The 100,096-nt window shown below is 37.9% G+C and carries 98 protein-coding genes (1 of these 98 running past the window's edge); 1 reads left to right on the forward strand and 97 read right to left on the reverse strand.

What is annotated here, in order from left to right:
- A protein-coding gene (locus VK91_RS05555) for an ABC-2 transporter permease (RefSeq protein WP_048391552.1) crosses the window boundary here: on the forward strand, nucleotides 1-211 show its end. 404 nt of this gene lie to the left of the window's left edge; 211 of the gene's 615 nt are visible here — the last part of the coding sequence; the start codon falls outside the window, past its left edge; the stop codon is at nucleotides 209-211.
- Nucleotides 212-558: 347 nt separating this feature from the next.
- Here VK91_RS05555 and VK91_RS05560 read toward each other — a convergent pair whose 3' ends face one another.
- From VK91_RS05560 to VK91_RS06040, 97 genes are all read right to left on the reverse strand, one after another.
- Entirely contained in the window at nucleotides 559-1,782 is a 1,224-nt protein-coding gene (locus tag VK91_RS05560) for a pitrilysin family protein (protein ID WP_048391554.1), read from the reverse strand.
- Between the two features lie 89 nt (nucleotides 1,783-1,871).
- Nucleotides 1,872-3,986, reverse strand: coding sequence for a polyribonucleotide nucleotidyltransferase (gene pnp, locus VK91_RS05565; RefSeq protein WP_048391556.1), 2,115 nt, complete (start codon nucleotides 3,984-3,986; stop codon nucleotides 1,872-1,874).
- Between the two features lie 614 nt (nucleotides 3,987-4,600).
- Nucleotides 4,601-5,119, reverse strand: a complete 519-nt coding sequence (locus VK91_RS05570; protein WP_048391558.1) for a DoxX family protein — start codon at nucleotides 5,117-5,119, stop codon at nucleotides 4,601-4,603.
- Between the two features lie 441 nt (nucleotides 5,120-5,560).
- Nucleotides 5,561-5,830: a 30S ribosomal protein S15 gene (rpsO, locus tag VK91_RS05575; protein WP_004224992.1), complete on the reverse strand. Its 270-nt coding sequence runs from the start codon at nucleotides 5,828-5,830 to the stop codon at nucleotides 5,561-5,563.
- Between the two features lie 174 nt (nucleotides 5,831-6,004).
- Complete coding sequence (gene ribF / locus VK91_RS05580) at nucleotides 6,005-6,952, reverse strand: riboflavin biosynthesis protein RibF (protein WP_004224996.1); 948 nt, start codon at nucleotides 6,950-6,952, stop codon at nucleotides 6,005-6,007.
- 12 nt (nucleotides 6,953-6,964) lie between these two features.
- Nucleotides 6,965-7,876 (reverse strand): tRNA pseudouridine(55) synthase TruB, encoded by a 912-nt coding sequence (truB, locus tag VK91_RS05585; protein WP_004225000.1) that lies wholly within the window; start codon nucleotides 7,874-7,876, stop codon nucleotides 6,965-6,967.
- A gap of 115 nt (nucleotides 7,877-7,991) precedes the next feature.
- Nucleotides 7,992-8,333, reverse strand: a complete 342-nt coding sequence (rbfA, locus tag VK91_RS05590; RefSeq protein ID WP_004225003.1) for a 30S ribosome-binding factor RbfA — start codon at nucleotides 8,331-8,333, stop codon at nucleotides 7,992-7,994.
- Nucleotides 8,334-8,411: 78 nt separating this feature from the next.
- Nucleotides 8,412-8,690: a DUF503 domain-containing protein gene (locus VK91_RS05595; RefSeq protein WP_008178987.1), complete on the reverse strand. Its 279-nt coding sequence runs from the start codon at nucleotides 8,688-8,690 to the stop codon at nucleotides 8,412-8,414.
- The gene (gene infB, locus VK91_RS05600; RefSeq protein ID WP_048391561.1) at nucleotides 8,690-10,972 is read right to left on the reverse strand and encodes a translation initiation factor IF-2; all 2,283 of its coding nucleotides are present in this window, start codon (nucleotides 10,970-10,972) and stop codon (nucleotides 8,690-8,692) included. Before infB ends, VK91_RS05595 begins: the two co-directional genes overlap by 1 nt.
- Nucleotides 10,973-10,986: 14 nt before the next feature.
- Nucleotides 10,987-11,295 (reverse strand): YlxQ family RNA-binding protein, encoded by a 309-nt coding sequence (locus VK91_RS05605; RefSeq protein WP_004225011.1) that lies wholly within the window; start codon nucleotides 11,293-11,295, stop codon nucleotides 10,987-10,989.
- Nucleotides 11,292-11,570: an RNase P modulator RnpM gene (gene rnpM, locus VK91_RS05610; RefSeq protein WP_004269250.1), complete on the reverse strand. Its 279-nt coding sequence runs from the start codon at nucleotides 11,568-11,570 to the stop codon at nucleotides 11,292-11,294. Before rnpM ends, VK91_RS05605 begins: the two co-directional genes overlap by 4 nt.
- Before the next feature lie 136 nt (nucleotides 11,571-11,706).
- Complete coding sequence (gene nusA / locus VK91_RS05615) at nucleotides 11,707-12,846, reverse strand: transcription termination factor NusA (RefSeq protein ID WP_048391564.1); 1,140 nt, start codon at nucleotides 12,844-12,846, stop codon at nucleotides 11,707-11,709.
- Between the two features lie 24 nt (nucleotides 12,847-12,870).
- Nucleotides 12,871-13,347, reverse strand: coding sequence for a ribosome maturation factor RimP (gene rimP, locus VK91_RS05620; RefSeq protein WP_004269252.1), 477 nt, complete (start codon nucleotides 13,345-13,347; stop codon nucleotides 12,871-12,873).
- A gap of 335 nt (nucleotides 13,348-13,682) precedes the next feature.
- The gene (locus VK91_RS05625; protein WP_112117501.1) at nucleotides 13,683-18,014 is read right to left on the reverse strand and encodes a PolC-type DNA polymerase III; all 4,332 of its coding nucleotides are present in this window, start codon (nucleotides 18,012-18,014) and stop codon (nucleotides 13,683-13,685) included.
- A gap of 268 nt (nucleotides 18,015-18,282) precedes the next feature.
- Nucleotides 18,283-19,989: a proline--tRNA ligase gene (locus VK91_RS05630; protein ID WP_048391566.1), complete on the reverse strand. Its 1,707-nt coding sequence runs from the start codon at nucleotides 19,987-19,989 to the stop codon at nucleotides 18,283-18,285.
- A 131-nt stretch (nucleotides 19,990-20,120) separates the two neighbouring features.
- On the reverse strand, nucleotides 20,121-21,383 hold the full coding sequence (gene rseP / locus VK91_RS05635; protein WP_048391568.1) for an RIP metalloprotease RseP: 1,263 nt from the start codon (nucleotides 21,381-21,383) through the stop codon (nucleotides 20,121-20,123).
- Nucleotides 21,384-21,429: 46 nt separating this feature from the next.
- Nucleotides 21,430-22,575 (reverse strand): 1-deoxy-D-xylulose-5-phosphate reductoisomerase, encoded by a 1,146-nt coding sequence (dxr, locus tag VK91_RS05640; protein ID WP_004269256.1) that lies wholly within the window; start codon nucleotides 22,573-22,575, stop codon nucleotides 21,430-21,432.
- Between the two features lie 52 nt (nucleotides 22,576-22,627).
- Nucleotides 22,628-23,428, reverse strand: a complete 801-nt coding sequence (locus VK91_RS05645) for a phosphatidate cytidylyltransferase (protein ID WP_048391571.1) — start codon at nucleotides 23,426-23,428, stop codon at nucleotides 22,628-22,630.
- Complete coding sequence (locus VK91_RS05650) at nucleotides 23,425-24,219, reverse strand: isoprenyl transferase (RefSeq protein ID WP_004269258.1); 795 nt, start codon at nucleotides 24,217-24,219, stop codon at nucleotides 23,425-23,427. The genes VK91_RS05645 and VK91_RS05650 overlap by 4 nt, the downstream gene beginning before the upstream one ends.
- Nucleotides 24,220-24,528: 309 nt before the next feature.
- Entirely contained in the window at nucleotides 24,529-25,086 is a 558-nt protein-coding gene (gene frr, locus VK91_RS05655) for a ribosome recycling factor (protein WP_004269259.1), read from the reverse strand.
- Nucleotides 25,086-25,811: a UMP kinase gene (pyrH, locus tag VK91_RS05660; protein ID WP_004269260.1), complete on the reverse strand. Its 726-nt coding sequence runs from the start codon at nucleotides 25,809-25,811 to the stop codon at nucleotides 25,086-25,088. The genes frr and pyrH overlap by 1 nt, the downstream gene beginning before the upstream one ends.
- Nucleotides 25,812-26,027: 216 nt before the next feature.
- Nucleotides 26,028-26,915 carry a translation elongation factor Ts gene (gene tsf / locus VK91_RS05665; RefSeq protein ID WP_016994555.1) on the reverse strand — a complete coding sequence of 296 codons (888 nt, stop codon included), beginning with the start codon at nucleotides 26,913-26,915 and terminating at the stop codon, nucleotides 26,028-26,030.
- Between the two features lie 101 nt (nucleotides 26,916-27,016).
- Nucleotides 27,017-27,736: a 30S ribosomal protein S2 gene (gene rpsB, locus VK91_RS05670; RefSeq protein WP_004269262.1), complete on the reverse strand. Its 720-nt coding sequence runs from the start codon at nucleotides 27,734-27,736 to the stop codon at nucleotides 27,017-27,019.
- Between the two features lie 156 nt (nucleotides 27,737-27,892).
- Nucleotides 27,893-28,471 (reverse strand): hypothetical protein, encoded by a 579-nt coding sequence (locus VK91_RS05675; RefSeq protein WP_048391573.1) that lies wholly within the window; start codon nucleotides 28,469-28,471, stop codon nucleotides 27,893-27,895.
- 9 nt (nucleotides 28,472-28,480) lie between these two features.
- Nucleotides 28,481-28,783, reverse strand: coding sequence for a hypothetical protein (locus VK91_RS05680; protein WP_048391575.1), 303 nt, complete (start codon nucleotides 28,781-28,783; stop codon nucleotides 28,481-28,483).
- A gap of 23 nt (nucleotides 28,784-28,806) precedes the next feature.
- The gene (locus VK91_RS05685) at nucleotides 28,807-29,577 is read right to left on the reverse strand and encodes a FliA/WhiG family RNA polymerase sigma factor (protein ID WP_036080567.1); all 771 of its coding nucleotides are present in this window, start codon (nucleotides 29,575-29,577) and stop codon (nucleotides 28,807-28,809) included.
- Between the two features lie 435 nt (nucleotides 29,578-30,012).
- The gene (locus VK91_RS05690) at nucleotides 30,013-31,233 is read right to left on the reverse strand and encodes an amidohydrolase (RefSeq protein WP_048391578.1); all 1,221 of its coding nucleotides are present in this window, start codon (nucleotides 31,231-31,233) and stop codon (nucleotides 30,013-30,015) included.
- Nucleotides 31,234-31,261: 28 nt separating this feature from the next.
- Nucleotides 31,262-32,485, reverse strand: a complete 1,224-nt coding sequence (locus VK91_RS05695; RefSeq protein ID WP_048391580.1) for an amidohydrolase — start codon at nucleotides 32,483-32,485, stop codon at nucleotides 31,262-31,264.
- Between the two features lie 22 nt (nucleotides 32,486-32,507).
- Nucleotides 32,508-32,909, reverse strand: a complete 402-nt coding sequence (locus VK91_RS05700; protein WP_048391582.1) for a nucleoside deaminase — start codon at nucleotides 32,907-32,909, stop codon at nucleotides 32,508-32,510.
- A gap of 371 nt (nucleotides 32,910-33,280) precedes the next feature.
- Nucleotides 33,281-33,652: a hypothetical protein gene (locus tag VK91_RS05705; protein WP_048391584.1), complete on the reverse strand. Its 372-nt coding sequence runs from the start codon at nucleotides 33,650-33,652 to the stop codon at nucleotides 33,281-33,283.
- Nucleotides 33,652-34,155, reverse strand: coding sequence for a chemotaxis protein CheD (locus tag VK91_RS05710; RefSeq protein ID WP_004269269.1), 504 nt, complete (start codon nucleotides 34,153-34,155; stop codon nucleotides 33,652-33,654). Before VK91_RS05710 ends, VK91_RS05705 begins: the two co-directional genes overlap by 1 nt.
- A 1-nt stretch (nucleotide 34,156) precedes the next feature.
- Nucleotides 34,157-34,789: a chemotaxis protein CheC gene (locus VK91_RS05715; RefSeq protein ID WP_004269270.1), complete on the reverse strand. Its 633-nt coding sequence runs from the start codon at nucleotides 34,787-34,789 to the stop codon at nucleotides 34,157-34,159.
- 9 nt (nucleotides 34,790-34,798) lie between these two features.
- Complete coding sequence (locus tag VK91_RS05720) at nucleotides 34,799-35,245, reverse strand: chemotaxis protein CheW (protein ID WP_004269272.1); 447 nt, start codon at nucleotides 35,243-35,245, stop codon at nucleotides 34,799-34,801.
- Nucleotides 35,246-35,272: 27 nt separating this feature from the next.
- Entirely contained in the window at nucleotides 35,273-37,345 is a 2,073-nt protein-coding gene (locus tag VK91_RS05725; RefSeq protein WP_048391586.1) for a chemotaxis protein CheA, read from the reverse strand.
- A gap of 15 nt (nucleotides 37,346-37,360) precedes the next feature.
- Nucleotides 37,361-38,515, reverse strand: a complete 1,155-nt coding sequence (locus VK91_RS05730) for a chemotaxis response regulator protein-glutamate methylesterase (protein ID WP_081011047.1) — start codon at nucleotides 38,513-38,515, stop codon at nucleotides 37,361-37,363.
- Nucleotides 38,516-39,391: a MinD/ParA family protein gene (locus VK91_RS05735; RefSeq protein ID WP_048391588.1), complete on the reverse strand. Its 876-nt coding sequence runs from the start codon at nucleotides 39,389-39,391 to the stop codon at nucleotides 38,516-38,518. It lies immediately after the preceding gene.
- Nucleotides 39,388-40,584 (reverse strand): flagellar biosynthesis protein FlhF, encoded by a 1,197-nt coding sequence (gene flhF, locus VK91_RS05740; RefSeq protein ID WP_048391590.1) that lies wholly within the window; start codon nucleotides 40,582-40,584, stop codon nucleotides 39,388-39,390. The genes VK91_RS05735 and flhF overlap by 4 nt, the downstream gene beginning before the upstream one ends.
- The gene (gene flhA / locus VK91_RS05745) at nucleotides 40,581-42,614 is read right to left on the reverse strand and encodes a flagellar biosynthesis protein FlhA (RefSeq protein WP_048391592.1); all 2,034 of its coding nucleotides are present in this window, start codon (nucleotides 42,612-42,614) and stop codon (nucleotides 40,581-40,583) included. Before flhA ends, flhF begins: the two co-directional genes overlap by 4 nt.
- A 23-nt stretch (nucleotides 42,615-42,637) precedes the next feature.
- On the reverse strand, nucleotides 42,638-43,726 hold the full coding sequence (flhB, locus tag VK91_RS05750; RefSeq protein WP_048391594.1) for a flagellar biosynthesis protein FlhB: 1,089 nt from the start codon (nucleotides 43,724-43,726) through the stop codon (nucleotides 42,638-42,640).
- A gap of 1 nt (nucleotide 43,727) precedes the next feature.
- Nucleotides 43,728-44,501 (reverse strand): flagellar biosynthetic protein FliR, encoded by a 774-nt coding sequence (gene fliR, locus VK91_RS05755; protein WP_048391595.1) that lies wholly within the window; start codon nucleotides 44,499-44,501, stop codon nucleotides 43,728-43,730.
- A 4-nt stretch (nucleotides 44,502-44,505) separates the two neighbouring features.
- A complete protein-coding gene (fliQ, locus tag VK91_RS05760; RefSeq protein ID WP_004269285.1) occupies nucleotides 44,506-44,775 on the reverse strand; it encodes a flagellar biosynthesis protein FliQ in 270 nt (89 codons plus the stop codon).
- A gap of 13 nt (nucleotides 44,776-44,788) precedes the next feature.
- Nucleotides 44,789-45,454 carry a flagellar type III secretion system pore protein FliP gene (fliP, locus tag VK91_RS05765; RefSeq protein ID WP_048391597.1) on the reverse strand — a complete coding sequence of 222 codons (666 nt, stop codon included), beginning with the start codon at nucleotides 45,452-45,454 and terminating at the stop codon, nucleotides 44,789-44,791.
- Nucleotides 45,451-46,134, reverse strand: a complete 684-nt coding sequence (locus VK91_RS05770; RefSeq protein WP_009371154.1) for a flagellar biosynthetic protein FliO — start codon at nucleotides 46,132-46,134, stop codon at nucleotides 45,451-45,453. The genes fliP and VK91_RS05770 overlap by 4 nt, the downstream gene beginning before the upstream one ends.
- A gap of 4 nt (nucleotides 46,135-46,138) precedes the next feature.
- Nucleotides 46,139-46,501: a response regulator gene (locus tag VK91_RS05775; protein WP_004269288.1), complete on the reverse strand. Its 363-nt coding sequence runs from the start codon at nucleotides 46,499-46,501 to the stop codon at nucleotides 46,139-46,141.
- Between the two features lie 21 nt (nucleotides 46,502-46,522).
- The gene (gene fliY, locus VK91_RS05780; protein WP_048391599.1) at nucleotides 46,523-47,746 is read right to left on the reverse strand and encodes a flagellar motor switch phosphatase FliY; all 1,224 of its coding nucleotides are present in this window, start codon (nucleotides 47,744-47,746) and stop codon (nucleotides 46,523-46,525) included.
- Nucleotides 47,739-48,734 (reverse strand): flagellar motor switch protein FliM, encoded by a 996-nt coding sequence (fliM, locus tag VK91_RS05785; protein ID WP_004269290.1) that lies wholly within the window; start codon nucleotides 48,732-48,734, stop codon nucleotides 47,739-47,741. The genes fliY and fliM overlap by 8 nt, the downstream gene beginning before the upstream one ends.
- A gap of 31 nt (nucleotides 48,735-48,765) precedes the next feature.
- Nucleotides 48,766-49,194 (reverse strand): flagellar basal body-associated protein FliL, encoded by a 429-nt coding sequence (gene fliL / locus VK91_RS05790; protein WP_004269291.1) that lies wholly within the window; start codon nucleotides 49,192-49,194, stop codon nucleotides 48,766-48,768.
- Nucleotides 49,184-49,405: a flagellar FlbD family protein gene (locus tag VK91_RS05795; RefSeq protein WP_048391601.1), complete on the reverse strand. Its 222-nt coding sequence runs from the start codon at nucleotides 49,403-49,405 to the stop codon at nucleotides 49,184-49,186. Before VK91_RS05795 ends, fliL begins: the two co-directional genes overlap by 11 nt.
- A gap of 93 nt (nucleotides 49,406-49,498) precedes the next feature.
- Nucleotides 49,499-50,467: a flagellar basal body rod protein FlgG gene (gene flgG / locus VK91_RS05800; protein WP_048391603.1), complete on the reverse strand. Its 969-nt coding sequence runs from the start codon at nucleotides 50,465-50,467 to the stop codon at nucleotides 49,499-49,501.
- Between the two features lie 86 nt (nucleotides 50,468-50,553).
- Nucleotides 50,554-50,922, reverse strand: a complete 369-nt coding sequence (locus tag VK91_RS05805; protein ID WP_048391604.1) for a TIGR02530 family flagellar biosynthesis protein — start codon at nucleotides 50,920-50,922, stop codon at nucleotides 50,554-50,556.
- A 15-nt stretch (nucleotides 50,923-50,937) separates the two neighbouring features.
- Nucleotides 50,938-51,630 (reverse strand): flagellar hook assembly protein FlgD, encoded by a 693-nt coding sequence (gene flgD / locus VK91_RS05810; protein WP_048391606.1) that lies wholly within the window; start codon nucleotides 51,628-51,630, stop codon nucleotides 50,938-50,940.
- A 2-nt stretch (nucleotides 51,631-51,632) separates the two neighbouring features.
- The gene (locus tag VK91_RS05815) at nucleotides 51,633-52,901 is read right to left on the reverse strand and encodes a flagellar hook-length control protein FliK (protein WP_048391608.1); all 1,269 of its coding nucleotides are present in this window, start codon (nucleotides 52,899-52,901) and stop codon (nucleotides 51,633-51,635) included.
- Nucleotides 52,902-52,926: 25 nt separating this feature from the next.
- A complete protein-coding gene (locus VK91_RS05820) occupies nucleotides 52,927-53,535 on the reverse strand; it encodes a MotE family protein (protein WP_048391611.1) in 609 nt (202 codons plus the stop codon).
- A 4-nt stretch (nucleotides 53,536-53,539) separates the two neighbouring features.
- Nucleotides 53,540-53,989 (reverse strand): flagellar export protein FliJ, encoded by a 450-nt coding sequence (fliJ, locus tag VK91_RS05825; protein ID WP_048391613.1) that lies wholly within the window; start codon nucleotides 53,987-53,989, stop codon nucleotides 53,540-53,542.
- Entirely contained in the window at nucleotides 53,990-55,315 is a 1,326-nt protein-coding gene (fliI, locus tag VK91_RS05830) for a flagellar protein export ATPase FliI (RefSeq protein WP_048391695.1), read from the reverse strand.
- A gap of 5 nt (nucleotides 55,316-55,320) precedes the next feature.
- The gene (gene fliH / locus VK91_RS05835; RefSeq protein WP_048391615.1) at nucleotides 55,321-56,109 is read right to left on the reverse strand and encodes a flagellar assembly protein FliH; all 789 of its coding nucleotides are present in this window, start codon (nucleotides 56,107-56,109) and stop codon (nucleotides 55,321-55,323) included.
- Nucleotides 56,102-57,115 (reverse strand): flagellar motor switch protein FliG, encoded by a 1,014-nt coding sequence (gene fliG / locus VK91_RS05840; RefSeq protein ID WP_008180783.1) that lies wholly within the window; start codon nucleotides 57,113-57,115, stop codon nucleotides 56,102-56,104. The genes fliH and fliG overlap by 8 nt, the downstream gene beginning before the upstream one ends.
- A gap of 15 nt (nucleotides 57,116-57,130) precedes the next feature.
- Nucleotides 57,131-58,726 (reverse strand): flagellar basal-body MS-ring/collar protein FliF, encoded by a 1,596-nt coding sequence (fliF, locus tag VK91_RS05845; RefSeq protein ID WP_048391617.1) that lies wholly within the window; start codon nucleotides 58,724-58,726, stop codon nucleotides 57,131-57,133.
- A gap of 120 nt (nucleotides 58,727-58,846) precedes the next feature.
- Complete coding sequence (gene fliE / locus VK91_RS05850) at nucleotides 58,847-59,152, reverse strand: flagellar hook-basal body complex protein FliE (protein WP_004269303.1); 306 nt, start codon at nucleotides 59,150-59,152, stop codon at nucleotides 58,847-58,849.
- A gap of 26 nt (nucleotides 59,153-59,178) precedes the next feature.
- Nucleotides 59,179-59,640, reverse strand: coding sequence for a flagellar basal body rod protein FlgC (flgC, locus tag VK91_RS05855; RefSeq protein ID WP_048391619.1), 462 nt, complete (start codon nucleotides 59,638-59,640; stop codon nucleotides 59,179-59,181).
- 3 nt (nucleotides 59,641-59,643) lie between these two features.
- Nucleotides 59,644-60,036, reverse strand: coding sequence for a flagellar basal body rod protein FlgB (gene flgB / locus VK91_RS05860; protein WP_048391621.1), 393 nt, complete (start codon nucleotides 60,034-60,036; stop codon nucleotides 59,644-59,646).
- A gap of 914 nt (nucleotides 60,037-60,950) precedes the next feature.
- Entirely contained in the window at nucleotides 60,951-61,730 is a 780-nt protein-coding gene (gene codY / locus VK91_RS05865) for a GTP-sensing pleiotropic transcriptional regulator CodY (RefSeq protein WP_004229266.1), read from the reverse strand.
- A gap of 87 nt (nucleotides 61,731-61,817) precedes the next feature.
- Entirely contained in the window at nucleotides 61,818-63,218 is a 1,401-nt protein-coding gene (hslU, locus tag VK91_RS05870; RefSeq protein WP_048391623.1) for an ATP-dependent protease ATPase subunit HslU, read from the reverse strand.
- On the reverse strand, nucleotides 63,218-63,763 hold the full coding sequence (gene hslV, locus VK91_RS05875; RefSeq protein WP_004229270.1) for an ATP-dependent protease subunit HslV: 546 nt from the start codon (nucleotides 63,761-63,763) through the stop codon (nucleotides 63,218-63,220). Before hslV ends, hslU begins: the two co-directional genes overlap by 1 nt.
- A 21-nt stretch (nucleotides 63,764-63,784) precedes the next feature.
- On the reverse strand, nucleotides 63,785-64,684 hold the full coding sequence (gene xerC, locus VK91_RS05880; RefSeq protein WP_004229272.1) for a tyrosine recombinase XerC: 900 nt from the start codon (nucleotides 64,682-64,684) through the stop codon (nucleotides 63,785-63,787).
- 287 nt (nucleotides 64,685-64,971) lie between these two features.
- Entirely contained in the window at nucleotides 64,972-66,285 is a 1,314-nt protein-coding gene (trmFO, locus tag VK91_RS05885) for an FADH(2)-oxidizing methylenetetrahydrofolate--tRNA-(uracil(54)-C(5))-methyltransferase TrmFO (RefSeq protein WP_016994086.1), read from the reverse strand.
- 19 nt (nucleotides 66,286-66,304) lie between these two features.
- On the reverse strand, nucleotides 66,305-68,383 hold the full coding sequence (gene topA / locus VK91_RS05890) for a type I DNA topoisomerase (RefSeq protein WP_016994084.1): 2,079 nt from the start codon (nucleotides 68,381-68,383) through the stop codon (nucleotides 66,305-66,307).
- Nucleotides 68,384-68,474: 91 nt separating this feature from the next.
- On the reverse strand, nucleotides 68,475-69,371 hold the full coding sequence (gene dprA / locus VK91_RS05895; RefSeq protein ID WP_048391625.1) for a DNA-processing protein DprA: 897 nt from the start codon (nucleotides 69,369-69,371) through the stop codon (nucleotides 68,475-68,477).
- A 198-nt stretch (nucleotides 69,372-69,569) separates the two neighbouring features.
- On the reverse strand, nucleotides 69,570-70,472 hold the full coding sequence (sucD, locus tag VK91_RS05900) for a succinate--CoA ligase subunit alpha (protein WP_004229280.1): 903 nt from the start codon (nucleotides 70,470-70,472) through the stop codon (nucleotides 69,570-69,572).
- 17 nt (nucleotides 70,473-70,489) lie between these two features.
- Nucleotides 70,490-71,650 (reverse strand): ADP-forming succinate--CoA ligase subunit beta, encoded by a 1,161-nt coding sequence (gene sucC / locus VK91_RS05905; RefSeq protein WP_036080495.1) that lies wholly within the window; start codon nucleotides 71,648-71,650, stop codon nucleotides 70,490-70,492.
- A 162-nt stretch (nucleotides 71,651-71,812) separates the two neighbouring features.
- Nucleotides 71,813-72,115: an EscU/YscU/HrcU family type III secretion system export apparatus switch protein gene (locus tag VK91_RS05910; RefSeq protein ID WP_048391628.1), complete on the reverse strand. Its 303-nt coding sequence runs from the start codon at nucleotides 72,113-72,115 to the stop codon at nucleotides 71,813-71,815.
- Nucleotides 72,112-74,001: a hypothetical protein gene (locus VK91_RS05915; RefSeq protein ID WP_048391631.1), complete on the reverse strand. Its 1,890-nt coding sequence runs from the start codon at nucleotides 73,999-74,001 to the stop codon at nucleotides 72,112-72,114. Before VK91_RS05915 ends, VK91_RS05910 begins: the two co-directional genes overlap by 4 nt.
- Nucleotides 74,002-74,057: 56 nt before the next feature.
- Nucleotides 74,058-74,819 (reverse strand): ribonuclease HII, encoded by a 762-nt coding sequence (locus VK91_RS05920; RefSeq protein ID WP_048391633.1) that lies wholly within the window; start codon nucleotides 74,817-74,819, stop codon nucleotides 74,058-74,060.
- A 164-nt stretch (nucleotides 74,820-74,983) separates the two neighbouring features.
- On the reverse strand, nucleotides 74,984-75,859 hold the full coding sequence (ylqF, locus tag VK91_RS05925) for a ribosome biogenesis GTPase YlqF (protein WP_048391635.1): 876 nt from the start codon (nucleotides 75,857-75,859) through the stop codon (nucleotides 74,984-74,986).
- A gap of 57 nt (nucleotides 75,860-75,916) precedes the next feature.
- Nucleotides 75,917-76,486 carry a signal peptidase I gene (gene lepB / locus VK91_RS05930; protein ID WP_048391637.1) on the reverse strand — a complete coding sequence of 190 codons (570 nt, stop codon included), beginning with the start codon at nucleotides 76,484-76,486 and terminating at the stop codon, nucleotides 75,917-75,919.
- Nucleotides 76,487-76,591: 105 nt separating this feature from the next.
- A complete protein-coding gene (rplS, locus tag VK91_RS05935; RefSeq protein ID WP_004269407.1) occupies nucleotides 76,592-76,936 on the reverse strand; it encodes a 50S ribosomal protein L19 in 345 nt (114 codons plus the stop codon).
- A 116-nt stretch (nucleotides 76,937-77,052) separates the two neighbouring features.
- Nucleotides 77,053-77,790 carry a tRNA (guanosine(37)-N1)-methyltransferase TrmD gene (trmD, locus tag VK91_RS05940; RefSeq protein WP_048391697.1) on the reverse strand — a complete coding sequence of 246 codons (738 nt, stop codon included), beginning with the start codon at nucleotides 77,788-77,790 and terminating at the stop codon, nucleotides 77,053-77,055.
- Complete coding sequence (gene rimM, locus VK91_RS05945) at nucleotides 77,790-78,305, reverse strand: ribosome maturation factor RimM (protein ID WP_048391639.1); 516 nt, start codon at nucleotides 78,303-78,305, stop codon at nucleotides 77,790-77,792. The genes trmD and rimM overlap by 1 nt, the downstream gene beginning before the upstream one ends.
- A gap of 374 nt (nucleotides 78,306-78,679) precedes the next feature.
- On the reverse strand, nucleotides 78,680-78,913 hold the full coding sequence (locus VK91_RS05950; RefSeq protein ID WP_004269410.1) for a KH domain-containing protein: 234 nt from the start codon (nucleotides 78,911-78,913) through the stop codon (nucleotides 78,680-78,682).
- Between the two features lie 15 nt (nucleotides 78,914-78,928).
- A complete protein-coding gene (gene rpsP / locus VK91_RS05955; RefSeq protein ID WP_004269411.1) occupies nucleotides 78,929-79,201 on the reverse strand; it encodes a 30S ribosomal protein S16 in 273 nt (90 codons plus the stop codon).
- Nucleotides 79,202-79,295: 94 nt separating this feature from the next.
- Nucleotides 79,296-80,654, reverse strand: coding sequence for a signal recognition particle protein (gene ffh, locus VK91_RS05960; RefSeq protein ID WP_048391641.1), 1,359 nt, complete (start codon nucleotides 80,652-80,654; stop codon nucleotides 79,296-79,298).
- A 12-nt stretch (nucleotides 80,655-80,666) separates the two neighbouring features.
- Nucleotides 80,667-81,002 carry a putative DNA-binding protein gene (locus VK91_RS05965; protein WP_048391643.1) on the reverse strand — a complete coding sequence of 112 codons (336 nt, stop codon included), beginning with the start codon at nucleotides 81,000-81,002 and terminating at the stop codon, nucleotides 80,667-80,669.
- Between the two features lie 295 nt (nucleotides 81,003-81,297).
- Complete coding sequence (gene ftsY, locus VK91_RS05970) at nucleotides 81,298-82,575, reverse strand: signal recognition particle-docking protein FtsY (RefSeq protein WP_048391646.1); 1,278 nt, start codon at nucleotides 82,573-82,575, stop codon at nucleotides 81,298-81,300.
- The gene (gene smc / locus VK91_RS05975) at nucleotides 82,572-86,153 is read right to left on the reverse strand and encodes a chromosome segregation protein SMC (RefSeq protein WP_048391648.1); all 3,582 of its coding nucleotides are present in this window, start codon (nucleotides 86,151-86,153) and stop codon (nucleotides 82,572-82,574) included. Before smc ends, ftsY begins: the two co-directional genes overlap by 4 nt.
- Nucleotides 86,154-86,156: 3 nt before the next feature.
- Nucleotides 86,157-86,921, reverse strand: a complete 765-nt coding sequence (rnc, locus tag VK91_RS05980; RefSeq protein ID WP_012293239.1) for a ribonuclease III — start codon at nucleotides 86,919-86,921, stop codon at nucleotides 86,157-86,159.
- A gap of 388 nt (nucleotides 86,922-87,309) precedes the next feature.
- Nucleotides 87,310-87,546 (reverse strand): acyl carrier protein, encoded by a 237-nt coding sequence (acpP, locus tag VK91_RS05985; RefSeq protein WP_009371143.1) that lies wholly within the window; start codon nucleotides 87,544-87,546, stop codon nucleotides 87,310-87,312.
- A 58-nt stretch (nucleotides 87,547-87,604) separates the two neighbouring features.
- Nucleotides 87,605-88,351: a 3-oxoacyl-[acyl-carrier-protein] reductase gene (fabG, locus tag VK91_RS05990; protein WP_004269418.1), complete on the reverse strand. Its 747-nt coding sequence runs from the start codon at nucleotides 88,349-88,351 to the stop codon at nucleotides 87,605-87,607.
- A complete protein-coding gene (gene fabD, locus VK91_RS05995) occupies nucleotides 88,344-89,297 on the reverse strand; it encodes an ACP S-malonyltransferase (RefSeq protein WP_004269419.1) in 954 nt (317 codons plus the stop codon). The genes fabG and fabD overlap by 8 nt, the downstream gene beginning before the upstream one ends.
- An 18-nt stretch (nucleotides 89,298-89,315) precedes the next feature.
- Nucleotides 89,316-90,308, reverse strand: coding sequence for a phosphate acyltransferase PlsX (gene plsX, locus VK91_RS06000; RefSeq protein ID WP_048391651.1), 993 nt, complete (start codon nucleotides 90,306-90,308; stop codon nucleotides 89,316-89,318).
- 2 nt (nucleotides 90,309-90,310) lie between these two features.
- A complete protein-coding gene (gene fapR / locus VK91_RS06005; protein WP_004269421.1) occupies nucleotides 90,311-90,883 on the reverse strand; it encodes a transcription factor FapR in 573 nt (190 codons plus the stop codon).
- A gap of 132 nt (nucleotides 90,884-91,015) precedes the next feature.
- Complete coding sequence (gene recG / locus VK91_RS06010; protein WP_048391653.1) at nucleotides 91,016-93,061, reverse strand: ATP-dependent DNA helicase RecG; 2,046 nt, start codon at nucleotides 93,059-93,061, stop codon at nucleotides 91,016-91,018.
- Between the two features lie 130 nt (nucleotides 93,062-93,191).
- The gene (locus VK91_RS06015; RefSeq protein WP_048391655.1) at nucleotides 93,192-94,340 is read right to left on the reverse strand and encodes a M20 family metallopeptidase; all 1,149 of its coding nucleotides are present in this window, start codon (nucleotides 94,338-94,340) and stop codon (nucleotides 93,192-93,194) included.
- 175 nt (nucleotides 94,341-94,515) lie between these two features.
- Nucleotides 94,516-95,424, reverse strand: a complete 909-nt coding sequence (sdaAA, locus tag VK91_RS06020) for an L-serine ammonia-lyase, iron-sulfur-dependent, subunit alpha (protein ID WP_004269428.1) — start codon at nucleotides 95,422-95,424, stop codon at nucleotides 94,516-94,518.
- 14 nt (nucleotides 95,425-95,438) lie between these two features.
- Nucleotides 95,439-96,101: an L-serine ammonia-lyase, iron-sulfur-dependent subunit beta gene (gene sdaAB, locus VK91_RS06025; protein WP_048391657.1), complete on the reverse strand. Its 663-nt coding sequence runs from the start codon at nucleotides 96,099-96,101 to the stop codon at nucleotides 95,439-95,441.
- 351 nt (nucleotides 96,102-96,452) lie between these two features.
- The gene (locus tag VK91_RS06030) at nucleotides 96,453-98,102 is read right to left on the reverse strand and encodes a DAK2 domain-containing protein (RefSeq protein ID WP_048391660.1); all 1,650 of its coding nucleotides are present in this window, start codon (nucleotides 98,100-98,102) and stop codon (nucleotides 96,453-96,455) included.
- Nucleotides 98,103-98,120: 18 nt separating this feature from the next.
- Nucleotides 98,121-98,480, reverse strand: coding sequence for an Asp23/Gls24 family envelope stress response protein (locus VK91_RS06035; protein ID WP_004269431.1), 360 nt, complete (start codon nucleotides 98,478-98,480; stop codon nucleotides 98,121-98,123).
- A gap of 108 nt (nucleotides 98,481-98,588) precedes the next feature.
- Nucleotides 98,589-99,794 (reverse strand): diguanylate cyclase, encoded by a 1,206-nt coding sequence (locus tag VK91_RS06040; protein ID WP_048391662.1) that lies wholly within the window; start codon nucleotides 99,792-99,794, stop codon nucleotides 98,589-98,591.
- Nucleotides 99,795-100,096: the final 302 nt, after the last annotated feature.

A 100,096-nucleotide genomic window follows, 5' to 3' on the forward strand; every position in this document is an offset into this window, starting at 1 on the left:
GCATCTTGATGAAACAGAGAGAATGCGAACGGTTAGAATGCTTACAGCTATTGTGCTTATCATTCTGCTAAATTTTGTTATTCATTATTATTTATCACTAGTAGCTGCAAATTTAATTATCTTATTCATACCAACACTGATTAGTATCCTCATCACTTTTCTTGTGTTTCACAAATGTCTTTATTTATATTTGGCAAAGGAAATTTGCTAAACATTCATCAAAAAATAGGCTGCCTTATTTGGCAGCCTATTTTTAATCGTGTTGAATAGCAAAACAGTCAATCAAAAGGAAATGGATTTCATTGCAGGCTACTTGCTTTCCTATGAGCATGTGCAGAGCGGCTTCCTTCGCTACCTCTCCATTTAGAGAGGGTGACATGTCTCGCTATCCCCTTGAATCAAGTACCTTCCCTCGCCAGTTCATAAAGTGTTACCTTCTGGGTAAAGGTTTTCACTACTCATTTTATGGAGGGCTGTTGTCACTTATCCACATTGAAAATAAATGCCAATCTCCTATCTAATAATAGCTTGAACAAATACTATCTTATTAAAATATCTTTATTCGCTAGGACCTATGATTGAGATAGCTGGTTCGGCTTTTAAAATTTTAGCAATCAGCCGATCCACTGACTCCATCGATACGGCATCTATCGATTTAAGAACCTCGTCTACTGTTCGATGCTTGCGATGAACAAGTTCACTTGTTCCATTTCGATTCATACGAGCTCCCGTCCCTTCTAAGCCAAGGACAAAGCTTCCTTTAAGCTGCTCTTTCGCATTATCAAGCTCCTCCTCTGTCACACCACCCGCTACAATATCTAATAAAGTGGCATCAATCGTGTGCTGAAGCTGTGCTAATTGCTGTCGACTAGTACTACCATAAATCGTAAAAGCACCTACATCTGCATAACACGATTGATAGGAGAAAATAGAATAGGCTAGCCCACGTTCTTCTCGTACTTCCTGAAACAATCGAGAACTCATATTGCCTCCAATTATATTGTTAAGCGCAATAAAGCTATACATATCTGGATCTTTTACACCAATTGCTGGATAGGAAATCGCGACATGTGCCTGCTCTGTATCGCGTATTTTTGTAATTTCCCCTGGATAAAATGAAGGATTTGTCAGGACAGGCGCAATAGCATGCGGTGAAGGTTGATAGTGACCAAATAAATCTTCAATCGTTTGCATAAGCTGAGATGAAATATTACCTGCAATAGAAATAACAACGGACTCTGGCCCATAATGTTTATCCATATATTTTCGTATAGCATCTGCTGTAAATGTCTTTAATGTAGCAGCCGTACCTAGTATTGGACGACCGAGTGCATCATTCGGATACATGACACCCCACAGCTTCTCATGAACGTCATCATCAGGAGCATCTTCGCTCATTAAAATTTCTTCTAATACTACTTGTCGCTCTTTTTCTAATTCTTCTTCCGCAAAGGTAGAATTGAAAAACATATCTGCTAGTATTGTGACCGCAAGCTCCGCATGATGATCTAAAACTTTAGCATAGTAACATGTATTTTCTTTCGATGTGAAGGCATTTAGCTCTCCTCCGATTCGATCAAATTCTTCAGCAATTTGACGAGCTGAACGAGTTGTTGTGCCTTTAAACAACATATGCTCAATAAAATGTGTGATACCATTCTCTTCAGGTAGCTCATAGCGAGAGCCAGCATTCACAAAGATACCTAATGCCACTGATCTTACATGATCAATTTGCTCTGATACAATTCGAACACCATTCTGACATGTATGTACTTGAACCAAACTATCTCCCCCAATTATAAAAATCCTCTACTTTTCTTCTTGCTACTATCGAAAAAGGCTGCGCAATTTACGCAGCCTTTTAATCAATATTATTTTTCTTGTTCAGCGCGCTCTTTTTCCTCTTGAATTACTACTTTGCGAGATAAATTCACACGACCTTGCTTGTCGATTTCAATCACTTTTACAAGTAATTGATCGCCAAGTTTTAAGACGTCCTCCACTTGCTTTGTTCGTTCCTCTTGAATTTCAGAAATGTGAAGCAAGCCATCTTTCCCTGGGAAGATTTCGCAAAAGGCGCCGAATTTTTCAATACGTTTCACTGTTGATAAGTAGTATTCCCCTACTTTTGCTTCACGTACGATATCTTCAATAATTTGTTTTGCACGTGCATTCATTGCTTCATCAGCAGAAGAAATATAGATTGTACCATCTTGCTCTGTATCAATCTTAACGCCCGTTTCTTCAATAATTTTATTAATTTGTTTACCACCTGGTCCAATTACATCGCGAATTTTATCAGGATTAATTTTTACAATAACAATTTTTGGTGCAAACGCAGATAATTGTTTACGTGGCTCTGGCAGTGTAGCAAGCATTGATTCTAGAATATGCATACGTCCGACTTTTGCTTGTGTCAGTGCTTCTTCTAAAATATTGCGAGATAAACCATCAATTTTAATGTCCATTTGTAGAGCTGTTACACCTTTAGCTGTACCAGCCACTTTAAAGTCCATATCGCCTAAATGGTCTTCCATTCCTTGAATATCCGTTAAAATAGAATAATGTTCACCTTTTTTAATAAGGCCCATTGCAATACCTGCAACTGGTGCTTTTAATGGGACACCCGCATCCATCATGGCTAATGTAGACGCACAAATAGAAGCTTGAGAAGTTGATCCGTTTGATTCAAGTACTTCTGATACACAACGAATTGTATAAGGGAAGACCGACTCATCTGGAATGACTGCTTCAAGTGCACGCTCACCTAACGCACCATGACCAATTTCACGACGACCTGGTCCACGGATTGGACCCGTTTCCCCTACAGAAAATTGAGGGAAGTTATAATGGTGCATAAAGCGTTTTGACTCTTCCACACCCAAACCGTCAATAATTTGTACATCACCAAGCGCACCTAATGTACAAATAGAAAGTGCTTGTGTTTGTCCACGTGTAAACAGACCTGAACCATGTGTACGTTGTAATAAGCCTGTTTCAGAAGAAAGTGGTCGGATTTCGTCGAGCTTACGACCATCTGGACGAATCTTATCTTCCGTGATTTGACGGCGTACTTCTTCTTTTACCATCTTGTCAAGAATTGTGTACACTTGTTTCATTGTTTCGTCATCTGCTTCTTGCTCTTCATAGGAAGCGATAACTCGCTCTTTAACAGCTTGAATTGCCTCATCACGAGCATGTTTCTCTGCCGTTTGAATTGCGTCATGCATATCAGTCTCACAAGCTGCTTTTATATCGGCTTGAATTGCTTCGTCAATTTCAAATAGTGTCACTGGTAACTTTTCTTTACCAACCTCTGCCACAATTTGCTCTTGGAAAGCAATGATTTTTTTGATTTCTTCATGACCGAACATAATCGCTTCTAACATGATTTCCTCTGGTACTTCAAGTGCTCCCGCTTCAACCATATTGATAGCATCTTTGTTCCCTGCTACAGACAAATGAATTGTTGAGCGATTCGATTGCTCTACTGTCGGGTTTACAATGAATTCTCCATCAATATAACCAACTTGTACACCTGCTATTGGCCCATCAAATGGAATATCAGAGATCGCTAATGCTAATGATGAACCAACCATTGCTGCCATTTCAGATGTACAGTCAGGATCATTTGACATAACCATAGAAATAACTTGTACTTCATTACGGAAACCATCCGGGAACATCGGACGAATCGGACGGTCGATTAAACGGCTTGCTAAAATCGCCTTTTCAGATGGACGTCCTTCACGCTTAATAAAGCCGCCAGGAATTTTACCTGCAGCATATAGACGCTCTTCATAGTTTACTGTTAATGGGAAGAAATCAAGTGGTTTAGGTGATTTTGACATTGTTGCTGTAGCAAGTACAGAAGTATCGCCATAGCGTACTAATGCGGCTCCGTTTGCTTGTTTTGCTAACTGTCCTACTTCAATTACAAGTGGACGGCCAGCCCATTCATAGGAATAGACTTTCTTTTCGTTCATTCAATGAACCCCTCTCTATTATAAAAACACTTACTTCGTCTGTATGTACTAATAGTAAGTGTACCAAAAATGCTTGTTCTATGCTAAATAATATTTCATGAAATAATCATACATTTAAATTCAGTTATTGCCAATTTATTTAAGATTTATTTCATTATTTTATTGAAAAAGCATTTTTGGTATATGGATTTTTTTATATTGATTCCTTCTTGACGAAAAGTAATGTATGTAAATGGAAATAACTGCTTCGCTAACATTAGTTTTTCAAATACAAGTTTAAACAATAGACTTATTATAACATGGAGCTTATCATACAACATCCTATAAGGTAAAAGAAAGTTGGTTCATCTAGGAAAGTTAGTAAGTCAGGCAAATAATAGTCGGGATTTACATAGTATTGAAAAGTAAAACCATCAATAGAATTTTTGTGAAAGTAGCGTAAGTGAGTAAAGCTGAATCATCGGACGCCCAGTGGAACGAAAATCACCCCCTCACCTTGCTTTTCTGCTAGTGACATTTCTTTTTTCAACAACTTAAATACCCCACCCATATAATGGGCGGGGTATATTCAGACTAATGAGTAGTCTCCTAATATAAGATATGTAAAAATTTTATTATGTAATTTTAACAGGTTGAACAACTTCTTTTTTCTTATTTCTCGCCATCTTTTCACCTATGATTGGCATAATAAAGCGGTCAAGCCCAAATTTCCCAGCATTGTAACCAGCAACGGCTATAAAGATTGCAAGTAAAATATCCCAAGGATTGCTAGATATAGTACCTGCCATTAGGAAGGCAAAATTCATGACCATACCAAAAAATGCAGCATATGTCGTTAAGCATCCCAGAATTAATCCTAGCCCTACTAAAAATTCTCCCCAAGGCACAAGAATATTAATTAGCTCAGCATTTGGCAAAGCAAATGATTCAATAAACTTTACATACAGTGGGTAGGCGAGCTCTTCTCCACTTGTCACTGGATTTGCAATAGCATTGGCTAAAAAGCCAGATGCATCAAAGCCATTAAACAATTTTCCCCAACCTGCTGTAAGCCAATGCCAGCCTAAATAAACACGAATAACTGTTAAAATACCTGCAACAATATTATTCTCTCTTAATAATTGGTTAAACATCCTACTCACCCTTCTAAATGATTTAGTTTACATTTCACCAACTATTAACATAGAAAGTTTTCTAACCCATAGCCATCGTTTACTAGTATTCAATGATAGCATTTAGATTGTATGATTGACGCTTATGTACCAATTTTGAGCCTCTATCCTATAATTTGCTGGATTGTATTTCATGAAATATAATAGCAATCTAGCCTTCAATTTATCTACTTCAATTACACTTGCAAATGATGAACGCAATGACTATAAATGGGCTGTGAAATGTGATTAGAATATATCACCCTTTTATCAAGTATCAAATCATTTTTATCTATCGTTCATCGTAGTGTAAAAAAGTTATGGCTTATTGTTGAACAAAATTAACAAGATTATCTCAAAAAAAAGACTGTAGACAAACATCAGTTTGTCTACAGTCTAATATAGGATTACTTTTGCTATTAATTAGCGACGTAAGCCTAAACGGTTGATTAATTCACGGTAACGTTGTACGTCTGTTTCACGAAGGTATTTTAATAAGTGACGACGACGACCTACCATTTTAAGAAGACCACGCTCAGAGTGGAAATCTTTTTTGTGAGTACGTAAGTGAGTATTTAGAGCATTGATTTCCTCTGTTAATACTGCAACTTGTACTTCTGGTGAACCAGTGTCACTTTCGTGAGTACGGTACTCAGCGATAATTTCGTTTTTACGTTCTTTTGTAATAGCCATTTGTATGGACCTCCTAAATTATAATTAATCCCCATTAGCACAGTAAACGTTGGAGTCATCGATATACCGAGCTAAGGTTAAGCATTTATGCACTTATGAATATTACCATAAATCACATAGTCAAGCAAGTAAAACGTCGACTTGGCTAATGTGACTACAGTAATGAAGTACTTCTTATAGCTGGTTAAAGTAACGGATTGCTTCTTGTTTATCCTTTTCAATTTGTGTTTTCAAGGCCTCAATACCATCGAATTTCCGTTCACTTCGTATACGTTTATACCATGCCACATGTACTTCTTCACCGTAGATATTTTTATCAAAGTTTAAAATATGGACTTCAATCGATAATTGCTTATCATTTGGATCTTTGAAAGTTGGCTTATAGCCCACGTTGCAAACACCATCATACCAGTTATTTTGTACAAGCAGACGAACAGCATAAACACCACTAGCTGGAATAAACGTTCCTTCTAATGCTTGGACATTTGCAGTAGGGAAACCAATAGTACGACCACGTTTATCACCATGGACAACAATCCCATTGATTTCAAACGGTCTCCCTAATAAAACTGTTGCTTCTTCCATATCGCCTTCTTGTAATAGCTTGCGTATACGGGTAGAGCTGATTTTCTCAACATCATCTGTTTTCTTCTCAACAATTGTAACGCCATAATCACCATTACTTAATAAACGCATATCTTCCATTGTTCCCTTACCAAATGCTCCAAACGAATAATCGAAGCCAGCTGTCACATGCTGAATATTTAACCCACGGATAAATGTATCAATAAATGCCGCTGGTGAAAGTTTGGCAAAATCTGAAGTGAAGTGGACAACGAATACCGTATCCACACCCTGTTCTTCAAACAGCTGTAATTTCTGTTGTAAGAGTGTAATATAAAAAACCTTTTCGTTACGTCCACCAAGGACTAATGAAGGATGTGGATCGAATGTCATCACTGCAGTTGGAATTTGTCGCTTGTTGCCCTCTTCCTTAGCTGCCTTGATAACTGCTTGATGCCCTCTATGTACACCATCGAAAAAGCCAAGAGCTAATGAATACGGCTGCATGCTTTCTCGTTGCTGTAATTGATGTGGGTATTTTAAATGAATGACCTCCATTGAAAAATCCTCCTACTCTATCGTCGGAAACATCTTATGTGGCTTCATCAAACCATCCTTTGTTGGGTGAGCTTGATAAACCGCAACTGCCTTTCCATTGATTCCATACACAATTTTATCATGACTATTTAATAATGCATCTGCTGGAAGCACTTGTCCATTGAAAATTTCTTTTTCATTGGCATTCGTAATCTCAATATATGGATAGTCTGCTAATGCATACTCGACAGGTAAAATGCAGGAAGCTACTTGCTCAGTCTCCATTAGCTCAGCAACCTGTGCTAACGTAAAACAGTTATCCTGTGTAAAAGTACCAGAAGCAGTTCGTACAAGCTCCTTCATATGTGCTGGATAGCCAAGCGCCTCACCAATTTGCACAGCTAATGTTCGAATATATGTCCCTTTACTACAGGCGATACGTACTGGAAATGTGATTTCTTGTCCCTCATAATGTGCTAGCTCATCAAGTAGCTCTAAATTATAAATTGTTACTTGGCGAGTTGGTCTTTCAACACTTTCACCTTTTCGCGCATATTCATAGAGGCGCTTCCCATTAACTTTTACTGCTGAAAACATGGGTGGTGTTTGTTCAATAACTCCAGTCAATGAAGCTAAAACCTCTAACAACTGTTCACGAGAAAATTTTTTTATCGTAAGATCTTCTTCAACGGTTTCACCTTCTGCATCCTCGGTTGTCGTGGTACGACCAATTGAAATGATTGCTTCATAGGTTTTCCCTGCGTCAGTTAAATATTCTGCTATTCGAGTTGCTTGGCCAATACAAATTGGTAGTACGCCCTCAACACCTGGATCCAGTGTACCTGTATGCCCAACTTTTTTTGTCCGCAAAATTTTGCGTAATTTAAAGACACAATCATGGCTTGTCATGCCTCTTTCTTTCCAAAGCGGTAAAATACCGTTCATATAGCTCCTCCCAAACTGCTTACTCTATCATTTATTTATTCATTGGCAATATAACTTTTTCCATGAAGCTAAAAAGTCTGCCTGCATAAACATGCATGTGGCAGACTTTTTTAGCTTATTCTTTGTGTAAATCTCTTAACAATGAATCAATACGGTTCCCATATTCAATCGATGAATCAAATTCAAAGATTAATTCTGGTGTACGTCGTAAACGAATGCGTGATCCGATTTCAGAGCGAATGAAGCCCGAAGCTTTTACTAAAGCTTTAAGCGTTTCCTCTCGTTCACGTTCGTTGCCTAAAGATGTAATATAGATTGTCGCTTGCTGTAAATCACCCGTTACTTCAACACCTGTAACAGTCACAAAACCAACACGCGGATCTTTTATTTTACGGCCAAGAATATCACCAAGCTCCTTTTTCATTTGCTCGGCAACACGGTTTGAACGTAGAGACATAATTTGTCACCTCTATTTCGATGTACAGATAGTTGTGTGTTCCATGCCTTCGTAAGCTAGACAACTATCTACTACTACTTATAAATAATCTCGCCACACATTAAGCTGTTCCCATGACGGATTTGACTCTAAATAGTGGAGCGCGTGATTAATTTCTCGTTCAGCTGCTTCTTTGGAAGAAGAAACAGCAACAAGTGCTAATTTCGTACGCTGCCATACATTTTGATGGTCAATTTCCGCAATAGAAACGTTAAATTTCTGCTTTGTGCGGGTAATCATACGCTGTAAGACAGCACGCTTTTCCTTTAACGAATGGGCAGTTTGAATGATAAATTCAACCTCTGCATACACGATCATTAGGCGCGTTTAACCTCTTCCATAATATAGGCTTCAATAATGTCGCCTTCTTTAATATCATTGAAGTTTGTAATCGTAATACCACATTCGTATCCTTTTGCCACTTCTTTTACTTCATCTTTGAAGCGTTTAAGCGTATCTAGCTCACCTTCAAAAATAACGACGTTATCACGGATCACACGTACACCTGAATCACGTGTTACCTTTCCTTCTGTTACATATGAACCAGCAATTGTACCAACTTTTGATACTTTAATTGTTTGACGAACTTCTGCTTGACCAATAATTTTTTCTTCAAATTCAGGATCAAGCATACCTTTCATTGCTTGTTCAATTTCTTCAATTACTTTATAGATAATGCGGTGTAAGCGAATATCTACACCCTCTTCTTCTGCTGCACGTTTTGCGTTAACATCCGGACGTACATTAAATCCAATAACGATGGCATTAGAAGCTGCTGCAAGAGAAATATCAGATTCGGTAATAGCTCCAGCACCTGTATGAATAATTTTCACATTTACGCCTTCCACATCAATTTTCATTAGGGAGGCTGCCATAGCTTCAACAGTACCTTGAACGTCAGCTTTCACAATTAAGTTGAGCTCTTTCATTTCGCCTTGGCTCATTTGTTCAAATAAGTTATCAAGCGTTACACGTTGTTTTTCTGAACGTTGTGCTTGAATCGCTGACATTGCTCTTGTTTCTCCAACTTGACGTGCTGTTTTCTCGTCTTCAAAGACAACGAAACGGTCACCTGCTTGAGGTACATCATTTAAACCTGTAATTTCAACTGGAGTTGATGGGCCAGCTTCTTTTACTCGACGACCTTTGTCATTTACCATCGCACGTACACGACCATACGTATGACCTACAACGATTGGGTCACCTACTTTTAATGTTCCATCTTGTACTAAAAGCGTAGCAACAGAGCCACGACCTTTATCAAGCTGAGCTTCGATTACTGTTCCAAGTGCTAAACGTTCTGGATTTGCTTTAAGCTCGCCTACTTCAGCTACAAGTAAAATCATCTCTAACAATGTATCAATGCCTTCACCTTTTAACGCTGAAATTGGAACGAAAATTGTATCTCCACCCCATGCTTCAGGAACTAAGCCATGTTCTGTTAATTCTTGCATCACACGATCTGGATTTGCCGATGGTTTATCCATTTTATTCACAGCCACAATTATTGGTACTTCAGCAGCCTTGGCATGATTGATCGCTTCTACTGTTTGTGGCATAACACCATCATCAGCAGCTACAACTAAAATTGTTAAATCCGTTACTTTTGCACCACGCGCACGCATTGTTGTGAAAGCCGCATGTCCTGGTGTATCAAGGAATGTAATTTTCTTGTCGCCTTCTGTAACTTGGTATGCACCAATATGTTGTGTAATACCACCAGCTTCTCCTGCTGTTACTTTTGTATGGCGAATAGAGTCTAATAAAGTTGTTTTACCATGGTCAACGTGACCCATAATTGTTACAACTGGCGGACGTTCTGATAAATCTGCCTCGTTTACTTCTTCTGTTTGCTCGAAGTGTGTTTCTAAATCCGTAATATCTACACGAATTTCTTCTTCCACTTCTACACCGTAGTCTGCGCAAATTAATTCAATTGCATCCTTATCTAATTCTTGGTTAATTGTTGCCATTACGCCAAGCATGAATAATTTTTTAATGATTTCAGATGGCTCACGGTGTAATTTTTTTGCTAATTCTGCAACTGATAATGATTCAACAAAAGTAATTTTTTCTGGAAGTTCCTTTTGTTTCACTGGAATTGATGGTTGATGCGTTTTTGGATGGCGACGTTTGCCTCCATGAATCCCTGGTTTTGGACGTTGGTTGTAACCACCGCCACCTCTACGATTATTATTGTTATTATTATTATTTTGTGTCATATTTCTATTTTGATTACCTTTTGTATTCTTAGATTTTTCGTTAGACGAATTTGAGTTTTGCTGTGCATGTTGCTGATTGTTTACTTTTGGCTTAGAAGTAGCAGATTGCTGCCTTTGTCCTTCTTGCTTTTTCACCGAATGCTGTGGTTTTTGCTGGCCATTTGATTGAGGTTTTTGTGCCATGTTTTGAGTTGATTGTTTTGCTACATTTTTCTCAGGTGTTGCTTTAAATGTTTGATTTAACTTTGCCACAGCGTCTTTTTCCAACATAGACATATGGTTTGTTACACTCACATTTAATTTACTTAGTGCTTCAATAACCTCTTTACTCGTTTTATTCACTTGCTTCGCATATTCATGAACTCTGATTTTGGTCATCTGCTCACCCCCGATTAGTTTTCGTTGAGTAGACTAGACAATTTACTTGCAAAACCTTTATCGGTAATAGCTAAAGCCACACGGGCCTCCTTACCTGTAGCATGTCCTAGATCATATCGATCTCCAATTACATGATACTCAACGTTGTAGTACGTGCACTTATCTTGAATTTTTTTACTAGAGTTTTTAGAAGCATCGTTTGCAAGCAGTACTAGTTTAGCATTGCCATTGCGGACTTCCTTTACTACTAACTCTTCTCCTGAAATCACCTTACGTGCTCTTGCTGCGATTCCAAGCAAATTAAATATTGCTTGATTTATCATAAAATTGACTCCCTACGAATCAGCAAAATAAGTTCCTCGTATATTTCTTCAGGAATTTTCACATCAAGTTGGTGCCCTAATACATTTTTCTTACGCGCGAGGTCAACTGCCTGCTCTGATTTAGAGACATAGGCACCACGCCCAGGCTTTTTCCCGGAGACATCTACACTTACTTCGCCCTCTTTCGAACGAACAACACGTATCATCTCTTTCTTTGGTAGCATTTCTCCAGTTGCTACACATTTACGAAGAGGTACTTTTTTGTTTACAGCCATAAGAATCACCATTCCTCTCTGAAGCTTGTCGTAAGAGGTGGACAAGTCATGCTCTACTTGACGCTCTGACAGTATTCAGTCGGCGTAGGGGGCCCACTGAATACTGTCAGCTAACTTGTCACACGGGCTTTCTTACTTATTCTTCGTCGTCTTGATATAAGTCAACTGCTACATCATCAAAATCACTTTCTTCATCATGAGCAGGGATGAAAGTGCTTGTAGCCGAAGGATAAATACCTAATTCACGGGCATCAGTCTCACTCTTAATATCAATTTTCCAGCCAGTAAGCTTCGCTGCTAGACGAGCATTTTGCCCACGTTTACCGATAGCTAGAGATAATTGATAGTCTGGTACAACGACTGTTGTCGACTTTTCTTCTTCATTCACTTGTACATCTAATACTTTTGATGGGCTTAATGCATTAGCTACAAATACAACTGGGTCTTCAGACCATTCTACGATATCAATTTTTTCACCATTTAGTTCATTGACAATTGTTTGTACACGAGCTCCCTTTGCCCCAACACATGAACCAACTGGATCCACTTCCTCATTATGAGCGAAAACAGAAATTTTAGAGCGATCTCCAGCTTCACGTGCAATTGATTTAATCTCTACAATACCCTCATAAATTTCAGGTACTTCCATCTCAAATAATCGACGTAATAAACCAGGATGTGTACGAGACACAATCACTTGAGGTCCACGAGTTGTACGTTCCACTTTTGTAATATACACTTTAATACGATCATGTGGATGATAAGATTCACCTTGGATTTGTTCATTAACAGGCAATGCCGCTTCTACTTTCCCTAAACCTACATAGATATTACGAGCATCTAAACGTTCAACAACGCCAGTTACGATATCATCTTCACGGTCTACGTACTGCTCATAAATTAAACCTCGTTCCGCTTCACGTACGCGTTGTGTAACTACTTGCTTTGCTGTTTGTGCAGCAATGCGTCCAAAGTTACGTGGTGTTACTTCCTGCTCCACGATATCCTCTAGCTGATAGGCTGGATTAATGACTTTTGCATCTTCTAAAGAAATTTGCAAACGATCATCTTCTACCTCTTCCACAACATCTTTACGTGAAAATACACGAATTGAGCCCTTATCTAAATTTAAGTCTACTCGAACATTTTGTGCTTGGTTAAAGTTGCGTTTGTAAGCTGTAACTAATGCCGCTTCAATGGCTTCGATTAACACATCTCTTGAAATTCCTTTTTGTTCTTCTAGCGCATTCAGCGCATCTAACAAATCACTACTCATTTTGTTTTCACTCCTAAATATGCTTTATGCAGAAAAATCGATGGCAAGTCGTGCCAATGCGATTTTTTCTTGTTCAATTGTTACTGTTATTTTACGTGTTTTAATACGCACTTCCATCACTAATGTATGTTCATCGTATGACGTTAAGTAGCCTTGGAATTCCTTCATGTCCTTGATGGGCTCATAGGTTTTTACATAAATAAACTTGCCAACTGCTTTGACAAAATCCGTATCTTTTTTTAATGGACGTTCCGCTCCAGGCGAAGAAACTTCTAAATAATAGTTTTGTGTAATTGGATCTTTTTCATCCAATAACAAGCTTAGTCGTTCACTCACTTGAGCACATTGATCTATGTCAATTCCACCCTCAGGTGTATCAACATAGACACGTAAAAACCAGTTTCGTCCTTCTTTTACGAACTCAATATCCACTAGCTCAAGATTTAACTCATCCACAATTGGTTTAGCGAGCTCTTCAATTAAAGATGGTACTTTGCTCATTATTTCCTCCTGTATTTATCAAATTCTAGCGTATGAATTGTTCATCACTATCAGGTTAACGCAGTAATGAACCATAATAAAACAGAAATTCCACCAGTTGCTTTGGTGAAATTTTACGGTCTTACCTGCTGTTAGTCAAAATTTGTTTTGCTACGGTTAAACAACAGAAAAGAGCGGGTATGCCCCACTCTTTTGCTGGAAAAATATCAACAAATTATTACCATTAGAATAGCACAGTTCTCGACACAATGCAAATTTCCTTCATTATAGATAACCATATTGTGTCAGGAATTTGAATTTACATTGTGACCTTTCCATGCAAAACAATTGTAATACTAGAATAGCGATAACTGATTAGCATCAGGCATGCCTTCTAAACAACCAAGCTGGTCCATGTATTCGATAAGCGTTTTGGAAACACGACCACGTTGCTGTAAATCTTCCTTGGATAAAAACTCTCCCTCTTCACGAGCAGCTACGATCGTTTTCGCCACGTTGGTTCCAAGACCCGGAATTGCATCGAACGGAGGGATTAGTGAATTGCCATCAATGACAAACTCACTAGCTTGGGAACGATATAGGTCAACCTTTTGGAAACTCATACCTCGCTCACACATTTCTAATGCAAGCTCCAGCACCGTTAATAAGTTTTTCTCTTTAGTGGATGCATCTAAGCCTTTCATATTGATTTCATCAATCCGTGCTCGAATCATTTGCGATCCTTGCACCATTGCAATTAAATCAAAATCATCTGCTCGAACTGTGAAATACGCTGCATAATAAAGGATTGGAAAATGTACCTTGAACCAGGCAATTCGTACTGCCATTAGCACATATGCTGCGGCATGGGCTTTCGGGAACATGTATTTTATCTTTTTACAAGATTCAATATACCAACCTGGTACTTTATTGGCGAGCATCTCGGCTTCAAATTCTTCTGATAATCCCTTCCCTTTACGAACAGATTCCATAATTTTGAAGGCTAGTGACGGCTCTAGACCTTGATAAATTAAATACACCATAATGTCATCACGACAACCAATTACTTCTTTTAGCACACATGTACCGTTTTGAATTAATTCTTGTGCATTCCCTAGCCATACGTCTGTTCCATGGGAAAGTCCAGAAATTTGTACAAGTTCCGAGAATGTCGAAGGCTTCGTATCTTCTAGCATTTGACGTACAAAACGCGTACCGAATTCTGGTATACCTAGTGTCCCTGTCTTACAGCCAATTTGCTTTTCTGTAACACCTAAAGATTCAGGAGAACTAAAAATTTTCATGACGACAGGATCATCGGTCGGAATTGTTTTAGGATCGATTCCCGATAAATCCTGTAACATTCTGATCACCGTTGGATCATCGTGTCCAAGTATATCTAGCTTTAAAATATTGTCATGAATAGAGTGGAAATCAAAATGGGTTGTACGCCATTCTGCATCCTGTGCATCTGCAGGGAATTGCACTGGAGAAAAATCATAAATGTCCATATAATCTGGAACAACAATAATTCCTCCAGGGTGTTGCCCAGTTGTACGTTTTACTCCTGTACAGCCTTGAACTAAACGATCAACTTCTGCTCCACGAAAATGTAAATTATGATCATTTGCATAGCCTTTCACATAGCCATATGCTGTTTTCTCCGCAACTGTACCGATTGTTCCAGCACGGAATACATAATCCTCACCAAATAGCACCTTTGTATAGTTGTGCGCTTGAGGCTGATATTCACCCGAAAAATTTAAATCGATATCTGGTACCTTATCACCTTTGAATCCAAGGAAGGTTTCAAATGGTATGTCTTGTCCATCTTTTTTATAAGGTGTTCCACATTCCGTACAGTCTTTATTTGGTAAATCAAAGCCTGAGCTGACAGATCCATCATCGAAAAACTCGGAATGTTTACAACTAGGACAAATATAGTGAGGCGGTAATGGGTTAACCTCTGTGATTTCCATAAAAGTGGCTACTAATGAGGAACCCACCGAACCACGTGACCCTACCAAATAGCCATCAGCTAATGATTTTTTCACTAGCTTGGCAGAAATTAAATAAATTACACCAAAACCGTGTCCCAAAATCGATTTTAACTCTTTTTCAATTCGAGCTTTCACAATTTCCGGTAACTCCTCACCATAAATACGATGGGCCATTTCATAAGTTAAATTGGTTACTTCATCATCGGAGCCCTCAATTTTTGGTGTATATAGGTCATCCTTAATCGGTTTAACGTCCCCAATACTTGCTGCTACTTTTTGAGCATTCGTCACAACCACTTCTTTTGCAAGGTCCGGTCCTAAAAAATCAAATTCTTTCAGCATTTCATCAGTTGTTCTAAAATGGACTTCTGGTAGCTTAGAACGATTTAAAATATTTGCTCCACCTTGTGAACCAATAAGTATTTGCCTAAACATCCCATCTGTCGGATCTAAATAATGAACATTTCCAGTTGCAACAACAGGTTTATCTAGCTTCTTCCCGAGTTTAACAAGTTTACGGATAATATCTTCTAATGTCCATTCATCACGTACAACATTGCGTTCGATTAATGGTGCATATACAGCCTTCGGTTGCACCTCAATATAATCATAAAAACGAGCGACTTTCTCTGCTTCCTCTGGAGACTTATTCATCATTGTTTCGAATACTTCACCATTACTGCAACCTGATCCAACTAATAAACCCTCACGATATTGTTCAAGCACAGCACGTGTCACCCGAGGAACACGATAGAATGTTTTTGTATGAGAGTGTGAGACGATTTTAAATAAGTTTTTTAAGCCTGCATTATCAACTGCTAAAATTGTACAATGCATAGGTCTACCTTTTTTATAAGCATCCCCACCACCAATATGCTTATTGAAGTCATCATGGTATTTAATAGCTAGCTCATCAGCATCCTTTAATAGCTGCAGCAGTAGAAATCCTGTCGCCTCTGTATCATAAATTGCTCGGTGATGCTGTGTTAATTCAATATTGAATTTTTTACACAGTGTATTCAAGCGATGGTTTTTCATTGTAGGATAAAGCAATCTTGCTAGCTCTAATGTATCAATGACAGGATGGACTGTGTCTTCAAGACCAAATTTTTTATAGCCTGTATATAGGAAGCCAATATCAAATGATGCGTTATGAGCGACAACGATTGCATCTCCAATAAAGGCATGAAATTCTTTAATGACCTGCTCTACCTCTGGTGCATTTCGAACCATATCATCCGTAATACCTGTTAATTCAATGGTAGTAGCCGAAAGTGGATGATGTGGATTTGCAAAACTTTCATATTTATCAATAACTTGTCCATCTTTAATTTTAACTGCAGCCAATTCAATAATGGTATCATATGCAGTTGATAGCCCTGTCGTTTCTACGTCAAAAACAACATACGTTGTGTCTGCCAATAAACGATGCTCTGGAGCATAGGCAATTGGTACACCATCATCAACTAAATTTGCTTCCAGACCATAAATAATCTTAATGCCATGTTTTTTGCCCGCTGCATATGCTTCAGGGAAAGATTGCACCACCGCATGATCTGTAATAGCTATTGCTGGATGCCCCCACTTTGCAGCTTGAGCAACAAGCCGATCAACAGGTGTAACAGCGTCCATTTGGCTCATTGGTGTATGCAAATGTAACTCAACACGCTTTTCACCCTCTGGTGCTAAATCTTGTCGTGTTTCTTTTTTGATTTCATTAATATCATTCGCCATAACTATTAAATCACGAATAAACGTATCAGTTTGCACAGAGCCTCGAACTTTAACCCACATGCCCTTTTTCAGATGTTGCATTAATTCAGCATCATCATTGTCACGAGAAAACATTTTAACAATGATGGAATCTGTATAGTCGGTAATTTTGATTTGTAATAAGGAGCGTCCACTTTTTAATTCTTTTATTTCCGTATCAAAGACAAATCCTTCAATAATAACACGGCGTTCTTCTTCAACAATCCGTTTAATTTCCATGATTTCATCATCTTTAATATGCATCCCAAGTTGGAATGGACGGTCGCCAAGGTTGGCCAGTGCCGGATTGTCTTTCTTCTCTTGCTCACGCTTTTGGAAATCTTGCATCGCTTGCTGTGCCAGAGCCACTTCTTCCAGACGTTTCTGCTCCATAAATGCTTCCTGTGCCGCTATCATTTCTTCCGTTTCTTCTTGTAGCACAAAGTCGATTGCCATACGAGGGAAACCAAATTGACCATAGCTTTCTGCTAGTTTGTCCGCATACTTCGTTTTGAGCATCATAAATTCCATTTCCTGCATACAGGATAAAGTCATTTTTTGGCCGTTCCATGTTGGTATTTGAGTGATGAGACAATTTTTAAGCGTTGGAGCCATCTCATCAATTTGTTCCACAACATTTAGCCAGTACGCTTGCACCAGTTCCTCTGTGACATTTTTTTCTAATGTTTCAAATGTCGTATTAACTTGTGCTATCGTTGAAAATTTCTCTGTCAAATGCGTACGGAAAAGCTGATATAACGGAAACGGTAATATATCCTTTAACTTAATTGTGAAATGCCAAAGTCTATCCTTTTTATGAACTGTCAGGCGTGATAGTTCACCTTCCTCAAAAAATGACATATATACATCATCTGTTAACTCTAGTTGTTGCAAGAGCATTCGAAGTCTCATTCTTGCCTCTTGTTGCTGTTCCAATCTAATGACACCTACTTTCAGAAAGAGGCAATTTCTTTAGCCTCATGTTCTAATTCGTCTCAAACGCATGATGAATTCAAGAAAAAAATTCGCTCCCACACTGCGGGCGCTCTTCAAGTTTAACAGATATTTTACCATCTGTTGTTGCTTGCTTGGCTCACTGTCCCGCAGAAGTGTCGCGAATTATTTATATCTATCTTATCAAAATTATACGAAAGCCTCTATTAAAAGCATCAAATTCTAATTATCACCAATTTTTAGCTCGTCATTAATTTTTACGGAAAAATTCATTCAGACGATCAATTACTTCTTCTTTTTTCCATTCAAATGTTTCACCCGTTTGACGGAATTTCACTTCTACAATACCTTCTGTTGCTTTTTTACCAACAGTTACTCGAACAGGTAAGCCAATTAAATCAGCATCAGCGAATTTTACACCCGCTCGTTCAGGACGATCATCTAGTAACACATCATAACGGTATGATTTTAATAAGCCATAAAGCTCCTCCGCTAATGTCACTTGTGCCTCATCTTTTGTGTTTACTGGCACAACATGAATATCATATGGCGCTAATTGTGTTGGCCATGTAAAGCCATTGTCATCTTGGAAGTGCTCCGCTACAGCAGCTAGAATACGAGAAACACCAATACCATAGCACCCCATAATAAATGGTTGAGCCTTACCTTGCTCATCTAAGAAAGTACCATTCATTTTAGCAGAGTATGTAGTACCTAATTTAAAAATATGACCAACCTCGATACCTTCTGCAAACTTAATGTTACCTTGTCCATCAGGAGAAGGATCTCCCTCTTGAATAAAACGAATATCTAAATAGTCATTAACTGCAAAATCACGCTCAGGGTTAACATTGACTAAATGGAATCCATCTTCGTTGGCACCTGCAATACCATTACGGATAGATTTAATAGCATGGTCTGCTACTACTTTTACGTCTACCGGTAATTTCACTGGACCAATTGAGCCAACGCCACAACCTAATAATTCTTGAATCGCTGCTTCACTTGCAAGTTCCACAGACCCTGCATCAAGTGCATTTTTCAATTTGATATCATTAATTTCATGATCCCCACGTGAAAGCACTACTACAAGCTCTCCATCTACATCAAAAACTAGAGATTTGATGACATTAGCAGGTTCTACTTTTAAGAATGCTGAAACATCTTCAATTGTTTTTTGCTCTGGAGTTGCTACTTTTTCTACATCTTTTAGAGCTTCATCAGATGGTTGATAGTCAACAATTACTTCAGCCATTTCGATATTTGCTGCATAATCAGAAGTATCTGAGTACGCAATTGTATCTTCCCCAATTTCAGAAAGGACCATAAATTCATGTGTTCCTTTACCGCCAATCGAACCTGCATCTGCAATAACAGCACGGTAGTTTAAGCCGAGACGGGAGAAAATATTAGAATAAGCACGATACATATCTTCATATGTTTCATCTAAACTTTCACGTGACGCATGGAAAGAATAAGCATCTTTCATGATAAATTCTCTTCCTCGTAGTAAGCCAAAGCGAGGACGTTTTTCATCACGGAATTTGGTTTGAATTTGATACAATGTTAGCGGTAATTTTTTATATGATTTAATTTCATCACGGACTAAAGTTGTAATGACTTCTTCATGTGTTGGCCCTAATGCAAAATCACGGTCATGTCGGTCTTTTAAGCGCATTAATTCAGGTCCGTATTTTTCCCAGCGACCTGATTCCTGCCATAGCTCAGCAGATTGTAGAGATGGCATTAGTAGCTCAATGGAGTTGATAGCTTCCATTTCTTCTCGGATAATTGTTTCAATTTTTGTTAGCACACGTTTTGCAAGCGGTAAATACGAGTATACCCCACTTGTATTTTGACGAATAAACCCTGCACGTAGTAATTGCTTATGTGACTTTACCTCAGCATCAGCAGGTACTTCACGTAACGTTGGGATAAATGTTTTACTTTGCTTCATTCAGTGTTCCACCTTTTTCAATAGATAAGTTTATACTCTCAATAGCATAAACAAATTTAGCTTTGAGCGCAATGTTTCATCGAAATTGCGCTCAAAGCTAGGAAATCAAATTTCATTTAACTGTAAATGAATTAAAAGAAAAATCTTTGTATATCGTTCCATGTAACAACCACCATTAGAATCATGAGTAGGACGATTCCTACAAAATGTACAATACCTTCTTTTTGACGGTCAATTGGTTTACCACGTAAAGCTTCAAAGCCAAAGAATAATAAACGGCCTCCGTCAAGTGCTGGTAATGGAAGTAGGTTCATAATTCCTAAGTTAATACTTAGCATTGCTGCCCAATTCATTAGGTTCATAATACCATACTGGGCAACTTGCTCTGTTGCTTTATAAATACCTACAGGACCTGAAAGTGCGTCTATTGTGAACTTACCAGTAATTAGCATACCTAATAGTTCAAATATTTTCACTGTCATATTATAGGTTTCTTGAGCTCCATAAACAACTGCCTTTAATGGGTTAAATTCTCTGGGACTCTCATAGCGTACACCTATTTGACCATATTTCTCGCCATCCTGCTGGATTTCCTTAACAGTCATATTTAAGTTCACTGATTGTCCATTTCGTTCAACTGTCACAGCAATATCTTCGTTTGGATGATCTTGAACGATTGCAGCTAAATCTTGCCATTTTTCAACTGCTTGTCCGTTAATAGCTGTTACTCTATCTCCTGCCAGCATCCCTGCCTGTGCAGCTGGATCATTCTCTACTACTTCTGTGATAATTGGCTCGTATGTTGGTACACCATGGATCAATCCAATCACTAAATAAATCACAAACGCGAGAATAAAGTTAAACAAAGGGCCTGCAAAGATAGTCATTGCTCGTTGACCAACTGTCTTTGCATTAAATTGACGATCCTGTGGCGCAATGACAAGTTCACGACCATTTTCCACAAGCACACAGTCTCTAGCTACTTGATAACGAACTAGACGTTCTTCTTCATCATAACCCTCTACAAATAACTCCTTCTCTAAATCGGCGCGTTCAACTTCTAAAAATAATAAATCTGGTAACTGCTTATTATTTTGATTGAAAATAATTTTTTTAACAATATTATCTTCATTCACAATAAGCCCTATTCGGTAGCCTGGCTGTAATTCCGTGCCATCCATATCCTCGCCGGCCATACGTACGTATCCCCCGATTGGTAATAATCGAATAGTATACATTGTTTCACCATGCGTTTTTCCATAAATTTTGGGACCCATTCCGATCGCAAATTCACGTACTAAGATACCTGCACGTTTGGCGAATAAGAAATGTCCAAGTTCATGGAAGAAGACGAGCATACCAAATATTAATATAAATGCAATGGCTGTTTGCATAATACCCCACCTTTAATAGCGATTAGTTAACGATACAGTGCTTTCGTTATTTTACCATGTCTAACACTATTTTTCTTGTCTCACTATCCACATGTAATATGGTTTGTAAATCTGGTACTGCAATGTTTTGGTGTGCCTGCATCACACGTTCAATCGTCTCATCAATTTCAAGGAATGTGATTTTCCCTTGTAAAAAGGCTGCAACTGCCGCTTCGTTTGCTGCATTCATTGCTGTCAGAATCGTACCACCCATACGACCAGCCTCATACGCTAAACGCAAAGCAGGGTATCGCTCAAAGTCCATCTCTTGAAAATGTAGTTGACCAATTTGCGCTAAATTTAGTCGCTGACCATTTTGTAATGGTATACGGTCTGGGTAGCTTAAAGCATATTGGATTGGCACACGCATATCGGGTGTACCTAGCTGAGCAATAACACTAGTATCATGATACTCAACTAGAGAGTGAATAATACTTTCTCTATGCAAAAGTACATCTATTTTATCATAAGGCATATCAAATAAAACATGTGCTTCAATGACTTCTAATCCCTTATTCATCATTGTAGCGGAATCTATCGTAATCTTTGCACCCATAGACCAGTTTGGATGATTCAGTGCATCTGCGACCGTCACGTGTTTTAATTGTTCTCGTGTTTTATCACGGAAGCTACCACCAGAAGCGGTAATAATCAAACGTTCGATATTTTTCGGATTCTCACCATTCATCGATTGGAAGATGGCAGAGTGCTCACTATCTACAGGCAAGATGGCTACTTTGTATTTTTTGGCCTCTGCCATCACTAAATGACCAGCAGTTACAAGCGTTTCTTTATTAGCAATAGCAATCGTTTTGCCCATACGAATGGCTGCTAATGTTGATTCAAGGCCTACACTTCCAAGCACAGCATTGACAAGTACAGTCGAATCTGGATGTGTTGCGACCTCTACAAGTCCTTTTGCTCCAAACGTAAATTGGATATTTGGAAACTCTTTAGCTAGTGTTAGTGCGTCTTCTTCTAATTGCACAGAAACTAATTCGGGCTTTAATGTTTCAATCATTTCTCTCGTTTTCTCTAGGTTCTTTCCTGATGAAAAAGCTACTAATTGAAAAGCATCACGTTGTTCTTTTAAGATATCGTAGGTTTGCCAACCAATTGAACCAGTTGCACCTAATAAACTAATTTTTTTCACAACAAATTGTCCCCTTTTTCTATCTAAGCAAATGATTTAGCAAAATGTCTTTTCAATTACCAAATAAATGTAAAAAATGAAGTAGAGGCACGACAAATAATAGACTATCAAAGCGATCTAAAATTCCTCCATGCCCTGGTAAAATATTGCCTGAATCTTTTACATCAAAGTGACGTTTAATAGCAGATTCTACCAAATCGCCCATTTGACCAATAATTGAGGCAAAAATCGTTACAAAAACAAGTGATATATAACCATTTGCGAATGGGTAAATGAGTTGCATACCTACTGCAAAAATAACAGCAATGACTATTCCACCTATAAAGCCTTCGATCGTTTTCTTAGGTGAAATTTCTGGCCATAACTTATTTTTCCCTAATTTTCTACCTACAAAATATGCACCTGAATCCGTTGTCCAAACAACTAATAAGCAATAGACAACATACTCTAATCCAACATTTCTAGTTTCAATTAGATAATGGAATCCTAATCCCACATAAAATGCGCCTAATAAAATAAAGCCAACTTCGTCAAAAGTAATTTTATTTTTTACTAAAACCACGTAAATAAGAAGTAGCATCATTAGACCATAGACTACCATTAGATTAGACGAATAGCCTATTAATTCTACAACCCTTTCACTCCAGTCTTTCGGGATAACCAGTAAAATTAAAGTGATCAGTCCTAAGAAGCCAGGCACAGATAAGATGGAAATCCCTTTCATCTTAAGTATTTCATAAAAACCGACAATAGCCATTGCTAGCACAAGTAAGGCAAATGGTACTTTTCCATAAATAACGAATGGGATAAAAAGTGCTGCTGCAATTATTGCGGTAATAATTCTTTGTTTCAAGTTGTTTCTTCTCCCTTCAACCCACCGTAACGGCGATTACGTTTCTGATAGTTTTCCACCGCTTCGAGTAAGTTTTCCTCACTAAAATCTGGCCACAATGTATCTGTAAACCAAAATTCTGTATAGGCGAGCTGCCATAGCATAAAGTTACTTAATCGCACTTCACCACTTGTACGAATTAAAAGATCTGGTTCAGGTAAATGGGCCGTCATTAAATGAGATGTTAAGCAATCTTCTGTTATGTCTTGCATCGTTAATTGACCGTCCTGCACTTTTTGAAGCATCATTTTCATGGCATTGACCATTTCAGAACGACTACCATAATTCAGTGCAAAATTTAAAATAAGCCCTGTATTATGCTTCGTTTCTTCCATTGCCTCATACAACGCTTTTTGTGTATGGGCAGGTAATAAAGATGGGTCTCCAATCATTTCGACACGTACATTACGCTCCATCATTTCTGGTAAAAAGGAACCTAAAAACTCAACAGGTAGCCGCATAAGAAAATCTACCTCAGGTTTTGGTCTCTTCCAATTTTCAGTGGAAAATGCATAGACAGTTAAGACTTTAATACCCAAGTCTGATGCAAATCTCGTCACCTTACGCACCGTCTTCATTCCTTCATGATGACCAGCCACACGTGGCATAGCTCTTTTCTTCGCCCAACGTCCATTTCCGTCCATAATAATCGCTACATGGGCAGGAATCGGCTCGCTTTTAGCTAGGGCCACACGCTCCTCCAATGATAGTGTATCCATATTTATTTGTTTACCTAATAGCTTTTTAAACATGCTAACTCCCCCACTACAACTAATCGGACGTATACTAACCTATCATAACAAACAAAAGCGCCTTTTGTCTTTTTTTTCCCTCTAAATTGACTATGTATGTACTAGCTTATTTTAGAACTATACACATATTAAAGAATGAGTTTGTTAAATAATGATGATTGTATCATTAATGACCTTTTCACATTCATACATGCTCTCTATTTGAGTAAGCAATTTGGCTATGAATAATAAAGAGAAAAGACGTCCTGTTAAGTATAGGACGCCTTCATCTCATCAAAAAGTTCCATCATAGACGTGTAAAAGGTTTATTTACACCTCTAAAATTTCTTTTTCTTTATCTTTCGCTACTTGATCTACTTTCACAATGAATTCATCTGTTAACTTTTGAATATCTTCTCCATAGCCACGTAGATCGTCTTCTGTGATTTCGCCAGCTTTTTCAAGTTTTTTCAAATCATCATTTGCATCACGACGAACATTACGTACAGCAATTTTTGCATCTTCCGCTTCTTTTTTCACTTGTTTTACTAGATCCTTACGACGCTCTTCTGTTAAAGCAGGAATCATAAGACGAATGACAGAACCATCATTTGTTGGTGTGATACCAATATCTGATTTCATAATTGCTTTTTCAATATCACCTAAAATAGATTTATCGTAAGGTGTAATTACTAATAAACGAGCTTCAGGTATAGAAACACCCGCAAGTTGGTTAATTGGTGTTGCTGCTCCATAGTAATCAACCGAAATACGATCTAATAGAGATGCATTCGCACGACCTGCACGAATAGATGCTAGTTCGCGTGAGAAAGCTGCGATTGTTTTGTTCATTTTTTCTTTAGCTTGTTCTAAAACTTGTTTAGCCATTATACATTCCTCCTAACAACTGTTCCGATTTTTTCGCCTTGTACAGCACGTTTAATGTTACCCGGCTCCGTAATTGAGAAAACAATTAGCGGGATATCGTTATCCATACATAAAGTTGAAGCCGTTGAATCCATTACTTGTAAGCCTTGTTGGATAACGTCTAAGTATGTGAGTGTATCATATTTAATGGCTGTCTCATCCACTTTAGGATCCGCTGAATAAACGCCATCGACATTGTTTTTAGCCATTAAAATTGCATCAGCATCAATTTCTGCTGCTCGTAATGCGGCAGTCGTATCAGTAGAGAAGAACGGATTACCTGTCCCTGCTGCAAAGATAACGACACGCTTTTTCTCAAGATGTCTAACTGCTTTACGACGAATGTATGGCTCCGCTACTTGAGTCATCACAATAGAAGATTGAACACGTGTTTCAATGCCTAATTTTTCAAGTGCATCTTGTAAAGCTAGGGAGTTCATTACGGTTGCCAGCATGCCCATGTAGTCCGCAGCAGCACGATCCATTCCCATTTCACTACCTATTTTCCCACGCCATATATTACCGCCACCTACAACAACAGCAACTTCTACATCAAGATCTACTACTTCTTTTACTTCTTCTGCAACAGACTTGATTATTTTTGGTGATAAACCGAAGCCCGCTTCTCCAGCTAACGCTTCACCACTTAGTTTAATAACTACTCGTTTATATTGCGGTACACTCATTGTAAACCTCCGTAAGACTTTATTTAAAACATCCCTATTCCCTTTTCCATTATAGTATATCTAACAATAATTGCTAGTTGTGAATAAGGCAGAATAGAAAATTATCTTCATTTTTTCATTCACTTCGGAAAAATAGGGAACACGCTATGTTGTGTTCCCCATTTTTTTGTCTAGATAATCTAGATATTATTTGATTAGAATCAAATGCAAGCTAAATTAGTTACCTTTAACTTGGCTCATTACTTCTTCTGCAAAGTTATCTTCACGTTTTTCGATACCTTCACCAACAGCGTAACGTACAAAGCCGTTTACAGAACCACCAGTTGAAGCTACAAAATCACGTACTTTTTGATCTGAGTTTTTAACGAAAGTTTGGTCAAGTAAGCAAACATCTTCGAAGTATTTACCAAGACGGCCTTCAACCATTTTTGCAACGATGTTTTCTGGTTTACCTTCGTTAAGAGCTTGTTCAGTTAATACTTTACGCTCACGTTCAACTTCTTCAGCAGAAACTTCATCACGAGAAACATAAGTTGGGTTGATTGCTGCAATGTGCATAGCAACATCTTTAGCAGCTGCTGCATCAGTAGAGCCTTCTAAAGTTACTAATACACCGATACGGCCACCCATGTGTAAGTATGAACCGAATGCATCTGCATCAGATTTTGTTTTAATTTCGAAACGACGAAGTGTAATTTTTTCTCCAATTGTTGCAATAGCAGTTGAGATTTGATCTACAATTTTTACGCCTTCAGCATTTGCAAGCTCTAAAGCAGCTTCAACTGATGCAGGTTTAGCAGCAAGTAATTGCTCAGCTAAAGATGCAACTAATACTTGGAATTTATCGTTTTTCGCAACAAAGTCAGTTTCAGCATTTACTTCAAGGATGATTGCTTCGTTACCTTGTTCTAAAATATAAGTTGTACCTTCTGCAGCGATACGGTCAGCTTTTTTAGCAGCTGAAGAAAGACCTTTTTCACGTAGGAAATCGATTGCAGCTTCTAAGTCGCCATCAGTTTGTACTAACGCTTTTTTACAATCCATCATTCCAGCGCCAGTTTTTTCGCGTAATTCTTTTACTAATTGTGCAGTAATGTTTGCCATTTAGTGTTTCCTCCTCAAATTGGTTGAACATAATTTAATGATAGGTTCTAAAAAAGGTGATAAGGGTTTTGAGCCACTTATCACCTTTTTGTAAACGTGAATTACTCAGCAGCAGCTTCTACAGCTGGAGCTTCTTCTTCACCTTGTTTTGACTCGATTAAAGCGTCAGCCATTTTAGCAGTTAAAAGTTTAACAGCGCGAATAGCATCATCATTAGCAGGGATTACGTAGTCGATTTCATCTGGATCACAGTTAGTATCAACAATACCTACTAGAGGGATGTTTAATTTACGAGCTTCTGCAACCGCAATACGTTCTTTACGTGGGTCAACCACGAACATTACGTCTGGAAGATCGTGCATATCACGGATACCGCCTAAGAATTTGATTAGACGTTCGTGTTCTTTTTTAAGTTGGATTACTTCTTTTTTAGGAAGAACTTCGAAAGTTCCTTCTTCTTCCATTTTTTCGATTTGTTTCATACGTGCAACACGTTTTTGAATTGTACCGAAGTTTGTAAGAGTACCACCTAACCAACGTTGGTTGATGTAGTAGTTGCCTGAACGTTCAGCTTCATCTTTGATCGCTTCTTGTGCTTGTTTTTTCGTACCAACGAAAAGAACTTTACCACCGTCTTGACCAACTTGACGCATGAAGTCATAAGCTTCCTCTAATTTTTTAACAGTTTTTTGTAAGTCGATGATGTAGATCCCGTTACGTTCAACGAAGATATATTTCTTCATTTTTGGGTTCCAACGACGAGTTTGGTGACCGAAATGTACACCAGCTTCAAGTAATTGTTTCATAGAAATTACTGACATGTGAATTTCCTCCTAATATGTTTGGTTTTTATCCTCCGCATTTATCATCTACAACAAGCTACCCTAATCTTAGAGCACCACTTACTGCATCAAAATGCGTGTGTAGTAATAACACCATTTGCAACTATATCATAGCTTTTAACGATTCGCAACAATTTAGTGATGGAATTTCAGTAAAAGCTCGATTTCTGTTTTACCCTTTTGCAGTTGTTTAGCTATTTCCTCTGGTGATTTTCCCTGTTTTGCTAATTCTAGAGCCTGTTGTTCCACTGTCAGCAATTTTTCAGCTTCTTTTTGCTCCTCCACTTTTAGAGGTGGAGCTGTTTTCACCATTTTCGAGCTTGTATGTTGCTGACGTGAATAAGCATTTGCGACAATATTTTTAGGTACATAGATACGTGCATCTTTCTCTAAAGATAGAGAACTATCACTTTTCACCTCGTGTACTACAGGCAAAGTTGGCTGCTCCTGAGGTGTCATATATTGTTCCGTTTGATGCAAGCTACTAGCAGCTATTTCCGACTGTGAGACACTTTGTAGCTCTTTAATAAGACGGTCATTTTCATCTTTCATTTCAGCTAAATACACACTAATGGTGTCGTCCATTTCTCTCATTAAACGTTCTTGCTTCTTTTCCAAATCTTTAAACTTTGCTAACTTTGTATTTAAAATGATAAGAAAGTAAAATGAAATTAGCTGTAAAAAGAATAGCACCGCTATTAGAATGGTTGTCATTGTAAACTCCTATCCACTAAAATCCACGAAATTCCCTTTAAACGGATGTTGTGCCTGTTTTTCTTGTTGATCCTTTTTTTTCTTTTTATGAATCCCTGTTAAATACTCACCACCTGCATCTTCATCCTCACTAATTTCATCCATACCTTCTGATGTGTTGACAATTTTTTGTTTGCGCTCTACTTCTTTTTTTAATGCTTCATTTGCATGTGCTTGTTGAGCCAATACTTGCTGCTGTGCCTGATCAACCATTTTTCCTGCTTCAAATGTTTTTGGAATAGCAATCTGTAACTCGACACCTTTTAAACTCATTGGAATCTCTCCCTCAAGGATATTTACGCATTAATCATTTCACTAGATAATAGCTTTCGTAGCTTTAATAGCGCTTTTGAATGAATTTGTGAAATACGAGAGGTTGATAGTTCAAGCATTTCACCAATTTCTGTCAAGGTTAACTCCTCCGTGTAAAATAAACTAAGGACAAGCTGTTCTTTTTCATTGAGTTTCTGAATATTTTCCGCAAGATCATCTAACAATTCTGATTTAATGATAGCTTGCTCAGGTGTTTTTGTTGTATCGTCTCGTATGACAAATGACTTGCCATCTGTTTCTTCTTGGTCCTGTTGTTCATTAATAGAAAGAACATTTGAAAAAAAATGCTCTTGCACAGTTTGATAAACATCTTCAACAGATACTTCCATATGCTCCGCAAGTTCCTCAGGTGTTACATGACGCATATATTTTTGTTCTAGTTGTTCAATTTGTGCATCTAATTTTTTGGCTTTTTCACGCGCTGACCGTGGTAACCAGTCTTCTTTTCGTAAACCATCGATGATGGCTCCTCTTACTCTAAACGAAGCATATGTATCAAATTTTAAATCTCTGTTAATGTCAAATTTATTTAATGCATCAAAAAGTCCTACCATCCCTAAGCTCGTTAAATCGTCTCGTGATACGCTTTTGGGCAGACCTGCACCAATACGTTGGACATGATAAGATACTAAAGAAATGTATTTTTTTATAAGTAAATCACCAGCATCGGGATCACGCTCATGTATCCAGCGATTCCACAGTTTTTGCTCATCGTTCAGAATTGGTTGTGTCATGAAATCCACCTCTCTAAAAAACGCTTTTTCACGCCTGTTTACTAACGACTACTTGCGCTCTTAAAATTTATCATTCAACAGGATTTCTTAGTTGTTTTTTATAAAAATCCACATTTAAGCTAATCTAGACGTGAGCCTGAATCGTTAAAGCCCGATAAGCAGTTGCCATCTTTCCTATATTATAACAAGAATCGACTATAATTTCATTTGTTTCTCTTAGTCTCTAATATATTCCTTTGTTTTTGAAAGACATAGAAAAACTGTATCCTCATTGTGTAATGACACTTGGATACAGTTGGATATGATTAAGCTTTTACTAAGAAGTTACTGAATTCTTTTGATTTAGTTTTAGCACTACTGTAGAGCAAAGAACAAATTAAACAAAAGAGCAATAATACCCAATAAAAAAAAACACTCTTTATAATAAATTATGCTTTAAATCGAACTAGAGACAAAGTTTCCATTGAATATAGTTGCCTTACGTAGAGATCTTCGAGCAATTGCTTCAGCAGAGCAAGAAGCCTCCACAAACACCATATTTGCACTATCTCCCACTTTTGGCCATGTTTGCTCACCTGATTGATTGAGTGGGATTTTTCCCCCTGTAATAAATTGAAGGGTTTGGGCTAATGAGCGTTCATCTCCCCAACCTGAGCTTTTTGCCAAACGACCAGCTCGTTCTAATAAATCTCCGTTACCAAATGGGGACCAAACATCAAAGATATTGTCACACCCAATTGCAACGGGTACTCCTTTACTGTGTAATAAACCAACAGGTGGAAACTTTCTACGCAGGGGGACACTCGTCACAATCGTAATACCTGCATCACGTAAGATGTCCGCCATTTCTTCTGCCTCAGAGTGTGAAACATCTCCTAGCCCAAAGGCATGGCTAATGGCTACTTTGCCTTGTAAACCAGCTTCCTTTGTTAATTGGGCTAATCTCTTCATTGTAAAAGTACCCAATTGATCTGGGTCATGCAGATGCAAGTCAATCCCTGCGTTTCCTTCAACAGCGAGTTCCACCATTTGTTGTAAGGAAGCCTCAATATCTCCATCCACAGTAGCTGGATCGACACCTCCTACAAATCCTGCCCCAAAACGTAGAGCCTCCCTTATTAAATTGGTTGCCTTTGTTCGTAATAGACCATGTTGAGGAAAGGCAACGATTTCATAAGACAACTTTCCTTCAAAATTTTGTAAAGCTTTTTGAACCTCTTCTAAATTTTTCAACCCTACCTCAGGATATAAATCCACATGCGTACGTACATGTGTAACTCCAAACTGGACATAACGACTAAGTAGTTTCTCAGCGCGTTGTTGCGTAGTTGTATGTAAGGTTGGAAGTACCTCTTTTTCAATTTCACAACGTTCAAAAATATTATTCACTGGTGTAACTGCCCGCCATTTGTCGCTCAACAGAGTTTTATCCAAATGACAATGTTTTTCTATAAATGAAGGTAGTGCTAATAGCTGTTTCATATCTTTTTTTGGATAATCATCATCTAATAGGCTATCAGCAGAAACTATTTCTGCAATTTTCCCATCTTTAATGAATAGATGAGAACAAGCCGAGTTCGTTTTAGTAATCGTGTCGTTTTCAAAGTGATAATCTGTTTCAAGACGTACATTTGTTAACCAAAAAGTAGAATTCATTTCAGATTTATCCTTTCTTCTTCAAAAATTAAAGCTCACCCGCAACTATTTTCCCTGTAAAGAGCACCGCCACTCTTCTTGCTCTTCTTGCAACTGCTTCTGCTGAGCAAGTTGCATCTACAAACACGACATTCGCCATATCTCCAATTTTCGGCCATTGGGGCTGTCCATCCTTGTTTAAAGGTGTTATGCCGCCAGCAATATACTTTAGACTTTGACTAAGTGAACGTTCATCACTTAAGCCAAAGCGTTCAGCTAGCGTGCCTAGTTTTTCTAGGCTGTCACCTATACCAAACGGGGACCAGTGATCTGTAATACTATCTTCACCCAAAGAGATTTGAACACCTTTTTGATCTAATAACGGAATAGGAATGGTATGATCCAATGGAACAGACGAAGTAATGTCAATACCGTGATGAGCTAGTAACGCTGCCACTTCACTTGCTTCATTAGTTGAAACATCGGCTAAGGCCATGGCATGACTAATTGTCACTCGGCCATGCCAACCCGCTTCCTCCGTTAATGCAGCTAATCGTTTAAAGGTAAAAATACCAAGATGACCAGGATCATGGATATGCAAGTCAACATTTGAATCAGCTTCAACCGCTAATTCCATCACCGTTTGTAAGGATTTTTCTATATTTTCATCAATCGATGCAGGGTCTACACCGCCTACTAGAGACGCTCCACTTCGCAAAGCTTCTCTTACTAAAGAAATGGATTTACTACGTAAGAGGCCATGTTGTGGGAAAGCGACAACCTCTATATCAACTTTATCTTTGTAAGCCTCTTTAGCTCTTAAGACTGCTTCTAAATTTTTCAACCCAATAAATGGATCAATATTACAATGCGTACGAATATGTGTTGATCCTGCATGTATGAGCAAATCTAGTAACTTTTTTGCTCGTTCCTCTGCAACAGGCAATAAGCTTGGCAGTAGAATCTCTTCTTCTTTTAATCTTGTAATAAGACCTTCTGTGGGAATCGAAGGAGCCTTCCATGGTCCACCAAAATAGGTTTTATCTATATGAATATGCATATCTCTAAAAGAAGGGAGCATTAAGTAACCATGTGCATCTCGCTTAGGCAAATCAGTTTTTAAAGGCTGATCTACGCTAAGAATTTGGTTTATTTCACCACTTTCTACTTGTACATTAAAAAGTGCAGTTTTTGTTCCTATAACGACCCCATTATCGTAATGATATCCTGTTTCTAATCGTACATTTGTTAGCCAATACGCTGTTGGTATCATTGATTGAACCTCCCGAAATTTATTAAAGATTGATAGCTAGATGAACCATTTGAATGGCCCTCTCCTGATGGGGTAAAGAAAGTTCATGATAGATATAATCTTGACTAGGATTACTAGCATTAAAATAATAAACTGTAGAAATTTTAGAATAGTAAATGGCACTCAAACACATAGGACAAGGTTCTGTACTTGCATACATTTCACAACCTTCTAAATTGGTCGTTTTCAGTGCGTGACAAGCTTGACGGATTGCTTGAATCTCTGCATGATTCGTCAAATCATTGGTGATTGCAACCTCATTTACACCAGAGCCAATAATCTGTCCATTTTTAACTACAATTGCACCAAAAGGAGCACCATGTTTTGTTCTTTCATTTTCTTTAGCTAACTCAAGTGCTTGTTTCATAAAGTCATGAGATTTCATGTCGTTCCCCTCCTAGAAAAAGCGAAATTCTCTTTTCTTTTTATATATTGAAATGGACCATTTATTGGAAATATGCTACTGCCAATACATCCTCCTGTGAAAAACTAAGCACTGCCGTCTGAGGTGTTTCTCTTACAAGACCAGTAAATGGTGCCATAATCAATATCTTTTCAGTTGATAAATTCCCCGGACAAGCTACATTTTTATATTTTGGAGTTTTTAGATTTAAAGCTATTTCCTTTGTATAAATATGCTAACATGAGGACTATATATATGAATAATATAAAAATAATTAATTTCACTTAAGTTTTTCGTATACTACAAACTCCAAAGCCAAAATAAAAAAGAGTCGTTAGTCACGACTCTTACTTTTACGCATTTACTTGTTGATCTTCTTCTCGATTCATCATCGTTCTTACTACTTGTGCAATTTCCTCGGAATTTTCATCTTGAAATTCAACCGTGGAATTAGCTATTGGCACTTCTTGTTTTACGCCTTCTATTGATTCAAGTTCCTTTTCTTCTCTATCGACTTCAACTGCTTCCTCATCTTCCTCTGGTGTAAACAAGATGTAAGCAATTAGAAAACGTACAATAAACATTACAAAAAATGCGATGATTGCTACAATAAAAGAGCCAATCAGGATTCGCAGAGGCGTAAATGGTTTTTGAAATGTACTAAAAAAATAAATAGAAAAGGCAATTAATGCTCCCCATAGATTGTAAAATATAGAACCAAACATTAGATTTCACTCACTCCCTGGTTAACTGTTCGGATATGTAATATCGACGTTGCAGGATTAAATTCAATCGTTCTACCACTATTTCCACCAGTATCCTCGGCCACTAAAGGGATGCCCTGCCTCTTTAATTCATTTTTGACAGCTTCTACATTACGGGGACCAATACGCATTGTATCTTTGTCGGAAGTAAATTGGAACATCTGCGCACCCCCTGCAATTTTTGCCTTGAGTTTAAATTTTTGAACGCCTTCTAACTTTAGTAAATCAATCATTGCAGCAATCCCTGAATCTGCAAATTTCGCGACATTGATTGACTCAGCTCTTCCTAAACTTGAATCTGGTAACATCACATGGATTAAACCAGCAATTTTTTTTGACTCATCATACAAAATAACACCAACACATGAACCAAGACCAGAAGTTCGAATCGTGTTAGGTAGCTTTACTACATCCATTTGTGCAATTCCCACTTTAATCACTTGTCCACTACTATTGGTTAACATATCACGAAACCCCTAATGCTTTAAAAATGGCATCAAACGAGTCAGGATCTGGTAGTAGGAAGAAATGGCCCCTCACCGTTTCATGGTCTTCCACACCTTCTTCAAAAATGGATGTATTTATCACAATAACATTATCACTGACATGAGATAATTCTATTAAACCAATGCTTATTATAGCTCCAAACATATCAACACTTAGACCTGGCACAGTTGGATAAATTTTTAAATTAGTAAAATCCGATAAGGCAGATAAATAGGAGCCCGATAAAATATTACCCATTTCTTGCATAGCTGATAAACCTAACTCTGAAACAGGTCGTTTTTTAAAGTCAAAAGAGTCATCGAAAATAAGCCGACGTATAAAGCGGTTTGCTTGTTCGATAGGTAAAATAAAGAACATACTTCCCTCTGCATCACCTTCAATACGAAGGTAAATGCCAACAACTACGTTTTCTGATCCGCCAGCCAACTCCATCATATCGTTAAAGGACACCATCTCTACCTTTGGAACACGCATATCAATTTTTTTCCCAAGTAAATTGGAAAGTGCTGTCGCGGCATGCGCAGCACCGATGTTTCCAATCTCCTTTAATACATCTAAATGTAGTGATGTAATTTTTTGATTAAATGTCATTATCGATCCCTACTTTAGTGGATTTAATACTTTTTCTAAATGTAATAAGATTAATAATCGCTTCTCTACTTTAGCAACGCCTGAAATAAATTCTTCTTCAAGTGAGCCAACGACTTCTGGTTGCGGTTCAATAGCACTTGCAGGAATATCGATAACGTCGTTAGCGGAATCCACTACAAAGCCTACTTCCATATCTTCTAATGAAATAATAATAATGCGTGTTGTTTCTTCATGTTCAGAAATAGGTAATTCAAAACGTTCACGTAAATCCACAATTGGTGTGACAACACCTCGTAGATTGATTACACCTTTTACGTATTTCGCTGTTTTCGGTACACGAGTAATATGCATTAATTTCTCAATTCCTTGAACATGGGACACTGGAATTGCATATTCTTTATCTGCTAACTGAAAAACTATTACTTTAATACTTTCTTGCTCCACTGCATTTGTCATACTTTACACCTCTCTTATTCATTCACCTTATTTAATTAGTGCGTTGCAATCTACAATTAAGGCTACTTTACCATTGCCTAAGATTGTTGCTCCTGAAATGGCAAAGATATTTGTTAAGTAATTTCCTAAAGACTTCAAGACAATTTCTTGTTGGCCAATGAATGAATCCACCACTAAACCAGCAAGTTTTTCACCTTTACGGACGATCACTACTGAGTGGAATTCTTCATCTTGATGCTCTTGACGAGGTACCTCAAAGATTTCCTCTAAGAATACCAACGGCACAACTTTGCCACGGAAGTCGATTACTTTTTGATTATGCGCATTCATAATCTCTGATGAACGGATAATAGATGTTTCAATAATAGAAGATAGTGGAATTGCATAAATTTCCTTTTCAATCTCCACAAGCATAACTGAAATAATTGATAATGTCAGTGGTAATTGAATCGAGAAGATGGATCCAACATCCTGTGTTGATTCAATTGAAATATTGCCACCTAGTGATTCAATCGTTGTTTTTACAACATCTAAACCTACTCCACGACCAGATACATCTGAAATAACATCTGCAGTGGAGAAGCCTGAAGCTAGAATAAGCTCATTAATTTGTTTATCAGACATTGAATAGGATTGTTCTTGTGTAACAATACCTTTTGAAATAGCTTTCGCTAATACTTTTTCTCGATTTATGCCCGCGCCATCGTCTTCAATTTCAATAAAAACGTAATTTCCGCTATGATAGGCACGCAATACGACCGTTCCTTCTTCAGGCTTGCCTTTTGCACGACGAGCAGTTGGATTCTCAATGCCATGATCCACAGAATTACGAATCAAGTGAACAAGCGGATCTCCAATTTCATCAATTACTGTACGATCTAGTTCGGTTTCAGCACCAATAATTTCAAGGTTGATTTTCTTATTTAAATCACGTGATAGCTGACGAATCATTTTCGGGAAACGATTGAAAACTGTTTCTACAGGTACCATTCGCATTGTTAAAATAATAGTTTGCAAATCACCCATCACACGACTCATACGCTCTACTGTTTCATTTAGTTCGCCATGATTTACTTCAGTAGAGATAGATTGCAATCGACCACGATCAATGACAAGCTCTTCAAACAAGTTCATTAAAATATCTAGACGTTCAATATTTACACGAATTGTTTTATTACCTACAGGTGCATGATTTTTGTCAGCCTTGGAAGGTGTAGCTTCTTTAGCAGGTTTTGCAACAGGCTCGGCTTTAGCAGCAGGCGTATTTGTTGGTATTGCGGCTACCTCAGCCACTGCTGTTGCAGTTGCTGCTACTTCTTGGTGCGCTTCAAATACTTTTTCACTAAATTTCCTTTGGTCAATTGTAGTCACAATAACCTCATCAACTTCAGAAACTTTCATTAGCTTTTTCTGCATATCCTCAGCTGTTGTTTTTGTGACAAAAGCAACATAAAATTGTTGATCAAACTGCTCATCTTCTAGCTTTTCAACAGATGGACTTGATTTAATGACATCCCCATCTTTTTCTAAAATCTCAAACACCATAAATACACGCGCTGCCTTAAGAAGGCAATCCTCACGTAGTGTTACTGAAATTTCAAAAGCATTAAAGCCTTGTTCAGCCGATTGTGTAATGACTGTTTGTTCAAACGAATCATATTCTAATACACTTTCAACAACCGGTGCAGCAACCGTTGCTACCACCTCTGGTATTACTTCCTCACCTAGTTCTATACGCTTTAGTTGTGCGACAGTTGAGGAAACATCACGCTTACCATCTCCACCGTTAGCAATATCCATTACCATTTCTTCTAAATGATCAACAGATTCAAACACGACATCTAAAATTTCAGGTGTAACATGAATCTTCTCGTTACGGATGGCATCTAAAACATTCTCCATTTTATGGGTTAAATCTGCTAAATCTTCGAAGCCCATTGTGGCAGACATACCTTTTAATGTGTGTGCAGAGCGGAATATTTCCCCAACAATTGCCAAATCGTCTGGATTTTTTTCTAATTCTAATAAATGTTCACTACACGCTTGTAAATGCTCTTTACTTTCTTCAATAAACATCTCTAAATATTGATTGACTTCCATAAGAGGACACCCCTTTTAAGGCAAATATTTCATTATTGTTTGTGCAATATCATCTACATCTGCAACTTCATCAACAAGTTGCGTTTCTACTGCTGCTTTTGGCATACCATATACAATGCAAGTTTCAGCTGATTCTGCAATAGCAATGACATTGCCAGTATTTTTTAATGCTTTTAGACCATTAGAGCCATCATGACCCATACCTGTCATAATCACTGCTACTTTATCAAAATCTTTATATTGACTAACATCTTCGAACATTACATCTACAGAAGGTCGGTGGCCAGATCTTGGTGCTTCTTGATTATCAAGAACAATGCCAAAAGTTGTCCCTACTTTTCTAAGTTTTAAATGATATCCACCTGGTGCAATATAAGCTACTCCATTTTGCAAAATATCGCCCTGTTCAGCTTCTTTAACAGAAATTTCACTTAGCTGATCAAGTCGGTTAGCAAGCGATTTAGTAAATCCAGCAGGCATATGCTGTACAATTAATATAGGAGCTTGAATAGACTTGGGAATTTTAGTAACAACCTCCTGAAGTGCGCGAGGTCCTCCTGTTGATGTGCCAATTAACACAATCTTCTTTCCTATTTTACTCCATTCTACCATTGGTTTAGTTACGGCTACCTTAGTAGAAACAACATTAGTAGACGTATTTGTTCGTCCATGCTGTTGTGGTTCCTTTATTACGGTACTCACCCTTGTCACTTGTTCTTGTTGTCGTTTACTACCAGAAGGTTTTTTCAATTTGGAAATTGGCACCGTTGCAGCTTGTTCCACTTTGTGCACAAGTTCATTTTGAATTTTATGTAAATCAAGGGAGATGGTCCCGCTCGGCTTGGCAACAAAATCTACTGCCCCGCCCTCAATTGCAGCAATTGCATTTTCTGTCCCACGTTGAGTGGTACTTGAGAGCATTACTACAGGAACTGGACATTGTATCATAATTTCTTTTAAAGCATCGAGCCCATTCATTTCAGGCATCTCAATATCCATTGTCACAACGTTTGGCTTCAACGATTGTATCTTTTTGATCGCATCTTTTCCATTTCGAGCTGTTCCAACTACTTCCACCTTCGAGTTGCCAACAAAAAAGTCACTAATTAGCTTTCTCATAAAAGCAGAATCATCCACAACTAAAAGCTTGCTTTTATGCAAAAAGTCCAATTAATCACGCCCTTTCGAGAAAATACTTCTAAGTTTCGTTAAAAATTTTTTCGTTGTTTGATCATGTGCATGTATTTCCCCCGCACGTTGCTCCATAAAACGAACGACTATAAGTTGCAATGTCTTTGATATTAATGCGTCTGGATAAGCAAGTGAGAATGGCACTTGCTCGCGCACTGCCTTACGCACAACAGGGTCTTCAGGTAATGAACCAAGAATGATCGTTTCTTTGTCTAAAAAACGTTTCATTGTTAACTGTAAACGTTCATTCGTTTCTACTCCTTCTTCTTTACTGAAAGCGCGGTTACAGAGAATATGAAACTGCTTATCTGGATCTCGAACATGAATATATTTCATCATGGAGTACGCATCTGTAATAGAAGTAGGTTCCGCTGTTGAAATGACGATAATTTCATCAATAGATGTGAGTAAATCTAACGACCAATTAGTAGCACCAGCGCCCATATCAAATAAAATATAATCATAGTTTTTTTGAAGTTCTTCAAATGCTTGAATAAGTCGTTCAAACATACTAGGAGACCAATCAAGCACACTCGTCATACCTGACCCACCTGAAATATACCTTAAATCGTAAGGCCCTTCAAATATTACCTCATCTAGTAGCTTATTTCCTTCTAAGTAATCTTTTAAACTATAAGAAGCATTTTTCCCAATTAAGATATGGATATTCCCCATCCCAATATCCATGTCTACAATGACAACTCTTTTTCCCTTTTGGGCTAAAGTCATGGCAAAGTTCATTGTGAAGTTACTTTTACCTACTCCACCTTTGCCACTTACAACTGCAATCGCTCTACCTAGTTCGCCTTGCTGTTTCATCATTTTTAAGCGTAATGCTTCAGCTTGGTCTCTCATTTTTCTTCACCTTGAAAAAACAAATTAAGTACTGCTTCTAAATCAGCTTCTTCAATATCTTCTGGTACTTCTTGACCATTCGTATAGTAAGCAAGTCCTTTATTATATTTAATCATTAAATTGATCATTGTGCCAATAGAATTTGTTTCATCAATTTTTGTAAAAATAAATTTTTGAATTGGTAATTGTTTAAATTGATCTACAATATTCTCCATATCCCTTTCTTTCGTTGTCATTGCAAGCACTAAATAAGATTCTGCATGATCATCGAATTTTATAAGGCGTTGGAGATCATCAACATACTTGACTTCTTTATAATTTCGACCAGCTGTATCAATAAAAACCAAATCTAAATGTGATAATCTCTGGATTGCTTGTTCAAAATCTGTTGCATTGTAAGCAATTTCTACAGGAGCTTGTAAAAGACCAGCATATGTTTTAAGCTGCTCTATTGCCGCAATCCGATAAGTATCTGTCGTAATAAAGCCAATCTTTTTCTTTTTTTCTAACACAGCTCTAGCAGCCATTTTAGCAATAGTTGTAGTCTTACCAACCCCTGTTGGCCCTAAAATGTTTATATATTTTCTTTCGTAGGATAATCCTCCGACTGGAAGTACTTCTAGCTTCTTACGTAATAAATTTTTTGCTATCAATTTACATTGTGAAAAATTTATTTCGGATGCTTCTCTAAAATGCATAAAAAGCTCATCACCTATCGTTGTGATGAGCTCTTCACTTAGCTCTTGCTGTCTTAAGTATTCAATGAAGGGTAAGAGTTCATCGGGATATTGAGCTTGGGTAGTCTTTTTATGCATCGATTGCATTAATGATTTTAAATCAGCAATTTCTTTTCTCAATTCTTCTGACATGCTAGCGTCCTCATGTACTGCTGCTACATCAAGGGGTGGTTCCTGATGCATTTTTGCTTGAATAGCATTTGTAATCTCTTGTAACCTTGCATTCTCTTTTTTTACTACAGGCAGTACAGCTGGTGTTGGAACTGAAGCCACTTGCTGGGGCTCCATTGCATCAATACCCGCAACCACTTCAAAACTTTTCTTTTTTATCATGCCAAAAAATTTCTTTGTGATGACGACTTTTGAATTTAAAATGACTGCGTCCTCACCTAATTCTGCTCGCACTTGCTTCATCGCCTCTGGTATGGATGATGCATAATACTTTTTCATTTTCATTGAACATTCACCACCCCAACACTTTGAATTTCAACCGAAGCATCCAATTCATTATAAGATAGAACCGGAATTTGTGGGAAATAACGCTCCGTTAGTTGTCGTAAATACATCCGAACGGCTGGCGAGCATAATATAATAGCTGATTGCTCCATAAACGAAACACGCTCTACTTCCGCTGCAATAGTTTCTAATACTGTTTGAGAATCTTGTGGGTCCATAGCTAAATAATTACCGTGATCCGTTTGTTGGATACTATCAGCAATCATTTTTTCTACTTTACCTGAAACCGTAATCACCTTTAATACTGAACTATCCCCAACATATTGCGCTGTAATTTGACGAGCTAATGCTTGACGCACATATTCAGCTAAGATATCTGTATCACTCGTTAATTTTGCATAGTCTGCAAGTGTCTCAAAAATAATAGGTAAGTTACGCACTGATACATTCTCCCGAAGAAGCTTACCCAGTACCTTTTGGATTTCTCCAGTAGATAAAGGTGCAGGTGTTAATTCTTCTACTAAAATTGGATGGGATTCGCGTAAGTGATCGATTAACTGCTTTGTCTCTTGACGGCCTAATAACTCATGAGCATTTGCTCGAATTATTTCAGTTAAATGTGTTGACACCACACTTGGTGGGTCCACAACTGTGTAACCATACATTTCCGCATCCTCTTTTACTTGCTCTGTAATCCATTTAGCTGGTAATCCAAATGATGGCTCGACAGTATCAATACCTTCAATAGAATCATCGTCTCCAGGACTCATCGCTAAATAATGATCTAGTAAAAGTTCGCCTCGTGCCATTTCGTTCCCCTTTATTTTAATTCGATATTCATTTGGTTGAAGCTGAATATTGTCTCGAATACGGACTACTGGGATCACGATACCTAACTCCAAGGCAAGCTGTCGACGAATCATGATAACACGGTCTAATAAATCCCCACCTTGAGCGGCATCTACTAAGGGAATTAATCCATAACCAAATTCGAATTCAATTGGGTCCACATTTAATAAATTCACAACATTCTCAGGGCTCTTCATGCCGTCAGTAGCCACTTCTTCTTCAATCTCAAGTAATTCCTCTTCGTCCTCTGGCTTCTTGCGACCCATCATATAAGCTCCTGCTATTAGAGCAATCCCAATGGGAAGTGTGATCCAATCCGGAATTGGTGTAAATAACCCAAGTAATACAATTGTACCACCAGCTACATAAAGCAGCTTAGCTTGGGCAAATAATTGACCTGTAATGTCCTGGCCGAGACTTCCTTTAGAAGATGCACGTGTTACAACAATCCCAGTGGCTGTTGAAATAAGTAAAGCAGGAATTTGGGATACAATACCATCTCCAACAGTTAGCTTAGAGAAATGTGTTGCTGCTTCCGCAAATGGAAGCCCCATTTGGACAACCCCAATGATGATACCAAATAATAGGTTGATAATAACCATTACCATCGAGGCAATGGCGTCCCCTTTTACGAATTTTGTAGCACCGTCCATCGCTCCGTAGAAGTCGGCTTCTCCTGATACTTTTTCACGACGTTCACGTGCTTCCTTTTCGGAAATAATCCCCGCATTTAAGTCAGCATCAATACTCATTTGTTTACCAGGCATTGCATCAAGTGTGAAACGTGCTGCAACTTCAGCTACACGCTCTGCACCTTTTGTAATAACAATAAACTGAATTAACACTAAAATTAAAAAGACAACTAAACCAACAAGTATATTTCCTCCAACTACGAAATCACCAAAAGTTTCAACGACCGAACCTGCATCTCCATTTGCTAAGATGGCACGAGTAGTGGAAACACTTAGTCCTAATCGGAACAAAGTTAATAGTAAAATTACCGAAGGAAAAATGGAAAAATCCAATGCTTCTTTCATACTCATTGCTGTGAGCAGTACAATTAATCCTAATGTAATATTAATGACAATTAAAAAACTTAACATCCACGGAGGAAGAGGGATGATGAGCATCGCAACGATTAAAATAACCGCACCTAAAACCCCAATATCGCGAACTTTCATTTGTGTCCCTCCTACAAAAAGCCTTAAATTTTTCGCTTAATACGGTAAACATAAGCGAGTATCTCTGCTACTGCTTTGAAAAATTCTTCTGGTACCTGATCGCCTATTTCTACCTGGTCATACATAGCTCGTGCTAAAGGTCGATTTTCAACCATTATTACATCATGTTCTTTGGCGATCAGTTTAATTTTTTGAGCAATAAAGTCTGTCCCCTTCGCAATAACACGAGGAGCATCCATACTGTCCTCATTATATTTGAGGGCAATTGCATAGTGAGTAGGGTTGGTAATAACTACATCCGCACTCGGAACCTCTGACATCATACGTCTCATCGCCATCTCACGTTGGCGTTGTTTGATTTTTGATTTGATTAGGGGGTCACCCTCACTATTTTTATATTCATCTTTAATATCTTGCTTAGACATTTTAAGATTTTTTTCATACTCATGTTTTTGATACATCCAGTCTAAAACGGATACACAAAGTAATACTAAAGAAGCTGCTATACCCATAATACCAACAAGCTTCCCTACCGTAATGAGCGTCATCCATGGACTTTTAAACGATAACGCCAAAACTTCTGGTAAATTTGACCAAATAATAATTGTTGTAACACTTCCGATAAAACCAATCTTTAAAACAGACTTTATTAACTCCACAATGGCTTTGACAGAAAATATCTTTTTTAACCCTTTAATAGGGTCCATCTTTTTCAAATCAAACTTCATTGGCTCTAACGTAAAAAGAAAACCAAATTGCAAAAAGTTACCTGCAAGTGCTCCGACAAATGCAATTGCCATAATGGGCACAATGATAAAAGCCATTTGAATCAAAGTTTCTGTAAATAGGTGCATCACACTATCAATAGTCAGTGATTCGATGCGTATGTTATGAATAAAGGTTTGCCTGAAAAAAGCTAATAGCTCGTCACGCAAAGAGCCTGCAAAGAAAAACAAAAAGATAAATACCATTAACATTACAATGGCACTAGAAATATCTTGACTCTTGACAACTTGCCCTTTTTTCCGAGCATCCTGTCGTTTCTTAGGGGTTGCCTTTTCTGTTTTTTCACCCGCAAAAAATTGTAGCTCTAAATTCAGTAGTAGTCTCATATTATCCACCACCTAAAATGGCCATTAAATCACGCATCCCATAAATCATAATCGTAATAAGCTTTTGAATAACTTGAATCATAACGGCCATCATTGTAAATAATACTAAAAAACTAACACCAATTTTAATAGGAAAACCGACAACAAATATGTTTAATTGCGGTACTGTTTTTGCAGTGATCCCTAAAGCTAAATCGACCAAGAATAAGGTCGCTACAACAGGAGCAGCCATCTGGAATGCTATGGCAAAAACTGCTGTGAAAGTTGTGATAATAAATTGAGGAAAGTTTTCATTCATAAAACTAGGGAATTGATCCATCGGGAAAAATTGATAGCTGTAGTAGATTCCATTAAGAATCATATGATGGCCATCAATCGCTAACAATAAAAGCAGTGCTAGCATATTAAAAAACTGACCGATTAATGGACTTTGAGCACCTGTTTGCGGGTCAATTATATTAGCAATGGCAAAACCCATTTGAAAATCGATAAAGCTTCCTGCAATTTGAATTGCGGACATGATGATATAGCCCATTAGACCGAGTAATAGTCCAACTAGTGCTTCTTTCACCACTAATAATATGTAATCATCATTGAATGCAAATGGCTCAACATCAATTGTATAGTACATCATCCAAGCTAAAACCAGTGCGAGAGTAATTTTGACTTGAGGTGGAATGGTTCTATAGGAAAAAAAAGGAACCGTAGCAAAAAAGGCTGAGACACGTACAAGCACTAATAAGAAAACCGTTAAATGAGGAATTAATTCATTCATGTACTCACCCTATATAACGCGTTAAATTCTCGAATATGTCTCTCGCATAGCTTGTAACTTGAGATAGCATCCAAGGGCCAAAGAATACGATGGCCACTAAGACAGCAATAATTTTTGGTACAAATGCTAACGTTTGCTCTTGTATCGAAGTTGTGGCTTGAAAGATACTTACCGCTAAACCCGAGATTAAAGCAACTAATAGTAGCGGACCGCTTGTTAGAAGGATAATCATTATAGCACGCTCTGCAATGGAAATAACCAACTCACCTGTCATACTGTATCATCCCCTAAAAACTTTGTAGTAACGATTTCATAACGAGATACCAGCCATCAACCAGTACAAATAATAATATTTTAAATGGCAATGAAATCATTACTGGCGGTAACATCATCATCCCCATCGACATTAATGTACTTGCAACAATCATATCGATCACTAGGAATGGAATAAAAATCATAAAACCAATTTGAAATGCTGTTTTAATTTCGCTTAAAGCAAAGGCAGGTACAAGCATAGTCAGTGGGATTTCCTCCACTGATGCTGGTTTTTCTGCTTGATTATATGTTAAAAATAAATCAAGATCTTTTTGCCTAGTATGCTTACTCATAAACTCTTTAAATGGCACACTAGCACGGTCATAGGCTTCTTCTATACCAATTTCTTCAGCAAACAATGGTTGTAATGCCTCTTTATTGACCTCTTGAAAGGTTGGTGCCATGATAAAAAATGTTAAAAATAGTGCCAGCCCAATGATCACTTGATTTGGTGGCATTTGCTGTGTTGCCAATGCTGTACGCACAAATGATAAGACTATGACTATACGAGCAAAGGATGTCATTAAAATTAAAATACTTGGTGCAAGTGATAAAACTGTTAGTAACAGTAAGAGCTTTACAGATGTAGAGACATTCGTTGGATCGCTGTTGGAAAAAATATTGATTAAATCATTCATTTACCATCCTTCTCCTTCTGCTTCCATCTCTCTATCTCATCACTACGCTCCTGTTTTATTTCTGATAGCTTTTTTTCGAATAGATTGCCAAATGAATCCTGCTTTTGCTGCTCATTTTGCACCTTCGCGCTATCTTTTCTCTTAAACTTAGAAAATACTTCTGCAATATACGGTGATGTTGCTGCAAATTCTTGTCTTTCGTTATATAGGGCTAAAAGAGCTTCAACTTCTTCAGGATCTGTAATTTCTCGTAAAAGCTGAACGTCTTCTCCGACCCCAACTAAATACAATGTTTTACCTACCTGTAAAAGCTGAACTGACTTTTGTGCACCTAACGATAAACCGCCTAAATTTTGTACCATTTGATTACGTTGGAAGTTTAAATTTCGTTTATTTAAAAACTTCATCAATCCATAAAATAAAGCTACAACAAAAATAAGCGCCAAAACCATTTTTATGTATTCCCATGCAGATATATCTCCAGCTGCTGTTACAGTTGTTTCTTGTTTAGCAGCTGGATCAGTTGTATCTCCATTACAAGCTTCTGGGTCTTTAATGCAATCCGTGACACTATTTGTATCAGCGTCTGCATAGACAGAAGTCGGTGTCGGGTACAAAAACAGGAAGGATACAAGAAATGCGAAAATCATCGTTAAACGAAATGATTTTAACATTTTCATGCAATCATCCTAGCGCTTTTTGAATCGCTTCAATTACACGATCTGCTTGGAAAGGTTTTACGATAAAGTCTTTCGCACCAGCTTGAATCGCATCGATTACCATTGCTTGTTGCCCCATTGCTGAACACATGATTACAGTTGCACTTGGATCTGTTCCCTTAATTGCTTTAAGAGCTGCAATACCGTCCATCTCTGGCATTGTGATATCCATTGTTACTAAATCTGGTTTTAGTTCATTGTACTTTTCGACAGCTTGTAAACCATCTGCTGCCTCTCCAACAACTTCAAATCCATTTTTTGATAAAATATCCTTGATCATCATGCGCATAAATGCAGCGTCGTCTACAATCAAAATTCTTTTAGACATGGTTAACTCCTCCAATTGAAACTATCTTAAATTATTTAAACGCTCTGCTTGACTTAAAACATCTGTAATACGGACACCAAAGTTTTCGTCAATAACAACGACTTCCCCTTTAGCAATTAAACGACTATTGACTAAAATATCAACCGGTTCTCCCGCTAATTTATCCAGTTCAATAATTGAACCACTTGATAGTTCTAAAATCTCTTTAACAGAACGTTTCGTACGTCCTAACTCTACAGTAACTTGCAATGGAATATCAAGTAGCATATTTAAATTTCTAGCTTCAGATTGAGAGATTACATTTGTATCGAAGCTAGCAAACTGCGCTTGTTGCACATTTACAGGTTGTGCAGGTCTTGCTGGTTGTGCAAATTGTTGTGGCTCCTGATAAATCGGTTGCTGCATCGGTGCTGACTGCTGTTGATAAACTGGTTGTTCAGATGGTGGTGCTACAGGTATTTGCTGTTGAACAGGCGGTGGTGTAACTGGTGGAGCCTCAGGTGCAATAGTTGCTGCCACAGGTTCCTCAAACACTCCTGTTTCACCTAATAATGATTTTACAATATTTTGACTAAATTTAAGCGGTAATAATTGCATTAAATTCGAATCAATTAAATTACCAATTCTTAATCTAAATGAAACTTTCACCAGCAAATCGTCTTCTGGGATATTTTCTCGACCTTCATCTTGCGAGATGTTCATTAAATCAATTGTCGGTGGAGAAATATCTACTTTTTTGTTGAAGACCGTCGACATAGATGTAGCAGCTGAGCCCATCATTTGATTCATAGCCTCTTGAACAGCACTTAGCTGAATTTCACCTAAGTCTGGCTTCGGATTTAATCCATCGCCACCTAACATTAAATCTGCGATAATTGCTGCATCAGATTGTTTAATAACAAGTAAATTCATACCTGTCAAACCAATTGTATATTCAACTTGTACAGCTACATATGGATGAGGAAATTCCTCTTCTAATTTATTACGATTAATCATCGAAATACTTGGAGTTGTAATATCTACTTTTTGACCCAATAACGCTGAAAGAGCTGTGGCAGAGCTACCAAAGGATATATTGCCTACCTCTCCTAATGCATCTTGTGCAAACGAATCAAGGTAATCCTCCACTCGTATCTCATTTATTTCTTCATTTGTTGAAGCATCAGTGTCGTTGTTTTTATCTCCCAACGTCTCGCCCCTTAATAGCGCTTCAATTTCTTCTTGGGAGAGCATTTCATCACTCATCTTCGTCTCCTCCTTTCAAAGGGTCGATAATCTGGATTGCTAATTTTTTGCCCTTTTTACCTGGTTGAACAGTGAACTTCGGCAATGTACCTACTTTTAGTAGTAATGGCGCTTCAATTTTTTGATCTAACTGTATGACATCCCCAACTTGCATTGTTAGGAAATCTTCAATAGTGATGTCCGTTAATCCTAATTCAACTGAGAGTGGTAATTGGGCTTGTTTCACACGTGTTTCAAGCATTTTTGTTTGCTCTGGTGACATCTCTTTCGTATTGGTTTGCATCCAATAGCGAACCGAAAGATTTGGAACAATTGGCTCCAATACAACATGCGGAATACAAATATTAATCATCCCACTTGTCTCACCAATTATCGTATTTAATGAAATTACGACAACCGTTTCATTAGGTGAAATCATTTGTAAAAATTGGGGATTTACTTCAAGTTCCACTAATATAGGATCAATTTCCGCAACATTTTCCCATGCTTCGCGTAAATTGTCGAATGAGCGTTCAAAAAGGTTTGTCATAATTTTTGTTTCTATTTCCGTTAGATTATCTACATTACTATGACTTGCCCCACTACCGCCCATTAGGCGATCTAACATCGAATAGGCAATATTCGGATTAATTTCCATCAATATATTACCATCTAATGGTGGCACTTCAAATACATTAATGAGTGTCATATTTGGAATGGAACGAACAAACTCTTCAAATGGTATTTGGTCTACTGATGCAACCGTAATTTGTACATAGCTTCTAAGCTGTGCAGAGAAAAAGGTTGTCAATAGTCGTGCGAAATTTTCATGTATTCGGGTCAAACTTCGGATTTGATCTTTTGAGAATCGAAGTGCTCGTTTAAAATCATAAACTTTAACCTTACGTCCCTCGTCCTCTTTTTTTATGTCATCCGCTGACATTTCCCCTGTCGATATAGCGGAAAGCAGCGCATCTATCTCGGATTGAGATAACACATCTCCTGCCATTTGCCCACCTCCAATTCAAGCAGTTTCTGTTTTATTGAGTAATGAAGGAGGTAAAATATACTTCCTGGACTTCTCCCTCTTGCATCAACTCATTTAATCTTGTTTTTAATGATTTTTGGAAAATTTGTTTCCCTTGCTTACCTTCTAAGTCCTTTTGCTCCATTTCAGAAAGCTCTTGAATGGCGATATTTTGCACTTGGAAAACGCGCTTTGTTAATTCTGCAGCAGCATCTTTGCTTGTCGTTTGAATTTTCAATGACAAGCGAACAACTCTTTTATCTGCAAGATTTGTCGTGATCTCTGGTATCTCCACTGTTGCCTCTACAATCTCATCAATGGACGGCTCAACAGCTCCTGTGGGCTTATTAAATTGCGTAAGCAATACAAACAAAATAACCCCAATCAGAATGACTGCTACTAGTAAAATAATAATCATTGTTAGCATTTTATTATTCTTCATCTTCTTCACCTCGTAGATGCGGGTTGGATAGTATTTGTATATTGTTATAAAAGGCAGTTACCTTTTGTCGCACCTCATCTTCACTCTCTAAAACAATTAATTTTGTTCCAGTTGTTAATGTAATAGTCGTATCTGGAAATGATTCGACTGTTTCTATGTATAAAGCATTTAATGTAAATGCTTTGCCATTTAGACGTGTTAGTTCAATCATGAATTAGGGCCGGGTCTAGCATGAGAGCCGGCCCGACCCTCCCTCATATGAAAATATGTTTGTTAAAACGTCCGTTTTGAAAGGACTATTTTATTATCGTTTTAAGTTTACTAGTTCTTGTAACACTTCATCTGAAGTTGTAATAATACGTGTGTTCGCTTGGAAACCACGCTGTGCAACGATCATCTCTGTAAACTCTTCTGATAAATCAACATTTGACATCTCTACTGTCCCAGGTACTACTTTACCCATACCTGCAACAGTGGCTACTTGTGCATAAGCAGCTCCTGAGTTAGCTGTTTGTTGGTAATAGTTTCCTCCTACCTTAGCTAAACCCCCAGCATTCGGGAATTTTGCCATAATCAGCTGTCCTGCCCATTTACGATTACCGTTTAGGTCAACATATTCAATCGTACCATTTGGTCCTATGCTAATCTCTTTAGCAGTCGTTGGGATACGTATCGGACCTACATCTCCAGCATCAGGGGCTAATACACCATCATCGTCAAATAAATTTGCACCTTCATCACCTGAAGCAATTGGTGCATCCTCTGGATTGATACCATCATCATCAGCTTCCATTACAATTTCATCTCCAGCAGATACACCTACTAGATATTTACCATCAGCATTAACTAAATAGCCATTGCTATCCATATAAAACACACCATTACGTGTAAATAGGGTATTGTTGAAGCCCTCTTCATCAATAAAGCCACTATCTGGGTCTGGAGCTCCATTTGCATCGGCGACCATGAAGAAACCATCTCCTTCAATCCCTAAGTCAAGTCCACGGCCAGTCCCTTGTAATGAGCCACCACCATGTATTGTATCAATAGCTGCTAATTGGGCACCTAAACCAACTTGTTGTGGATTCACTCCTCCTCGTGTAGCTGTTGCTGCGGATGCACCTGCCTGCGTTTGAGACATTAAATCTTTAAAATTAACACGGCCTTTTTTAAAGCCAATTGTATTAACATTCGCTATATTATTACCAATTACATCCAGCTTTGTTTGGAAGTTTTTAAGACCTGAAATACCTGCATACATAGAACGTAACATATGTTTTCGTTCTCCCTTCGTTTTATATAGGGTGAGCCTCTATCAGTCAGCTCACCAAGGCTTCCTTACGTAAGAAGGTCCAGCCTTCAAAGCACAATTGTGCCATCAATATTAGTAAATAACTGTTGCTTTGCTTCCGTGCGATCCATTGCTGTAATAACCGTAGCGTTTTTAGCACTGATAATTAAAGCAGCTTGATCCATCAAGACTAATGGTTGTTTGACACCTTTTGAGTGTGCTTCAAATACCTTATCCGATACAACCTGCCATTCTTGTTCAGAGATATCAATTTTTCTCTCCATGATACGTTCATGTGCATGTTTGCTCACTTTTAGCTCTTGTCTAGACGCTTCCTGTAAATGAGCTTTAAACGATTGTTGTGTATTGATTGGCTTAGGCTGTACTGTGCGAATAGATGGATGCAAGGGTACACGATGAATTGAAAACTTATCCATCACTATTCTCCACCTTTATTCACTAATAACTGTAAAATCTTTATCTGTTAGCTTTTTATCATTGTCTAGTACGTAATTAATGACCCCATCTTTATTAGAAACAGAAACAATTCGTCCTGTTAGCTCTTGGTCACCGTCTTTATACGTTACATTCTTTCCAATTAATTGGCTAGCCTGCACTAACGGAGATTCTTGTACATTATTATTGCCATTTGAACTAGGATTGCCAGCTCCACTTAAAATTCCAGATATATTACCAGGTGAAATTTCTTTTCCATCTACTAATTTGAAAACAACACTACCATCTACAAATTTAAGTGATTCAATTACACCACTTCCTTCATTTACCACAGGATTTCCTTTTTCATCTTTTTCTTCTGTTATTTCATGCCATTTGACTTCCTTGCCAATAAAGGTTGCATAGTTCATCATTTGTGATTGTTGCTGTGATGACAATAATGATTCTATTGCCTTTGTCATATTTTGCATTTGTTCCAAAGAAGAAAACTGCGCCATTTGAGAAATAAACTCCCTGTCGTCCATTGGATTTGTAGGATCCTGATGCTGTAATTGTGTAATCAACAATTGTAAAAAGGCGTCTTTACCGAGCTCACTATTTCCTGTTTGCTTCGTTGGCTTTCTATAATTTGAGTAATAAAGATCATCTGTTATGGATGTATTTGTCACTTTTGTTGTAGTATCTGCCATTGTTACACCTCCTCACTTATTAAATAGTCACTAAAGGACATTCCTTCATCTTCATCATCACTTTTTTGATCCTGTTCTTCGTCCTGTTGTTGTTTAAAGAAATTATTGAAGAAGCTTTGCTCACGTTGTTGACGATCGGCATCTTGTAATGATTGTGCAATATCAAGGCGATCTACTTGTATATTTTGCTGAGCAAATGCCTGTTTTAGCTGGTGTGCTTGACTATCAAGCAATTCACGTCCATGAGCTGTAGAAGCCAGCAAACGGGCTGTAAGGACACCATCATTTTGTACAAGTTCAATACGAACCGTCCCTAGATTTTCTGGATACAATTTTATGGTTAAACGTGTAATACCTTGAGCATTCGAAATCTGTGCTCGATTGATAATGGCTTGCATTTCTTTTAGTAAAGCTTCTGATTGAGCAGGCTTAGCCGTTGGTAACGTTACATGGAATGTGTCTGGTTTCGTTTGTACAGTTTGTGGCGTAAGCATATCATTTGTATTTGTATCACTTTGTTTCGTTACTTGGACTTGCTGAACAACTTGCTGGAAGCCTAGTAATGGCAATGTAACAGTTGTTTTTGTTGTTACCTGCAAAGTTCCTACCTGCGTTTGTAATGACGTTAATAGGCTCTTCACAGTCGTTAGCAGGTCTTCTTGGGATGCTGTTAAGTCTGTCTTTTGCCCTACTAATTGCGCTAATTTCAACACTTGAAGAAGTTGTGATGCCTCTTTTGGTGTCACTTGACCTTCGCCTTGTAAAGCAGTGCTTATATTCGCCTGTAGTACCGGCGCTTGGGCATCTACTAATGTTAAAAGCTCCCAAACATCACTTGCTTCCTTTTCTTCTCCTAGTAACTGTTGGACGATTTTTTGAAGCTGCTCTTCATCAATCCCTAATGCATTTAATATATTTTCTAAATGAAGCATTTCATCCAGTGCCACTGCCTTACCGTCTTCTCCAAATTGAAGCATTAATAAGCCATCATCGTGAGAAATCCCCAGTAAATCTAGTACTTCCTCCATTGAGTCAGCATTTAATAACGCTTGTAAATCCGCAAGTTCATTTGATGAAGTCGTTTTTGATGATTGAGTTGTTTCATTTGAAGAAGTTAATACTTGCCCAAAAACAGAACCAAAATTTGATAAATTTTCTTTCTTCGGTGTGCTGCCTATTTTTCCTTCAGCGTTTCCAACTGTTGTTGATTTTGTTGCTGCAGTTTTAGTAGGTACTGTTTTATTAATCATTTGCATCATTGCTACATCCACTATTTTTCACCTCCTTTCAATTATCCTACTGTTTAGCCATAAGCTCCGTATATTTTGCTGCATCTTTTGCATCCATTTTTTCTAAAATAGCTGCTAATTTATCTGGCTTTAAATTCGTTAAAATCCGCAGTGCTTCTGTATCACTCATATTGATTAACACAGGTGCCGCAGCTTTCGGCGACATCTTATCAAATGTTGATAAAATATCGTTAAAGTCACGCTTCACATCATCTTGTTCACGATTTAGTTTTTCAATTTCAAATTGAAGCTGTTCCTTTTCTGTCAGCAGCTTCTCTTTTTCAGTTATTGTTGAATCTAATTTTTTTTGAAGCTGGGTAATCTCTGCTTCTTTTTCTTGTACCTCTGCCTGTAAACTCACTATTTTAGAGTCATTATTAACGACAGCATCCTTTGCTTGTTGTTCTTCTGAGGGAATAAAAGGTAAACTACCAATTGCCTTTTTTCCTAAATCAAAGACATTTGTATTCATTAAAGTTGCCACAACAAGCAAAACCGCTACTACAAACATAATCGGCAGTACAATCCAAGTAAAAAACTTAAGAAAGCTCCCAGATTTTTTCTTTGGTTGCTCTTCTACTAACTCTGTTGCTAATCGATTGTCTTTCTTTGCCATGAAATCACCTGATTTCTTTCTTGTTATACGTTTGTAATGAAATTTCATCTAAAAAAAGGCTTTCTATACGATCTTGCTCTTGTTGGAAATGCTTAAAATCCTTTTCTCTCATTTTTTCAAATTTACGTACTTCCAAGTTTTTTTCTAATAGTTTTTCTTCGTGCCAATTCATCTTTGCACGAGCTTGTATCACTTTCTGTTGTACATCTGCAATTGTTTTTTCGAGACTATCAATGAAACGACTATAATGATGGATTTCATCTATGGAAGAACCAACCATTAAACGCTCCTGCTGAAATGCAATTAAATCTTCTTTCTTTTTTAGCAAGTCATATAATTTCGTTGCTATTTCTTCAAAAGAACGGACAGATTCCTTATAAGCCATTTCGGTTTCGTTTTTTTCTTGTTCGCGAATGGTTAACACTTTTTCAAAACGATACACATAACTGACCATCTATTTCGCACCACCGTTCGATAATGTTATTAACTCATTGACACTTTGTTCTAGTGTCACTTTATCTAAGTAACCCTGTTTAAGATAAGCAGTAATGAGCGGTTCATATTGAATTGCTTCATCAATTTCTTTAGAGGTTCCTCTTTTATAAGCACCAATATTGATCAAATCCTCTGATTTGTCGTAAGTATAATAGAGTTCTCTTAATCGTTCAGCAGCTTTCTTATGAGTTGGCTCTGCAACATGATTCATCAAACGACTCACACTTTTCAAGACATTTATGGCTGGATATTGCCCCTTGTTGGCAAGATTTCGATCCAATACAATATGACCATCTAATATCCCTCGCACAGTATCCGCGATGGGTTCATTCATATCGTCACCATCTACTAAAACAGTATAAAATGCTGTTATAGAACCCTTTTCATTGGTGCCTGTACGTTCTAGTAATTTAGGCAATATCGCAAAAACAGAAGGCGTATAACCTTTTTGTGCTGGTGGTTCTCCTGTGGCAAGTCCAATTTCACGTTGTGCCATAGCCACACGTGTCACGGAATCCATCATCAGCATGACATTTAAGCCTCGATTTCTAAAATATTCGGCGATTGCTGTAGCTGTAAATGCCCCTTTAATCCGCATTAATGCTGGCTGATCAGATGTGGCTGCAACAACAATCGATCGACTTAAGCCCTCAGCACCCAAATCACGTTCGATGAATTCCCGAACCTCACGACCACGCTCACCTATTAGCGCGATGACATTCAAATCTGCTTGTGTATTTCTTGCGATCATACCAAGTAAAGTACTTTTACCTACCCCAGAACCCGCGAAAATACCAACACGTTGTCCATTTCCAACTGTTAGCATACCGTCAATAGCCTTGACTCCCACTTCAAGCCTTTCATTAATTGGTGGACGAGTTAGTGGGTTTGGTGGATCTTGTTCTGTAGGGACTGTCATGAGACCTTTAGGTAATAGAGTGCCATCAATTGGATTCCCCATAGAATCCAATACTTTGCCGATTAACTCAGGACCCACTTTTACTTCCAGTGGAGCTCCTGTTCCTTCAACAAGGCAGCCAATAGATATTTCACGTAAGGAGGTAAAAGGCATCAAGACGACTATTTCATCTTTAAAACCAACGACCTCTGCTAAAATAATCTGGTGACCATGATTTACAGTTTCCACATGAATTTTACAGACATCACCTATAGAACTATCTGGACCTTGCGACTCAATCATTAAGCCAACAACTCTAGTAACCCTACCGAACTTTTTAAAAGTTGGGATATGCGGAATTTGTTCAATTAATTGAGCCGCTTTCATCAAGATCATTCCTTACTCTCTAATATTTCATGTAACTTTAATCTGAGTGCATTTAATTGCTCATCGATGCTAACCATAATTCTTCCATGATTTGTTTCAATATAGCAATCTGTCTCATTATCCAAATCTTCATTAACAAAAATCATTAATGGTACGTCTATTGGGAACATTTCTGCTAATTCATCTCGGTTGGTCGTAATTAAAGCATAATAAGCTGGCGAAACATAAATTTTAATTTCCTTCATTTCTCTAGCTTCTTTCAGCCCTCTACGCACAATCGATACAAATAGTTCGTTATCCTGTTCTAACGAAGTACCAATAATTCTTTCTGCAGCAGTTAAACCTAACTCTAAAATTACCGCTTCTTGATCTTCAATATATTTTTGAGCATTTTCTTTCGCTAACATCATTATTTCATTCGCTGTTTGAAGTGACTGAGCCATTGCTTCAGTGGCCTTATTCACGCCATCTTCATAGCCTTGTCCAAATCCCTCATCATAAGCTTCTTGAACACGATTGGGTCTCTCTTCCTCCCAATTTAGCTTTAAATGTTCAATCTCTTGATAGTGCCTATGCTTTTCCTGTTCAAACATCTCTCGTTCAGCTTGCAAAGCAGTTCTTGCTTCAGTAAGTAAACGATCTCGCTCTGCCACGACTTCATCCAACGTTAATTGATGCTGAGGAGGTCCTTCTTCTTGGTATTCTTCCATCGCTTCAAACATATCACGGATTTGTATTTCTTTGACATTATCGCTATCAGACTTAGTGTAAATAGAACGGATGATTCTAGACAATGACGTCATCTCCTCCACCACGAGCAATAATAATCTCTCCAGCATCCTCTAGACGACGAATAACAGCAACAATTCGAGATTGTGCCTCCTCTACGTCACGTAAACGTACAGGTCCCATAATTTCCATTTCTTCTTTAAATGTTTCAGCCATACGTTGTGACATATTGCGGAATATAATATCTTTTACCTCTTCACTTGATACCTTCATTGAAAGCAGTAAGTCTTCGTTTTCACAATCACGAATAACACGCTGAATGGAACGATTGTCGAGTGTAACAATATCCTCGAACACAAACATACGTTTTTTGATTTCCTCTGCAAGTTCTGGGTCTTGTATTTCCAGTGCATCGAGTATTGTTTTTTCTGTTTGTCGATCTACTCCATTTAAAACTTCAACGACTGCATCAATACCACCAGTTTCTGTATAATCCTGCGTAACGGTTGATGATAATTTACGTTCTAACACAGATTCAATTTCGCTAATCACTTCTGGTGAAGTCGATTCCATGACCGCTATACGTTTAGCAATGTCAGCTTGTACTTCCTGTGGTAAAGAAGATAAAATAACCCCCGCTTGCCCTGCCTCTAAATAAGAGAGGATTAGGGCAATTGTTTGAGGATGTTCATTTTGGATAAAGTTAAAAATTTGCGCTGGGTCAGCTCTTCTAGCAAAATCAAACGGGCGTACTTGTAATGAAGATGTTAGTCGATTGATGATTGTTTGTGCTTGTTCTACGCCAAGTGCTTTTTCTAATACTGTTTTTGCATAGCCAATACCACCTTGTGTGATATAGTCCTGCGCGAGTGCAATATTGTGAAATTCTTCAATAATCTCTTCTTTTACATTTGATTCTACTTTTTTAACACTTGAAATTTCTAATGTTAAACGTTCAATTTCTTCCTCTGTTAAGTGCTTATAGACAGAAGCTGAAACTTCAGGCCCTAATGAAATTAACAAGAGAGCGGCCTTTTGTTTTCCGGTTAATTCTTTATCTTTCTTGGACACAGCCGAACCTCCTAGTTAGTCTTCAGCAATCCAACTACGCAGTAACTTTGCAAAATCGTCTGGCTTTTCTTTGGCCATTTTTTCTAGCTGCTTACGACGCATTGTAGCTTCCGTTTCAATTTCTTCATTAATATCATCAACCATTAATTCTTCTTGTTCTTCTAGGATACTTAACTCTTCCTCTTCCTTCGCACGTTTACGTGAACGGATAATGAAGAATGCTAGTAATAAGATAACAGCTAACAAGATACCTCCGATAACCCAAACCCACCATGGAATGATTGGTTTTTCATCAGCTACCTCTGTTGCCTTACCGTATAATGGTTGTACAGATACCGCCACTTTTTCATCGATCTGCTCTTGAGTAAGTTCTGCTGCTACGTCTTTGGAAATTGTTGTACGTACAATTGTACTTAAAATTTTCTCAATATCTTCTCGAACACCGTCCGGTAATGACGCTGCGTCAGTTGCTGTCGGTGGTTCAACAATTACTTGAATCCCAATATCCTGAATTTTATAAGGAGCTTCTTGAATATCCTTACGTATACGGTTCACATCATTATTAATCGTTTCTTCCGTACGTTCGTAATCACCATTTCCTGCTGTACCTTCATTATAAGTTGTGAAGTTATCAGTAGTTGTTTCAGCTTCAGGTGTTCCAGCAGCGGCAGCTGCTCCTGTACCAGAATATTGCTCTGTAATTCGCTGAGCACTTATGGCAATACCTTCCATATTTTCTTCATCAACAGGTGTCACAAGATTTTCTTCACGATTTTCTTTCTTGAAATCAATATCCGTTGTGACAGAAACCATTACTTTATCTTGTCCCATCAACGTTCCAAGCATATTTTGTACTTGACGTTGTAGATCTCGTTCTACCAATTTCTTCATTTGTAATTGGCCTTCAGCTGTTGTTGTGGAAGTACCATCAGCTGTTGCTGCATTCAGATCAAAGTACTCTGAAAATTGGTTAGAGATCACTATATTTTCAGTCTTTAAATTCGGAATACTTTTTGACACTAAATTGTACATTGTAGTTATTTGCTGTTCCGTAAATTTATAGCCAGGATCAGTATTTAAAACGATAGATGCTGTTGCCTCTCCTTGAACATCCGTTACGAATACACCTTCCTCAGGAACAGTAATCATAACTTTTGCATCTTTTACACCTTCCAGATTTTTGAAAAGTTTAGCAATTTCAGTTTCAGTAGCTGCTTTTTTTAATAGGTTAAATTCATTATCAGTCATACCAAATCCTGAACTATTAGCAAATGAGTAATCGATTGATCCTGTTTGTGGATATCCCTCTGAAGCTAATTGCACTAATAAGGAGTCAACTTGCTCTTCTGGCACTAAAATAGATGTTCCACCTGGAGCAATTTGATAGGTCACACCTTGGGAATCTAGCGCTTCCTTTACCTGTCCAATTTCCCGTGTTGATAGATCTTTATAAAGTGGAACATATGTAGTTTTGGAAGCAAAAAATGTCACGATTGCTGCTAGTGCGATTACACCTACCACGGAGCCAATCATAACTATTTTTTGCTTTTTACTTCGACTTGTCCAAAATTGACTGGTGTCGTTTTTTATTTTTGTCAATCGTTCATTCATTATGAATCCTCCGGTTATAGTGAATAACCTAGCCATCAATAATTTGCGAACATAATGAGCCACTCTGATTTGTGGTTGTTAATTTATATTGAAAAGAGGTTTCTTATCCTTACAATAAAATTAAACACTCATGCGCATTATTTCTTGGTAAGCTTCAATCACCTTATTGCGAACTTCAATTGTTGCGTTTAGGGTAATGCTTGCCTTTTGCGAAGCAATCATCACTTCATGCAACTCCACATCTTCACCTTTAATTAGCTTCTGAGTAAATTTATCAGAAGTTATTTGTTGATCATTTACTTTTGCAATTGCTTCTTTTAACGAGTTCGCGAAGCTTTGTTGCGCTTCATAAGGTGTAGCATTCAGTTTATTCGTGTTATTTACAACCTGAGTAGGTGTCATTAGCGAAATGGACGAAATGGCCATGTATGTATCTTCCTTTCTACTTAAATTTATTTACCAATCTCTAAAGCCTTTGTAAGCATGGATTTATTCGCATTAAATACAGTTATATTCGCCTCATAAGAACGAGTAGCCGACATTAAATCAACCATTTCTTTTAATGGATCGACGTTAGGCATGTTTACATAACCATCTGCATTCGCATCTGGATGAGTTGGGTCATATACAAGTTTGAAAGGTGTTTCTTGATCTTCTGAGATTCGAGTAATTTTCACACCATTACCAACACCACTTTTTGCATTTTTACCTAGTGCTATATTCAAAAAATTAGAAAATTGTCCTTCTTGTGCTGACAGCGTCACGGACTTACGTCGATATGGTTCCCATTCCCCATTCACTTGACGAGCGCGAGTTGTATCCATGTTAGCCATATTAGAAGAAATAACGTCCATACGTAAACGCTGCGCTGTTAATGCGGAGGCAGTGGTATTCATCCCATGAAAAATAGTCATCTATTACTTACCTCCTTTAATAACGGTATTCAATGTGTTTAATTTCCCATTAACACGATCGATTAGAGCATTATAATAAATTTGATTCTCTGCTAATTTCGCTTGCTCAGCATCCATATCTACAGCATTGCCATTGTTTCTATATCGCAAGTTCTCAACAATATTGACACCTGGTGTAGATTGTCGAAACGTGAAATCATAATGTCTATTATCAGTGCGGTATGCAGAAATAGCTATGCTCTTCTGCTCTTCCAACATATCCTTAAAACTAACATTTTTCGCCTTATAATTAGGTGTATCGACATTCGCGATATTATTTGCGATTGTTTTATGATTTAAAGTGGCATAGGAAAGTCCATTTTCCAGGCTACTAATAGTTCCTCCAAATAAATTCAAAACTGTTCACCTCATTTTATTTAAAATCTATGTACTTGTTAATTTATCCAATAATACAATTGTAATTAAGATGATACCTAGTGTCTATTGTCTTTTGTCACTTTTTAATAGTCTATACGCCCTATTTTTTCTCCCTCTCAACCATGACAAAACTTCCCCATCCTTTGTGTCTCTAGGCTTCAGTAAAGATTAATAATCATCTAGTTATTTTACACCATTTCGACAGTGTTTACGATTTTATTGTGAAAAATGCCTTTTTATGAGGTTTATCGCCTTTTTTAATCCTTTTAAATAAAGGTCCCTTTTTACTAGTTTAATCACTATGGGAGTATTTTTTATACAGTGACTATAAGTTTATTTACCATTCTTCCAAAGTAACATATTAGAAATTTTTATATGCTAATCGTAGTGACAAATTATCGAACATTTTTAGGATAAAAGCAATGAAATCCATATTTTTATATTAATTCTCTAAAAAACAAGTGCCCTAAATTTTCGATAATACACAAAAAAGCGTCTATATTTACCATAGACACCATCATTGTTTTGAAAAACAATATATTTTATGAAAGATGAAAACAACTTTCATTCCACACTACCTGCTTGCCACTATACTTCTCTCTCACTCAGTTTAAAGTATAAAACTATCGCTCTGTTTAAGGTCTCCACTTTCTCACATGGGAATCAATTAGCCTTCTACTCCACCGTTCTACATTAAAAGTAAAAAATTACAATCACTAGTCTGAAAAGTCACTTTTCCTCATGTTCGACTAACGGATTCATTGTACGCTCCTCTGGATTGGACGATGACGAAACCTAAAGCACCTCTCACCTTTCTAAAAGGTCTTTTTCAACAACATAAAAAGCGTCTATGTTTACCATAGACGCTTTCATTAGCTTCTTAAAAGAAGTATTTATTTCATTTTAATTTCTGCTAAAGCATTTAAGAATTTATCGTTTAGTACTTTAATATAAGTACCTTTCATACCTAAAGAACGAGATTCAATGACACCTGCTGATTCAAGTTTACGTAATGCATTTACGATCACCGAGCGTGTAATACCCACTCGATCAGCAATTTTAGAAGCAACTAGTAAGCCTTCATTACCATCAAGTTCTTCGAAAATGTGTTCAATTGCCTCTAACTCACTGTACGAAAGTGAATTAATAGCCATTTGCACGACAGCTTTGCTACGAGCTTCTTCTTCAATTTCTTCCGACTTTTCACGTAAAATTTCCATACCAACCACTGTTGCACCATACTCAGCTAAAATTAGATCATCATCTTCAAATTGTGAAGATAAACGAGCAAGGATTAATGTTCCTAAACGCTCACCACCACCAACGATTGGTACAATTGTTGTTAAAGCATTTTGGAATAAATCTTTATTTTCTACCGGGAAAGCAGTATGTTCATTATTAATATCTAAATTTGATGATGTTTCAGAGATCGTAAATAAGCTATGTGTGTATTCTTCTGGGAACTGTCTCTCTTCGAACATTTTTTTCATACGTTCATTTTCAATTTGTTGGTGAATTGAAATACCTAATAATTTACCTTTACGACTTAAAATATAGACATTACTATCGATAATATCGCCTAATGTATCGGCCATTTCCTTAAAGTTTACTGGCTTACCAGCAGAAGCTTGAAGCATCGAGTTAATTTTACGTGTTTTTTCTAATAAATTCATTATATGTTCCTCCTATAAATAATCCGAAGAGTATTTACTAAATATTCTAAAGGTTTTTATTATTGAATGATACTAATCAGCTTTATCTTACAGTATAAACTGTGACAAATCTTTGTTTTTCACTATTCCCGCAAGTTTTTGATCCACATACGCCGCATTGATTGGGATACTGGCAGGCGCAATTTCAGATGCCTCAAACGATAGTTCTTCCAGTAAACGTTCTAATATCGTGTGTAAACGACGAGCTCCGATATTGTCTGTTTCCTGATTCACTTCAGTTGCTATCTCAGCAATTCGTTCAATAGCATCTGTCGTGAAATGAATTTCTACGCCTTCTGTCTCTAAAAGTGCTTTATATTGCAAAATTAATGATTGATCTGGTTCTTGTAAAATACGGACAAAATCCTGTTTTGTTAATTTTTCTAGCTCTACTCGAATTGGGAAACGGCCTTGTAACTCGGGAATTAGGTCTGATGGTTTTGACATATGAAATGCCCCAGCAGCAACAAACAGCATATAATCCGTTTTCACTGCACCATACTTTGTAGTAACCGTAGAACCTTCTACAATTGGTAAAATGTCACGTTGAACTCCTTCACGGGAGACATTCGCCGAAGTATTTCCTTCTTTACTAGCAATTTTATCGATTTCGTCAATAAAAATGATACCTGTTTGCTCAGCTCTTTTAATGGCTTCCTGTGCTACTTCATCAGCATCTATCAGCTTATTTGCTTCTTCTATTGTTAAAATACGACGCGCGTCTTTTACTTGCACACGGCGTTTCTTCTGTTTTTTAGGCATTAAACTAGAGAGCATATCCTGCATACCACTATTCGCAGACATATCCATCCCAGTTCCTTGTAACGCATCAAAAATGGATGGATTTTGTTCTGTTACCTCTACAGTAACCCACTCATTTTCTAACTTACCATTGCGTAAATCAATGGCAATTTGAGCACGCTTCGAGCGAACTTCTCCATCATCTGCTGATGAATCATCATTTGTTGGTTGTTCTTTCCCACCAAATAGCATTTCAAACGGATTTTGCATCGCCTGTTTTTTACGTAAAGAAGGCACCAAAAGTTTCACGATTGCTTCATTTGCTAATTCTTCTGCTTGTTCCTTGACAGACTCCATCATTTCTTCTTTAACTAGACGGTGAGAAGCTTCTACCAAGTCACGGACCATTGATTCAACATCTCTACCCACATAGCCTACTTCGGTAAACTTTGTCGCTTCAACTTTTACAAAAGGTGCATTAGTAAGCTTTGCAATCCTTCTCGCTATTTCTGTTTTGCCGACACCAGTTGGCCCAATCATCAAAATATTTTTCGGAATAACTTCAGCCTTCATATCTTCATTTAACAACGAACGACGATAGCGGTTTCGTAACGCAATAGCTACTGCTCGCTTAGCTTCATTCTGCCCAACAATGTAACGATCTAAATGCTCAGTAATTTGTCTTGGCGTTAAATTTTTTTGTGTCATTAGTTCAGCGCCTCCACGATAATATTATGATTTGTAAATACACAGATTTCAGCAGCTGTTTCTAATGCCGCTTCAGCTATTTCACGAGCAGTCATTGTTTCACCTGCATATTTTTTTAATGCTCTACCTGCAGACAATGCATAATTGCCTCCAGAGCCAATGGCCAAAATGCCATCATCAGGTTCAATCACTTCTCCTGTACCCGAAACGAGTAATAAAGTCGTTTTATCCATTACTAGTAGCATTGCTTCTAGCTGGCGCAGCATTTTATCACCACGCCATTGTTTCGCTACCTCAACGGCTGCCCGTTGCAAATTACCGTTATACTCATTTAATTTGCCTTCAAACATTTCAAAAAGTGTAAAGGCATCAGCAACTGAACCTGCAAAACCAGCGAGGACCTGCCCATTAAACAGACGTCTGACCTTCCTTGCTGTACCCTTCATCACAACTGCATTTCCCAATGTTACTTGACCATCACCAGCCATAGCACAGCCTCCGTTATGATGAACCGCAAATATCGTTGTTGCATGAATTTGTCCCATCTGCCTTCCTCCTTAGCTCTATTATGCCCTTGGATGAGCATTCATATATGTTTGACGAAGATGCTCTTTTGTTACATGTGTGTAAACTTGTGTAGAAGATAAATGTGAGTGACCTAATAACTCCTGCACTGTCCGTAAATCTGCGCCATTATTCAATAAATGAGTAGCAAAAGTATGGCGAAGCATGTGTGGGTAAATTTTCGTATGGAGTGAGGCCTTATCAATCATTTCGTTTAAAATATGACGTACCCCTCTAGGAGTAAGTTCCCCACCACGCATATTGACAAACAACTGCAGATGATTCGTTTTTTTCATCAATCGTGGACGAGCTTGCTCTATGTAGTCCTGCATTGCTAAACTCGCAAATTGACCAAATGGAATGATTCGTTCTTTTCGACCTTTTCCCATTACTCGTATAATCGAATAATGAAAATCTACATCCTCTACTTGAATTGAAGTCAGTTCACTCACACGAATACCTGTTGCATATAACAGCTCTAATATAGCTATATTTCTTAATGATTTCAAATCATCACCAGTATTCGCATCAAATAACTGTTTCAATTCCTCTTCGTAGAAAAAATTAGGTAAACGTGATTCTTTTTTCGGATGATAAAGCGAACGAAAGGCCCCGTCATCTAATCCGTACTGTCTATTTAGAAAGCGGAAAAAGGAGCGTATCGAGGAAATTTTCCTTGAAATAGAAGCCCTTGCCCTTTTCTCATCGTACAACTTTGTTACATAAAGACGTGCATGTATATATTCAACACTTGCTAAATCATCGATTCCCTCTGTTTGTAAAAAGGTTAAAAAATCTAGCAGGTCTGATTCATATTCTCGCACTGTATGAACAGAGAAGTTCTTTTCAACTTGGATGTAAAGCATGAACTGTTCGAGTGCATCTTGGGACGAAACTAACACAGAAAGATTCACCACCAATAATTTATTAATAATTTTCTTAAATGACTGACACTTGTAATATAACGGATATACAATCCTTTGTCATCTCTTACAAGTTTGTATCGTTTTCCTTATCATTAATAAACATACATATTGACACTAAACCTATCTTCATAATATAGCAAGTGTAAATAGTTATATTTTGAGAAAAACTCCATACAAAATAATAAAATACGTCTAATTAAGCATTTTGTCTACAAAAAGAAAAAGCCTCTAAGAGTATAACAACTTTTAGAGGCTTTTGGCAATTAAATTGTTTGTGAATTCACAAAATTTCGAATTGTGCTTATTGCGCGTGTTGCATGCATTTCCGCACGCTCTGGCTTAGAACGACGACCAGGTGGTAAGTCAGGGAAGATGCCGAAGTTTACATTCATAGGCTGGAAGTTTTTCGACTGTGCTTCTGTTATATAACGCGCCATGCTTCCTAATGCCGTTTCGAATGGGAAAATAATTGGCTCTTGTCCTAATGCTAAACGAGCTGCATTTATTCCTGCAATTAATCCACTACCTGCTGATTCAACATAGCCTTCCACACCAGTCATCTGACCTGCAAAGAAAATATTCTTTTGCTCACGAAGTTGATATGTTTTTTCTAAAACTTTCGGTGAATTAATGAAGGTGTTTCTGTGCATGACGCCATAGCGAACAATTTCTACATTCTCTAACCCAGGAATGAGCTGTAGCACTTCCTTTTGTGGCCCCCATTTTAAATGCGTTTGGAAGCCTACAATGTTGTAAAGCGTGCCTGCTGCATCGTCTTGACGAAGTTGAACAACTGCATATGGACGTTTTCCTGTTTTTGGATCCTCAAGACCTACTGGCTTCATCGGACCAAATAACATAGTTTTCTCTCCACGAGCTGCCATGACTTCAATTGGCATACAACCTTCAAAGTAAATTTCTTTTTCAAATTCCTTCAATGGTACAACTTCAGCTTCGATTAATGCTTGGCGGAAACGATCGAATTCTTCCTTTGTCATAGGACAGTTTAAATAAGCCGCTTCCCCTTTATCATAACGAGATTTTAAATAAACTTTATTCATATCAATACTATCTTTTTCGATAATAGGAGCTGCTGCATCGTAAAAGTATAAATAATCTAAACCCGTTAAACCTTGAATTTTTTCAGCTAAAGCTTTTGAAGTTAATGGTCCTGTTGCAATAACTGTAATACCTTCTGGAATTTCTGTGACTTCTTCATGAATAACCTCCACAAGTGGATGGTTTTTCACAGTTTCAGTTACATACCCTGCAAATTCGTGACGATCTACTGCTAAGGCACCTCCAGCAGGTACTGAACATTGGTCTGCTGCCTTTAAGATAACAGAATCTAACATACGCATTTCTTCTTTTATAACGCCTACAGCATTTGTTAACCCGTTTGCCCGCAATGAGTTAGAACAAACAAGCTCAGCAAATTTATCAGTATGGTGCGCTGGTGTCTGCTTTACTGGACGCATTTCATAAAGTTTAACTTTTATACCCCGCTTAGCAATTTGCCAAGCTGCCTCACTACCTGCCAGCCCTGCTCCAATTACATTTACTACTTGTTCAGTCATGTTTCTTACCATCTTCCTATCATTGAGTTGGTGCTTCTTCATAGTCACACTTCGTACATTGAATTTGCACACCTTTTTTTATCTTTTTCTCTACTAATAATGCACTACATTTTGGACATGGTCTATTAATCGGCTTGTCCCATGAGACAAATTCACATTCAGGATATTGATTGCAACCATAGAATAGACGCTTTGTTTTACTTTTTCGCTCCACAATCTCGCCCGTTTCACAGGAAGGACATTTCACACCAATAGGCTTCATAATCGCTTTTGTATTTCTACAATCCGGGAAATTAGAACAAGCCATAAATTTGCCATATCGTCCAAGCTTAAAGACCATTGGAGATCCACAAAGCTCGCAGTCTTCTCCTGCAGGCTCATCTTTAATGACAACCTTTTCCATAGCTTCATCCGCATGTTTTACATGGACTTCAAAGTCTTTGTAAAATTCCTCCACAACTTTTTTCCATTGTCGATTGCCTTCTTCAATATCATCTAAATCTTGTTCCATTTGTGCTGTGAATTCGATGTTTATGATATCTGGGAAAAATTCTAGTACGAGTTGGTGTACGATCTCTCCTAGCTCTGTTGGCATAAAGCGTTTAGCATCTAATACAACATAGCCACGGCGCTGAATTGTATCGAGGGTCGGTGCATATGTGGACGGGCGCCCAATTCCTAGTTCTTCCATTGTTTTAACAAGTCGCGCCTCAGAATAACGTGGTGGTGGCTGTGTAAAATGTTGTTTAGGCTCGATTTCAAGCGATTTTACTTGATCACCAATTTCCATCTCAGGTAAAAGTTTTGTCGTCTCTTCAGTTTGATCATCAGTACCTTCAATATATAGTTTCATAAAGCCTGCGAATTTAACTTGTGAGCCATTTGCACGGAATAAAACATCACCATTTTGAAGATCTACAGCTACAGTATCAAGTACTGCCGGTGCCATTTGACTCGCAATAAAGCGCTCCCAAATTAAGCGATATAAGCGTAACTGATCACGGCTAAGTACCGCCTTTAATTCATCTGGTGTCCGCATTGTACTTGTTGGACGTATTGCTTCGTGCGCATCCTGTGCATTTGAAGCTTTCTTTGTTTGTTTTATTTCTGTTGCAATGTATTCTTTTCCATATTTACCCTCAATGTACGTAACCGCTTCTGCTTTTGCCGTATCAGAAATACGTGTGGAATCGGTACGCATATAAGTAATTAACCCGACTGTCCCCTCTTTTTTTCCAATATCTATACCTTCGTATAATTGCTGAGCTAGCATCATGGTCTTCTTAGCACGGAAATTTAATTTTCGTGCAGCTTCTTGCTGTAAAGATGATGTTGTAAAGGCTGGTGCAGCATTACGCTTACGTTCCTTTTTCGTTACATTGACAACATCAAAGTTTGTTCCTTTAACATCTTTTAAGATTGCCTTTACTTGTGCTTCATTTGTTAATTTTATTTTGTCTTTACCATTTCCATAGTAAAGGGCATCAAATGATTTTTTTCCCTTTTCAAACGTTCCTTCAATTGTCCAATATTCTTCAGGTTGGAAGTTTTTAATTTCATTTTCACGATCAATGATCATGCGTAGTGCTACAGATTGTACCCGACCCGCTGATAAACCTTTTTTTACCTTTTTCCATAGAATTGGGCTAATGTTATAGCCAACAAGTCGATCCAATATACGTCTTGTTTGCTGCGCATCTACTAAATCCATGTTAATTGGACGTGGGTTTTTAAAAGACTCTATAATTGCATCTTTAGTAATTTCATTAAATACAACACGACAATCTGAGTGAATATCAATATTTAACGCAGTCGCAAGGTGCCAAGCAATTGCTTCTCCCTCGCGGTCTGGATCGGCCGCTAGATAAACTTTCTTTACTTTTTTAGCAGCAGACTTTAATTCCTGTAACACAGGTCCTTTACCACGTATCGTAATATATTTAGGCTCGAAATTATTTTCCGCGCTAACGCCCATCTGACTACGTGGAAGATCCCGTACGTGTCCAACCGACGCTTTCACTTTATATTTCTTTCCTAAATACCGTTCAATTGTTTTTGCTTTTGCTGGTGATTCTACAATCACTAAATAATCCGCCATCTATGTCTCCCCCTTAGCGAGGTCTATTACTAATTTTTTAAGTTACCTGTTGCAAAATGTATAACAGATTTTAAGATAATGCAACTTTTTTTCAATTTTTGTTAGAAAAGAGGTCTAATGTTTCAATGATTTGATGACCATTCACTATGGGAATTGCTCCTTCAAAAAGCAATTGATTTGTCCCTTTTGATTGCGTTGCGTCTATAGGTCCTGGCACCACAAACACATCTTTTCCTTGCTCTAATGCAAGCTCTGTTGTAATAAGCGTACCACTTTTTAATGCCGCTTCTGTCACAACTAATGCTTGAGATAAACCACTAATGATTCGGTTACGCATTGGGAAATGCCATTTTTCAGGCTTCATATGAGGAGGATATTCTGTCATTAATAACTGGTGCTCTGCCATTTGCGTAGCAAGAATGCGGTTTTCTGATGGATAGAGATAATTAAAACCATGTCCAAGCACAGCTATTGTATGACCGCCCATATCGATAGTCGCCCTATGTGCCATTGTATCTGCACCTCTTGCAAGCCCACTAACAACCGTATAATCACGTTGAATAAGCGGCGGGACAATTAAGTCTATCGCTCTTTTTGAATACGCTGTCGCCTTCCTAGAGCCTATAATAGCTATCTGTTTTTTGTTTGTTAACAGGGAATATTGACCTTTCACATACAATACAGTAGGTGGACTTGATATTTCAAATAATTGCGCCGGGAAATAGGGATGATAAAACGGGATGGGGAATATATTAGCCCGTGCATAGGCCTCTTCAAGTGGTGTTGTCATAATTTGTCGAAAGCGCTGAGAAAGTTGATGTGCTTTTTTTGCCGATATTTGTAAAACTTTTGCGAGGTCGTCATAATGAATGTCTTCAAAAGAGCTTAAAATATTCACAGGGGACAACAATTGCTGAAGTTTCTGTAGTGGTAATGGGTACACATAATGTAAGGCTAGTAATCTCTGCGTATCTACTGCGAGAATCATTCAATAAACCTCCTTTTATAATAGAAGAAATTAAATGACCGCATGATAATTTTCAACACAACATTGCATTATTATTTATAACATCTGCCACAAAATTGTTGATTTCTTCATAAGTAAGTAGGTAATTGTTGAATGAAGTATGATAAACAGTGTATAAATAATGAAAAAGATGTAGCCGTAATGGCTACATCTTCCATTTTAATGGGTTTTACACTTTTCGTATAGCCCTTTTTCTTTAATTACTTTAATCAATGTTTCACCAATTACAGAAGGTGTTTCTGCAACTTCAATACCAGCTTCGTTCATTGCTTTAATTTTCTCAGCTGCTGTTCCTTTACCACCAGAAATGATAGCACCAGCGTGACCCATACGTTTGCCAGGAGGTGCAGTTTGTCCACCAATAAAGCCTACAACAGGTTTTGTCATATTTGCCTTAATCCATGCCGCTGCTTCTTCCTCAGCTGTACCACCGATTTCACCAATCATAACAACTGCGTATGTTTCTGGATCATTATTAAAGGCTTCAAGTACATCAATGAAGTTTGTACCGTTGACAGGGTCTCCACCAATACCTACTGCAGTTGTTTGACCAATTCCAGCTTGTGTTAATTGGTGTACTGCTTCATATGTTAATGTACCAGAACGAGAAACAACTCCTACATGGCCTTTTGTATGAATATAACCAGGCATGATACCAATTTTACATTCATCAGCTGTAATAACACCTGGACAGTTTGGACCTACTAGTCGAGTGTTTTTGCCTTCCATATAACGTTTAACCTTAACCATATCAAGGACAGGAATATGCTCTGTGATACAGATTGTTAATTCTAATTCAGCATCAACAGCTTCTAAAATTGCATCTGCCGCAAATGGTGCAGGTACATAGATAACTGAAGTTGTAGCACCTGTTGCAGCTACAGCTTCTGCTACTGTATTGAAAACAGGAACTCCCTCGATTTCAAGTCCACCTTTACCTGGTGTTACACCTGCTACGATTTTAGTACCATACTCAAGCATTTGCTTCGTATGGAAAAGAGCTGTTTCGCCCGTAATCCCTTGTACAATTACCTTCGTATCTTTGTTAATAAATACAGCCATTGTTCTCCCTGCCTTCCTTAGCCTACTAGTCCCACAATTTTTTGTGCACCGTCAGCCATTGAATCCGCTGCAACGATGTTTAAACCAGATGCATTTAAAATTTCTTTTCCAAGTTCAACATTTGTACCTTCTAAGCGTACAACTAATGGCACAGCTAAACCAATCTCTTTAGCAGCCGTTACAACACCCTCAGCAATAATGTTACACTTCATAATTCCACCAAAGATGTTTACGAAAATGCCTTTTACGTTTGGATCAGAAAGGATAATTTTGAAAGCCTCTGTTACTTTTTCAGCTGTTGCACCGCCCCCTACATCTAGGAAGTTAGCAGGGCTTCCGCCGTAATAACTAATTGTATCCATCGTTGCCATTGCAAGACCAGCACCGTTAACCATACAGCCAATATTTCCATCTAATGAAATATAGCTTAGGTCATATTTTGAAGCTTCGATTTCTTTTGCATCTTCTTCGTCAAAATCGCGTAATTCGACAATATCCTTATGTCGATATAATGCATTGGCATCAAAATTGAATTTAGCATCTAATGCTACTACTTCGCCTTGTCCAGTTACAACAAGTGGATTAATTTCTACAATTGATGCATCTTTGTCGATAAATGCTTGATATAAGCCTAACATTAATTTAACAGCTTTCCCTACAAGGTTTGCTGGAATATTCATATTAAACGCCATACGACGTGCTTGGAAGCTTGTTAATCCAACTACAGGATCTACAACTTCTTTGAAGATTTTTTCCGGATTTGTTTCTGCTACTTCTTCAATATCCATACCGCCTTCTTCAGATCCCATCACTGTTACACGAGATGTGGCACGGTCTAATACTAGACTTAAATAGTATTCTTTTTGGATATCAGAACCCTCTTCAATATACAAACGTTTTACTTCTTTTCCTTCTGGACCTGTTTGATGAGTCACTAAAATTTTTCCTAATAACTCTTTTGCGTATGTGCGCACCTCGTCAAGGTTTTTAGCGATTTTGACACCGCCTGCTTTACCGCGTCCACCTGCATGGATTTGCGCCTTGACTACTGTTACGTTTGAGCCAAGTTCCTTCGCTACTTTTACAGCTTCATCAGGGGAAAAAGCAACTTTTCCGTTTGGTACAGCTACACCATATTTTCTCAGAATCTCTTTCCCTTGATATTCATGGATATTCATAATACATCCTCCCATCAAACATTTGCATAGAATTGTTTTACTAACATAGACTATTCTAACGAAAGATTCTGATAAAGTCTACACTTTGTCTTTAGTTCGAATTTTCTCTCTTATTATGACGCTTTTTTCTATTTTGTGTACTAAAACAGCTTGTAAAAATAATCAGAATAATTCATTTTTTCTATATTTTTGCGCATGTTGCTGATCCAAACGATAAATAAATGCGAAAACTTCTGCTACTGCCTGATATAATTCTTCAGGAATAGACTCATTTAAATCTAATTGACCAAGTAACTGCACAAGGTTAGGATCCTCATAAATCGGCACATTATGCTCATTTGCTCTTGCCAAAATGTTCTCGGCAATTTTCCCTTTTCCCTTTGCTACAACAGTGGGACTATCAAATTGACCAAGCTTATACGTAAGCGCAATTGCCTCTTTTCGAGTAAGTTTTTCTTCGCTCATACGCGGATATCCACCCCACTCTGCTCCTCTCGCTGTTCTACTACAGGATCTACTTTTTCCGTTTGCCCTTTGTCAAATTGTTTAATAAACACACCTGAAAGTTGATAATTTTTTTCAGCCAGGCCAATTTTTAAAGCAGCCTTTAACGGCTCAGCAAGTGATTGAATTTCCGAATTTTCATTAAAGACCGTTACTGTGACAACTCTATTTTGAACCTGCATATCAATCACTGTTTCTTGCATAGATGCCATTTGTAAATAAAATAATACGCGTGCATAGTTAGCATCAATTTTGCCATTATCTTTCATGCGACCATTCCATTGTAAGGTTGCATCCATCTTCTTGCCAAAAAATTCAAGTGGAACTTGCATGATGAGCTGATGTTGATGACCATTTTCTCCTGAAGATAGCTGCATTCCATTCATACGCGTCATAAGCATCTCTGCCGCTTCCTTCATTTGAGGTGGTATATTAGTTTCCTGCAATAATGTATGGAGCTGTGGCTTTAGCTGATGCGCAATCATGTGTAAATCAGCCGACTTGCTTCCGAGTGTAGCCTCGTAGCTAATTCCTAAATTTTTCAACACCGTTTTAAGTGCATGTTCCATCGCTTTACTATCCATTGAATTTTGTACTAGTGCTTCTGCTTGTGTCACAACTTGCTGTATAAATGGTTGCGAAGAATCAATACTATTTTTCACCAGATTGCGCATGAGTGCCTCAGTCTGTGAAGGAGAATTGGCCTCTTGTTTAAATAAGGATAACAAATGATCTTTCATCGAAAGTGTGTGGGCATCCTGTGTAAATAAACGATCAGCTGTATTTTGAGTAAAAGCTTTTAATAACTGATCCTGCATTTGTTTAGCAAAAACATCTAGCGTTTGTTTTGATACTGGTAGCTGATTGAAACGATCCACCAGCTGATTGATTTGCTGTTTTTGCTCATTCGTTAATAAATTTTGACTTTCGGTCCATGATTTAAGCTGTTCCACCAGTTGTCTAGCATTTTCTGGCTTTGTAGCAAGAATGGTTTGAATAACTTGACCAGCTTGCTGTATTGGCTGAAAGGCTTTTGCTTCATTCATTTTTGACCAGTTTTGCAATGTAGCCTGCTGGGGGAGAATCCCCGACTCTTTTAGCATTGATAAAGCTTGCATTTTTTCATTCATTGTCGCAGAACTATTCGTTAAACTTTGTAAAAGCCTTGCAAGCACTGCACTACCTGTTTCTACTTCAAAGGGCTTGGCAATCGCTTGTACTTGTTGCATTAAATTTTGCCTCAATGACTCAGATAGGGTTGTATCCTTCGCTAAAAGCTGAGCAAAGTTATCCATGATAGCGGTCATACCAGATGTCATTTGACCACTCATCAATGCTTGAAACACATCGTTTATCATAGGCATTTTAAGCTCTATCATTTTTTGAATGGTTTGTAGAGCATCTACTTTTGATATACCCTCTGGCAATGCCTTTAACCACATTTCAGCTTGCAGCATTTGTTCTTTAGAAATGGGTAGCTGCGCTTTCATAAAATGCCCTAATAATTGCTGCATCTCTGCAGATTTGGGCAAATTCATGGATTCTAATAACTGATTAATTTGCTGACTTGGTGTAGATGCCTGCGCCATCGGTCCAGTCACTATTTTCAATTCCGTTTGTGGATTTGTCCCTGTTACCTGAAAGAAATGGGCATCCCCAGCTTTTAACGGCACTTCTAATTTAGCTATAAATTTTTGATTACCTACTTGTATTTCTGCCATTTGATCTGGATATAATTGCTTAATTGTTCCATGAAATACTTGTCCTTGTTTTAAAGCAAGTGGTTGATTTGTCGAAGTCATTGCATTTTGCTGCATCTGAATTGGATTAAATGATGTGGCTGTCATATACATACTCCTTTCATCAATTACTCCTTCGTGTAATTGTCTACCGTTTTTTAGCTTTATGAAAACATAGATTTTATTGGTTCAAATGATTTACGATGGTGAATAGTCGGTCCAAATTCTTCTAACGCTTTTAAATGTTGCTTAGTCCCATACCCTGCATGTTGCGCAAAGCCATACATTGGAAATTCCTCGTCTAATTGCTCCATATACTCATCCCGTGCCGTTTTAGCTAAAATGGATGCAGCTGCTATCGCTAAGCTCTTAGCATCTCCTTTTATAATCGAATCTTGAGGAATTGTAATAGGTAATGTCATAGCATCTACTAAAACAACATTCGGCTTCGTTGACAATGATTCAACACTTACCTTCATAGATTGTTTTGTTGCCTCATATATATTCAGTTCATCAATTTGTTGGGCAGATTGAAAATGAATAAAATAGCTTATGGCATGCTCTTTAATTAATGTAGCAAAGCCGTTTCGTTTATCCTTCGATAATTGCTTTGAGTCATTCAGACCAACAAGTGCCTCACAATTTGTCGGTAAAATTACTGCTGCCGTTACGACTGGTCCTGCTAGTGGTCCTCTTCCTGCTTCATCTACACCCGCAATAAATGTATCTGTTCCCCCATAGCTTAAATCGAATGTAACTTTTTTTTGATGATCTTGCAGTAATTGATGTTTTTTATCTTGTCTCTTTTGCCAAGTTAGCCATGCCTTTTGTACACCTGCTCTTTCATCGGCTGCAACTTCTTTCATCCAATCTTGCCATTCCTCAGCAGCTTTCAATGCAGTTGTAATTTCCTTAATCGTTTTCATTGTGTACTCCTTCTTGCTTCTATTCATTCAAACTATATCATGTTCAGTTATTATGTAGTCTCTTTAACTTGAAAACTATTTTCCTCTCTATAGTCATTATCGGTTAAAAAATGTATTCCTAAAAGAAAAACTGTCACAAAAGAACGTGTGACAGTTTTAAATACTTATAATTGTTCAGTTTCCTTTTCTAATTGTTCATCCACAAAATCAAAGGTAAGTTTACCTAATTGTAATCCACGGATATCTCGAACAATTAGTTGAGCTACTTGATCATAATCTATTTCTCCACCAGGACCAAACACACGACGCAGCTTACCAATATGGTCAAAAGTATCCACTAACTCCTCATGGATAAACTCAAGACCGTAACGCTCTTCCATACGCTTTGGATAATGATTAGATAAGAAGCGTAATCCATAGACAGCTAGGTCTTCCATATTTGTAATAGTATCCTTAATAGCACCGGTTAAAGCTAATTTAAAGCCTACTTCTTGATCCTCAAACTTTGGCCATAAAATACCTGGTGTATCCAATAGTTCAAGCTCTTTACCAACTTTGATCCATTGCTGTGCCTTTGTCACACCTGGTGTATTGCCTGTTTTAGCGATATTTTTTTTCGCTAATCGATTTATCAATGTTGATTTTCCCACGTTTGGAATACCCACAATCATGGCACGAATAGCTCTAGGCTTCATTCCTCTTGCTTTCATGCGATCAAATTTTTCTTTTAAAATATCTTGTGCCGCTTTTGTGACTTGCTGTAAGCCCTTCCCCTCAAGTGAGTTAATGGCTACTGCTTTATGGCCACGCTTTGCAAAATACTCTACCCATTTCCGTGTTTCTTGTTCATCTGCCATATCCGCTTTATTTAAGATCAAAAGACGAGGTTTTTGGTTAATGACTTCGTCAATCATCGGATTACGTGAGGATAGCGGTAAACGTGCATCTATTAATTCAAAGATAATATCGACAAGCTTTAATTTTTCAGTTACTTCACGTCGGGCTTTAGCCATATGCCCTGGAAACCATTGTATCGTCACAGCTATACCTCCTAAACTAAAAGAAAAAGGGAGTGATTATGCTCTCCCTTTCTTACATTACTTTACAATTTTTATATCACTAAATGGCCAGAAAATCAGACTAGTATTACCGATAATTTCTTTTTGGTTAACAAGGCCAATATGTCGACTGTCTTTACTATATCGACGATTATCTCCCATAACAAAGATATACCCCTCAGGAATGGTATTGCTATCCAAGGAAACATCAATGTCATTTAAGGTGAAATCTTCTGTTAAAGTTCCCTCTGTGATTTGCGCTTTATAGGCATCTAAATAGGGTTCTTCAATTGGCTCACCATTTATATACAATTGATCATCCTTATACTCTAATGTATCTCCTGGCAATCCAATTACACGCTTTATGTAATTTTTTTGTTCAGGTGCATGAAATACAACGATATCAAAACGTTTAGGCTCACCTATTTTATAACCAATTTTATTCACAATCATTCGGTCGCCATCTTCAAGGGTTGGCATCATGGACTCTCCATCAACTGCAATGGGTGTAAATAAAAAATATCGAATAACTGCAGCAATCGCAAATGCAATTAATAGTGCTTTTGTCCATTCCCATAATTCATTTTTTTCTTTCACTTGTTTTTCCATTGAGAATTGCCCCCTTGTCTAACACCATTTTAGATGATAGTGAATAAAGATGACAAGCAAAAAGAAAAGAGGCTTGAACACAAGCCCCTCACTTTTAAGTCATAATTATCGAATTTCTTTAATACGAGCAGCTTTACCACGTAGGTTACGTAGGTAGTAAAGTTTAGCACGACGTACTTTACCACGACGTACAACTTCTAAGTTAGCGATTTTTGGTGTGTGTACAGGGAATGTACGCTCAACACCTACACCGTAAGAAATTTTACGAACTGTGAAAGTTTCGCTAATTCCGCCACCACGACGTTTAATTACTACACCTTCGAAAATTTGGATACGTTCACGAGTACCCTCTACTACTTTCACGTGTACCTTAACAGTATCACCAGGACGGAAAGTTGGTAGATCAGAGCGAAGCTGAGATTTTGTAATTTCTGCAATAATGTTTGACATTGTTTTCTCTCCTTAGACAGATGCTCTTGCACGCAATCTATGCCACAGCGGAACACCGTAATTCAGTACTCCACATAGAAGTACAGATTAGATGTTATCATAAATAGATTCGGCAATCAAGCATCTAGACAATTGTTTTTTAGTTTTTCTAGATACAATTTTTGCTTGTCTGTTAATGGGTATTGCTCCAGTAAGTCAGGACGGCGCTCAAAAGTTCTTTTCAGCGACTGTTCCTCTCGCCATTGCTCAATTTTAGCATGATTCCCCGATAATAAAACATCAGGTACCTTCATGCCACGGAACTCCGCAGGACGTGTATAATGTGGATGCTCAAGGAGACCTGTTGAAAAAGAATCCTGAATATGAGAATCCTCTTGTCCTAAGACACCAGGTAACAATCTAACTACGCTATCAATAACAGTCATAGCGCCTAATTCTCCACCTGTTAAGACAAAATCGCCAATGGAAATCTCGTCTGTCACAAGATGCTGACGTATACGCTCATCATAGCCTTCATAATGACCACATAAGAACACTAACTCTGTCTCCTGCGCTAGCTCCTCTGCTTTTTTCTGCGTAAATCGTTCGCCCTGAGGACACATTAATATGATACGCGGCTGTTTCCCTGCAGTTATAGCCTCTACTGCACTAAACATTGGTTCAGGCTTTAATACCATACCTGCACCACCACCATATGGATAGTCGTCAACCTGATTATGCTTGTTCCCTGAAAATGTACGAATATCCGTTACCTCTAAATTTACAGCTCCCTTTTCTTGTGCCTTCTTTAAAATAGATGCACCAAAAACACCTGAAAACATATCAGGAAACAGGCTCAATACATGAATATTCATCATAATAAGCCTTCCATAACATGAATGACTATTTTTTTGTCCCTAACATCAATATCTTTCACGATATCTTCTATATAAGGGATATAGTGTTCTTTCTTAGTCCCTTTCACTACCCATACATCGTTTGCCCCTGTTTGCAGGATATCTGCTACTATACCGATTGTCTCGCCCTCTTCAGAAATAACTGTGCAGCCTATTATTTCATGGAAAAAGAACTCATTTTCTTCAAGAAGATCATCAGTCATTTGATCTTTTGTCACTTTCAGCATGCCTTCTTTAAATGGCTCAACCAAGTTGATATTGTTCATGCCTTCAAAAGTTAATAAAATAAAGTTTTTATGACGACGCATAGAGTCAATCGTTACCCAGGTTGGCTTCTTATCATCTTTTTTAAAGGCAGCAAGCTTATTTCCTACTACAAAACGCTCTTCTTCAAAGTCTGTTGTCGATAATACACGTACCTCACCACGAATACCGTGCGTATTGACAATTCGACCTACATTAAACCATTCCATTCTATTTCACCTCGTAAAAAAAAATGCTTATCTTCACAATGCATCTGGCTCATCCAAAAAAGGTTCCGTTCTTGCAGATGTGCTTTGGAAGAATGTAGTTTTAGCTAAGACTCATTTGTCTTGTCAACAATAATATAAGCAATATCCTTTATCTATACTCCTTATTTAAGCTTTAATTTCCACTTAAATAGAAGTTATAGCGATATGCTGATGTTAAAAAAAGATAAAAAAAGGAAGGAACCTACAAGCTCCCTCCTTTTTCGTCCAGATTTTACGCTTTATACTAAAAGGCCACTTTGAACTCCTAAGCGACATGTAAACACACCTATCAGGACTCACTAGTACTTGTTGCAAGAGCGTGAAAATCTTTTCTATTAATCCAATATATCGACGTAGGTCTTCTTTTGATGGTGACTACCTGCCGCTGAATAAACAATTGTACGAATCGCTTTTGCTACTCGCCCTTGCTTGCCTATGACTTTCCCTCTATCCTCTGGATGAACAAAAAGTTTATAAACAATTCGATTTGCATTTTCATCCGTCTCAATACGAACTTCTTCTGGATAATCGACTAACGGTAAAACGATTGCTTCAATCAGCTGCTTCAAAGACGTCGCCCCCGATTATTTACTGAATTTTTGGTTATGGAATTTTTCCATGATACCTTGTTCTGAGAACAGGTTACGTACTGTATCTGATGGTTTTGCACCGTCAGCTAACCATTTAAGAGCTTTCTCTTCATCAATGTTTACAGTAGCTGGTTGAGTTAGTGGGTTGTAAGTACCAACTGTTTCGATTTGACGACCATCACGTGGTGAACGAGCGTCTGCAACTACGATACGATAGAAAGGAGATTTTTTAGCTCCCATACGTTTTAAGCGAATTTTAACTGCCATTTTAATAGCACCTCCGAATAAGTTTCACACAAGATAGTATATTATCAATGTTTAGGTTGTTTGTAAAGTGTTTTTTCTTAACACCTAAAAATTATTATTTAAACAATGAATCAAAGCCTGGTAATTTCATTTTTTTCTTCCCTTTACCACTTGCCATTCCAGTCATTTGTTTCATCATTTTTTTCATTTCATCGAATTGTTTAATGAGACGATTCACCTCTTGAATAGATGTCCCAGAGCCTTTCGCAATACGCTTTTTACGGCTACCATTAATGATTTCTGGGTTGGTCTTTTCAGCAGGCGTCATCGAGTAAATAATGGCCTCTACACGCCCCATTTGCTTATCATCAACTTTTACATTATCTAAGCCTTTGATTTTGTTAGCACCTGGTAGCATTTTTAAAATTTCATCAAGAGGGCCCATTTTCTTGACTTGCTGTAATTGCTCGACAAAATCATCAAAAGTAAATGTTTGAGATTTAAACTTTTCTTCTAATTCTTTTGCCTTGGCTTCATCTACATTTGCCTGAGCTTTCTCGATAAGGGACAGAACATCGCCCATACCTAATATACGAGACGCCATACGCTCTGGATGGAATGGTTCAAGCGCATCCATTTTTTCGCCCATCCCGACAAATTTAATTGGTTTTTGCGTCACAGAACGGATAGATAATGCAGCACCACCACGCGTATCACCGTCAAGTTTTGTTAAAACAACCCCAGTAATACCGATTGCTTCATTAAAGCTTTCTGCTACATTGACTGCATCTTGACCCGTCATGGCATCAACAACTAGGAAAACCTCATCTGGCTCTTTTAATGCACGAATATCCTTTAACTCTTGCATTAGGTCTTCATCGATATGAAGTCGACCAGCTGTATCAATAATCACTACATCATGATGCTCTTCCTTTGCCAATTCAATTGCCTGACGTGCAATTTCTACAGGAGATACCTCAGTACCTAGCGCAAAAACAGGTAGTGATAACTGTTTTCCTAATGTTTGTAATTGTTGGACAGCTGCTGGACGATAAACGTCAGCGGCAACTAATAATGGTTTACGATTATATTTTTTTCGTAGAACATTTGCCAATTTACCTGTAGTGGTCGTTTTACCCGCACCTTGTAGACCAACCATCATAATGACAGTGGGTGGCTTCGTATTAAACTTAATGGGACTTTGTTCGCCCCCCATTAATTCTGTTAGTTCATCCTGTACAATTTTAATAACTTGCTGACCTGGTGTTAAACTTTGCATAACATCAACACCGACAGCACGTTCACTTACCTTTTTCACGAATTCTTTGACTACTTTTAAGTTAACATCCGCCTCGATTAAAGCAAATCGGACTTCTCGCATCATTTCTTTAACGTCTTGCTCTGACACTTTTCCTTTGCCTTTAATCTTTTGGATCGTTCCTTGGAGTCGTTCCGCTAATCCTTCAAAAGCCATTGCTTTCGCCTCCTAATCCCATTCTTTCAGCTGCTCAATAAGTGCTAGCTGCTCTTCAGCTGTCATACTTTTTTCTGTAATCCCCTGTGTTAGCTGTGACAGCATTTGGGTACGTTGTTGAAATTTCTCAAGTAAACATAATTTTTCTTCATATTCCTCAAGCATCGCTTCAGTTCGACGAATATTATCGTAAACAGCTTGGCGTGAAACACCATACGATTCAGCGATTTCTCCTAGAGAGTTATCATCCAAATAGTATAGCTCCATATAACTTCTTTGCTTATCTGTTAATAATGCTTGATAAAAGTCGAAGAGAAAGTTCATGCGTGTTGTTTTTTCAAGTAGCATCGAATGTTTCTCCTCCCGCTATTAGTCATTTGTATCATAACGAAAAGCGCCCGTCTGTGTCAAGGTAATCTCCTTGTCTAAAAGCCTAAATTACAGCTTTCAGGCATTTTTTGCCTTTGGCTAGTATTACTCTTTTAAACAAGTCAATTCACCTATACACAATCGAGCGTTTTTATCTATTATGTGTCAGTGTCACTTTATCCAATTTTGTTCAAAAGCTGAAGCAAACTAAGCATCCTGCTTTCTGAATAGAAAAGAGATATATGGCATTCAATATAAAACTATTCAGCCACTGTTAGCTGTTTTCATCATTATTTTGTAGTTCCTTATCCAAACCATCAGCAAATAGTCCATAGACATATCGTTCTGCATCAAATGGCTGTAAATCATCCATTTTCTCACCAAGACCCACAAATTTTACAGGAATGTGCAGCTTGTTACGAATAGCAAGAACAATACCCCCTTTAGCAGTACCGTCTAACTTTGTTAAAACAATCCCTGTCACATTCGTTGCCTCTTTAAATGTTTGTGCTTGAACAAGCGCATTTTGGCCAGTTGTTGCATCTAATGCTAATAATACTTCATGTGGAGCATTTGGAATTTCACGTGAAATAACACGATGAACTTTTTCAAGCTCATTCATTAGGTTCACTTTGTTCTGCAAGCGTCCCGCTGTATCACAAATCAACACATCCGCTTTTCTGTTTTTTGCTGCACGAATCGCATCATACATAACTGCTGCTGGGTCAGAGCCTTCTGATTGTTTAATAACCTCACAACCAACACGATCTCCCCATACTTGTAATTGATCAATAGCACCTGCACGGAACGTATCACCCGCAGCTAATACAACAGTTTTCCCTTGAGACTTTAAACGGTGTGCTAGCTTACCTATCGTTGTTGTTTTCCCAACACCATTTACACCAACAAATAGAATAACCGTTAGTTCACCATCTGGCTGCATAGTTAGTTCAATTAAATCTTCTTCACCTTGCTCGTAAATTTCTACAAGCTTCTCAGAAATCACAGCTTGAATGCCATTTGTATCTTTAATATTTTTACGTTGCACTTCATAACGCAGTTTATCCATGAGTTCCATGACTGTTTCAAATCCAACATCAGCCTGTAATAGTAAGTCCTCTAATTCTTCAAAGAAATCCTCATCCACTTTACGATAGCGTGCAACAAGGTCATTCACTTTTGATGTAAAAGAATTACGTGTTTTTTCAAGACCAGCCTTGAATTTTTGTGTTATTGACCAAGCAGAAGGCTTTTTCTCTTCCAGTGGTTCATCCTCTACTACTGCTAGCTCCTGAACATCTAGCTGTGCTTCTTCTATTTCAGGTGAGGGCTCGGCTTCCACGTCGACTTCTTTCACAATCGCCATTTCTGGTGACTCTTCATCTTGTTCAGACACTTTTAGATCAACGGTTTCAATGGCAGCAGGTTCGTTTGATTCTTTAAACTCTGGCTCCGAATGGTCAGATTCCTGTTCGTTGTCGGTTGCGTCTAGCTTCTCTTCCTCTGCTGGATTACCCATTAATTTATCTTTTAAACGTTTAAAAAAACTCATGCTTGTTCGCTCCTTTGCTCCGCAAGTACGGGTTCATCTTCTAGTTTTACTGATACAAGTTTCGACACACCTGATTCTTGCATTGTTATACCATACAAGACATCAGCTCCCTCCATTGTTCCTTTACGATGAGTAATCACAATGAATTGTGTGTCGAGACTAAACTTTTTCAAATATTGGCTATAACGCACAACATTCGCTTCATCTAAAGCCGCCTCTACTTCATCCAGAATACAAAATGGTACAGGTCGAATATTTAAGATGGAGAATAGTAAAGCAATGGCCGTAAGTGCACGCTCACCACCAGAAAGCAAACTTAAATTCTGTAATTTTTTTCCTGGAGGCTGTGCCACAATTTCAATACCTGTTTCCAATAAATTTTGAGGGTCAATTAAAACCAAATCAGCTTGCCCCCCGCCAAACAATTCACGGAAAACACGTTTAAATTGCTCTCTAATAGCGTAAAACGTTTCACTAAAGCGCAACGTCATTTCTTCATCCATTTCTTTGATTGCTTCATGTAATGTTTCCTGTGCAGCAAGCAAGTCCTCTCGTTGTTCAGTTAAGAAAGTATGACGTTCTAGTACTCTATCATATTCCTCAATCGCACTTAAATTAACAGGTCCTAGCTCTTCAATGGATCTTTTTAACAATTTAACACGTCTTCGCACAAACTCTTCATCTTCTATTGCCAGAGCTTCTTTCTCAGCCTCTTCGAATGTTAACTGATAATTTTCTTCGAGTTGTTCGATAAAATTATCCATTTCAAATTCTACACGATTACGTTTTAACTCATTGGCACGAATTGCTTCAAGGTATCCTTTATGAATACGCTGTAGTTCCTTGAGTTGTTCTTCTAATGTAGAGAGTTCTTGTTGTTGTCCTATTTTCTGCTCTTTCTTTTCAGAAATAGTCTCTTGTAAGGCATCTCTTCTTGCTTTCCATGTCACAACCTGTTCCTCGACCTCTTCATCACTTAAATGATTTGTCGATTCATCAGATTGAAGCCACATTATTTCCTGAGAAATATTTTTAACTTTTTGTTGTGCTTTGTTTAATTGTAGTGCCAGTTCAGCAGTTGTAATTTGAACTTGTGACATTTGTTCTTGCATAACCGCTAGCTGTGAACGTTTTTCGGCAAGCTGTTCTCGTAAGACATCTTTCTCTGTCTCCCCCTGTAACTTTACCTTACTTAATTGTTCGACAGTTTCATTGATTTCGACAAGCTCTACAGCAAGGGTATTTAAGCGCTCCTCTGCTGCTTGCTTTTGTGTTAACAATGCTTCCTCACGTGTTTTTACATCTTTTGTTTCAGTTGAAGCAAAGGTTACTCTAGCCGATAAGCTTTTTTCTACGACTTCTAGCTCACGAATACGACTTGACTGTTGCATCTCATCTTTTCGTAATTGCTCTCCTTCAAGCTTTAATTGCTCTACTTGATCTCGCAGTACTGCAAGCTTCTCTTTTTCGGCTGCAACAGCCTGTTCAGCACTATAAATGGAAGCCTGTAACGATTCTAGCTTAATGATTAAATCATCTAACTCTGCTTTTCTTGTAAAGAGTGAGGATTGCTGTTTCAGTGCACCACCTGTTAAGGAACCCCCTGCATTAACAATATCTCCTTCAAGTGTGACAACTCGGTATCGGAAACCACATAATCGGGCAATTTGACTTGCGCCTTCTAAATTTGATGCCACGATGACATTCCCTAATAGATTTTCAACAATTGTTCGATTGTCTTCATTAAAAGTGACGAGTGCATCTGCCATTTTAACAAAGGCAGGATGTTCAGTTGCTAGCTGAATAGTTCCTAGATTAATTTTGCGTGATTTCATGACTGTTTTCGGTAAAAAAGTAGCACGTCCAGCCCGTTTTTGTTTTAACCAGTGAATAGCCTGTTGCGCATGGCGCTCATTGGTTGTGACAATATGTTGAGAGGCAGCGCCTAAAGCTGTTTCAATCGCTTGTGAATACTTTCCTTCAACTTGGATTAACTCTGCTACAGCACCCTCAATACCTTGTAAATCACCTTTATCTCGAGCAAGCAAGACTTCTTTAACACCTTGGAAGAACCCAGAAAAATCAGCTTCGAGTTCAGCTAATGTATCTTTTCTAGCCTTTAGTTGTTGTTGGTGTTGATACGCTTTGTACAACATATCCTGTTTTTCGCTAAAAGAAATATTGACATTTTTCAACTGTATTTGTAAGGTTTCATATTGCTCTAATTGTTTCTGTAAATCATTGGTTGTCAAAGCATGTTCAACCACTAGCTTTTCTTTTTCAGCAATGATTTGCATAAGCTCTTGTCCAATTTCATCTGTTTGATCAGACATTTTTGCCGCCATTGCCTTTTGTTGAGCTAATTGCTGATCGATATTTTTTAATTCATTCTTGACTGTTGCTTCTTCATTTAATGAATCAATATATCGATTTTTATAGTCTTCTATTTCTTCCTCGATTTCTGTCACAGACCGATTTAATGATTGTTCTAACTGCTTGATGCTCTGCTTTAATACTGATACGGCTTGTTGCTTCTCGGAGAACACTTCTTTTTTCTCCTGTTCTTGAACCAGGAGTAATTCTACTTCCGCCTTAGCCTCTTGTAATGTTGTATTCAGTTGTAATAGTTGATTCGATGCATTTTGGCGTTTTTCAGCCATTAATGCCTTACGACCATCCCAACGCTCTACCTCCATAGTGGCATTGACAAGCTCAGCCTGCGAAACATCCAAATAATCATCTAGATCTTTTAATAGCTTACGTATATTGGCGGTCTGTTTATCAATCATTGAAATATTTTGAGCTTGTTCTAGCTCTGTTGCAGAAAGCTTCGTAAATTCCTCTTTAAGCGCATGCAAAGATTGTGCACAATTTTTAAAATCATGCACAAGAATTGCAATATCAAAATCCTTTAGCTCAGAAGACATTTGTACATAATCTCTTGCACTAGATGCCTGCATTTCAAGCGGCTCTAATCGGTTGTCTAATTCATGGAGAATGTCTAATACACGATACAAATTTTCATCTGTCTCAACAAGCTTATGCTCAGCTTTTTTCTTTCTTATTTTATACTTTAAAACGCCAGCTGCCTCTTCAAAAATAGAACGACGGTCATCAGGTCGACTATTTAAAATTTCATCAACACGACCTTGAGAGATAATTGAAAATGCCTCTTTCCCAAGTCCTGAATCCATAAACAAGTCCGTAATATCCTTCAGGCGACACTGTTGGTTATTTAATAAATATTCACTATCACCTGAACGGTATACGCGTCTTGTTACACTGACTTCTGTATAAGAAAAAGCAAGTTGCTCATCAGTATTATCTAAAATAAGTGTTACTTCTGCAAAGTTGAGTGGCTTACGAGAGTCACTCCCAGCGAAAATAACATCTTCCATCTTTGCTCCACGTAACGACTTTGCCGATTGCTCCCCAAGTACCCAACGAATCGCATCTGTGACATTACTTTTTCCACTGCCATTTGGTCCAACAACGGCTGTAACACCAGGTACAAAATCAATTCCAATGCGTTCCGCAAAAGATTTAAAGCCAATCACTTCTAGTCGTTTTAGGAACATCTATTAAGCCTCCTCTTTTGCAGCTTCTTCACGCATCATCCGCATTGCACATTGTGCAGCTTGCTGCTCGGCTTCTTTTTTTGATTTTCCACGACCAATACCAAGCTCTTGTCCATTTAATAATACGCTTGATACAAAGGTACGATTATGTGCTGGGCCTTTTTCATCGATAATCTCATAATGAAGAAGTCCATTATTCGTTTGCTGTACCATTTCTTGCAATTGACTTTTAAAATCCATCACATGCGAAAAAGCACCGACTTCTACTTTTGGGAACACGATTCGTTCTAAAAATGACACGACCGTTTGTAAATCTTGATCTAAATAGAGTGCACCTACAAATGATTCAAAGACATCTGCAAGCAGCGCTGGACGTTCCCGACCACCTGTTAATTCCTCACCTTTTCCAAGTAATACAAAGCGTCCAAAGCCTAGCTCGTTAGCAAATATCACTAGTGATGGCTCACATACAATGGAAGCTCTTAGCTTTGTTAACTCACCCTCGCTCATATTTGGGTATTTCTCAAAAAGATATTTAGAAACAGACAGTTCAAGTACTGCGTCTCCTAAAAATTCAAGACGCTCATTATCCGTAAATAATTTACGGCGATGCTCATTCACATAAGATGAATGCGTGAATGCTTGATACAATAAATTTTTATTAATAAATGTGATATTTAATTCATGCTGTAACAGCTCAAATTGGTTGCGTACTTTTTCAGGAAGTACGCCAGATTTCTGCATAGTTCCTTTTCTTTTCATAGCCATTGAACAAATCTGCCTTCCTAATAGTTTCTACCGTTTTAGTGTACCTTTTTCAGGGCGTTTATGCAAAAGTATTTCGGCTTAAACACAATGTTTTGGAAATTTTTCCGAAAATTCCTCTTAATACAGCATGCATCTCCCATTAGAGAGAATTTTGAAGCTGACTGGTCATTAGATTTTTAACATAAAAAAGGGACGTTAATAGATCGAAAACCGATCCATTTCGTCCCCTTTAAATACATCTTCATTCATTGAATCTGCTCCTTCAAACAAGGAATGCAGAAAAAGTAATTTCTACTTTATTCAAGCTACCATAAAACCATTGTATGATTACGATGACCATTACACCATTAGAGGTGATCTATTTTCACTAAATAAAGTTTTAACGAAATTAGTTTAATTTACTTTCGATGTATGAGATTGCAGTACCTACTGTTGAGATTTTTTCAGCATCTTCATCAGAAATTTCCATATCGAATTCGTCTTCAAGCTCCATTACAAGCTCAACTACGTCTAATGAGTCAGCACCTAAATCATCACGGAAAGAAGCTTCAAGCGTTACTTCGCTTTCTTCCACACCTAAACGGTCCACGATTACTTTTGTTACGCGTTCTAATACTGTAGACAAATGATTCACCTCCCCTCAAATGATTATACAAAAAATCAGCTTATATGCCTAATTGAAATTACATAACCATACCGCCATCAATATGAAGCGTTTGTCCAGTCATATAATTTGCGTCCTCCGATGCTAGGAAAGCTACTGCTTTTGCGATATCCTCTGGCTGACCAAGTTTCGCAAGAGGAATCTGTGTTAGCATACCTTGTTTGATATCCTCTGGCAATTGTTCTGTCATTTCTGTTTCGATAAAACCTGGTGCAATAGCATTAACTAAAATATTACGAGAAGCTAATTCCTTTGCCGTCGTTTTCGTTAGTCCAATAACACCTGCTTTAGCCGCAACATAGTTGGCTTGACCAGCATTACCCGCTACACCAACGATGGAAGAAATGTTAATAATGCGACCTGCACGTTGCTTCATCATTTGACGTGTGACCGCTTTTGTACAAAGGAAAACACCTTTAAGGTTCGTATTTAATACATCGTCCCATTCGTCTTCTTTCATACGCATGATCAAGTTATCTCTTGTAATACCAGCATTATTCACTAAAATATCAAGGGAGCCGTATGTTTTCACAGCAGCATCCATTAATGCTGTCACTTCTTCTGTCTGAGAGACGCTAGCTTGTACAGCAATTGCTTCGCCACCGTTTTCTTGAATCATCGCTACTACTTCTTCTGCTTTTGCCTGAGAGCCGCTATAGTTCACAACAACCTTAGCACCTTCTTCTGCAAGCTTTAAAGCAATAGCACGTCCAATCCCTCTTGAAGCTCCTGTTACAACAGCTACTTTTCCTTCTAATTTACGCATTAATTGACCACTCCTTCGACGCTTCTAAAACTGCTTCTAACGAAGCTTCATCATAAACACAATAAGTTGCAACAGAGCGATCAATTTTTTTCAGGAGACCGCTTAATACTTTACCAGGTCCACATTCGATAAAGACGTCAACACCTTGCGCAAGCATTTCACGCATAGAAGCTTCCCATTGAACAGCACTGTATACCTGTTCAACTAGCTCTTGTTGTATTGCTGCTACATCTTTTAATTCCTTCGCCATCACATTGCCAATTACAGGAATTTCAGGTGCAGATAAAGAAATCTCTGCCAATGCTGCTTGCAGTTTCTCTGAAGATGGACGCATTAAATCAGAGTGGAAGGGACCACTTACAACTAAAGGTATTGCTCGTTTTGCACCAGCTTCTTTGGCAGCAACACTTGCTTTATCCACACCTTCTTTAGTGCCCGAAATAACAATTTGTCCTGGACAATTCACATTAGCCACCTGAACAGAGTCACCTGATGCTGATACCTGCTCTGTTACCTCGTTCAATGCCTCTAGTTCCATTCCTAAAATTGCCGCCATTGCGCCTTGACCTGCTGGCACAGCTTCATTCATATAAAGACCTCGTTTATGCACGATTGACACAGCATCATCAAATGACATAACACCTGCTAACACCAATGCACCATATTCTCCAAGTGAATGACCCGCTGCGTAGTGTGGTTGAATACCTGCTGCGCGTAACTTTTCAGCCACCATTACACCAGTAGTAAGTAGCGCTGGCTGTGCGTGATATGTCAGTGTTAACTCTTCTGCTGGACCTTCTAACATTAATTTAGATAATTCAAATTGAAGAGCTTGATCTGCGCGATCATAAAATGCTTTACTTTCTGCAGCATTTTCAACAAACTCTTGACCCATTCCAACTACTTGTGAACCCTGTCCTGGAAAAATAAATGCTATTTTTGTCATTTGAATAATCCCCTTTGCTTAATCAATTTCTATGTGGCGTACTGTCTCCGTAATCGTCGAAATAACCGTATGCTCCACCATCGTATTGGCTTGTCGAATGGCACTGAAAATCGCTTTCGCATTTGATGATCCATGTGCCTTAATAACAGGTGCTTGTAAGCCAAACAATCCTGCGCCACCATACTCTGTATAGTCCATTTTATTTTTCAAGTCACGTAAATTATTTTTCATGAGCGCTGCTGAAATTTTCGTTTTCGTTGAAGACATAAAGGCCTCTTTTAACATAGAAAATAAAGCACCTGCTGTCCCTTCAATAGACTTCAACACCATATTTCCTGTAAAGCCATCTGTTACAACAACATCAGCTACTCCCTCAAGTAAATCACGTGCTTCTACATTTCCAATAAAATTCAAATCTGCTTCCTTCAATAATTCGAAGGCAGCTTTTGTTAATTCATTCCCTTTTTTATCCTCGGTACCGATATTTAATAAGCCAATTCGTGGTTTTTGCAAACCTCCAACCTTTTTAGCATAAATATCACCCATAATGGCATATTGCACTAAATGCTCTGGGCGAGCATCTGCATTTGCCCCTAAATCAAGCATTAAAAACCCTTTACCGTCTAATGTTGGTAGCGTTGTAGCTAATGCTGGTCTAGCTATTCCCTCAATGCGACCTACTTTAAATAGGCCACCCGCCATCAGGGCCCCTGTGTTCCCTGCAGAAAGGCAAGCATCTGCTTTACCCTCCTCTACTGCATCCATCATACGTGCCATGGAAGAATCCTTTTTTCTACGAACAGCACGGGCAGGATCATCAGTTCCTTCTACTGCTTCCTCACAATGTATAACCTTTAATCGATCATGTTGTTTTAAAAATGGTTCCAGCTTATCTTGATGACCATATAGTTGAATTTCTAAGTTTGGAATTTGCTCTAATGCTAAAAGTGCACCTTCAACAACTGACTTTGGTGCATTGTCTCCACCCATTCCATCAAGCGCTAATTTCATTGTTACTCACCTTTACCTTTCGTGCGGTACATATCAAACTCACCAACAAAAACGGTTTCACCATTAACGGTAGATGTTACCTCAACTTTTGTTCGATGTGTTTGTTCATCTCGTCCGATAACAATCGCTTTTGTAATAACACGATTTCCAGCTCGTACAGGTTTCACAAACGTAATATTGGAATGTACGGTTAATGCTAGTTCGTCATCAATTACTGCAACCGCTAATGAATTTGCTTGCGCAAACAAATGATGCCCACGTGCGATGCCATTACGCTGAAAAACATGTTCTTCTTGTACATCAAAAATCGAGAGTGCTCGATGATCTAATTCAATATCTACTATCTCCCCAATGACCTCATCAATCGGGAGAGATTTTACTTCATTTTCATAGTTTTTTGAAGCAACATCTTTAATTCGCTCGCGTAATTCTGGTATTGATAATTCCATACGGTCTAAACGAATTGTTTGGACACTTACCTGAAACTGTGTTGCTAGCTGTTCATCTGTGACGAATGGATTTTCAGCTATCGTTTCAGATAGTAGTCGCTGTCGCTCTTTTTTCGTTCGTCTCAACTTCATTCGCCACCTTTTGAGTTGTTATTAGCACTTGGTACTAATATCAGTATATAGAGTATAAAAAAAGAATGCAAGACTTGTTTTGAAATCAAGTACTTACATTCTTTCTGTGCTAACAAGCTTCTCAGATTAATCGAAGCGCTCTCCTTGTAAAACACCAGTATCTTCTAGCATTTTACGCAAGTATTGATAGTCGTCATCCTGCCAAAACTCTTTTGTTTCAAGCATCTCTGAGGCATCTTTTCTAGCGGTCTCCAATATACGATAATCATGTACTAAATCAGCTACTTTAAAATCAGGTAAACCACTTTGCTTTCTACCAAAAAAGTCTCCTGGTCCCCTTAATTCAAGATCTTTTTCAGCTAAACGGAAACCATCATTTGTTTCTGTCATCGATTGCATACGTTCTTTCCCCTCATCAGACTTAGGATCTGCAAGTAAAATACAGTATGATTGGTGCTCACCACGACCAACACGACCTCGAAGCTGATGCAGCTGCGCTAGGCCAAAGCGTTCAGCATCATAGACAAGCATAAAGGTAGCATTTGGTACATTTACACCTACCTCTACAACGGTTGTAGAAACTAAAACTTGAATAGTCCCTTCACTAAAAGCACGCATAACCGCATCTTTTTCATCTGCTGATAAACGCCCATGCATTAAACCAACATGATAACGATCTTTAAAATAAGTCGCTAGCTGCTCATAAATTTCCACAGCATTCTGAACATCAAGCTTATCGGATTCCTCGATAAGCGGACAAATCGCATAGGCTTGTCTTCCAGCCGCTAGCTCTAATTCTAGCTTAGATAAAACGGAGCCGAATTGTTCTTTCTTCATCCAATGCGTTTCAATCTGCTTACGCCCTGCTGGCATTTCATCAATCATCGATACGTCCATTTCCCCAAATGCAGTAATAGCTAATGTTCGTGGTATCGGGGTAGCTGTCATAAAAAGCACATCGGGATTCTCCCCTTTATCACGCAAAATACGTCGTTGCTCCACACCAAAGCGGTGCTGTTCATCCGTGATGACAAAGCCAAGTTTATGAAAAATAACATCTGGCTGGATTAGTGCATGTGTACCAATAACAATATCAAGATCTCCATTTGCCAAATCAGCTAATATCACACGTCGCTCTTTTGTTTTAGTGGACCCGGATAAGAGTGCAACACGAACACCAAATGGTTGGAACCATTCTTTCAAATTCTCTAAGTGCTGTTCTGCTAATATTTCAGTTGGTGCCATTAAGGCTCCTTGAAAACCTGCTGTTACGGCTGCATATAGCCCTATTGCTGCTACAACGGTTTTACCCGAACCTACATCCCCTTGTAGCAAGCGATTCATTCGATGCGGCTCCTTCAAATCCTTACAAATTTCATTCACCACGCGTTTTTGAGCATTCGTTAATTCATAGGGTAAGGAAGCGATAAAATCTCGTAACTTATGCACATTAAATTGAATAACTGTACCGTGTTCACTATCCTTCCTTATTTTCCGTAAAGCTTGAATACGCAATTGGAAGTTTAATAGCTCCTCATAGGCAAAGCGTCTCCTTGCTTGTTTAGCATGCCCAGCATCCAGTGGAAAATGAATACCCTCCAAGCCCTCTCTTATTGAAACAAGCTTATACGACTCTTGTAAATAATATGGAATGGTCTCTGGCAGTACTTCTCCACAATCATCTAACACTTGTCGCATATATTTTCGAAATCTTTTTTGGGGGATCAAGCCTTTCAGACTATAGACAGGCTCAAAGTCAACTTGATCTGTTTTAGGACCAAATGTAACTGAAGTGCCATTGATTACTTGTCTACCCCGATCCCATTTACCAGTCACAGTAATAATGGAACCAGGTACAAGCTTTTGCTTTAAATAGCCCTGATTGAAAAATACGACTTTTACTAAATGTCTTCCTGCTAAAACAGTTACTTGGAGTCTTGACTTATTACGACCTAAAAATAAAATCGTAGGCTCCCGCTCCACCTTACACTCAACTGTAACCCGTTCGTTATGTGGTGTTTGCGCTAAATCTTTTAAACGAAAATCTTCATGTCGATGTGGGAACGTCCATAATAAATCAGCTATTGTATTGATTCCTAGTGATTCAAGATGGGCTGCTGTTTCTTTCCCGACGCCTTTTAATTCATTGACGGGTCCATGTAATTCAGTCATCTTATCCCACAACTCCCTTCATTGATTGTTTATGTAGTGTTATACTCTCTCTATCTAATGTACCATAAATTATTTCCCTAACCCTACACATAAGCAAAAACCCTACCAATGATTGATAGGGTTAAGCTCATCATTTATATTTCCTAATAATATCAATGAAGAGCTTTATGGCATCAGGGAAAACATCTTCATCTAAATCAAACCTTGGATGATGATGAGGATATTGGCTTTTCTCACCACCCATTCCGACAAATATGAATGCACCAGGTTTATGCTTTAGATAATATGAAAAATCCTCACCACCCATAACTGGATCGACAAGCTCAAATACATCCTTCCCAAATTCTTCACAAACAATTGATTCCACAAAGCGAGATTGCCGAGGATCATTAATGAGTGGAGGTGTCCCTATAATAAAGTCGACTTTCCCCTCCGCTCCAAACGAACGGCAAATCCCTTCTGTTAAACTCACCATCTTCGTTTGAATAGTGGCTACTGTTTCTGGTGTTAATGCCCTAATCGTTCCTATTAATTTTGCTGTGTCAGGAATAATGTTATACGTTGTTCCTGCTTGGATATTGCCTACAGTTATCACGCCTGCATCTATAGGATTAATAGTTCGACTAATGATACTTTGAAAGGCTTGCATTAAATGGCTTGCAATATAGATAGGATCAATCGTTTCATGCGGCATTGAGCCATGACCACCATGACCTTGAATCTCAATTTCAAAATCATCAACAGAAGCCATCATCGATCCATGTGTTAATCCAATTTTCCCCTTCTCTAAACCCTGCCATAAATGAATACCAAAAATAGCATCGACATCTTCTAGAACGCCGTTTTGAATTAAGAAATCAGCCCCACTTGGTGTAATTTCCTCAGCTGATTGAAAAATTAGCATAATATTTGGCTCAATTTCTTCCTTATTCATGGCTATCCACTCTGCCACTGCTAATAAGATGGCTGTATGGCCATCATGTCCACACATATGTGCCACTCCTGGTTTTTGGGAAATATATGGCTTATCACCTTCTTCAACTATTGGTAATGCATCTATATCGGCTCGTAAAGCAATCGTCTTTGTACCTTTTGTTCCTTGAAGCATAGCTATTACGTTTGGTGAATCATACGCTAATATTTCTAGTTGAAGATCCTCTAATCTTTTACGAATAAATTGACTTGTTTCAAATTCCTGACCAGAAAGCTCTGGATATTGATGAAGATAACGTCGATCTTCTATAGCTTGCTTTGCTAAATATTGCAAATTTATTTCCACTAAAAAAACTCCTTTTATTTACCTTTAACGCTCCTAAATAAGCAAAATCCCCTGAGATCCTATGCAGATTTACTTGCCATCAGTATTACTTGTACTTGTTTTATTATACTAAAATCTTTCTTAACTAACCCAACATAAAAACATGCTACCTATTTAGATAGCATGTTTCTTATATTTATTGAAGTGCTTTAATGCTTTGTAAGCCACCATTTTCAAGGATGGCTTTACTGATTGCCTTACCTGTTGGTGTTGCTGCTAGACCGCCTCGTGCCGTCTCTTTAAGATTAGGACTCATAGATTGTCCAATGCGATACATAGCACCAATTACTTCATCACATGGAATACGACTTGTTACACCAGCAAGTGCCATATCCGCCGCTACTAGGGAGTTAGATGCACCCATTGCATTACGTTTGACACAAGGCACTTCAACCAAGCCTGCCACTGGATCACAAACAAGACCTAGCATGTTTTTTAATGTAATGGCAAACGCTTCGGAACATTGCTGTGGTGTACCTCCAGCCATTTCGACAATAGCAGCGGCAGCCATACCTGCAGCTGAACCAACCTCTGCTTGACAACCACCAGCAGCCCCAGAAATGGAAGCGTTATTGGCTACCACAAATCCAAATGCTCCTGACGTAAATAAATAACGAATCATTTGCTCACGAGTTGGATTTAGTTTGTTTTTTACTGCAAACAGTGTTCCTGGCACTACACCTGCTGAACCTGCTGTTGGTGTTGCACAGATTGTTCCCATTGCAGCATTTACTTCATTAGTTGCAACCGCTTTACTTACTGCATCTAATAATAAATCACCTGAAAGTGACTTTCCTTGTGCAATATAATTTTGAAGTAATACGGCATCCCCACCAGTTAAACCTGTTACTGATTGCACACCTTGTAATCCACGTTCAATTGCTTCTTCCATTACTGTTAAATTTCGATCCATTTGCTGGATGATTTCTTCACGCGTTCTACCAGTTATCAATATTTCTTGTTCAATCATAATTTCTGATATTAATTTATCTTCTTTCTCTGCTCGTTCAACAAGTTCACGAACATTATGAAATAAAACGTCCATCACGGGACACCTCCTTAGTTATTAATTTTTGAGACCTTTGTAATATATGGAATTAAAGATATTTGCTGTAGCACCTTATCCTCAATGTTTTGATCAACTTCAATCACCATCAAAGCAGTTAAACCACGTTCGATACGTGATACCTCCATATGCCCAATGTTGACTTCATGCATCGCCAAGCAATTGGCTACATTGGCAATACAGCCAGCACGATCGTCATGAACAACAAGAATAGCTGGCATACCACCAGTTAAACGTAACTTAAAGCCATTGACTTCACTAACTTCAATTTTTCCGCCACCAATTGAAATACCGACTACTGACATTTCCCCTTCATCGTCTCCAATGACAAGTCGAGCCGTATTTGGATGCTCGGTATTAGCTGTTTCAGGAATGAATTCGTATTCTAATCCTGCTTGTTTGGCATCTTCAAATGCCGTTTTAATACGATCATCAAATGTATCGTAATTTAATAAGCCTCCTACAATCGCAACATCTGTACCATGCCCTCTATACGTTTCTGCAAACGATCCATATAAATGAATTTTTGCCCATTTAGGTTGTCTACCAAATAAATCCCTTGCAACACGCCCGATGCGAGCTGCTCCTGCCGTATGAGAGGAGGAAGGCCCAATCATGACTGGTCCAATAATATCAAATACTGAAGTAAACTTCATACAAACACCCCTCTATTCTATCCGTATAATAATATTTATTTTTATTTATATCATGCTTGATAGTTACTATAAAAGTAAAGCATTTAATTTATCAACTTTCAGAAAATTACCACTACTATAATTTATAGTAAATATTTATGCTTATTTATTGTCCGTACCATATATACACAACTAAGAAAGCGGCGACATTCCAATATTTCCAAATTTTATATCCTGTGGGTACGTACATTGAATGATTCATATTTAGTACGTTTTTAATAAATTTAATCCAACATTCTCTTTGTAGCATAAACAAAAGCAGTACACGTTTTGTGCACTGCTTTCTTTACGGAATAGCAAAGTAGCATGTAATTATTCTACTGAAATAATATATGGATATAACCCTTGTTTACCATCAAATAATTCAACTTCTACATCCGGATAGTTCTCTTCTATAAAAGCTACCAACTCAGAGGCAGCTTGTTCAGTTGTATCTTCACCATAAATGACTGTAACAATCTCAGCATCTTCATTAACTAAATCCTTAATTACTTTTTCAGCTGCATCCTTTAGTGCTGGTGTAGAAAGGACAATTTTTCCTTCTGCCAATGCCATAAAATCATCTTTGTGAATTTCAACACCATCAATAGATGTATCACGCACTGCATAGGTAACTTGACCTGTCTTCACATTTGTAAATGCTTCTGACATTGTTTTTTTATTTACATCAACAGCTGCCTCTGGGTTAAACGCTAAAATCGCTGCCATTCCTTGAGGAATCGTCTTCGTAGGAACTACTGCTGCATCAATTTCTAATAGTTCAACCGCTTGCTCCGCTGCCATCACTATATTTTTATTATTCGGTAAGATTAATACTTTCTCTGCACCGATTTCTTGTACAGCCTTCACGATATCTTCAGTTGAAGGATTCATTGTTTGACCGCCCTCAATGACATAGGAAGCACCGATAGAGCGCAATAATTCTGCCACACCCTCACCCATAGCAATCGTTACAATAGCATATGGATGTTTTTCTACTTTTTTAGCAGGCGTAGGGGCTTTATGTTCCTCGCCAACGATTGCTGAATGCTGCTCACGCATATTATCAACTTTAATTTTTATAAGACTACCGTATTTTTGGCCAATTGATAGAACAGAACCTGGTTGCTCGGAATGGATATGAACCTTCGCAATTTCCTCATCTGAAATAACAAGTAAAGAATCACCTAAAGGGTTTAATTCATTACGGAATTGTTCTTCATTAAAAGGTTCTTTTCCTTCTTCTAAGCGTACCATTATTTCTGTACAGTAACCAAATTCAATATCAGCAGTGTTCATGAAATCTTGGGCTCTATGATGTTCTGCATTGATTAAATCATCTAGCGTCGCATCATTTTTCTCCGGAAGAGCCTCCCCCTTTAAGGAAGCTAAAAATCCTTCATACACAAATAGTAAGCCTTGACCACCACTATCTACCACACCAACTTCTTTTAAAACAGGCAGTAGGTCAGGTGTACGATCCAACGATGCCTTTGCCTCTGCTGTAAAAGCTTCCATTACGGCAATGATATCGTTTTCAGTTTCTGCTACTTCTACACCTTTTTTCGCAGCTTCACGTGCCACCGTTAAAATTGTTCCTTCTACTGGCTTCATAACAGCTTTATATGCCGTATCAACACCCGCTTGGAATGCTCCAGCAAAGCCCTTTGCATCAATTGTTGACTCCTTCTCAATAAACTTCCCAAAACCACGGAATAACTGAGATAGAATAACGCCTGAATTCCCACGCGCTCCCATTAACAAGCCTTTTGATAATGCCTGTGCTGTTTTACCAATATGCTCTGAAGCAGCATGCTCTGTTTCCTTTGCACCAGATGTCATCGATAAGTTCATATTTGTACCTGTATCACCATCTGGAACGGGGAAAACATTTAATGAATCTACATAATTTGCATTTTGGTATAGGTGATGCGCCCCCATTTGTACCATTTCAGCAAACTTTATACCGTCTAAAGACTGCATTCGATTTAGTTCCTCCTCTTAATTCGCTACACGAACGCCCTGTACAAAGATATTGACAGATTTTACGCTCATACCTAATGTTTTATCTACTGTATATTTCACTTTCGATTGTACTTGATAAGCCACTTCCGAAATTTTTGTCCCGTAACTAACAATAATGTACATATCTATATGTAAATCGTCGTCCTGTTGTCGAATTACAACACCTTTTGCGAAGTTTTCTTTACGTAAAATATCAGTTAGACCATCACGAATTTGATGTTTAGATGCCATGCCAACAATACCGTAGCATTCTACAGCAGCTCCACCAGCAATTTGTGCAAGTACATCTGTTGAAATATCAATTTGGCCGAATTCATTGTTTAATTCAATTGACATAGAAATGCCCCCTTGGCTCTTTTTGACTAAACTATATTGTAACACTTTCGTTATAATTTAAGCAACCTAAGGGGGTATTGAAGGGCTTCGTAGCAACGTTTTCTGACTTCAAATAGACGCATTTGCTTCTTCATCAAAAATTGCCATTTTGCGGAAATAGTTATTTCGTCCGTTTTGCTTTGCCAAATATAGCGCTTGGTCAGCTAATTCACAACATGTTTGTAAATGCTCATATTTTGCGATTTTAGCTTGACACATTCCAATACTAACAGTAACTTGTTGGGCAATAGTAGATTGTAAATGCGGGATATTAAGTTGTCGAATTTCTTCTAAGATTTCTTCACATACAGGTTCAGCAACCTTATGAGTATGCTGGCTTATCATAACAAATTCCTCGCCACCCCAACGGGCAACAAATGCATTATACTTCCCTGCAATTTCCTCCAATAGAGATGCGACTTTGACAATTGCTGCATCTCCCTGCAAATGACCATAATAATCATTAAATTTTTTAAAGCAATCAATATCAATCATTATGACTGTTAAAGGCTGTGTTTGATAAAGTTGCTGTCCTATCTTATTCAATTTTTGGTTAAATGCACGTCGATTAGGTAGATTCGTTAAAGAATCTTTTAATGCTTGCTCTGCTAATTCATTATTTTTAATAGCCAACAATTCTGATAGTCGCTTCGTTTTAGTCATTTCCTCATTCAATAAAATATGCTGGGTATGGATTTGTTTACGAACCTTATAGGTCTGATATTGAATCATTACACCAATAGGTATTAATAATGACATGGGTAATATAATTTTTATATTTTCACTCGATATTCCAGCACTCATATATGCACTCACAATAATGGCTGATGCAGAAAGCAAAATAATCCAGACAATTTTTCGTAAAGGTAACGCGAATACTGTACAAATAATGATTAAAATAACCTCATAGAGTGCTGCATGACGGAAAAAGTAAACATCCAATACCGATATCGCAGTAATCAAAAGCATTATTGTGTAAATATAAACAACAACCAACCGTTCATACTTCTGTATATTAACAGGAGTAATATGAATTCGCTTTTCTCGGATAAACAATAATACTGCAACATCTATATAAAACATAGCGATATGAATGGCAATATAGACGGGAACCATGGCTCTTTCCGCCTTCACAAAAAATACCTCTCCATAATGTATTAACGAAATAATGACTGATACATACATGAGTGTCCAAGCAACTATTCTCATCCCTTTTAAATTCGACTGAACCATTTCTTCGCGAATAGAAAAAGCTAATTTTTCTTGATTTTCCATCATGCTCTCTCCTCATGCCCACTTTCAAATAATTATAATGTCCTATATGTATCGTCATGATAACGAAAAATACAAGTCAATCTAAATTTTTCTGATAAATAAAAAAGTTGATACCTTTATAGCATCAACTTTTTACATTGTATTCAATTAAATATCGAAAAATTTATTTGGCTAAAATAGACTTTTAATAAGCGTGTCAATCATAACAGGCATCTCTTTAAACGCACTATCCACATGCAATCGTTCTGTTTTTTGATGGGCATCCTTACCAAATGGACCCACATTTAAGACAGGACCTTGTA

Source organism: Lysinibacillus sp. LK3, from assembly GCF_001043675.1.
GTDB lineage: Bacteria > Bacillota > Bacilli > Bacillales_A > Planococcaceae > Lysinibacillus > Lysinibacillus capsici.

What these genes read in the sequence shown, in the direction of transcription:
- VK91_RS05705 (WP_048391584.1), bottom strand. Translation starts at nt 33,652, where the DNA reads ATGTTTGGTTCTATATTTTACAATCTATGGGGAGCATTAATTGCCTTT.
- frr (WP_004269259.1), bottom strand. Translation starts at nt 25,086, where the DNA reads ATGGCTAAACAAGTTTTAGAACAAGCTAAAGAAAAAATGAACAAAACA.
- VK91_RS05715 (WP_004269270.1), bottom strand. Translation starts at nt 34,789, where the DNA reads ATGACATTTAATCAAAAAATTACATCACTACATTTAGATGTATTAAAG.
- topA (WP_016994084.1), bottom strand. Translation starts at nt 68,383, where the DNA reads ATGGCGGATTATTTAGTGATTGTAGAATCACCAGCAAAAGCAAAAACA.
- recG (WP_048391653.1), bottom strand. Translation starts at nt 93,061, where the DNA reads ATGACTGAATTACATGGACCCGTCAATGAATTAAAAGGCGTCGGGAAA.
- flhF (WP_048391590.1), bottom strand. Translation starts at nt 40,584, where the DNA reads ATGAAAATGAAAAAGTATTATGCATCATCCATACCAGAGGCGATGAAG.
- dprA (WP_048391625.1), bottom strand. Translation starts at nt 69,371, where the DNA reads ATGATTCTCGCAGTAGATACGCAGAGATTACTAGCCTTACATTATGTG.
- rbfA (WP_004225003.1), bottom strand. Translation starts at nt 8,333, where the DNA reads ATGTCTCTACGTTCAAACCGTGTTGCCGAGCAAATGAAAAAGGAGCTT.
- rseP (WP_048391568.1), bottom strand. Translation starts at nt 21,383, where the DNA reads ATGCAAACAGCCATTGCATTTATATTAATATTTGGTATGCTCGTCTTC.
- ftsY (WP_048391646.1), bottom strand. Translation starts at nt 82,575, where the DNA reads ATGAGTTTTTTTAAACGTTTAAAAGATAAATTAATGGGTAATCCAGCA.
- VK91_RS05650 (WP_004269258.1), bottom strand. Translation starts at nt 24,219, where the DNA reads ATGTTTAAAAAGCTATTAGGTAAACAAATAAATATGGATACACTATCA.
- VK91_RS05630 (WP_048391566.1), bottom strand. Translation starts at nt 19,989, where the DNA reads ATGAAGCAAAGTAAAACATTTATCCCAACGTTACGTGAAGTACCTGCT.
- rnpM (WP_004269250.1), bottom strand. Translation starts at nt 11,570, where the DNA reads ATGGCTGTAAACAAAAAAGTACCTCTTCGTAAATGTGTAGCAACTGGA.
- rimM (WP_048391639.1), bottom strand. Translation starts at nt 78,305, where the DNA reads ATGGAATGGTTTAATGTAGGTCGAATTGTCAATACGCACGGTATTCGT.
- VK91_RS05695 (WP_048391580.1), bottom strand. Translation starts at nt 32,485, where the DNA reads ATGATACCAACAGCGTATTGGCTAACAAATGTACGATTAGAAACAGGA.
- VK91_RS06040 (WP_048391662.1), bottom strand. Translation starts at nt 99,794, where the DNA reads ATGGAAAATCAAGAAAAATTAGCTTTTTCTATTCGCGAAGAAATGGTT.
- plsX (WP_048391651.1), bottom strand. Translation starts at nt 90,308, where the DNA reads ATGAAATTAGCGCTTGATGGAATGGGTGGAGACAATGCACCAAAGTCA.
- truB (WP_004225000.1), bottom strand. Translation starts at nt 7,876, where the DNA reads ATGAACGGTATTTTACCGCTTTGGAAAGAAAGAGGCATGACAAGCCAT.
- pyrH (WP_004269260.1), bottom strand. Translation starts at nt 25,811, where the DNA reads ATGAGTGTACCGCAATATAAACGAGTAGTTATTAAACTAAGTGGTGAA.
- fliJ (WP_048391613.1), bottom strand. Translation starts at nt 53,989, where the DNA reads ATGGTCAGTTATGTGTATCGTTTTGAAAAAGTGTTAACCATTCGCGAA.
- ffh (WP_048391641.1), bottom strand. Translation starts at nt 80,654, where the DNA reads ATGGCTTTTGAAGGATTAGCGGAACGACTCCAAGGAACGATCCAAAAG.
- hslV (WP_004229270.1), bottom strand. Translation starts at nt 63,763, where the DNA reads ATGGGACAAATTCATGCAACAACGATATTTGCGGTTCATCATAACGGA.
- tsf (WP_016994555.1), bottom strand. Translation starts at nt 26,915, where the DNA reads ATGGCAAACATTACTGCACAATTAGTAAAAGAATTACGCGAAAAAACT.
- VK91_RS06035 (WP_004269431.1), bottom strand. Translation starts at nt 98,480, where the DNA reads ATGTCAATTGAATTAAACAATGAATTCGGCCAAATTGATATTTCAACA.
- hslU (WP_048391623.1), bottom strand. Translation starts at nt 63,218, where the DNA reads ATGACACAAAAAAATTTAACGCCAAGACAAATTACTGAGCATTTAGAT.
- fliP (WP_048391597.1), bottom strand. Translation starts at nt 45,454, where the DNA reads ATGAATGATTTAATCAATATTTTTTCCAACAGCGATCCAACGAATGTC.
- VK91_RS05570 (WP_048391558.1), bottom strand. Translation starts at nt 5,119, where the DNA reads ATGTTTAACCAATTATTAAGAGAGAATAATATTGTTGCAGGTATTTTA.
- sucD (WP_004229280.1), bottom strand. Translation starts at nt 70,472, where the DNA reads ATGGCTGTATTTATTAACAAAGATACGAAGGTAATTGTACAAGGGATT.
- trmFO (WP_016994086.1), bottom strand. Translation starts at nt 66,285, where the DNA reads ATGACTGAACAAGTAGTAAATGTAATTGGAGCAGGGCTGGCAGGTAGT.
- fliQ (WP_004269285.1), bottom strand. Translation starts at nt 44,775, where the DNA reads ATGACAGGTGAGTTGGTTATTTCCATTGCAGAGCGTGCTATAATGATT.
- VK91_RS05710 (WP_004269269.1), bottom strand. Translation starts at nt 34,155, where the DNA reads ATGTTAACCAATAGTAGTGGACAAGTGATTAAAGTGGGAATTGCACAA.
- VK91_RS05685 (WP_036080567.1), bottom strand. Translation starts at nt 29,577, where the DNA reads ATGACACAACCAATTCTGAACGATGAGCAAAAACTGTGGAATCGCTGG.
- flgG (WP_048391603.1), bottom strand. Translation starts at nt 50,467, where the DNA reads ATGTTACGTTCTATGTATGCAGGTATTTCAGGTCTTAAAAACTTCCAA.
- VK91_RS05770 (WP_009371154.1), bottom strand. Translation starts at nt 46,134, where the DNA reads ATGAAAATGTTAAAATCATTTCGTTTAACGATGATTTTCGCATTTCTT.
- rpsB (WP_004269262.1), bottom strand. Translation starts at nt 27,736, where the DNA reads ATGTCAGTAATTTCTATGAAACAATTACTTGAAGCTGGTGTACATTTC.
- VK91_RS05795 (WP_048391601.1), bottom strand. Translation starts at nt 49,405, where the DNA reads ATGATTGAACTAACACGTCTAAATGGCAAAGCATTTACATTAAATGCT.
- VK91_RS06030 (WP_048391660.1), bottom strand. Translation starts at nt 98,102, where the DNA reads ATGCAGTCTTTAGACGGTATAAAGTTTGCTGAAATGGTACAAATGGGG.
- VK91_RS05720 (WP_004269272.1), bottom strand. Translation starts at nt 35,245, where the DNA reads ATGACAAATGCAGTGGAGCAAGAAAGTATTAAAGTAATAGTTTTTCAG.
- fliI (WP_048391695.1), bottom strand. Translation starts at nt 55,315, where the DNA reads ATGAAAGCGGCTCAATTAATTGAACAAATTCCGCATATCCCAACTTTT.
- codY (WP_004229266.1), bottom strand. Translation starts at nt 61,730, where the DNA reads ATGAATTTATTAGAAAAAACACGTAAAATTAACTCGATGCTTCAAGCT.
- flgC (WP_048391619.1), bottom strand. Translation starts at nt 59,640, where the DNA reads ATGACTATTTTTCATGGGATGAATACCACTGCCTCCGCATTAACAGCG.
- rpsP (WP_004269411.1), bottom strand. Translation starts at nt 79,201, where the DNA reads ATGGCAGTTAAAATTCGCTTAAAACGTATGGGAGCTAAAAAATCTCCT.
- trmD (WP_048391697.1), bottom strand. Translation starts at nt 77,790, where the DNA reads ATGAATATTCATGTATTGAGCCTGTTTCCTGATATGTTTTCAGGTGTT.
- VK91_RS05725 (WP_048391586.1), bottom strand. Translation starts at nt 37,345, where the DNA reads ATGGAAGTCAATCAATATTTAGAGATGTTTATTGAAGAAAGTAAAGAG.
- VK91_RS05910 (WP_048391628.1), bottom strand. Translation starts at nt 72,115, where the DNA reads ATGAGCGAAGAAAAACTTACTCGAAAAGAGGCAATTGCGCTTACGTAT.
- ribF (WP_004224996.1), bottom strand. Translation starts at nt 6,952, where the DNA reads ATGGAGGTCATTCATTTAAAATACCCACATCAATTACAGCAACGAGAA.
- fabG (WP_004269418.1), bottom strand. Translation starts at nt 88,351, where the DNA reads ATGCGTAAATTAGAAGGAAAAGTAGCTGTTGTAACAGGAGCTTCAAGA.
- VK91_RS05805 (WP_048391604.1), bottom strand. Translation starts at nt 50,922, where the DNA reads ATGGATAAGTTTTCAATTCATCGTGTACCCTTGCATCCATCTATTCGC.
- VK91_RS05680 (WP_048391575.1), bottom strand. Translation starts at nt 28,783, where the DNA reads ATGAGTTTAAAAGGTGTCGAGTTACAGATTGCTATTCCAAAAACATTT.
- sdaAA (WP_004269428.1), bottom strand. Translation starts at nt 95,424, where the DNA reads ATGGACGTTTTATTTCATAATGTTCGTGAACTTGTTGAACGAGCAGAG.
- rnc (WP_012293239.1), bottom strand. Translation starts at nt 86,921, where the DNA reads ATGGCTATGAAAAGAAAAGGAACTATGCAGAAATCTGGCGTACTTCCT.
- sdaAB (WP_048391657.1), bottom strand. Translation starts at nt 96,101, where the DNA reads ATGAAGTTTACTTCAGTATTTGATATTATTGGACCAGTCATGATTGGG.
- fliY (WP_048391599.1), bottom strand. Translation starts at nt 47,746, where the DNA reads ATGAGTGATGAAATGCTCTCCCAAGAAGAAATTGAAGCGCTATTAAGG.
- VK91_RS05965 (WP_048391643.1), bottom strand. Translation starts at nt 81,002, where the DNA reads ATGCTACTTGAAAAAACAACACGCATGAACTTTCTCTTCGACTTTTAT.
- VK91_RS05595 (WP_008178987.1), bottom strand. Translation starts at nt 8,690, where the DNA reads ATGATCGTGTATGCAGAGGTTGAATTTATCATTCAAACTGCCCATTCG.
- VK91_RS05605 (WP_004225011.1), bottom strand. Translation starts at nt 11,295, where the DNA reads ATGATAAATCAAGCAATATTTAATTTGCTTGGAATCGCAGCAAGAGCA.
- infB (WP_048391561.1), bottom strand. Translation starts at nt 10,972, where the DNA reads ATGACCAAAATCAGAGTTCATGAATATGCGAAGCAAGTGAATAAAACG.
- fliM (WP_004269290.1), bottom strand. Translation starts at nt 48,734, where the DNA reads ATGGCAGGAGATGTGTTATCTCAATCCGAGATAGATGCGCTGCTTTCC.
- rpsO (WP_004224992.1), bottom strand. Translation starts at nt 5,830, where the DNA reads ATGGCTATTACAAAAGAACGTAAAAACGAAATTATCGCTGAGTACCGT.
- fliE (WP_004269303.1), bottom strand. Translation starts at nt 59,152, where the DNA reads ATGGCCATTTCGTCCATTTCGCTAATGACACCTACTCAGGTTGTAAAT.
- fliF (WP_048391617.1), bottom strand. Translation starts at nt 58,726, where the DNA reads ATGAATGAACGATTGACAAAAATAAAAAACGACACCAGTCAATTTTGG.
- fliL (WP_004269291.1), bottom strand. Translation starts at nt 49,194, where the DNA reads ATGAAGAATAATAAAATGCTAACAATGATTATTATTTTACTAGTAGCA.
- VK91_RS05735 (WP_048391588.1), bottom strand. Translation starts at nt 39,391, where the DNA reads ATGAGAGACCAAGCTGAAGCATTACGCTTAAAAATGATGAAACAGCAA.
- fliR (WP_048391595.1), bottom strand. Translation starts at nt 44,501, where the DNA reads ATGAATGAATTAATTCCTCATTTAACGGTTTTCTTATTAGTGCTTGTA.
- VK91_RS05690 (WP_048391578.1), bottom strand. Translation starts at nt 31,233, where the DNA reads ATGAATTCTACTTTTTGGTTAACAAATGTACGTCTTGAAACAGATTAT.
- VK91_RS05820 (WP_048391611.1), bottom strand. Translation starts at nt 53,535, where the DNA reads ATGGCAAAGAAAGACAATCGATTAGCAACAGAGTTAGTAGAAGAGCAA.
- sucC (WP_036080495.1), bottom strand. Translation starts at nt 71,650, where the DNA reads ATGAATATCCATGAATATCAAGGGAAAGAGATTCTGAGAAAATATGGT.
- flgD (WP_048391606.1), bottom strand. Translation starts at nt 51,630, where the DNA reads ATGGCAGATACTACAACAAAAGTGACAAATACATCCATAACAGATGAT.
- pnp (WP_048391556.1), bottom strand. Translation starts at nt 3,986, where the DNA reads ATGAACGAAAAGAAAGTCTATTCCTATGAATGGGCTGGCCGTCCACTT.
- rplS (WP_004269407.1), bottom strand. Translation starts at nt 76,936, where the DNA reads ATGTCAAACATTATTGCAGAAATTACAAAATCTCAGCTTCGCTCTGAT.
- VK91_RS05700 (WP_048391582.1), bottom strand. Translation starts at nt 32,909, where the DNA reads ATGAAATCTCATGACTTTATGAAACAAGCACTTGAGTTAGCTAAAGAA.
- VK91_RS05775 (WP_004269288.1), bottom strand. Translation starts at nt 46,501, where the DNA reads ATGTCTAAAAGAATTTTGATTGTAGACGACGCTGCATTTATGCGCATG.
- flhA (WP_048391592.1), bottom strand. Translation starts at nt 42,614, where the DNA reads ATGAAAGTTCGCGATATTGGGGTTTTAGGTGCGGTTATTTTAATCGTT.
- VK91_RS05920 (WP_048391633.1), bottom strand. Translation starts at nt 74,819, where the DNA reads ATGAAAACGATTAAGGAAATTACAACTGCATTGAAAGCTGCTGAGGAA.
- VK91_RS05915 (WP_048391631.1), bottom strand. Translation starts at nt 74,001, where the DNA reads ATGACAGCCACATCATTTAATCCAATTCAGATGCAGCAAAATGCAATG.
- flhB (WP_048391594.1), bottom strand. Translation starts at nt 43,726, where the DNA reads ATGAGACTACTACTGAATTTAGAGCTACAATTTTTTGCGGGTGAAAAA.
- fabD (WP_004269419.1), bottom strand. Translation starts at nt 89,297, where the DNA reads ATGACAAAAATAGCATTTATTTTTCCAGGACAGGGTTCACAAGTAGTT.
- VK91_RS05675 (WP_048391573.1), bottom strand. Translation starts at nt 28,471, where the DNA reads ATGACAACCATTCTAATAGCGGTGCTATTCTTTTTACAGCTAATTTCA.
- rimP (WP_004269252.1), bottom strand. Translation starts at nt 13,347, where the DNA reads ATGAGCAAAGTACCATCTTTAATTGAAGAGCTCGCTAAACCAATTGTG.
- lepB (WP_048391637.1), bottom strand. Translation starts at nt 76,486, where the DNA reads ATGGAAAAACAAGTGAAAGAAAAAAATGAATTATGGGAATGGACAAAA.
- smc (WP_048391648.1), bottom strand. Translation starts at nt 86,153, where the DNA reads ATGTTCCTAAAACGACTAGAAGTGATTGGCTTTAAATCTTTTGCGGAA.
- nusA (WP_048391564.1), bottom strand. Translation starts at nt 12,846, where the DNA reads ATGAGTAGTGATTTGTTAGATGCGCTGAATGCGCTAGAAGAACAAAAA.